Below are 115,343 nucleotides of genomic sequence, written 5' to 3' on the forward strand. Positions count from 1 at the left end.
CGCCTGCACGGCGGCGCCCTGCCCCAGGCACTGGCCGGCGGGGTGATCGGCTGGGGCGGCCTCGCCTATCTGGAACGCCGCCGCCGCGCGGTCGAGGTGCGGCTCGGCGCGGGCACCTCGGGCTCGGCGGACCGGGCGTCCGGCGAACCGGAGGACGGCGAGCAGAAGGCGCGCGTCGCCCGCAACGGCCTCCTCGTCGCCGCCGTACTGGTCTCCGTGCTGGCCCTCGGCGTCTCCCTGATGCCCTTCGGCGGCGGGGAGGACGACCTCGGGGCACGCGGCGGCACCGACCGCCAGCCGGTGGCCGACCCCGCTCCGCCCCTGCCGTCCGCCCCCTCCCTGCCACCGGCCACCTCCAAGCCGGCCGAACGCACCACCCAGGGCACCGAACAGCCGGAGAGGTCCGGCAAGCCGGAGGACAAGGGGCGGCACACCCAACCGCAGGGCACCTCCTCGCCCACCGGCCGCACCGAGCCGGACGAGAGCGGCGACCCCGTCTGCCGGGTCGAGTACGACCTCGTCAACCAGTGGCCCGACGGCTTCCAGGCCACCGTGACCGTCACCAGCACCGAGCCCCTCGACTCCTGGCGCGTCGCCTGGTCCTTCCGGGACGGCCAGAAGGTCGGCCAGATGTGGGACGCCTCCGTCTCCCAGGACGGCTCACGCGTCACCGCCACCGCCGCCGACTACAACAAGTCGGTCCCCGCCGGTGGTGACCTGGCGTTCGGCTTCCTCGCCTCCTGGCACGACAAGAACTCCCCGCCGTACGACTTCGAGGTGAACGGGCAGCCCTGCGCGCAAGGCGGCTGACGAACCGTTCGGCGTCACACCGCGAGCGGCACCTGCTGGCCCTCCTCGGCGTTCTGGTACCGGGCCCAGATCTGGTTCAGCTCATGCTGGTAGTAGAGCGGGAACAGCACGGCCACGATGGAGAGGATCAGTCCGATCCAGGGGTTGCAGCGCCGTTCCATACCGGCCGACTGCTGCATGCGGGCCACGCGCAGACCGGTGTTGTAGACCGACACGAAGGGGGGAACGATCACCAGCCAGCCGACGGTGACGGCCAGGACCGCCATGGCCGGGTCGACCTCGATCCGTGAATCGAACTCCCGGGCTTCGCGATTCACCTTGTAGTACCAGACCAGGTGGTAGATGCCCAGTGTGATCAGCGGCCAGATCAGCCACACGAGAATGATGTTGCGGGTCTTGCCCGCGCGACCTGACATGTCGCACCTCCCGTGATTCCAGTGCACCACGTCCGGCCCACACGTGCGCGTCGTGCGGGGAGGGAAAATCCGTGGCGCCCGAGGGGCGTGCGCCTCTAGGGTGGGGGCGAAATCGCGCGGCGGCCTGTGCCGCCGCGGTCGGCTGTGTGACGAGCAGGAGGTGTGATCGATGGCTGTCTCTGAGATGGGCGCTGCCCGCATCCGGAAGTTCATCAAGTCCACCTCCGTGGCCTCCGGCTGACCTCTTTCCTCTCCGCGCCCATGAGCGCGGTGCCGGGGCCACCCTTGTGAAGGGTCACCCCTTGTCTCTCTCTTCTCTCCCGGGTTCGTCCTCGTCCGCCTCGCACCCGCTCCAGCCGTACGGCTGGGACGCGGGCTGGGAGGCCGAGTTCGCCCCGTACGAGGACGAAGGCCTGCTCCCGGGCCGCGTCGTGCGCGTCGACCGCGGCCAGTGCGACATCGTCACCACCGACGGGCTGCTGCGGGCCGACACCGCGTTCGTCACCCCGCACGACCCCCTGCGGGTGGTGTGCACCGGCGACTGGGTCGCCGTCGAGCCCGGCGGAAACCCGCGCTACGTCCGCACCTGCCTGCCGCGCCGCACCGCCTTCGTCCGCTCCACCTCCTCGCAGCGGTCCGAGGGACAGATCCTCGCGGCCAACGTCGACCACGCCGTCATCGCCGTGTCCCTCGCGGTCGAGCTGGATCTCGGCCGCATCGAGCGATTCCTCGCGCTCGCCTGGGAATCCGGCGCCCAGCCCGTCGTCGTCCTCACCAAGGCCGACCTCGTGCCCGACCCCGTCACCCGTGCCCACCTCGTCCAGGACGTGGAGACGGCCGCGCCCGGTGTGCCGGTCGTGCCGGTCAGCTCCGTCGACGGGGACGGGCTCGACGTGGTCGCCGCGCTCGTCGGCGGGGGGACGTCCGTGCTCCTCGGGCAGTCCGGCGCGGGCAAGTCGACCCTCGCCAACACGCTGCTCGGCGAGGACGCCATGACCGTCCAGGCCACCCGCGACGTCGACGGCAAGGGCCGCCACACCACGACCACGCGCAACCTGCTCGTCCTGCCCGGCGGAGGCGTCCTGATCGACACCCCCGGACTGCGCGGCGTCGGGCTCTGGGACGCCGAGACCGGTGTCGGCCAGGTGTTCTCCGAGATCCAGGAGCTGGCCGAGCGCTGCCGCTTCCACGACTGCGCCCACGAGGCGGAGCCGGGCTGCGCCGTGCTGGCCGCCATCGACAGCGGCGACCTGCCGGAGCGCCGCCTGGAGAGCTACCGCAAACTGCTCCGGGAGAACCAGCGCATCGTCGCCAAGACCGACGCCCGCCTGCGCGCCGAGATCCGCAAGGACTGGAAGCGGAAGGGAGCGATGGGCAGGGCGGCGATGGAGGCGAAGCGGGGGGCCCACTGGCGCGCGTAGCTGCAAGACCCGGCAGACGACAAGCCCGCACCGACCGGCCTCACGGCAGGTGCGAGTACCCCCGATCGTCGTGTCCGATTTCCGCCAGCGACCCGTCGGGCGACGGCGGAGACTGGAGCTGTGACAGACCAGGGAACGGACGAGGACAGCAGGTACGAGGCCGTGCGCAGCCGGGACGCCCGGTTCGACGGCGTGTTCTTCTTCGCCGTCGAGACGACCGGCATCTACTGCCGGCCGAGTTGTCCGGCGGTCACCCCGAAGCGGGCCAACGTGCGCTATTTCGCCACGGCCGCCGCCGCCCAGGGCTCGGGCTTCCGGGCCTGCCGGCGGTGCCGGCCGGACGCCGTGCCCGGCTCCGCCGAGTGGAACGCGCGCGCCGACGCGGTCGGCCGCGCCGTGCGGCTGATCGCCGACGGCGTGGTCGACCGGGAGGGCGTCGCCGGGCTCGCCGGACGCCTCGGCTACAGCGCACGGCAGGTGCAGCGGCAGCTCACCGCCGAACTCGGCGCCGGGCCGGTCGCCCTGGCCCGGGCACAGCGCGCCCACACCGCACGCGTCCTGGTGCAGACCACCGGCCTCCCGATCACCGAGATCGCCTTCGCGTCGGGCTTCGCCAGCGTGCGGCAGTTCAACGACACCATCCGGGCCGTGTACGCGTCGACCCCGAGCCAGCTGCGCGCCACCGCGCCACGGCACGGCCGGGGCCGCCGTACGGCCACCCCGAACGCCGGCATCCCGCTCCGGCTCGCCCACCGCGGCACCTACCAGGCCGGACCCGTCTTCGACCTGCTGGCGCGCGAGGCCGTGCCCGGCATCGAGGAGGTCAGCGGCCCGCCCGGCGCCCGCACCTACCGGCGCACCCTCCGCCTCCCCTACGGCACCGGCATCGTCGCCGTGGACGAACGCCCCGGCGCCCCCAGGACCGGACCCGGCGCCCACCCGGGCGGCTGGCTCGACGCCCGCCTGCACCTCACCGACCCGCGCGACCTGACCACCGCCGTCCAGCGGCTGCGGCGTCTGTTCGACCTCGACGCCGACCCCTACGCCGTCGACGAGCGCCTCGCCGCCGACCCGCGGCTCGCCCCCCTGGTCGCAGCCCGGCCCGGGCTGCGCTCGCCGGGCACCGCCGACCCGGAGGAACTCGCGGTGCGCGCACTGACCGGCCGCACACAGGCGGAACGCCTCGTACGCCGCTACGGCAAGGGGCTCGACGCGCCCTGCGGCAGCCTCACCCACCTCTTCCCCGAGCCCGCCGTGCTCGCCGGCGCCGAACCCGGCGGCACCCTCGGCGCGCTCACCACCGCCCTCGCCGACCAGGCCGTACGTCTGGACCCGGGCGCCGACCGGGACGAGGCGCAGGACGCCCTGCTGGCGCTGCCCGGCCTCGACGCCCGTACGGTGGCCGAGATCCGCACCCGCGCCCTCGGCGACCCGGACGTGGCCCCGCCCGGCCTCGACGTCCCCGACAGCTGGCGCCCCTGGCGCTCGTACGCACTGAACCACCTGCGCGCAGCAGGGGAGTGGGAGTCCCGATGACCAGCCCGACCTACTGGACGAGCGTGCCCGGCCCCCTCGGGCCGCTGCTCCTGACCGCTGCCCCGACCGGCGAGCTGACCTCGCTGTCCGTGCCCGGCCAGAAGGGCGGACGCGAGGTGCGCCAGGACTGGCGGCGCGACCCCGGGCCCTTCCGGGAGGCCGAGGAGCAGCTCGCCGCCTACTTCGCCGGGGAACTGAAGGAGTTCCGCCTGGCCTGGCGCACCGAGGGCACCGCCTTCCGCGAGAAGGTGTGGGCCGCCCTGGACGACATCTCCTACGGCTCCACCACGACCTACGGCGAGATCGCCGCGCGCGTCGGGGCACCCCGGGCGGCCGTGCGGGCCGTCGGCGGTGCGATCGGCGCGAATCCGCTGCTGGTGATCCGCCCGTGTCACCGGGTGATCGGGGCGGGCGGCGCACTGACCGGATACGCGGGCGGCCTGGACCGCAAGGTACGGCTGCTGACGCACGAGGGCGTCCTGCCCGCCTGATGCGCCCTCCGACATCTCGCCTGATGGCCCGCCCGCCCGGGGGACGGGCGCTCAGCCCCAGACCACCGCGCCGATCCAGGCCGCCGCGATCAGCTGGCAGGTGAACAGTTCGGCCAGGATGCTGGAGCCGCCCGCGCGCATGACCGTGCGCAGGGCGGCGACGGCGTCGGTGTGCCGGCCGAGGCGCAGCCGCTCGAAGAGGTAGACACCGGCGAGGAACCCCAAGATCGCGCCGAGGACGGGGACCAGAACGAAACCGAGAACGGATCCGGCCCCGGCGCAGGCCAGCATGCGGCGGGTGGTGCGGTTCATCCGCAACCGACGCGGCGGCAGGACCCAGCGGACGGCCTGGGAGACCAGCAGCAAGGCCGTGGCCCCGACCAGCGTCCACCATGCGACGGGCTGCGGATCCTTCAGCGCCCACCACATGACCGCGGCCCACACCAGCAACGATCCCGGCATGGCGGGCAGCAGCACTCCGCACAGCCCGAGCAGGATGACCAGCCCGACCAGCAGGAGGTCCCACACTCCCATCTGACCAGCCTGCCGGAACCCCGGAGAACACGCAGGTCAGAAGCGTGCCCGGGACCCAGACCCGCAGGTCAGCCGCTTGGGCCCCGCCCGGCCCCGGTTTTCGGATGACCGTTCTACGGCTCACCCGACGTACCGTTCACCTGCCCGTGGACGGCCGGTTTTTTCCACAAGCCCCGTTTTCATGCGGCTCGTGCGGTGGACAATGACCGGCATGAGCCAGCAGGGGGGAAGGCCCACCGGTCACGAGGACGACTGGTGGAGGGAGTTGTACGAGGACTCCACCGACGACACGGGCCCCACACCGGCACGGGATTCCCTGGACGACCGGTTCGCGTCGGCGTCGGGGGCGGTGGGAGATGGGGCGCGGGAGCGTACCGGCCCCTCGGACCGGCCCCCCGGCTCGGAGCCGGTGGTTCCGGCACCCCGGACCGGAGCCGACGACGTCCCGGCCGCTCCCCGCGCGGACTCCCGGCCGCCGCAACGCGCCCCCTGGGAGCCACCCCCGCCCCGGCCCACCGGACCCACGAGCTTCCCGACCGCCCCGCCCCCGCCCACAGCGGCCCCGCCACCCCCCGCGGCACCCCCGTCTCCGCCCGCCGAGCATCCGGAGCGGCCCCCGGCCCCGTCGTTCCCCACCCCCGGGACGCCCCCGGTTCCCCCACCTCCCAAGGCTCCACCGGCCCCCGCCACCGAGCCACTGCCTCCGGACTCACACCGCACGGACGCACACTCCGCGGATCCCCGCACCACCGAACCCCGCACCACCGAGCCCCTCGCGGCCGAGCCGGGCCAGGACGCCGCCGCCCGCTTCGAGCGTCCCGCCCCCACCCCCCGGTCCCGTGGCCACGTGGGCACCCGGCCGCCCACCTACGACGCCGAACCCACCGCTCTCCCGGCCGCCGACCCGGACGACCTCGACGACCTGGTGGCGGACACCGTGCTGGACGGGGCCCGGTACGGCGCCTGCACCCTGCGGGCCGTGTCCGTGCGGGGCGATTCCGCGCGGTACCGGGGCGAACTCCGCCGGGACTCGCTGCTCACCGCCCGGTTCGGCACGGGCGAGCACGCGCTGCTGCTGGTGGCGATGGCGACCGGGGCCCGGACCGCCCCGGGTGCGCACCGGGCCGCCGCCGAGGCCTGTCACTGGATCGGCCGGGCCGTCGGACGCAGCCACGCACGCCTGGTCGAGGACATAAGGGACGGCCGGCGCGGCGACCTCAAATCCGGGCTGCACCGGCTCACCGACCGCAGCCTCGGCAAGCTCCGGGCGAGCGCCTCCGAGCAGGGCGTCGACCCCGAGGAGTACGCGGCGAGCCTGCGCTGTCTGCTGCTGCCGGCCGACCCCGGGTGCCGCACGCGGGTGTTCTTCGGCGTCGGGCCGGGCGGACTGTTCCGGTTGCGGGAGGGCGAGTGGCAGGACATCGAGCCGCGCATCTCCGAGGCCAAGGGCGAACCGGTCCTGGGCTTCGGCTCACCGCCCTCCGAGACCCCCGAGGGCGACCGGCTCACCATGGACCTGGGCATCCCGACCCCGCCGAGCCCCTACGAACCGGCCCCGGAGCCGCCCCGCGAGCCGTTCCGCTTCCGGACCTCCGTCGCCCGCCCGGGTGACACCCTCCTGATGTGCAGCGGCGGCCTCGCCGAGCCCCTGCGCGGTGAGCCCGAACTGGGCGAGTACCTCGCCGAGCGGTGGTCCCGCCCCGAACCGCCCGGCCTCGCCGCGTTCCTCGCCGACTCCCAGGTGCGGGTCAAGGGCTACGCGGACGACCGTACGGCCGCCGCGGTGTGGGAGGCGTGAGCGCTGCCGGTGTGACTTGATGGAACCCGGAGGGATCCCAGGAGACCGAAGGGGCAGACGAGAACCATGGCCAAACAGAACGTCGCGGAACAGTTCGTCGACATCCTGACCCGCGCCGGAGTCAAACGGCTCTACGGAGTCGTCGGCGACAGCCTCAACCCGGTCGTCGACGCCGTCCGCCGCAACTCCGCCATCGACTGGATCCACGTCCGGCACGAGGAGACCGCCGCCTTCGCCGCCAGTGCCGAGGCACAGATCACCGGCGGGCTCGCGGCCTGCGCCGGCTCCTGCGGCCCCGGCAACCTCCACCTCATCAACGGCCTCTACGACGCCCACCGCTCCATGGCCCCGGTCCTCGCCCTCGCCTCGCACATCCCGTCCAGCGAGATCGGCCTCGGCTACTTCCAGGAGACCCACCCCGACCGGCTGTTCACCGAGTGCAGCCACTACAGCGAGATGATCTCCAGCCCGGAGCAGATGCCCCGGCTGCTCCAGACCGCCATCCAGAACGCCGTAGGACGCAGCGGCGTCAGCGTCGTCACCCTGCCCGGCGACATCGCCGACCGGCCCGCCCCGGAGAAGGCCGCCGAGACCGCCCTCGTCACCTCCCGCCCGACGGTCCGCCCGGGCGACGCCGAGATCGACCGGCTCGTCGAGATGATCGACAGCGCGGGCAAGGTCACCCTCTTCTGCGGCAGCGGCACGGCCGGCGCGCACGCCGAGGTCATGGAGTTCGCCGGGAAGATCAAGTCCCCGGTCGGGCACGCCCTGCGCGGCAAGGAATGGATCCAGTACGACAACCCCTTCGACGTCGGCATGAGCGGCCTGCTCGGCTACGGCGCCGCCTACGAGGCCACCCACGAGTGCGATCTGCTGATCCTGCTCGGCACCGACTTCCCCTACAACGCGTTCCTCCCCGACGACGTGCAGATCGCCCAGGTCGACGTCCGGCCGGAGAACCTCGGCCGCCGCTCCAAGCTGGACCTCGCGGTGTGGGGAGACGTACGGGAGACGCTGCGCTGCCTGATCCCGCGGGTGCAGGAGAAGAAGAACCGCCGCTTCCTCGACCGGATGCTGAAGAAGCACGCCGACGCGCTGGAGGGGGTGGTGAAGGCGTACACCCGCAAGGTCGAGAAGCACACGCCGATCCACCCCGAGTACGTGGCGTCCGTGCTCGACGAAGTGGCCTCGGACGACGCCGTGTTCACCGTCGACACCGGCATGTGCAACGTCTGGGCCGCCCGCTACATCTCACCCAACGGCCGCCGCAGGGTCATCGGCTCCTTCTCCCACGGCTCGATGGCGAACGCGCTGCCCATGGCGATCGGCGCCCAGTTCACCGACCGCAAACGGCAGGTCGTGTCGATGTCCGGCGACGGCGGCTTCTCCATGCTGATGGGCGACTTCCTGACGCTGGTGCAGTACGACCTGCCGGTGAAGGTCGTGCTCTTCAACAACTCCTCCCTCGGCATGGTCGAGTTGGAGATGCTGGTCGCCGGTCTCCCCTCCTACGGCACCGCGAACAAGAACCCCGACTTCGCCGCCGTCGCCCGCGCCTGCGGTGCGTACGGGGTGCGCGTCGAGAAGCCCAAGGAGCTCCCCGGGGCCCTGAAGGACGCCCTCAAACACAAGGGGCCGGCCCTCGTCGACGTCGTCACCGACCCCAACGCGCTGTCCATCCCGCCGAAGATCAAGGCCGAGATGGTGACCGGTTTCGCCCTGTCCGCCTCGAAGATCGTGCTGGACGGAGGAGTCGGCCGGATGCTCCAGATGGCCCGCTCCAACCTGCGCAACATGCCCCGCCTCTAGGCCTGTCGTTCGGATCAGGTCGCAGCGAATCGGCGGTGCTGGTCAACGCCGGTGAGCGGGCTGATCCGAACGACAGGCATCAGCTGTAGGGCACCCACCCGCGTGCGGAGGTGTCGTACACGTAGCGGGGCAGGCCCTTGATGCCGCTGGTCCGGAACGGGCGGCCGTGGTCGTCGATCCGGACCGTGCCGGTGCGGCCCTGCGAGGACCAGTCCAGCTCCAGGTACCAGCGGCAGTCGCACCCTTGGGTCCTGGCGTTGACCAGGAGCACCTCGGGGTCCCGCGCGGAGACGCGGTACGGCATGCGCACCGCCGGGATCGGCGTGCCCGTGTCGTTCCCGCGGACCGCGCGGGCGATGGGCCGGTCCATGTCCAGGTTCACGTCGAAGGAGCGCGGCGTGATCGCACCGCCGCAGCCCCGGTCCATGGCGTAGGCGTTGCCCTGCGCCGGGGCCGTCCGGCCCACCACGCGTACGCGCAGCGCCTCCAGTACGACGGCCGTGTCGGTCCGCCCCTGCACGGTCAGCTCCACGAGCGTCTCGCCGCCGTGCACCGCGTTCTGCGATGCGGCCCAGACCCCCGCGTCCTGCGGGACGGGCGGCGGCGCCACCTGCCCGGGCGGCCGGGCGATGACGTAGTCGTGACCGCAGCCGAGCTTCCACGCCTGGGAGTCGGCCGACCAGGTGAGGGGCGGCCGGGTGGATGTGGAGCCGCCGGTGGGCGGGGTGGTGTGCGTGGAGGGTGGAGGGGAGGGCTTCAGCCGCTTCGGGGTGGCGGAGGCGGCCGGGCGCCGGGGAGTCGGGGAGCCGCCGCTCGGAGTGGGGGAGGCGCCGCGCCGGTCCGGTGCCCGGGTCTCCGTCATGGCGGAAGGGGCCGGACCGGCCGACCCGGCCCGGTCGTCACCGGCCGGTGTACGCCGCCCGTCCGGCAGCGCGGCGAGACTCCCGAGTGCCGCGAGGACGACACAGGCCGCGGCCAGACCGACGGCTGCGCGTCTGCGGCGGTACCAGGGGCGGGGGTGGGGGAGCGGGGTCTCTTCCGCGGGATCCGGCGTGGCGGTTCCCGGAGCGGCTTGCGGACCGTCCGTCAGGTCGCCGGGGGCGTCGGGGGCTTGCTCCGGTTCGTCCGGCTCGGAGGCGGCCTCCTCCGCCCGAGCCGCGCCGGGCGTACCCGTCGTACCGGTCGTACGGGGCCGTTGCCGTGCCGCCACCGCCAGGAGCCAGCGGCGGTGCAGTTCCAGGCGTTCCTCCGGGGACGCCCCGCACAGGGCGGCGAAGCGTTCCACCGGGGCGAAGTCGAGGGGGACCGCCTCGCCCGCGCAGTAGCGGTGCAGCGTCGAGGTGTTCATGGCCAGACGCCGGGCCAGCGAACCGTAACTGCGGTCCGTGCGCTCCTTCAGTGTCCGCAGCAGCGCCGCGAACTCCCCGACGTCGTCGACGTCGCTCTGTGCCGACACCGTTCCCCCGTCCTCGTAGGTCCGACCCGGCCCGGAACGGCATCCCAGGCACTCCATGTACCTGCACGTCAGACGGGCTGGGATGGTTCCACCGTGCCCGATCGCGGGCCGGCTGTTGCGTCCGGCCGGTGGGACCGCTGATGCTTCTGGTGTCGCACCGAGCAGGTCCGGGCCGACCAGCCGGCCGCGCGGCGGCATCGACCATTCACACCTTTCACCTACGGGGGACACCCATGCCCAAGCACATCCGAGCGAGCGCGCTCACCGCACTCACCGTCGCCGCCCTCGCGGCGGGCACACTCCTCACGGCACCGGCCGCCGGTGCCGCGCCGAAGGCCGCCGCTCCCAAGTTCCTCTCCGCGTCGCAGTTGCCGCCGCACCCGACCTCGACGTGGACGGCCGGCCCGGTCACCGAGGGGTTCCCGGAGGGGCTCGGCTTCTGCGTGAGCACGGAGGGCGTGCCCTCCTACGACTACCGGTACCGGGAGTTCCGGACCGACCTGGACACGAACGCCGTGCAGTTGACCGTCGTGGCGGACACCGCCACCCTGGCCAAGGCCCTGGCGAAGCACTACGACGACCTGATCCGCACCTGCGCCGAGCGCATCGAGAAGAACGACCCCGAGGTCGAGGCCGAGGGCCGGGACTACGGCACTCTGCCGGTCGAGGAGGGCGCCCGCGTCCGCGGACTGCACACCGAGACGTCCTGGGGTGCCACGGACATCTCGCTGCTGTCCGTCGGGCGGGACGGCAGGACCGTCACCGTCGTGGGATGGGGTCAGATGGGCGACTTCGGTGACGCCCCCGTGGCCGCCTTCAAGAAGACCACGACCACCGCCGTCAACAAGCTCTACTGACCTGACCGCACGCCACGGAAGACCGGGGCCGTCCTCCCGCCACGGGGGTGGGGAGGGTGGCCCCGTACCGGTGGTGGCGGATGTCAAGACCGTCGTACTTCGGCCAACTTCAGTGGAGCACCGCGCACGGGGGCTCGTCGCCCCAGCCCTTCACCGCGTACGCAGAAAACGGCAGCCGGGCATCGGCCCATGGTCCGATCTCCGGCGGTCAGGATCCACCCGCGCACACCGACCGGCTACCCTCTTGCCCCCCTCGCCCTCACCGTCGTACCGCTGGGTGGCCCGCCGTCCGGGTCGCCCGTCCCGTTCAGGTGGCCGAACACCCGGTCGTTGACAATTCGACATGACTGCCGCGTTCCCGTTGGGGCATGGATCCCCGTGAACGTGTTCGAGCAGGAGGGGAACCGACATCGGCGCGCGGGCGGGGGTCATGGAGAGGCAGGCACGACGAGGCGGTCCCATAGCGATCGGGAGCCTCTCGACGAAGACGGTGGAGGACGGGGCCGACGACATCACGGAGCGGGATCCGGCACCGCAACTGAGGCGCAGACTCGGGCGGGCGGACCTGCGGGCCGTCCCCGAAGCCCGCAGGGCCCTGCGGGAACTGCTCGGCCACTGGGGGAAGCACGGGCAGTCGGACGTGGCGGAACTGCTGACCAGCGAACTCGTCACCAACGCCATCGTCCACACCGACCACGACGCGGTCCTCACGGCCACCGTCGGGCCCCATGGACTACGGGTGGAAGTACGGGACTTCGTGGCCCGCAGACCCCGGCTGCGCGTACCGGTGGCCGACGACGGTACAAACGGGCGGGGCCTGCTGCTGGTGCAGTCCCTCGCGGACGCCTGGGGGGTCCGGCCGCACGGCGTGGGCAAGGCCGTCTGGTTCGAGCTGGAGGCGGACGCGGCGTGAACGCCGAGGGGGCGCGGCCCGCAGGCCACGCCCCCTCGCTGCTCCGCCCCGGCTCGGCTAACCGAACTGCTGCTCCAGGTCCTTGAGCTTGCGCTCCAGGGAGTCCAGTCGCGGCAGGGCCATGGTGTCGTCCTCCGCGGTGAGGTCGACGGTCACCGGGTCAGTTCCTTTGCGCACCGGCTGCAGGGAGGGACGCGAGCGCACGGGCAGGGGCTCCGGCGCCGATATGGCAGGCTCCGCGGCGACCTGCGAGGAGCCCCGCTCCACCTGCACCTCCAGCTGACGTCCGCCACCCCGGCCGAAGTGGCCGCGGTGACCGCGGCTGATCGCCTTCAGCTGGGCCCGCTCCACGCGCTGCTGGTCGCGCCGCCGCTGCCGGGTCTCCTCCTTCTTGCGCCGGTCCTCGCGCACCTCGTCGACGGCCTCGTCCAGGCTGCGCACACCCTCGAGGAGCATCAGCGACCAGGCGCGGTAGGTCTCCCGCGGGGCCCGCAGCCAGCGCACCATACGGATCTGCGGCAGCGGGCGCGGCACCAGGCCCTGCTCGCGCAGGGCGGCCCGGCGGGTCTGCTTCAGCGCGCGGTCGAACAGGACCGCCGCCGACAGGGACATGCCCGCGAAGAAGTGGGGGGCACCCGCGTGACCGACGCCCCGGGGCGCGTGCACCCAGTTGAACCAGGCCGCGGCGAAGGCGAACGTCCAGACCAGTATCCGGGAGCCGAGCGCCGCGTCACCGTGGCTGGCCTCGCGCACCGCGAGGACGGAGCAGAACATCGCCGCGCCGTCCAGGCCGAACGGGACGAGGTACTGCCAGCCGCCGGAGAGCCCGAGGTTCTGCTCACCGAAGCCGACCAGGCCGTGGAAGGAGAGCAGGGCGGCTACGGCCGCACAGCAGAAGAGGAGGAGATAAGAGAGGGTGCCGTAGAGGGCTTCCTTACGTCTGCGGCGTTCCTCGCTGCGCTCCCAGGAGTCGTCCGCGCTCGTGTCCTTGACCGAGGAGCGCTTGCCGCGCGCGAGCACCGCCACCGCCGCCAGCATGCCCAGGAGAAGCACGGCGCCCGGAAGCAGCCAGTTCAGCGATATGTCGGTCAGTCTCATCTGGGTGGTCCCTTGCATTGGGATAGGGCGTAACGCCCGCCATAGTGGCCCAATCCCATCGGCCCTCAGGGGGTTTCGGGGCAAGAGGCCGCCAAGGAAGTGCAAGGGAATGCCCAGGGCAGCGTTCTGCTCGAACTGCCGCTTGAGGGGCGGGAGTTGAGTTCGAACAAGACTACCCGTACGAGTGGTTCCGCGGAAAGTTCCCGTGACGCGTGAGGATGATGTGAATCGCCTGTGGGTGTGCGGGTGTCGCCCGTGGGTGTGCGGGTGTCGCCCCGTGGGCGTGCAGGTGTCGCACCGTGGGCGTGCAGGTGTCGCGGGTGGCCGGGGGGTGTGGCGGGGATGGCCGGTGTGGGTGTCCGGTTCGCGATGATCTTACGGGACGGCGAGGGTGGAATCGTCCTCGCGCGGGCTCAACCGGCCGTCGCCAGCAGCTTGGTGACGCGGTCCGTGTCGCAGGTGCGCGGGCAGGTCGCGCAGGTGTCCTCGGGGCGGAGCGTGTAGAACATGCAGCAGCTCGCGCGGTCCCGGGTCAGCAGGGGCTCGCCGCCGGGGCCGGCCAGCTCCCGGAACCCCGCCGTGCCGACGTACGGCTTGGTCGCGCCCGGCAGGAGCAGCTCCAGCTCGCGCATCGCACGCCGCTCCTCGATCTCGCCGAGCAGCTGGGCGATGTACCAGACCCCTTCGACGATCTCGTCGGTCGCCATGCCCCACAGGGCGCGTCCGCGGCGCCGCATCCGCGGGCCGAAGCCGGCCAGGACCGGCTCCAGGTGCTCGGCGACCGCCGACCGCACCTCCGCCCGCAGTGCCTCCTCGTCGGGGACGACCCGGGCGCCGGGCAGCGCGGCCGCCTCGTCGCCGGGCAGGCAGGCGAAGCCGGCGGGGCGGACGGCCATGCGTCCGAGGGCGTACCCCGGGGCGGTGCGGTCGTACGAGACGTGCGTCACGGGGTAGCGGGGGACCCGGCGGTGCAGGAGCCACGGCACGGTGATCAGGAGGCAGGCGGGCCAGGCGTAGCGGTGCAGCCCGAAGGTGGCGACGACATCGGGGCGGGCCTGCTGTCCGTAGTCCCGTTCGATCTGGTCCACGTCCCAGGAGAGGAAGCGGTCCAGGGCGGGGCCCGCGGCCGCGAGGTCGGCGGCCGGGGTCCAGCCGCCGCCGTGCGGGGTCTCGTCGTCGGCGCTCAGCTCGGTGACGGCCAGGCCGGGGAGGACCTCGGCCAGGCGGCTGTAGGCACCGGAGACGGCCGAAACGGGCGCAGGCATGTGATCACCGATCCGTCGGGTGAAACGGGGTTCTTGAAGGTAAGCCTAACCTTACTCAAGATCTTCGGAAGTTGAACGGGGATGTGAACGAGGATGTGAACGGGGGGCCGGGGCGCATATGGTGCTTGACGGACGAGTAACAACCCGCCGTAATGACCCCAAGTACCGATACGTCCGGAGGAGGACCTGTGAGGCAGGGAGCGCAGGGCTCCGCGGACGCGGGGGCTTCGTGGGGGGCGGTGGGCCGGGCCGCCGGGTCGGGTGCACCGGCCGCGCAGGCGCGGGTGCCTCAGCAGGCCGGGGCGGTGCGGGGGGAGCACACGCACAGTGAGCCGCCGCTCCCCGTCGCCGGGCGGGCCAGGCCGGTCGTGCAGCGGGCCTCCGTGCGGGGGCAGATCCTGGACGCGCTGCGGGCCGCGCTCGTGGCGGGGGATCTGCGGCCGGGGGAGGTGTACTCGGCGCCGGTGCTGGGTGAGCGGTTCGGGGTCTCGGCGACGCCGGTCCGGGAGGCCATGCAGCAGCTGGCCCTTGAGGGGGCCGTCGAGGTCGTGCCGAACCGTGGGTTCCGGGTGGTCGAGCGGGGTGTGCGGGAACTTGGGGAGCTGGCTGAGGTCCGGGCGCTGATCGAGGTCCCGGTGATGCTGCGGCTGGCCCGTACCGTGCCCGCCGAGCGGTGGGCCGACCTGCGGCCTCTCGCCGAGGCGACGGTCCGCGCGGCGTCGTCCGGCTGCCGTGCGACCTACGCCGAGTCCGACCGCGGGTTCCACCGGGCCGTGCTGTCCCTCTCGGGCAACGAGCAGCTGGTCCAGATCGCCGACGACCTGCACCGCCGGGCGCAGTGGCCGTTGGTGGGGGGTGGACCGGGGGGCCGGGGGCGTGCCGAACTCGTCGCGGACGCGCACGAGCACACGGCGTTGCTGGACGCGCTGGTCGCACGGGACCTGGATGTGGTGCGGGCGCTGGTGGGCGAACACTTCACCGGGGCGGCTGCCGGCGCGGGCTGAGGCGGGGTGCGGGTTCGCGTCTTCGCGTGGCGCCGGGTGGGGGTCGGGGCCGCGCCGGGGGGTGTCCGTCCTCGGAACGGCGCGATGGGGTTGGATACCGACTCACTGTCCGTTGACGCGCCAACCGCTGCGGGCGGACACCCCCCGACACGACCCCTTACGTCCGACGGCGGGTGCGGGAGCACTTACCTGCGGACAGCGTGGCGCCCTAGCTGCGGGCATGCGTGCCGCTGGGGGCGGCATGGGTGGGCGGTGGGGGTCCCCCCTGCTCGAGCGGAGCCGAGAGCTTGGGGGAGGCACCCCGCTACGCCGGGCTGCGGACCCACCCGGCCTCAGCTGCAACGCCGTTACGCCGTTGCAGCCGGCGGAGCCAACTGGCGGGACAGCCACGTCGGCACACCCCCGAGCAGACGGAACAACCGGCGCGCCTCCTCACGGAGCCGGGACGCCTCCGGCTCCGTCTCCGTATCCGCCAAAGACACCAGCGCCGGAGCCGTGCCCACCAGATAGCCCAGCTCCTCCCGGATCCGCAGCGACTCCGCGAACCCGTGCCGCGCCTCCGCCAACTCCCCTTCCCGCAGCGCGAGTCCCGCGAGATGACGCCACGTGAAGGACAGCAACAGCGGATCGGAGTGCGCCGTCGCGCCCGCGTGGGCCCGGCGGTAGGCGGCCCGCGCGGCCTGGGGCGCGCTCGTCAGGTTCTCCGCCAGCAGCCCGCGACGGAAGTCCAGCAGAGCCCGTGCGGCGGCACTGGGAGGGATCAGTGCCGCGGCCCGGCCGAGCGCGGCCCGCGCCTCGTCGGCCCGGTCCCGCACGGCGAGCAGCGTCGACGCGTAGGCCAAGTACCCGCGTTCACAAGCTGCCGCGCCGCGTTCGTCGTCGCTGTGGGCCATCGCCTCGGCCGTGCGCAGCGCGTCCTCGGCCTCCTCCCAGCCCTGCTCGGTGTACAGACACCGTTCCACCAGCAGCGACGCGCGCTGGAGCGTCGCCGCCGGTGTGTCCGGCAGCAGCAGGGCGGCCGCGTCGGCCCAGCACCCGCGTGAGCGCAGCCGCCATACCGCGGTCTGGAGGGGATCGTCACCTGCGGTCGTTCCGTTACCAGACATGGCGGAATGCGCCACGTTGCCCTCCCCGAGCACGCCATCGAGCTGTTGAGTGGTGGCGGCATCTCAGCACGAATCGGCGGGCCGGGCCAAGAGGGTGGGTGAAGGATTTCACAAAGTCGTGGGACTCGGGGGTGTCCCGGGTTTGCCGCCGGGACACCCCGCGTATCAGCTCATGCGCAGTGCCAGGAAGAAATCCAGCTTGTCCTCGAGCCGCGACAGATCACGGCTCGTCAACTGCTCGATCCGGCCGACCCGGTAGCGCAGCGTGTTGACGTGCAGGTGCAGACGGGTGGCGCAGCGGGTCCAGGAGCCGTCGCAGTCGAGGAAGGCCTCCAGGGTGGGGATCAACTCGGCGCGATGGCGACGGTCGTAGTCGCGCAGGGGGCCCAGGAGGCGGGCCGTGAAGGCCCGGCGGACGTCGTCCGGGACGAAGGGCAGCAGCAGGACGTGGGAGGCCAGTTCCTGGTGGCCGGCCGCGCAGACCCGGCCGGGGCGGGCCGCGGCGACGCGCCGGGCGTGGCGGGCCTCCTCCAGCGCGCCGCGCAGGCCCTCCGCCGAGTGGACGGCCGCGCTGACGCCCAGGGTGAGGCGGCCGTCGTCGTTCAGGCCGGCCGTCAGGGGCTCCCGTACCGACGCCAGGAGCGCGTCCGCGAGGACACCCGCCTCCGTGCCGTCGTGCTCGGCGGAGACGGCCGGGAGGGGGACCAGGGCGATGGCCTCGCCGCCGGTGTGGGCCACGGCGATGCGGTCGGAGTGCTCAGGCCCGGCGACCGCGGGGTCGACCAGGACCTCCTCCAGCAGCGCCTGTGCCACCGGGCCGCCCTCGACCTCGTCGCCGTCCCAGTCGACGCGGGCCACCACGACCTGCCAGTGCGGCGCGGCCCCCAGGCCGGGCAGCAGCACCGGCGCGGCCACGCGCAGCCGGGCGGCGATCTCGGCGGGTGCCGCGCCCGTCTGCACCAGTTCCAGGACCTCCTGGGCCAGGCGGCGGCGGACCGTGCGGGCCGCGTCGCGGCGGTCCCGCTCGACCGCGATCAGCTGGGTGACGCCGTAGAGCAGGTCCAGGCGCTCCTCGGGCCAGTCCCCGGCGTCCGCCTCCACGGCCAGCAGCCAGTCCGACAGGACGGTCTCGCGCACGTCCCGGGCCGGCTGCGGGGAGCGGCCCGTGGAGCGGACCGGGAACAGGGAGTACGTCGTGGCGCCCAGGGTGACGCGGTGGGGGCCGCGACGGCCCGTGCGGGTGGCGGCCAGGTGCTCCCCGGCGAGCCGGGCGCATGCCTCGGCGGGCAGGGCGGGCCCCGCCGTCTTCGAGCCGGCGATCGGGCGGCCGGTAGGGGACAGGACCCAGGCCCGCAGGTCCAGGTCGGTGCCGAGCAGGTCCAGGACCACGTCCGGGCCGCCGCCCGCGGGCCCCGAGGTCATCATGCGGCGGTGGCGGTCCACGACCGCCGCGAGATCACCGGCGCGCTCCCCGGACACCTGCCGTACAACGTGCTCGGTGATGGTCGCGAACGCCACCGACTCGTGCACCGCGAAGAGCGGGAGGTGGTGCCGGGCGCAGGCCACGACAAGGTCCTCGGGGACGTCGCCGAGCTCGGCCTCGCCCGCGGCCAGGGCCGTCACGCCCGCCTGCACCAGGATCCGGACGAACGGCTCCGAGTCGTCGGCGTCCCGGCGCCAGGCCAGCCCCGTGAGCACCAGCTCGCCGCCCGCGAGGTAGCGGCTGGGGTCGCGCAGGTCGGTGGTCATCACACCCCGCACGGTGCGGTCCAGCTCGTCCTCGCCGCCGAGCAGCTTGAGGCCCAGCGCGTCGGTGTCCAGCAGTGCGCGCAGCCGCATTCTCGTCGCCGCCGTTCTTTGTCTCGAAATCAAACCCTGCCCCGGCTGTGTCCCAGGTCACGCGACTGTGTCGCGCGTTTCCACAGGAGAACGAGGAGGTTTCTGAGGGCCTCCGTTCATACGAATCTACAAGATGCCTGCCCTGGCCAGCCAACTCCTTCATGGTTTCCGTGACTGACTCAGTCGGAGCACGCCGCTGTGTACTGAGGCCACTACGCGTGAACACCACAGGGACGAGCCGGGACCGCCGCACACGGATTGGCTCAAACCGAACGCCCCACGAGAAGACGAAGAAGAGAGCCGGTCATGGACTTCCTTCGCCCCGCCAGCTGGGAGGAGGCGCTCGCCGCGAAAGCCGAGCACCCCACCGCTGTGCCGATTGCGGGTGGCACCGACGTGATGGTCGAGATCAACTTCGACCACCGCCGGCCCGAGTACCTCTTGGACCTGAACCGCATCGGCGACCTCTTTGAATGGGAGGTCGGCGAGGACAGCGTGCGGCTCGGTGCCTCCGTGCCGTACACGAAGATCATGGAGAACCTGCGCGGCGAGCTGCCCGGTCTCGCCCTCGCCTCGCACACGGTCGCCTCCCCGCAGATCCGCAACCGCGGCGGCGTCGGCGGCAACCTCGGCACCGCCTCCCCGGCCGGTGACGCCCACCCCGCCCTGCTCGCCGCGGGCGCCGAGGTGGAGGTCGAGTCGGTGCGCGGGAGCCGTCTCATCCCGATCGACGCGTTCTACACCGGTGTGAAGCGCAACGCGCTGGCGGCCGACGAGCTGATCCGCGCCGTGCACGTGAAGAAGGCCGACGGGCCGCAGCAGTTCTCCAAGGTGGGCACCAGGAACGCGATGGTGATCGCGGTGTGCGCCTTCGGGCTCGCGCTGCACCCCGAGACCCGGACCGTGCGGACCGGGATCGGCTCCGCCGCCCCGACACCCGTCCGGGCGCAGGCCGCCGAGGAGTTCCTGAACGCCGCGCTGGAGGAGGGCGGCTTCTGGGACAACGGCCGGATCGTCACCCCGTCGGTCGCCAAGCAGTTCGCGGACCTGTGCTCCGCCGCCTGCAACCCGATCGACGACGTCCGGGGCACCGCGAGCTACCGCCGCCACGCGGTCGGCGTCATGGCCCGCCGCACGCTGACCTGGACCTGGGAGTCCTACCGCGGCGCCCGCCGCACCACCGAGGGAGCTGCCTGATGCGTGTCAACTTCACGGTCAACGGCCGTCAGCAGGAAGCCGACGACGTGTGGGAGGGCGAGTCCCTGCTGTACGTGCTGCGGGAGCGGCTCGGCCTTCCTGGTTCGAAGAACGCCTGTGAGCAGGGCGAATGCGGTTCGTGCACGGTCCGTCTGGACGGGGTTCCGGTGTGCTCGTGCCTGGTCGCCGCCGGGCAGGTGGAGGGCCGCGAGGTCGTCACCGTCGAGGGGCTCGCCGACTTCGCCAAGCAGCGGTCCTGCGGGACCGGTGGCTGCGGTACGTCCCTCCAGGACGCGCGGCAGTGGGAGGCCAAGGGCACCGACTCGCAGACCGGCGAGGGCACCGGGCTGTCCACGATCCAGCAGGCGTTCATCGACGCCGGCGCCGTCCAGTGCGGCTTCTGCACCCCCGGCCTGCTGGTCGCCGCCGACGAGATGCTGGAGCGCAACCCGACGCCGAGCGACGCGGACATCCGCGAGGCGCTGTCGGGCAACCTGTGCCGCTGCACCGGCTACGAGAAGATCATGGACGCGGTCCGCCTCGCGGCCGCCCGGCAGTCAGAGGCGGTCTGATCATGGCGTCCCCCAGCGGAACCCCCACGAAGATCACCCAGGGCTCCCAGACCAAGGGCGGCATCGGCGAGTCCACGCTCCGCCCCGACGGCACCCTCAAGGTCACCGGCGAGTTCGCGTACTCGTCCGACATGTGGCACGAGGACATGCTGTGGGGGCAGATCCTGCGCTCGACCGTCGCACACGCCGAGATCGTGTCCATCGACACGAGCGAGGCCCTGGCCACGGCCGGCGTCTACGCCGTACTGACCTACGACGACCTGCCCACCGACGTGAAGAACTACGGGCTGGAGATCCAGGACACCCCGGTCCTCGCCCACGGCAAGGTCCGCCACCACGGCGAGCCGGTGGCCCTGGTCGCCGCCGACCACCCGGAGACCGCGCGCCGGGCCGCCGCGAAGATCAAGGTCGACTACCGCGAGCTGCCCGTCATCACCGACGAGGCCTCCGCGACCGCCCCCGACGCGCTGCTCGTCCACGAGAACCGCGACGACCACCACGCAGGGCACGTCCCGCACCCCAACATCGTGCACCGCCAGCCGATCGTCCGCGGTGACGTGACGGCGGCGCGCGAGCGGGCCGATGTGATCGTCACGGGCGAGTACACCTTCGGCATGCAGGACCAGGCCTTCCTCGGCCCCGAGTCGGGCCTCGCCGTGCCCGAGGAGGACGGCGGCGTCCACCTCTACATCGCCACCCAGTGGCTGCACAGCGACCTGCGCCAGATCGCGCCCGTGCTCGGCCTGCCCGAGGACAAGGTGCGGATGACGCTCTCCGGCGTCGGCGGCGCGTTCGGCGGCCGCGAGGACCTGTCGATGCAGATCCACGCCTGTCTGCTGGCCCTGCGCACCGGCAAGCCCGTCAAGATCGTCTACAACCGGTTCGAGTCCTTCTTCGGGCACGTCCACCGCCACCCCGCGAAGCTGTACTACGAGCACGGGGCCACCAAGGACGGCAAGCTCACCCACCTGAAGTGCCGGATCGTCCTGGACGGCGGCGCCTACGCCTCCGCCTCCCCGGCCGTCGTCGGCAACGCCTCCTCCCTGTCCGTCGGCCCGTACGTGGTCGAGGACGTGGACATCGAGGCCATCGCCCTCTACACCAACAACCCGCCCTGCGGCGCGATGCGCGGCTTCGGCGCGGTCCAGGCGTGCTTCGCCTACGAGGCGCAGATGGACAAGCTCGCCGCGAAGCTCGGCATGGACCCCGTCGAGTTCCGCCGGCTCAACGCCATGGAGCAGGGCACGCTCCTGCCGACCGGCCAGCCCGTCGACTCCCCGGCCCCCGTCGCCGAACTGCTGCGCCGCGTCAAGGCGATGCCGATGCCACCGGAGCGCCAGTGGGAGTCCAGTGAGGGCTCCGACGTACGGCAGCTGCCCGGTGGCCTGTCCAACACCACGCACGGCGAGGGCGTCGTACGCGGGGTCGGCTACGCGGTCGGCATCAAGAACGTCGGCTTCTCCGAGGGCTTCGACGACTACTCCACCGCCAAGGTCCGTATGGAGGTCGTCGCCGGCGAGCCCGTCGCCACCGTGCACACCGCCATGGCGGAGGTCGGCCAGGGCGGCGTCACCGTCCACGCGCAGATCGCCCGCACCGAGCTGGGCGTCACGCAGGTGACCATCCACCCGGCCGACACCCAGGTGGGCAGCGCCGGTTCGACATCGGCCTCCCGGCAGACCTACGTCACCGGCGGCGCGGTGAAGAACTCCTGCGAGCTGGTCCGCGAGAAGGTCCTGGAGATCGGGCGCCGCAAGTTCGGCTCCTACCACCCGGCCTGGGCGACGGCCGAGCTGCTCCTGGAGGGCGGCAAGGTCGTCACCGACGGCGGCGAGGTCCTCGGCGACCTGGCCGACGTGCTGGAGGGCGAGGTCGTGGAGGTCGAGGCGGAGTGGCGGCACCGGCCGACCGAGCCCTTCGACCTGCGCACCGGGCAGGGCAACGGGCATGTGCAGTACTCCTTCGCCGCGCACCGGGCCGTCGTCGAGGTCGACACCGAACTCGGCCTGGTGAAGGTCGTCGAGCTGGCCTGTGCCCAGGACGTCGGCAAGGCCCTCAACCCGCTGTCGGTGCTCGGCCAGATCCAGGGCGGCACCACACAGGGCCTGGGCGTGGCCGTCATGGAGGAGATCGTCGTCGACCCCAAGACGGCGAAGGTCAAGAACCCCTCCTTCACCGACTACCTGATCCCGACCATCCTCGACACGCCGACCATCCCGGTCGACGTCCTCGAACTCGCCGACGAGCACGCTCCGTACGGGCTGCGCGGCATCGGCGAGGCACCGACCCTGTCGTCCACCCCGGCCGTCCTCGCGGCGATCCGGAACGCGACCGGGCTCGAGCTGAACCGGACTCCGGTGCGGCCCGAGCACCTGACGGGCACCCAGCTCTCCGAGGGCTGAGCAGTCACGTCCCCCTGGGGGGCTTCGTCCCCCAGGGCCCCTTGTTCGTCTCGGGCCGTCCCCCGGGTCGTGAACATCCCAACCCCCTTTGAAACTTGGGAGACGGCACCCATGACGCAGCAGTCCACAGAGCCGAGAACCACGGCCGACGACGCGGGTGAAGGGACCCGCGTCCCGGCCGGGCGGTCCTGGCTCGACCGGTACTTCCACATATCCCACCGAGGGTCCACCGTCGCCCGTGAAGTGCGCGGCGGCATCACGACCTTCATGGCGATGGCGTACATCCTCCTGCTCAACCCCCTGATCCTGTCCGGCAAGGACGCGGCCGGGGCCACGCTCGCCCAGCCCGCCCTGATCACCGCCACCGCGTTCGCGGCGGCCTTCACCACGCTGCTGATGGGCTTCGTCGGCAAGGTGCCCCTGGCCCTCGCCGCCGGCCTCTCGGTCTCCGGAGTCCTCGCCTCCCAGGTCGCGCCCGAGATGACCTGGCCGCAGGCGATGGGCATGTGCGTGATGTACGGCGTGGTCATCATGCTGCTGGTCGTCACCGGCCTGCGCGAGATGATCATGAACGCGATCCCGCTCGCGCTCAAGCACGGCATCACCATGGGCATCGGCCTGTTCATCGCCCTCATCGGTTTCTACAAGTCGGGCTTCGTGCACCAGGGCAAGGCCACGCCCCTCGCGCTCGGCCCGGCGGGCGAACTGGCCGGCTGGCCCGTGCTGCTGTTCGCCGGGACCCTGCTGCTGATCTTCATGCTCCAGGCCCGCAACGTCCCCGGCGCCATCCTCATCGGCATCGCCAGCGGCACGGTCGTCGCGGCGATCCTGAACGCGGCCGGCGTCATCGACCCCCGGCAGTGGGCGGGCGGCGCACCCGAACTGCACGGCAGCGCGGTCTCCATGCCCGACTTCTCGCTCTTCGGGGACGTGCGGTTCGGCGGCTGGGGCGAGGTCGGCGCGATGACGGTCGGCATGATCGTCTTCACGCTGGTGCTCGCCGGGTTCTTCGACGCGATGGCCACCATCATCGGCGTCGGCACCGAGGCCAAGCTCGCCGACGACAAGGGCCGTATGCCGGGCCTGTCCAAGGCGCTGTTCATCGACGGGGCCGGCGGCGCGATCGGAGGCGTGTCCGGCGGTTCCGGCCAGACGGTGTTCATCGAGTCGGCCACGGGCGTCGGCGAGGGAGCGCGCACGGGCCTCGCCTCGGTCGTCACCGGCCTGTTCTTCGCGGCCTGCCTGTTCTTCACCCCGCTCACCGCGATCGTGCCGCAGGAGGTCGCGTCCGCCGCCCTCGTCGTCATCGGCGCCATGATGCTGATGAACGCCCGGCACGTGGACTGGGCCGACCGGGCCACCGCCGTCCCGGTGTTCCTCACGGTCGTGCTGATGCCGTTCACGTACACCATCACCACCGGTGTCGCCGCGGGCGTCATCTCCTACGTCGCCATCAAGTCCGCCCAGGGCAAGTGGCGCGAGATCGGCGCCTTCATGTGGATCCTCACGGCGGTGTTCGTCGTGTACTTCGCCCTCAACCCGATCGAGAGCTGGCTGGGCGTCCACTGACGCCCCGCCCGCCGCAACCCCGAGGAGACCGAGACAGATGCTGGACATCGCCGAGGAGCTGAACCGGTGGGTCGAGCAGGGCCGTGACTTCGCCGTGGCCACCGTGGTGGCCGTCGGCGGCAGCGCGCCCCGCGGGCCCGGCGCCGCGCTCGCGGTGGACACCGAGGGCACGGCGATCGGTTCGGTCTCCGGAGGCTGTGTGGAGGGCGCGGTCTACGAACTGTGCGCACAGGCGCTGCGGGACGGCGAAACCGTCCTGGAGCGCTTCGGGTACAGCGACGACGACGCCTTCGCCGTGGGCCTGACCTGCGGCGGCGTCATCGACATCCTGGTCACCCCGGTACGGGCCGCCGATCCGGTCCGTCCGGTGGTCGCGTCCGCGCTCGCCGCCGCCGCGACTGGGGAGGCGGCGGCGGTGGCGCGGATCGTGTCGGGCCCGCGCGAACTGACGGGCCGGGCCCTCCTGGTCCGCCCCGACGGCTCGCGCGAGGGCGGCTTCGGTGCCCACCCGGAGCTGGACCGCACGGTCACCGCCGAGGCCGGCGCCTTCCTGGACGCCGGGCGCACCGGCACCCTGGAGATCGGTGAGCAGGGCTCTCGCTGCGGGGCGCCCCTCACGGTCCTGGTCGAGTCCTCGGTGCCCGCACCCCGCATGATCGTCTTCGGGGCGATCGACTTCGCCGCGGCCCTGGTCCGCATGGGCAAGTTCCTCGGCTACCACGTCACCGTGTGCGACGCCCGCCCCGTCTTCGCGACCCGCACGCGCTTCCCGGACGCCGACGAGATCGTCGTCGACTGGCCCCACCGCTACCTGGAGCACACCGACGTCGACGCCCGTACGGTGCTGTGCGTCCTCACCCACGACGCCAAGTTCGACGTGCCCCTGCTGCGGCTGGCCTTGCGCCTGCCGGTGGCGTACGTCGGTGCCATGGGCTCCCGGCGCACCCACCTGGACCGCAACGCGCGCCTGCGTGAAGTGGGCGTCACGGAGCTGGAGTTGAGCCGGCTGCACTCGCCGATCGGCCTGGACCTCGGGGCCCGGACGCCCGAGGAGACGGCCCTGTCGATCGCGTCGGAGATCGTCGCCGGGAAGCGCGGCGGCAGCGGCCTGTCGCTGACCGGGGCGCACACGCCGATCCACCACGAGCCGGAGCCGAAGACCGTCGGGCGGATCGAGTCGGTGGCCTGAGGCCCCGGGGGCCGGGCCGCGGGCGCTTGTCAGGGCTGTCTGAGCAGGCGGTTCAGGGCCCGGCCGAACACGTACCGCGACGAGCGCCGCACGATGCCGTCGAAGAGCGACGGCAGGAACCGGATCCGGATCTCCTCCCGCCACACCACCCGCGTACGGCCCCCCGGCCCCGGCCGTACTTCGAGTTCGGCCCACCCGAGCACCACACGGCCCCGCTTCTCCAGCCGGCACAACCCCGCGATCCCGTCCTCAGGGGGCTGCCACACCGTGATCTCCATCGGGTCGTCGAAGGCCAGCGGCCCGGCGCCCGAGCGGGCCACGACGAGCGACCCCGCACGCGCCGGGCCGGACGGCTCCACCCTGACCACCGTCAACGGGACCGCCTCGCCGTGCAGCGGCCACCGTGTGATCCGCCGCCACGCCTCGTCGAGGGGGAGCGGGACAGTGCGTTCGAGCAGGAAGTTCGCCACCCCCCGATGGTAGGGAACCCGTGGGGAGTCATCGGTACACCTCGCCCGGCTCGGCCTTCCCCGGTGCCAGCAGTTGGGGCACCGTGACGAAGACGTAGCCGCGTTCCTTCAGCGCGTCGATGATCCCGGGCACCGCAGGCACCGTTCCGTCGTAGAGGTCGTGCAGGAGGATGATCCCGTCCCGGGAGGACTGGGCGAGGACCCGGCGGGTGATCAGGTCGGAGTCGGTCGTCCGGTAGTCCTTGGCCGTCACGCTCCACAGCACTTCGGAGAGGCCCAGTTCGCGGCTGATGGCGTGCACGGTGTCGTCGGTGCGGCCCTGCGGCGGGCGCATCAGGGTCGGGCGCCGGCCGGTCAGGCGCTCTATCGCCTCGTTGGGGCGTTCCAGTTCCTCGCGTATCTCCTCGGGCTTCAGCCGGGTGAGGATCTTGTGGTCCCAGGTGTGGCTGGCCACTTCGTGGCCCTCGTCGGCCATCCGCCGCACCAGCTCCGGGTACTTCTCGATGTGCCGCGCGCCGAGCAGGAAGAAGGTCGCCGGGACCTGCTTCTCCTTGAGGATGTCCAGCAGCCGCGCGGAGTGCTCGCTCGGCCCGGCGTCGAAGGTGAGCGCGATGCACTTGATCTCGCGGCAGTCGACGGCGCCGAAGCGGGCCGGTTCCATGTCGGTGGCCGGGCGGGCCCTGACGGTGCTGGGAGCCGTGGTGTCGGTCCCCGCGCAGCCGCTCAGGGCGAGGCTGAGGGCGGCGGTCACCGCGAGCGTTCCGGCCGTTCGGAACGCGGTCCTCGTTTTCTTCGTCTTCTGGGTCGGAGAAGGCATGCCGGGACTATACATGTCGTGTATACGCGCGATGTATAGTCTCGCAGGCGTTCCCCGACCCGCCTGACTCGGTGTTTCAGGGAGTCGTTCCGCGGCACTCGACAGCACAGTGACTCGACCGTGCCGCCGGAGGAGGGCCGACCGCATGACCGCGTACGCCGTCGTGATCCCGACCCTCGCCTCGGACACCCTCGCCGACTGTCTCGCCGCGCTCGCCGCCTCGACCGGGCCACGCCCCGCGGAGATCGTCCTCGTCGACGACCGGACCGCACGCGAACCCGGCCCGCTCCAGCACCCGTTGAGCGTCCTCGGCGACCTGCGGGAGCGGACCCGTGTGCTGGGCGGCGGCGGTCGTGGGCCCGCCGCCGCCCGCAACACCGGACTGCGCGCCGTGCACACGCCGTGGACCGTGTTCCTCGACGACGACGTCCAGGTCGGCGCCCGCTGGTGCGAGCAACTGGCCGAGGACCTCGCCGAGGCCTCCCACGACACCGCCGGAATCCAGGGCGTGCTCGCCGTGCCGCTGCCCGGGGAGCGCCGCCCCACCGACTGGGAGCGCGACACCGCCGGACTCGTCGGGTCCCACTGGGTCACCTCCGACATGGCCTACCGCACGGACGTCCTCAAGCAGGTCGGCGGCTTCGACGAACGCTTCCAGCGCGCCTTCCGGGAGGACGCCGACCTCGCGCTGCGCGTGCTCGACTCGGGCTGGCGCATCCGGCAGGGCCGCCGTACCACCCGCCACCCCGTGCGCTCCGCCTCCCGCTGGGCGTCCGTGCGCCGTCAGCGCGGCAACGCCGACGACGCCCTCATGCGGCATCTGCACGGCCCCGACTGGTGGGACAAGGCCGTCGCGCCCCGCGGACGGATCCGCTCCCACGCGGCCATCACGACCGCCGGGGTCGCCGCCTGCGCCCTCGCCGCCACCGGGCACGGCCGGGCCGCGACGGCCTGCGCGCTCGGCTGGGCGGCCGGCACCGCGGAGTTCGCCCGTGCCCGCATCGCCCCCGGGCCGCGCACCCGCCACGAGGTGACGACGATGCTGGCCACCAGCGTGCTCATCCCGCCCACCGCGACCTGGCACCGGCTGGCGGGTGCCTGGCGCCACCGCCACACCCCCGCCTGGCAGGAGGAGGCAACCCCGTGAGCCCGGTGAAATCCGTGCTGTTCGACCGCGACGGCACGCTCGTCGAGGACGTCCCGGACAACGCCGACCCCGAACGCGTACGTCCCGTCCCGGGCGCCCGCGAGGCGCTCGACCTGCTGCGCGGGCACGGCATCCGCACCGGCGTCGTCACCGACCAGCCGGGGGTCGCGGGCGGACGGCTCAGCGACGCGGACGTCCGGCGCGTCAACCGCCGCGTCGACGAACTCCTCGGCCCCTTCGACGTGTTCGCCGTCTGCCCGCACGGCCCGGGCGACGGATGCCACTGCCGCAGGCCGCAGCCCGGCCTGCTGCTCTGGGCGGGCGGGCGGATCTGCACCGGGCCCGCCGACCTCGTCGTCATCGGCTCCACCGCCGTCGGCGCCCGGGCCGCGCGCCGGGCAGGCGCCCACGGCATCCTCGTCCCCAACGGGCACACCCGGCCCGAGGAGACCGCCCGGGCCGACCACCTCGCCCCGGACCTGCTCACCGCCGTCCGCGCGGTGCTGGACGGACCCCCGAAGGGCCGTGTCCTCGCCGACGAACGCCCCGTCCGGGAGGCGTTCACGGCCGGCCCGGAGTGACGGCCGGAGTGACGGGGTGGCTCAGCTTCCGCACCACCGGCACATCAGCCGGAAGGCGGTGAACACGGTCAGGGGCCACAGCGCGGCGAACGCCCAGATCACCCCCGGCTCGGCCGTCACGATCCCGGCCACCATCAGCCCGGCCGACACCGCCACCAGGACCACCACGGTCCGGACACGGGGCCGGTAGGCGGCCAGACGGGCCAGGACGCGGGCGGGGTCGGGGCGGCGGCGCACCCGGTGGGTGCGCAGCTTGCGGTCGAGGCGGCGGTCGCGGCGCAGCGCGCGTTCCATCTCGTCAAGGATGCGCTGCTCGTTCTCGGGAAGTCGGCCGAGGGACACGCTCTCTCCTTCCGGGCAGCCGGACCGTCTCTCCTTCAGGGGGACGCGCGGCGGGGGAAGTACGGCGGGACGTACCTGCGGGTGCCCCGCGGGGGGCCCGCGCTAACCGGGCACGGGCCGGGCCAGCGCCTCGACGAGCCGGTCCGCGCTGTCCGGCACGGTGCCCTCGCGGAACCCGTCGCGGATCTGCCGCGCGGCCACCCGGCCACCGGTCAGGCACCAGTCCCACCAGCGGTCCAACTGCCGCACGTCCAGCCGCTCGGCGGGCACCAGCGCGGGCCAGCCGCAGGCACGGGCCTGCGCCGTCAGCTTGGCACCGCCCGCCACCGGGTCGACGGCCAGCACCGGCGTGCCCACCCGGAGCGCGATCACCAGCCCGTGCAGCCGGTCGGTGACGACGAGGTCCAGCCGGGCCAGCACGGACTGCAGCTGCGCCGGCGTCGCGCTCAGGTGCCAGTCGTGCGTGTCCAGCCGGGTCTCCAGCTCCAGGCGTCCGCAGTCCTTCGCGGCCAGCCAGCGCGTCACCTCCTCGGCGACCTGCCCGTGCCGCCGCAGCCGCCCGTACTCGTGCTGCCCGTGCGCGAGGATCACCCCGACGACGGGCCGCGCCGGTACGTCCGGGGCGCGGGCCGCGAGGTCCTCCACCGGCTCGCTGTCCGGCCCGTCCCGGGGCAGCACCCGGTGGAAGCCGGTCACCGCCGAGCTGCCCGGGTCGATCACCGAGGTGCCGACGGCGATCCGCACGCAGTGCGCGAAACGCCGGTGCAGCTCCTCCACCTGCGGCCCGTGCAGCGGGCCGCACACGAACACCAGGTGGGTGTAGTCCTCGGGCCACAGCCGGTCCAGATGCAGCGCCTCCGGACGGAAATCGGGACTCCAGGCGACGTCGTAGGGGATGCCCGTGCCCCGCATGACGTCCTCCACCCGGCGCAGGGCCAGCACGTCCCCGGCGGTCGCCTCCCTGTCCCGGAAGCTGAACCACCCGGTGAGCAGCACCCTGCGCGGTCGTTTGCCCTGTTGAGTGTGCACATGCCCTGAGTGCCCGTCCCACGGCAAGACATTCGGGGCATCACGCTCATTTCCGGTGCGGTTCGGAGCGCGGTCGTAGGCTGGCCGTATGGCTCGTATGGCTCGTATGGCTCCTGCGGCGGGGGAGGGGCCCGTCGCCCTGACGACGCGGCTCACTGTGCCCGGGCTCGGGGCGGCGATCGGTGCGATGGGCTGGGTGCGGGGGCGGTACGCGCACTCCGCCGAGCTGGCCCTGCCGACCGGCGGTGCGCAACTGCTGGTCAACCTGGACGAGGACGCCCTGTCCTCGGCGCCGCTGAAGGGCGCCCGTCGGCGTACCGGGGGAGCCGCCCTGCACGGGCCGTACTCGGAACCGGCCGTGATCGACCCGGCACAGCAACGAGCCGTCCTGTGGGTGGCGTTCCGGCCCGGGGGCGTCCGCCCCTGCCTCGACGCCCCCGTCTCCGAGGTCCGCGACCGGCTCGTCGGCCTCGACGACCTGTGGGGCACGGACGGCGCGGTGCTGCGCGAGCGACTGATCGAGGCCATGGCGGCCGGTGGCCCCCGGGCCGGACTCCGGGCGCTGGAGACGGCCCTGACGGACCGGGCGCGGCGCCCGCCGGAGCCCGACCCGGCGCTACGGCTCGCCGCGGCGCTGCTCGACCGCGGCACCCCCGTGGGCGAGGTCGCCGACCGGCTCGGCTGGACCGAGCGACGGCTGGCCCGCGGCTGCACCGAGCACTTGGGGCTGCCGCCCAAGCGGTACGCGCGCGTCCGGCGCTTCCAGCGGCTGCTGGGGCAGGTGAACGCCGGGCACGGGCCGCCCGACTGGGCGTTCCTCGCGGCGCACTGCGGCTACCACGACCAGGCCCACCTGATCCACGAGTTCCGCGCGTTCGCCGGCATGACCCCGACCGCGTACGCACCGCGCTCGCCGCGCGAACGCAACCACGTGCCGCTCGGCGCCTGATCCACCCGCCCGGGCAGGCGTTTTTCTACAATCCACGCCGCCGGAAACCCGCGATGGTGAAGGCATGACGCACACAGACACCACCCCCGCCGTCACCCGCCTCTACGCCCGCCTCGTGGTCAGCGACGGTGCCCGGGCCATCGACTTCTACCGAAACACCCTCGGAGCCGAGGAGATCGAGCGGTACACCGGCCCCGACGGGCGGATCGTGCACGCGATGCTGCGACTGGGCGGCGCCGCGATCGCGGTCAAGGACGCCGACACCGCCGACCTCGCGCCGACGTCCCTCGGCGGCAGCCCGGTGATCATGGCGCTCGACGTGCCCGACGCCGACGCCGTCGCCCAGGCGATGCTGCGGGGCGGGGCGACGGTGGTGTATCCGATCGCCGACCAGCACTACGGGCAGCGTGGGGGCCGGCTGGCCGATCCGTTCGGCCATCTCTGGATGATCTCCCAGACCATCGAGGACCTGACGCCCGAGCAGATCCAGCAGCGGACGACGGACCTGCTCACGTCCTGACGGGCTTGGTCAGCGGGTCCGCGCCGCCGGTTCCGCCACCTTCGCGTTCGCGTCCACCGTGCCGCCGGGGTGCCGCAGGGCGCACAGGAAGGCGATGCCCAGCGCGATGGCCATGCCGTAGAACACCCACTGGTTGGCCTCCGCGAAGTCCATGCGGATCGCCGACATCGCGTCCCGGGTCGCCTCGGCGGCGGGGCCGGTGCCGGTGGGCGGCCGGGCGTCGCCGTTGCCCGTGACCGTTTCGGTGACGTCGCGCGCCGTGCTCTCCGCCGTCCCGGCGGGCACGCCGCGGGACTCCAGGGTGTCCGTGACCTGGTCGGTCGTGACGTGCGTCAGGATCGTGCCGTAGATCGCCATGCCCACGCTGGCGGCGAAGTTGCGCACGGTCTGGGTGATGCCGGTGACCTCGCCGTAGGAGGCGCCGATGGCCCGGTTCACGGCGTCCGTCGACGCCGGAGCCAGGATGAAACCGATACCGGCCCCGGCGAGCGCCGCGTAGAGCCACTGGTCGTGCATGTTCAGGTTGGTGAGTTCGCCCGCCCAGAGCGCGAACCCGACGGCGCCCACCACCCCGCCCATCTTCAGGGCGGGCCTGGCGCCCTTCTTGTCGAGGATCCGGCCGCCCCACTGGGAGGCGATCGCGAAGCCCACGAAGATGTACAGCAGGAACAGCGCCGCCTGGTTCGGCGAGGCGCTCAGCGACACCTGGGCGTAGACGGAGGCGAAGAAGAACAGCGGGACGAACGCGAGCATCGCGAAGAACAACACCAGCGCGTCCACGCTGAACGCCTTGTCGCGGAAGACCCGCAGATCGATCAGCGGATGCTCCACCCCGCGCTCGAAGCGGACGAACCCGGCCAGCACGGCCAGGCCGCCCACGATGCACACCCAGGTCGCCCAGCTGCCCCAGCCCCAGGAGAACGCCTGCTGGAAGCCGAGGACGCTCAGGCCCATGCCGATCGCGATGAGGACGGCACCCGGCACGTCCAGCGTGCCGGACCGCCGCCGGTCCTGGATGTGCGCCATCGCCGTGAGGACCAACGCCACGATCGCCACCGGCACGTTGACCCAGAACACCGCGCGCCAGGTCCAGTTCGTCAGCCAGCCGCCCAGCAGCGGGCCGATGGCCGTCAGCGCGCCGGTGATCCCGAAGAACAGGGCCAGAGCACGCCCGCGCCGCTCGACCGGGAACACCGCCACCACCACGGCCAGGGCCGCCGGGAACAGCAGCGCCGCCCCGAGACCCTGGGTGGCGCGGAAGATGATCAGCCAGGCCTGCGCGGCGTCGCCCTCGGGGACGCAACCGCACAGCACCGACGACACGACGAACACCATCGTGCCGATGACGACGATCCGGCGCGGCCCGTAGAGGTCCGCCAGACGGCCGCCCAGGGCGAAGAAGGCGGCGAGGGCCAGCAGATAGGCGTTGACGACCCACTGCATGCCCGAGGACGACAGGCCCAGTTCGCGGACGATGTCCGGGGCCGCGATCGACACGATGGTCTGGTCGATGAAGGTCATGGCGACGGCGAACATCATCGCCGCCAGCGCGACACTCTGGTGCGGTGCGGATGAGGGAGGGGTAGCGGCCTCGCCGCGCCCCGGGCGCGTGCTAGTCACGACAACAAGTCTGCGCCCGGCCGTGCCACGTCGCATCACAGGACGCTTTCCGCCCCGCGCGGCACACAGATACCCCCGAACACGCCGTTCGGCAACCCCTGGGCAGTGTGAGGACGGCCTCCCCGGCGATGTGACCACGGTCCGCCACGGATGCCGCGTCGAACGTGCAGGATGCGGGCACCAAGGAGGACAGGCAGTCGAACGACGGGAGAGGCAGACGATGGTCCCAGCGGAACCGCAACCCCAGGGGATCGGCATTCCGGCCGAGTCCACTGCGGGCGAGACCAGGGTGGCGGCGACGCCGGCCACCGTGGGGAGACTCGTGGCACTCGGGTACGACGTGACGGTCGAACCGGGAGCGGGAGCCTCGTCCCGCTTCTCCGATGCCGCGTACGAGGAGGCGGGAGCCCGGCTCGGCGACCCGTGGGCGTCGGACATCCTGCTGAAGGTGAACGCCCCCTCCAGCGAGGAGATCGGCCGGCTGCGGGACGGGGCGACCCTGATCGCGCTGATCAGCCCCGCCCTCAACCCCGAGCTGGTCGAGGAACTGGCACGCCGCCCGATCACCGTGCTCGCCATGGACGCCGTACCGCGCATCTCCCGTGCGCAGTCCCTGGACGTGCTCAGTTCGATGGCGAACATCGCCGGGTACCGTGCCGTGGTCGAGGCCGCGCACGCCTTCGGCCGGTTCTTCACCGGCCAGGTGACCGCCGCCGGGAAGGTGCCGCCCGCCAAGGTGCTCGTGGCCGGGGCGGGCGTGGCCGGGCTCGCGGCCGTGGGCGCCGCCCGCAGCCTCGGTGCCGTCGTCCGCGCGACCGACCCGCGTCCCGAGGTGGCCGAGCAGGTGCGGTCGCTGGGCGGGGAGTTCCTGGAGGTGACCGCCGAGCAGGAGGTGAGCACCGACGGTTACGCCAAGGCGACCTCGGACGACTACAACCGGCTGGCGGCGCGGCTGTACGCCGAGCAGGCCGCCGACGTCGACATCGTCATCACGACTGCTCTGATCCCGGGCCGGCCCGCGCCGAGGCTGATCACGGCCGCGGATGTGGCCAGGATGAAGCCCGGCAGCGTGATCGTCGACATGGCCGCCTCGCAGGGCGGCAACGTCGAGGGCACGGTGGCGGGGAAGGCCGTCGTCACCGACAACGACGTGACGATCATCGGCTACACCGACCTGCCGGGCCGCCTTCCCGCGCAGGCCTCGCAGTTGTACGGCACGAACCTCGTCAACCTGCTGAAGCTGCTCACCCCGGGCAAGAACGGCCGGCTCGTGCTGGACTTCGACGACGTGGTGCAGCGCTCGATCACGGTGGTCCGGGAGGGCGAGAAGACCTGGCCGCCGCCCCCGGTCCAGGTGTCCGCGGCCCCCGCCCCGGCCGCGGCGAAGGAACCGGAGCCCGCTGCGGCCGAGACGCCGGTGAAGCCGGCCCGTCCGGCCTGGTCCTCCTACGCCCTGGTCGGTGCCGGGGCGCTGGCGCTGTTCCTGGTGACGGCCTTCTCCCCGAGTGAACTGCTGGGCCATTTCACGGTGTTCGTGCTGGCGATCGTGATCGGCTTCTACGTCATCGGCAATGTGCACCACGCGCTGCACACTCCGCTGATGTCGGTCACCAACGCCATCTCCGGCATCGTCGTGGTCGGTGCGCTGTTGCAGATCGGGCAGGGGGACACCGCCGTCACGGTGCTGTCGTTCGCCGCGATCCTGCTGGCGAGTATCAACATCTTCGGCGGTTTCGCCGTGACCCGCCGCATGCTCGGCATGTTCTCGAAGGGCTGATCAGCAATGACCACAGACACGGCCGCGCAGGCCGCCTACGTCGTCGCGGCGCTGCTGTTCATCCTCAGCCTCGCCGGTCTCTCCCAGCACAAGACCTCCCGCTCCGGCGTCGTCTGGGGCATCGCGGGCATGGTCGTCGCCCTCGCCGCCACGGTCGGGCTCGCCTCACGCAGCATCACCGCCACCGGCCTCGTACTGATCGTCGTCGCCACGGCCCTCGGCGCGGGCATCGGCCTGTGGCGGGCCCGGGTCGTCGAGATGACCGGAATGCCCGAACTCATCGCCATCATGCACAGCCTCGTGGGTCTGGCGGCGGCGTTCGTCGGCTGGAACGGCTACCTCGACGTCGACGCCGGACTCTCCGGTTCGCTGCTGGGCATCCATCACGCCGAGGTGTTCATCGGGGTGTTCATCGGCGCCGTCACCTTCACCGGTTCCGTCGTCGCCTACCTCAAGCTCTCGGCCCGCATCAACTCCCGCCCGCTCACGCTGCCCGGCAAGCACATCCTCAACATAGGCGCGCTCGTCGCCTTCGTGGGCCTCACCATCGCCTTCGTCGCCCGCCCCGGCATCGGCCTGCTCATCGCCGTCACCGTGGTCGCGCTCGCCCTGGGCGCGCACCTGGTGGCCTCGATCGGCGGCGGTGACATGCCGGTGGTCGTCTCCATGCTGAACAGCTACTCCGGCTGGGCCGCGGCGGCTTCGGGGTTCCTGCTCGCCAACAACCTGCTCATCGTCACCGGCGCGCTGGTCGGCTCCTCCGGTGCCTACCTGTCGTACATCATGTGCAAGGCGATGAACCGCTCCTTCATCTCGGTGATCGCGGGCGGCTTCGGCACCCCGGCGGCGTCCGCCGACGACGACGAGCAGGGCGAGCACCGGGAGATCACCGCCGAGGAGACCGCCGAACTCCTCGGCAACGCCACCTCCGTCATCATCACCCCCGGCTACGGCATGGCGGTGGCCCAGGCCCAGTACCCGGTCGCGGAGTTGGCGCGCAAGCTGCGCGAGCGGGGGGTGGAGGTGCGCTTCGGCATCCACCCGGTCGCCGGGCGTCTCCCCGGGCACATGAACGTGCTGCTCGCCGAGGCCAATGTGCCCTACGACATCGTGCTGGAGATGGACGAGATCAACGACGACTTCGCCGCCACCTCGGTCGTCCTGGTCATCGGCGCCAACGACACGGTCAACCCGGCCGCGACCGACAACCCCTCCAGCCCCATCGCCGGGATGCCGGTCCTGCATGTCTGGGAGTCGGCCAACGTGGTCGTCTTCAAGCGGTCCATGGCCGCCGGCTACGCGGGCGTGCAGAACCCGCTGTTCTTCCGCGAGAACACCCAGATGCTCTTCGGCGACGCCCGGCAGCGCGTGGAGGACATCCTGCGCGGCCTGGACTCCCTGGACACCCCGGTCCCGGCGATGGCCGGCACGTCACGCTGAGCCTGCTGCCTCGCCGGGGTGTTGCCGCACGAGGTGTCCACCGACGGTGAGGCGGCGGTCTACGGCCGGTGAGAACGGCAGAGGCCGGTCCGACAGGGTGTCGGGCCGGCCTCTCGTGGTGCCGTGGGGTCAGTCCGTGCCGGACTCCATCGCGGCCCGGTCCAGCCACGCGTCCTCCTCCGAGACCTCGCCCCGGGAGGCGATGGCCTCGGCGCCGCCCTGCGGCAGCTCCGGCATGGTGCCGATCAGCCCGGTCGCGGCGGCCTGGGAGGCGCCGATGGTGGGGCTGCCGGTGCCGATCAGGCCGATGCCGGCGTACTGCTCCAGCTTGGCGCGCGAGTCGGCGATGTCGAGGTTGCGCATGGTGAGCTGGCCGATCCGGTCCACCGGGCCGAACGCGGAGTCCTCGGTGCGCTCCATGGACAGCTTGTCCGGGTGGTAGCTGAACGCCGGGCCCGTGGTGTCGAGGATCGAGTAGTCCTCACCGCGCCGCAGCCGCAGCGTCACCTCGCCGGTGACGGCGGCGCCGACCCAGCGCTGCAGCGACTCGCGGATCATCAGCGCCTGCGGGTCCAGCCAGCGGCCCTCGTACATCAGCCGGCCGAGGCGACGGCCCTCGGAGTGGTACTGGGCGAGGGTGTCCTCGTTGTGGATCGCGTTGACGAGGCGCTCGTAGGCGGCGTGCAGCAGGGCCATGCCCGGGGCCTCGTAGATGCCGCGGCTCTTGGCCTCGATGATCCGGTTCTCGATCTGGTCCGACATACCCAGGCCGTGCCGGCCGCCGATGGCGTTGGCCTCCATGACCAGGTCGACGGGGGAGGCGAACTCCTTGCCGTTGATCGACACCGGACGGCCCTCGGCGAAGCCGATCGTCACGTCCTCGGCGGCGATCTCGACCGACGGGTCCCAGAACCGCACGCCCATGATCGGCTCGACGGTCTCCACGCCGGTGTCCAGGTGCTCCAGGGTTTTGGCCTCGTGAGTGGCGCCCCAGATGTTGGCGTCCGTGGAGTACGCCTTCTCCGTGCTGTCCCGGTAGGGCAGGCCGTGCGCGAGCAGCCACTCGGACATCTCCTTGCGGCCGCCGAGCTCCGTCACGAACGCCGCGTCCAGCCAGGGCTTGTAGATGCGCAGGTGGGGGTTGGCGAGCAGGCCGTAGCGGTAGAACCGCTCGATGTCGTTGCCCTTGAAGGTCGAGCCGTCACCCCAGATCTGGACGTCGTCCTCGAGCATCGCCCGGACCAGCAGCGTGCCCGTGACGGCGCGGCCGAGCGGGGTGGTGTTGAAGTACGCCCGACCGCCCGAGCGGATGTGGAACGCGCCGCAGGTCAGTGCCGCCAGGCCCTCCTCGACGAGCGCGGCGCGGCAGTCGACCAGACGCGCGATCTCGGCGCCGTAGGTCTTGGCGCGGCCGGGCACCGAGGCGATGTCGGGCTCGTCGTACTGGCCGATGTCGGCGGTGTAGGTGCACGGGACGGCGCCCTTGTCGCGCATCCACGCGACCGCGACGGAGGTGTCGAGACCGCCCGAGAAGGCGATGCCGACGCGTTCGCCGGCGGGCAGGGAGGTGAGGACCTTGGACATAGAAAGAGTATGTATCACTTTGCATAGTCATGCAAGCGGGGTATGCGAAATCGCCGTTCCGGTTGCCTGTCCTTCAGGAACCCGCTGCCCCGGAGTCGCCCCCGAGCGCGTCGAGGATCCGCTCGGCGGCCAGCGTCGGTGTGAGCTCGCCCTCCCGGACCCGCTCCTCCAGCACCGGCGCCAGCGCCCGTACCGCCGGGTCGGCCCGGAGGCGGCCGAGGAGTTCGTCGCGGACCATCGTCCAGGTCCAGTCCACCTGCTGGTCGCGCCGCTTGGCGGTGAGCCGGCCCGTGGAGTCCAGCAGCGTGCGGTGCTGCTCCAGGCGCTCCCACAGCGTGTCCAGGCCGGTCGACTCGCGGGCGCTGCAGTGCAGCACCGGCGGCGTCCAGAACGCGTCCTTGCCGTGCATCAGCCGCAGCGCCCCCGCCAGCTCCCGCGCGGCGGCCCGGGCGTCGCGCTCGTGCGGCCCGTCCGCCTTGTTGACGGCGATCACGTCGGCCAGCTCCAGCACGCCCTTCTTGATGCCCTGGAGCTGGTCGCCGGTGCGCGCGAGGGTGAGCAGCAGAAACGTGTCGACCATGTTCGCGACGGCGGTCTCGGACTGGCCGACCCCGACCGTCTCCACCAGGACCACGTCGTAACCGGCCGCCTCCATCACCACGATCGACTCGCGGGTGGCCTTCGCGACCCCGCCCAGCGTGCCCGCCGTGGGGGAGGGGCGCACGAACGCCGCCGGGTCCACGGCCAGCCGCTCCATGCGGGTCTTGTCACCCAGGATCGAACCGCCCGTACGGCTGGACGACGGGTCGACGGCCAGCACCGCCACCCGGTGCCCCAGCGAGGTCAGCAGCGTGCCGAACGCGTCGATGAACGTCGACTTGCCCACGCCCGGCACCCCGCTGACGCCGATCCGCCGGGCCCGGCCGCTGTGCGGCAGCAGCGCGGTCAGCAACTCCTGCGCCAGCGCCCGGTGTTGCGGCCGGGTCGACTCGACGAGGGTGATCGCGCGGGCGACGATCGCCCGCTTCCCGTCGAGCACACCCTTCACATAGGCGTCGACATCGATCACAGCTCGTGCCCGAGGCCGTCCGACAGCCGCCGCACCAGGTCGTACGCCGCGTCCGGGATCACCGTCCCGGGCGGGAAGACGGCCGCCGCGCCCATCTCCAGCAGCGTCGGCACGTCCTGCGGCGGGATCACCCCGCCGACCACGACCATGATGTCCTCACGGCCCTCCTCGGCCAGCGCCTCACGCAGCGCCGGGACCAGGGTGAGGTGACCGGCCGCGAGCGAGGAGACGCCGACGATGTGCACGTCCGCCTCGACGGCCTGGCGCGCGACCTCGGCGGGCGTCTGGAACAGCGGGCCGACGTCCACGTCGAAACCGAGGTCGGCGAAGGCGGTGGCGATCACCTTCTGGCCGCGGTCGTGGCCGTCCTGGCCCATCTTCGCGACCAGGATGCGCGGGCGGCGGCCCTCGGCCTCCTCGAAGGCCGACACCAGGGTGCGGGTGCGGTCCACGCTCGGGGACTCTCCGGTTTCGTTGCGGTACACGCCGGAGATCGTACGGATCTGCCCCGCGTGCCGGCCGTACACCTTCTCCAGGGCGTCGGAGATCTCCCCGACGGTGGCCTTCGCGCGGGCCGCGTCGACCGCCAGCTCCAGCAGGTTGCCCTCGCCGCCGGCGGCCCGGGTCAGCGCGTCCAGCGCGTCCTGGCAGGCCCGCTCGTCGCGCTCCGCGCGCAGCCGCCGCAGCTTCTCGATCTGCTGCGCCCGCACCGAGGAGTTGTCGACCTTCAGGACGTCGATCTGCTCGTCGGTCTCCACCCGGTACTTGTTGACGCCGATGACCGGCTGGCGGCCCGAGTCGATCCGGGCCTGCGTACGGGCCGCGGCCTCCTCGATGCGCAGCTTCGGGATGCCCGCGTCGATGGCCTCGGCCATGCCGCCCGCGGCCTCGACCTCCTCGATGTGCTGCCAGGCCCGCCGGGCCAGGTCGTACGTCAGCTTCTCCACGTACGCGCTGCCGCCCCACGGGTCGATCACCCGGGTCGTGCCGGACTCCTGCTGGAGCAGCAGCTGGGTGTTGCGGGCGATGCGCGCCGAGAAGTCGGTCGGCAGCGCGAGCGCCTCGTCGAGGGCGTTGGTGTGCAGCGACTGGGTGTGCCCCTGCGTCGCCGCCATGGCCTCCACACAGGTGCGCGTCACGTTGTTGAAGACGTCCTGCGCGGTCAGCGACCAGCCCGAGGTCTGCGAATGGGTGCGCAGGGAGAGGGACTTGGCGTTCTGCGGGTCGAACTGCTTCACCAGCTTCGCCCACAGCAGGCGCGCCGCCCGCAGCTTGGCGACCTCCATGAAGAAGTTCATGCCGATCGCCCAGAAGAACGACAGCCGTGGCGCGAACGCGTCCACGTCCAGTCCCGCCGCACGCCCCGCGCGGATGTACTCGACACCGTCCGCGAGCGTGTACGCCAGCTCCAGATCGGCCGTCGCACCGGCCTCCTGGATGTGGTAGCCGGAGATGGAGATGGAGTTGTAGCGCGGCATCCGCTGCGAGGTGTACGCGAAGATGTCGGAGATGATCCGCATCGACGGGCCCGGCGGATAGATGTAGGTGTTGCGGACCATGAACTCCTTCAGAATGTCGTTCTGAATGGTTCCGGCCAGCTTCTCGGGCGGTACGCCCTGCTCCTCCGCGGCCACGATGTACAGCGCCAGCACCGGCAGCACGGCGCCGTTCATCGTCATCGACACGGTCATCTTGTCCAGCGGGATGCCGTCGAACAGCTGCCGCATGTCGTAGATCGAGTCGATGGCCACGCCCGCCATGCCGACGTCGCCCGTCACGCGCGGGTGGTCGCTGTCGTACCCCCGGTGCGTGGGCAGGTCGAAGGCGATCGACAGACCCTTCTGGCCGGCCGCGAGGTTGCGCCGGTAGAAGGCGTTGGACTCCTCGGCCGTCGAGAAGCCGGCGTACTGGCGGATCGTCCAGGGCTGGTTGACGTACATCGTCGGGTACGGGCCGCGCAGGAAGGGCGCCGCTCCCGGGTACGTCTCCAGGAAGTCCAGGCCCTCCAGGTCACGCCCGGTGTAGAGCGGCTTGACGGCGATGCCCTCCGGGGTCTCCCAGAGCAGGTCGTCCCCGCCGGACGCGTTCTTCACGGCCGTACGCCACTCGTCGGCGCCGCCGTCGGGGGCCGGCGTGCCCAGCTCGATCCCGGAGAAGTCGGGGATTGCCATCAGGACACAACTCCCATGCGGTCGAGGGTGGCGGACAGCACGGCGACGGCGTCACAGCCCGCGAACACGTAACCGTCGACCCCGGGGTGCTCCCCGGGACGGCCCGCGAGGAACACCTGCCGGGCACCGGCGGCCTTCAGATCCCGGACGGCGGCCTCGGCCCGCTCCGCGTACAGCGCGTCGCTGGAGCACAGCACCGCCTCCGTCGCACCGCTCTCCTCGAAGGTGCCCTGTGTGACCGGCTCGATGCCGCCGGCCTGGAAGAGGTTCGAGGCGAAGGTGAGACGCGCGGTGTGCGCCGCGGCCGGGCCCAGCGCGGCGAGGAAGATCCGCGGCCGGGAGCCGGTCGCCGCGAGGTGCGCGTCGGACCGGGCGCGCAGTACCTCGTACGCCTCGTCCCGCCGTACCCGCGGCAGACCGCCGGAGCGCGGCTCGGGCGCGCTCGCCCGGACCACCGGCTTCTCCGCGAGGAACGGGAACTCGCTGACACCGGTGACGGGCTCGCGCCGCTTGGCCAGCAGAGCCGCGCGCGCCTGCCAGGTCTCGGCGAGATCGCGCTCCACATCGCCCGAGCGCAGCGCGGCCGGCATGCCGCCGAGACGCTCGATCCGCTGGAAGAACTCCCAGCCCGCGTGGGCGAGTTCGTCGGTGAGCCGCTCCACGTACCAGGAGCCGCCCGCCGGGTCGATTACCCGGGCCAGGTGCGACTCCTCGATGAGGATCGTGGAGGTGTTGCGGGCGATGCGACGCGCGAACGCGTCCGGCAGGCCCAGGGCGTGGTCGAAGGGCAGCACGGTGACCGCGTCGGCCCCGCCCGCCCCCGCGGCCAGCGTGGCGATCGTCGAGCGCAGCATGTTCACCCACGGGTCGCGGCGCGTCATCATCACCGGCGACGTCACGACGTGCTGGAGCTGCGCGCCCGCCCGGGGCGCCCCGCTGACCTCGGCCACCCGGGCCCACAGCCGGCGCGCGGCCCGCAGCTTGGCGATCGTCAGGAACTGGTCGGCGGTCGCCGCGTACCGGAACTCCAGCTGGGCACAGGCCTGTTCGACGTCCAGTCCGGCCTCTGCCAGCTCCCGCAGGTACGCCACCCCGGTGGCCAGCGAGCAGCCCAGCTCCTGGGCGGCCGAGCCACCGGCCTCGTGGTACGGCAGCGCGTCCACGGTCAGTGCCCGCAGCCCCGGGTACTCCCCGGCGCACAGCCGCGCGAGCTCCGCCGCCGGCGCGGTGTCGCACCGCTGCCCGGTACGGGCCTCGTGTCCGAGCGGATCCGCGCCCAGGTTGCCGCGCGCCGCGTCCCGGGCGACGCCCCGCTCCTCGTACACCCGCAGCAACTCCCGCGCGGCGGGCCCGGCGTCGCACCCGGCGTCCAGGACGACGGGCGCCAGGTCGAGGTACACGCCGTCGAGGACCCGGCCGAGGTCGGGCACCGCGATGCCGCCCTCGCCGACCGTCAGCCAGAGGGAGGTGACGCCGTTCTCCAGGTCCCCGAGCACCGCGTCGCGGTCGGCCACCGTGTGCCGTTGCCGTACGTCCCAGCCGCCGACCGTGTTCCCCTCGGCGCGGCCACCGCGCACAAAGGGGGCGAACCCGGGCAGGCCGGGGTCCGGCGCGGAGTCGTGGGCGGTGTAGAGGGGGCGGGTGCGCAACCCGTCCTCCAGCGCGGTGGACAGGGCTTCCTCGGCCTCGGTCCCCTCGACGTCCTTGCCCGCTTTGCGCAGCACACCCGCCACAAGGCGCTGCCACTGCTCATGGGGCACGTCAGGGAACTCGCCGGCCAGCTCAAGCCCGTCGTCAGGCAGGACCGTCATGCTCGGATGTTAGGCCACGTTAACGAACGTGCAGCAGAGGGGACGGCTGTGACCTTGCCCTCGCCGGGAATGTGGCCTCGATCTCCCTGCGCGGTTCTCGCAGCGGACCGCCGAGCCATCGGGCGGCGCTCGCCGCGCGGCGTCCCGGGACGGCTTTCGAACACATCAGCGCAATTCCCCGCCATTCCCGGATGCGGAGGCGTCGATCCCCTGCCCGACGGGCGGCTATCCCGATACGCTGAATTGGGTGCGCCTTGTCGAGCGGGCGGCTACGGGGGTGAGAAGGCGTTGCTTGTCAGCCGATCCATGACCGCGGTGGTACGCGTGTGGTGCATGATGAACCACTCGCGCTGCCACGACAATGGCGAGCCTCATGGTTCCCGGATCCACGCCGCGCGACGGAACCCGATATCAGGTCGGACGGAGCAATGGCATTGGGACTGAGCCGGTTACGCGGAAGAACCAGCGCCGGCCTGCCGCGCGTCGTCGTCGGCGCGTGTGTCGCTCTGGCCGGTGGGGCGGTCCTCGGGTTGCTGACCCACCCGCGCGACCTTTCGCACGCGGCCGGATATCAGTACGCCGCGGGACTGCTCCTGGCGATCGGACTCTACGGCAGCACGCACGACATCGACTTCGCCGAAGTCCGGCGCTCCCTCAAGGTGGTCCTGGTCGCCGTCACCGCCGGCGTCCTGGTCAAGGCCTCCCTCATCGCCACCGTCATGGTGCTGGCCTTCGACCGGCCGGAATATCTCGTCCTGGGCATCGCCGTGGCACAGATCGACCCGCTGTCGGTGGCCGCCACCCAGAAGAACGAGAGGGTGTCGCCGCGGGCCAAGACGATCCTGTCGGTCTGGGCCGCGTTCGACGACCCCATGACGGTGCTGCTCACGCTCTACTTCTCCGCCCTCGCCGTCCGGTACGGGACCGGGACCGCCGGTGACGGGTCGGTGGTCACGGACACCGCCGGGGTCTTCGTCGATCTGCTCCTCAACCTGGGACTGTTCGCCCTGGTGGCGGCCCTGTGGTGGGCGGCCTCCGTCTGGCTGGGGCAGCGCCGTCCGGCACGCCGGGCCGAAGCCCGGCCGGCCGTCGACGTCGTGGCGCTGGCCCTGGTCGTCGCGCTGGTCCTGTTCGCCGCGCAGGACATGATGGTCCTCGCCGTGGCCCTGACCGGACTGTTCGTGCGGCTGGGCCGCTTCGGCGCGGGCCTCGAATCGGCGGTCGCCCTGGCCTTCCTCACCGCCTCGGCCCTCCTCGGAGTGGTCCTCGCGTCCGGCGAGATCCACCTGACGGAGGGGCTCGTGCTCGGCGCGAGCGCGTTCGCCGCGCAACTGCTCGTCACCCTGCTCATCAGCCGGCTGCTGGTACGCCCCCGGCTGACCTGGCCGGATCTGGCCCACCTCGGATTCGGTCAGCAGAACGGCATCACGGCGATCCTCCTCGCCCTCGCCCTGGAACCGAGGTTTCCCGGCACGGTCGGTGTCGTCGGACCCGCGATCGTGACGGTCAACCTCCTCCACCACACCTTCCAGTGGGCCCGGGTCGACCGGTGGTGGCAGGACGCGTCCAGCGCGCCGGAGCCCGGGCCCGCCGCCACGGCCGCACGTCAGGAACTGAAACCGGAACCCGGATGAGTCAGGGGGAGGCATGGGTCCGCCACGCGTCTCACCGGCATCCCGGCCACATGGCACACCACGTACGACACCGGGCGATCCAAGGGGACGGGACGCCCGGAGCACAACCTCGGGGGAACACACCATGCCGTACATCCACTGCAACATGTTCGGAACGCCGCCCGCGGGGGGCGAACCGCCGTGGCTCCCGTACGAGCCGCTGGTCCCGTGGTGCATCGAAGGTCACGACGACCTGTGGGTGGAGCTCCAGCACGTGCCCGTGGCGGTGCACACCTTCCGCAGCCAACTCGTGCAGGTCGCGCGCAACATCACCCCGGACCGGGACGGACGCGGGCACCTGGTCGTGGTGAGCGGACTGCCCGGCACGGGAAAGAGCAGCCTCCTGCACCGCTGCGTCCACGAGTTCGTCTCCGGTCTCGAGGAGTCCAAGGCCGGCGACGACGACACCGCCGACGCCGGGCCGCGCGACGAGAGCACCACGCCGTGGTGCAGGCGCGAGCCCTCCGGCGCGGTCTGTGTCGTGCCGGTCACCGGTGTGCGCAACAACGGGCGCGACCTGGAGTCGTCGCCCAGCGGGCACCCGGAGGCACCGGAGCTCGGCACGGTGATCGACCGGATCTTCCGCACCGTCGTCAAGGCGCTGCGAAAAACACCCGGATTCGCGGACGTCTGCGGCCCGGAGATCGACTCGCCCGACCACTTCGACTCCTGGCACGCCCTCACCGACGCACTGGCGCTGCTCGACCGAAGACTCGCGGTGATCGTTCCGCACATCAAATGGGAGGACCAGGACTCCCGATGGGCCTTCCTCCGCTTCTGCCACCAGAAGGCCGACCGCGGAGTGGTCTTCTTCGTCGAGACGGAATACACCGCTCTCGAAAAGGAGATAGGCCTGATCTTCGACGAATCCCAACTCCGGGGCGTCACCCACCTCAAGACCGGAAGGCTCGCCCGGGAGGACTGGGGCAGATATCTACGGCTGTGGATGGAGCTCCCGGACATTCCCAGCCCGAAGGTCGACATTCACGAGGATCTGCTCGAATGCGAACCGGCGCCCTGGGTGTTCGTGAGCATCGCGAAGCTCCAGGCCTTTCTGCGTGAGGCGGCGGACGAAGCACTGCAGGCCGACGAGGCCTACTTGCGGCGAAGTCGCGTAGTTCTCCGGTTCGCCAAGGAGGAACCGAATCCGGACGACTTCCTCCGCGGGGACCCGTCCGGATCGGACGACCCCGACGAGGAACCAACCGAACCGGCCGGTCGTGAACCGAATGAGCTCACCGACGACGAAGAGGACCGACGAGATGAGCCCTGACGCCTTCCCGGTCGCGGAGGAAAACCCCTTCCGAGGCAGTACGAGCGTGCAGTTGGAGGGATTCGGCGACACCACCCAGGTCGGCACCGGCCCCCCGCGACGGCCCGTCCATGTGCGCAGGCGTATCAACGCACAGCTCATGGAACAGGTGCACCGCTACCTCGGCCACACCGGTGACTCCTCCACCCGGGGCCGCGTCCTGGCCCTCGTCGGCGAGTTCGGCCTCGGCAAGAGCCATCTCGCCGCCCAGGTCACCGACGTCCTCAGGCAGAGCAGCCCGACGCCCGCCTTGTGGGTGATCGGCCAGCCCTCGATGGACATGCGGTCCGTCTTCCAGCACCGCGTCATGAGCCCCCGTGACGACCTCGAAGCCATGGCCGACTTCATGCAGGCCATCACCGACTACTCCGCGGACGTCACGGCGGAGCTGCTCGAACAGGACGACACCGGCAGGCTGGGCGGCGCCCGCGACGAGTTCCTGAGCGGCCTGAGGGACCGCAGGCTCGATCCGCACAAGATCGCGCGGGCCTTCGACCTCGACGAGGAGCTCATCCACAGCCACCTCCGCCGGCACCTGCGGGGCGTCACCGACCACCGGGCCTTCGCCACCGCGCTCGCCCTGCTGCCCAACCAGGCCTACCAGACGGACATCTTCCGCTGGCTGTCCGGAGAGACCCCCTCGGCCCCCCTGCAACAGCGGGGCGTCACCCAGCCGATCCAGGGCATCCAGGGCGTCTTCGAGGCGTTCGCGGTCTTCAGCCTCGTCTACGGCCAGAGCGACCGGCCGTACGCGCTGGTGCTGGACGAGGTCGACAAGATCGCCGAATGGACGGCGCAGGACCGGGTGTTGTTCCTCAACGCCTTCGAAATGCTGGTCAACCGGTACATCAACCAGGGCGGGCTGCTGGTCTTCTGCGTCCGGCCCGACCTCTGGAGCTCGCTGCCCGCGTCCCTGCACGAGCGGGTGCTGCCGCTGTGGCTCGACAGCTGGGAGCGCCCCGCGACCGAGGACCTGATCAGGCAGCACCTGCTCGGCTCGGGCCGGGTGCCGCAGGAGACGAACTGCGCGCCGTTCACCGACCCCGCCGTGAGGCAGGTCGTGACCCTCTCCGACGGGGTTCCCCGGCAGATTCTGCGGATCTGTGAGGGCGCCTGGGACCATGCCGCGCTCGGCGGCAGTCCGAAGATCGACACCGAGGCCGTGCACGAGGCGATCCGCACCGCCCACGAGAAGCGGCCGATGAGCGAGGCGGCGCGGCGGCTGGAACGCGTCCTCGCCGGCGACCAGTGGTGGCACAATGCGCCGCCCCGCGACCTGCTGGAGCTGCCGGCACCGCCGGGCTCCGGCGAACCCCGCTGGATCGAGGTCACCCGCACGGCGTGGATCGTCGTACTGCCGGTACGTTCGCTGCTGAGCCGCACCGGCGTCGACGGCATCGCGGGCTTCCTCGGCCACGCGCGCGACCTCGCGGCGGCGAACATCGAGATGCTGGTCGTGGTCAACGGCCACGCCTGCCGGCAGATGCGAAGGCAGGTCGCCGACGTCACCGGGACCATGCCCCTGGTGCTCGACGACCCCCGCTTCGACCTCGCCCTGCGCAACGGTGTCCAGAGCCTCGCCGAACGGCTCCGGGCGAGTCAGGACAACACCGTGCTGGAGCGGCTGTCCCACCGGCTGGACGTGCTCCAGGGGCAGCAGCTGACCCTCCTGGAACGCGTCGACAGCATCGACCACAGCCTCGACACCCCGCGGGTCCTCTCCCCGGCTCCGGCGGGTGACGCCCTTCAGGCGCGGTTGCCCGAGCCGGTGCGGGCGCTCTTCCGGGACGCCCAGGAGGCACTGGACCGGTTGCTGGAGGAGGGCGAGGGGCCACGGCCCAGCCTCGTGCCCCTGGCCCGCACCGCGGCCGGCCGGCCACCTCGGCCGCGTCGGCTGATCGTGGAGGAGTCCGCCCTGCGCGGCATGGGAGCGGTCGTCCTGGCCCGCAGACTGCTGGGGGCGTTCCGCGACGCGGTCGTCGGCTGGTGGGAGGCCGACGGATCCGCCGGCGACTCAGCACCCGCGGCACGCGATCAGGGCGAGCTGTTCGCCATCTGCCGGGGTTTCGAGATCTCGCTGGAGTCGCTGCCCCGCCTCGACCGGGGCGGCGCCGACCCGCTGAGCGGCTCCCAGACCTCCGCGACGGACCCGGGGGAGCGGGCGCAGGACCGGCTCGGCCAGCTCGCCGACCGGGTGCTGCGCGAGCTGGGCGACGCCTTCAGCGGCGGCTCCGCACCTCTGCCGTGAGATCGCGCAGACGCTCCTCCGCCACGGCCACCCGGGGCTGGCGGAAGGTGACTCCGACGACGAAGTCGCCCTCCGCGTCACCCAGCCAGTGCATGTAGAAAGCCCCGTCCACGACGTCCAGGACGAGACGCCGGATCGGGGCACGGGTGACGGGGGCGAGGATGGCCGCCAGATCCGTCAGCTCCTCGCGCAGACGGCTGACGAGGTCGCGGTATATCGCCCGGCGGGCCGCGACCGAGACGACCGCGAAGGAGTCCTCCAGCTCCTGGTGCTCGAAGGCGTCGCCGGAACAGACCAGCGACCAGTCACGGTAGTAGGCCGCGTAGTGCAGGTCGCCCGGGTTGAGATGGCGGTGCCACGCGCTCCGCAGCCGCTGCTCCTCCTGCATGTCACGGGTGAGCACGTGCATGAACAGCGAACTCCCCTGGACGAACGGCTCCTTCACCTCCCCGGAGCGCCCGCCGGGAAGTTCGTCGACCATCTGACGCTCGGTCCTGATCTTGGTCACCAGCCGGTTCATCGAGTCGTCCATGGCGTCACAGCCGGCCTCGGACGCGCTGATGCCCACCAGGTACTGCGCGGCGTGCAGACGGGAGCACTGCATACCGCCCTCCCGGGTGACGACGAGGGTCCGCATCAGGTCACCGACGTCGAGCCGCCGCATGGCCTCCTCCGTCTCCAGGACCCAGCGGACCAGCCGGCGCCCCGGCCGTCCCTCGGCGTCGGCCTCGTCCTCCCAGGCCAGCCCGCCGGGGAACGGCGCGGCCTCCGCCTCGCGGACGGCGAAGGCCACGGTGTTGCGCACGACGTGGGTCATGGACCGGATCTCCGGGCAGGCCGCGACCGCGGCACGGCACTCCTTGCTCAGGTGCCCGTAGCTCTGGCTGACTTGCGGCACGCTCAGGAGCCGGGGCTCGCTCACCGCCGCCGAGGCGTCCGGATTCATCTGGTGCGACTCCTTGTCGACGACGACGTACGCGGGGCACCGCGCCGTCGGCTCACACGAACAGTTCCACGTCGATGTCCCGGCGTACACGGGGCAGTTCGCCGCTGCCCGCCGCGCCCCGCTGCCCGGCCCGGGTGATGGCGAGGTTGCCGGCGGCGATCGCCCTGGCCGGGTGCCGGTTCAGGCCGAGATGGTCGTAGCCGCGCTGGGCGCTCTCCTCCAGGTCCTCCGCCTCCTGCGCGGCCCCGCACTCCACCAGGGTCCCCGCCAGGGCGATCGACGAGGCCAGCGTCCAGGGGTGACGGGCACCGAGCACCGCCTCCAGACCGCGGCGCGCGGTCCGGCCGGCCTCACGGGCCTCCTCCGTGCGGCCCGCGCCGCGCAGATGGACACCCAGGCGCATCCGGCACAGGTGGGTGGAGGGGTGCTCGGGGCCGTACCGGCCGGCCAGCGTGTGCAGACAGCGCTCGGTGTACTCCACCGCCGGTTCGGGTTCGCCCAGCAGATGGTGGTCGACGGCGAGACTGAACCGGCAGCGCTGCGTGATCATGTGACGCTCGCCCAGCACACTGACGGCCATGTCCAGGGCGCGGGTGTCGCGTTCCCAGGCCCGGTCGGGATCGCCGAGCCGGCGCTCGCTCACCGCGAGCCCGTTCTCCGCCACGATCGTGATCGGCACCCGGTTGATCGCGGGCCCCGCCGTGCCGCGCGGTGTCCAGCCGTGCTTGAGCAACTGGTACGACTCCGCGTCCTGCCCGAGCAGCCGGTGCATCTCCGCCAGCCAGGGGACCATGTCCCGCACGGCCGGGTCGTCGTCACCGCCGATGGCCCGGCGCAGCTCGTAGACCTGGCGGTACAGCCGCATGCCCGCGGGGTAGTCGCCGGCGGCGGCGTAGCACCAGGCCAGGTTGCGCTGGACCCGCTGGGTGCTGTGGTGCCGCGGGCCCAGCAGCCGCTCCATGCCCCGGGCCACGTGCACGGCCTCGTCGAGGGCGTCGGCCACATGGCCCGCCGAACCCAGGTTCGCCGCGTAGCTGTCGGCCATCTGCAGGGAGCGCGGGTGGGTGAGACCGAGGTTGCCCCGGTACTCCCGCAGCACGCCGAGGGCGAGCGCACCGGACTCCTCGTACTCGCCGCGCAGGTGCTGCGCGTCGGACAACAGGGCGCGCAGCCGCCGGTGTTCGCGGCAGTCCTGGTCCGTCCAGCTCCGCAGGGCGAGCCGGCCCACCCGCAGGCACTCCCCCAGCGCCTCCTCCTCCTGGGTGCGGACGAGGTCGGCCAGGTGACTCAGCAGCGACTGCTGCACCGCGGGGCGGGTGTCCTCCCACAGCCGCAGTGCCTCGATCTGTCTGCCGCGCCGGGTGAGGGTCTCGGCGTCGGGCGCGGCCGGGCCGTCGGCCATGCCGAGCAGGTCGGCGCCGAGCACCTCGCGCAGCTGGTTCTCGATGCGCGGCGCGTCGTTCAGCTGGGCCACGATGAGGTCCCGCAGCACCCGGTGCTGGCGGACGGGCTGTCCGGGGCGGGCGAAGTCGAACTCGACCAGACCGTGCTGGTGCAGCACCCACAAGGCGGCATCCATCAGGAGGACGTCCGCCGCGCGGACCGGTTCGCCCTCCGCGGTGCGGTCGGGTCCCGCCTGGGCCAGCGCCGCCCTCATGGGCCGCGAGCGCAGCGTCCGCAGGTCGACGCCCGCGCCGGTGATCAGCGCGCAGGCGTCGATCAGCCAGTGCAGCGCCGCGACCCCCGCCGGTTCGTGCGACCACGCCTCGGCCGCCGCGCTGGAGCGGACGGAGGACCGGGCCATGCGCAGCAGGATCTGTGTCCCGGCCAGCGCGCCCGGCCCGAACGACTGCTGCTGGTCGGTGAAGGAGTCGACGAACGCCTCGACGGCGGCTTGCCGGGCCTGGGACCCGCTCAGGTTGTCCCGCTCCTCGACCCGGGTGGCCTCGGCCCCGATCCAGCAGGCGGCCAGGCGCAGGGCGAGCGGCAGCGGACCGACCCGGTGGACGACGTCGCGTGCGTGGGACGGTCTGAGGCCGGGCAGCAGCGTCAGGAGCAGCGCCTCGCTCTCCCCCCGGGCGAACGGCGCGACCCGCACCGCGCCGGCCGGTGCGCCTTCCGGCCCGCCTCGCGCGGCGAACAGGATGTGGCAGTCACCGGACGGCTCCGGGAGCAGGTCCGTCACCTCGTCCAGCAGCGCCACGTCGTCGAGTTCGTCGCAGACCAGCAGCCACCGCTCGCCCCTCTCGTCGGCCCTCGCCCGCAGCGCCCGGATGTGGCCGCTGAGCTCCTGGGCGGTGGGTTCGCCCAGGGCGTCACCGAGGGCGGCGAGCGAGGACCGGACGTTCTCGGAGGCGTCGGCCCGCAGCCACCAGACGACGTCGTAGGAGCCGCCGAACCGGTGGCAGAACTCCAGCAGCGCCTCGGACTTGCCGACGCCGGGCGCGCCGCGGAGCAGGCAGGGGCGGCCCTGCGCGGCGAGGCCGTGCAGCGCCTCGCGGATGTCGTCGAGGAGGTCCTCGCGGCCCACGAAGGTGACGCTGCGGGCGGCGATGTTGGTGCGGTTGGGGACACTGGGGAAGCGGTGGGAGGAGCAGGGCAGACGGTGCGGCACGGGGAGCGACAGCCCGCGCAGCAGCAGCTCGGTCGCCCGCTGCTCGTCGTGGCGGCGCAGGTCGATCTGCTGGTGGTGGGCGAGTCCGGCCGGCGGTGTCTCGCCGTCGATCAGCACCATCCGGATCGCCGGATCGGACAGGGTCCGCAGCGCCCGCAGTTCGTCCGGGCGCACCGTGGTCGGCTGCAGCAGCAGTAGGGCGCCGTCGGCGGCCGGGCGCTCGGGAGGCCGGCCGTGGTAGGCGCGCCGTACGACATCGAGGCCGAGGGCGCGCAGCTGGGCCTCGATCCAGTCGGCCCAGACCGTGTGGCGTGAGGTGTGGACGAGGGTCACCTGCGTCGGCGCGTCCGGCCGCGGCCGGTCCAGGGCGGCGACGAGACGTTCCAGAGCGGGCAAAACCCGGTCGTCGAAGCCGTTGCCGCTGTCCAGTTCGGTGCCGAGCCGGGCGCTGCGGGCCGACATCGCGTGGTAGGGGATCTCCAGGTAGCGCACCGGGCTGCCGTAGAGCCGTGCGAAGCTCGGCCCGACCCGGTCGCGGGCGATGCGCAGTTGGTCCTGGTGCGTCCAGTCGGTCTGCAGGGCCAGGGCGATGACGTCCAGGGGGCGTTCGGTGTGCCGGAGGATGCCCCAGGCCAGGGCGGCGGCGTCCTCGATGAAGGAGGAGTCGGCGGTGAAGCAGACCACGAGCAGGTCCGGCAACCGGGCCAGTTGCGCGGTCTGTTCCTCGGTGCGGGGCAGCGGCGCGTCGATCAGGACGTCGTCGTAGCCCTGGAAGGCGGGATGGTCCGGGCCCGCCCCGGACACCGCGGCCAGCGGGTCCGGGCCCTTCAGGGTCGCCAGCCCGATGGGACGGACCGCGCCGGCGGGGGTCCACTCCTCCACGGAGGGGCCGCCCTCCTCGCCCGGCAGCAGCGCGGTGGCCGGGGCGACCGAGCGGACGTAGTGCCGGGTGCGCACATCGGCGTTGCGGCCGTCGAGCACCAGCACCCTGCGCCCCGCCCGGGACAGCAGTACGGCCGTGTTCAGCAGGGTCGTCGTCTGGCCGATGTCCTCCGCCGTGGAACAGAACGCGGCCACACGGGGGCGGGAGTTGCGGCCGTCCGCCTCAGACATGTCGGCTCCGCTTCGCTTCGTCGGTGGTGATCGGACGCGGGGGACGGGCGGTGCACGGGCTGTGGCGGTCATTCCTTCTGCGCTTCACCGCCGCCGGGGTCCTTCTCGTGATTCGTGGTGAACATGGCCTCGGGGCGTGACGCTTCCCGTCGCACGCGCCGCAAGGCACTCACTATCACGGATTCGGGCAGTGACCGGATTGCGTCGAAGGGTAAATTCGAAAGATCAACCAGGGGAGAATCCAGCACCTCCCGCGTTTCGGTCTGATCATCCATACGGAGCCCCGCCGTCCCGATTGAGTCGAGAATCCGCCACGAGTGGAGGACTGCCGGACACTTGTGGTGTGGCCTCTCAACTCGGCTGCCAAACTGATGACTTGCTGTCAGACTCGAACGAGTCTACCGACAAGTGCGGCGCTTCGGGCGATCCTCGGACCGTCTCGTACGCCGCGGGAAACCTTCTGGTTCGGAGCGCAAATTCGTTCGCACACAGGAGCTCCATGGGTACCGAAACGAGTGAGCCGGACGGGGCGCACGACGCTCCCGCGAAAGGTGTCGTGACCCCCGGTGGCATGACTCTCGGTGTCGTGTCCCATTCCGCCCGGCTCGTATCGCAGTTCGCGCGCCCGCGGGAGCGGAGCTGAGTCCGGACCAGGCGACGGTGACACCGTCCGCGTACCGTCTGGACGGCCCGCTGCTCGCCGCACTCGCCCGGGGCGGCGGGGGCGCGGAATCCGTGCGGATGCTGCGGGAGAGCGAATACAGCCGGCGGCTGCTGCTGCTCCGGGCCCTGCTGGACCGGGCCGGTGAGCACGGCGGGGAGACCTGGCACGACGTGAACCGGCTGTTCGGCGTGCTCACCGACGCCTGGCGGGCGGCTCCGGAGGTGACCCGGCGCATCCTCGGCCACCCTTCGGTGGGCCCACGACTGGTGACGACCTGGCGGACACTCGACGCGAGCGGTCCCGCCGCCGTCGGCGCCCTGCCGCTGGCCTCGGTGGCCGCCGCGGCCGCCACCGCCACCGGCCTGGACGTCTCGGTCTCCCTGACCGCCGCGCAGCCGGGAGTCGTGCTGCCCGGCCTCGGGGCGGTCCGCCTCCCGGACACCGCCCCCGGCACCGCCCTGCTGCTGCGCGCCGGCCGCACGGGCGCCGTCATCGAAACCGGGACCGGCCCGCGGGCGCACCTTCCGCCCGTGCCCGCGCTGGCCACCGAGCGGTCCGGCTGGTGGCCGCTGCGGGGCGCGACCCCCGGGCCACGGGCGTCGTTCCTGGTCGACGACGTCGACCAGGTCGTGGCGACGGACGCGCAGCGGCCGTACCGGCTCGGCGAGGACGAACTGCGCGTCTGGCGGTCCACGGCGGCCGGTGCCGTGAGGCTGCTGCGGGCCCGGCACCCCGACTACGCCGCCGAGCTGGACGAAGCCCTGCGCGCCCTGACGCCGCTGCCCCGCGCCGAGGGGTCGCCGGGGCGCAGCGGGAGCACACCCGAGATGTTCGGCGGCGTGACGCTGTCCCGGCCGCTGCACGCCCGCGATCTCGCCGAGACGCTGGTCCACGAGATGCAGCACAGCAAACTGGCCGCCGTGATGCACCTCGTCGACCTGCTCGCCGAGCCCGGTACGGCGCAGCCGTGCGCGCGGTACTACGCGCCCTGGCGGGACGACCCGAGGCCCCTGTACGGCCTGCTGCACGGCACGTACGCCTTTCTGTCCGTGGCCCGTTTCTGGTCCCGGGAGGCGGCCTTCGTGTCCGACCCGGCGGAGCGGCACCGGGCGCAGGTGCGCTGTGCCCGGTGGCGTGCGGCGGCGTCGGAGACGAACGAGGCGATGCTGGCCGACCGGAGCGCACTGACCGGCACCGGCCGCCGGTTCGTCACCACCATGGCCGAGGCCCTGGCGGAGCTGCGCGCCGTACCGCTGCCGCAGTCCGCGGTACGGGAGGCCCGGCAGCAGGCGGACCGCCACCGCACCCGCTGGACGGCGCGCAACGGGCCCGGCGGGACGGGGAGCTAGGCCTGCCGTCAGCTTCCCTCGGGCCGGCCGGTGTGGGGGCCCTGGGCCGTGGGAAACGGGGGACCAGACCCGCCGTCACATTGCCCCGGGCCCGCCGGTGTTGGGCGGGGCCGTGCACGGGGTAGGGGTCCTTGCGCATCGGGTCGGCGGCCGGGCCATGGGGGTGGTGGGGATGGGAACCGTGGTGCTCGTGCACGGCGTCGGGAACCTCGTGCGGGGCGCGTCCCCGGAGCAGGCCGCCGAGATGAAGGCCGTCGCCGCGGCGGACCGGCTGCGCAAGGGGCTGAGCGCGGCGGGGCTGGCGCACGTGCCGCTGCCCGAGCTGGTCATGGCGTACTACGCGCACCAACTCGCCGACGACTACCGCCCCGAGCGGCAGTCCGCGGGCACGGGCGTCCTGGAGGACCTGACGGCCGCCCAGGAGGGCGAGGCGTGGGAGTGGCTGGCGGCGGCCGGGGTGACGGCGCCCTCGGAAGGCCAGGCCGGGATGCTCTCGCCGCTGCGGTGGGCCGTGAGCCGGCTCGTGCAGCAGCGTGCCGGCGACGCGCCGACCGCGGCCCGGAAGCGACTGGCGGAACTGCTGTCGCGCCTGGTGGTGGCCACGCTCCAGGACACCGACGCCTACACCTCACGGCCCGCCCGGCGCACAGCCGTTCAGGAGACGGTGGCCCGGGCCGTCCGCGAACACGGCGCACGGGTCGTCGTCGCCCACTCGCTCGGCAGTGTCGTCGCCTACGAGACCCTGCACGCCCGTCCGGACCTGGAGATCGACCTGTTGCTCACCCTCGGCTCGCCGCTCGGCCTCCCGGCGGTCATGCGCAAGCTGGACCCGGAACCCGTCGACGGCCGGGGCGCGCGACCGCCCGGGGTGCGGCACTGGGTGAACATCGCCGACGTGGGTGACCTGGTCGCGGTGCCCCGGGAACTGGGCGGGGCCTTCCCCGTCGACACGCACGCGAGCACGGACATCGGCGTCTTCGACCCCCACACCCTCGGCGGCTATCTCGCGGCGGGACTGACGGCGGCCGCGCTCGCGCCCCACTGCACGGACTGACCCCGGCACGGCGGGCACACGCCCGAGGACACCTGCGGTACGGAGGGACAGCACGGCCGTGACAGTGCACGCACTCGTGGTGGGCGCGGGAGGCTTCCCCGCGCGTGTGCCGACCGAGGAGGAAGAGGCCGCCGGGGTCCTTCCGCTGGAGCCCTTGCCGAGCGTCGCCGACGCCGTGAACAACGTCGCCCACGCGTTCCACCGGGCCGGGCTGGAGGTGACCGGGCCACTCCTCGACCCGACCCCCGCCGAGTTCCGTACGGCCTGGCGGACGGCACGGGAGCGGCCCGGCCGCGATCCCCTCGTGGTCCACTTCAGCGGCCACGCGCAGACCCTCGGGCCGGTGCTGTACCTGGCGATGGCGAACACCACCACCGTCCCCAAGCGCATCCGCGCCACCAGCGTGGACGTCGACGAACTGCTCCGGGACGTCGAACACGAGGACGGCGGGCCGGTCCTGTTCCTGCTCGACGTGTGCGGCGGCGGTACGGCCCTCACCTCACAGCTCGCCCAGCGTCTGCTCGGCATGGAGAGCCGCGACGCCTGGGTGATCGCGGCCTGCGCGGCCGGGCACATCACCTACGGAGCGCGCTTCAGCAAGGCCACCGCGACGGTGATCGACCGCATCGCACGCGGCACCCTGGACATCCGGTCCGACCTGGAGCACGTCCCCGTGACCCTGCTGGCGGAACAGATCGACGCGGAGCTGGAACGTGCCGACACCGCCGCGGGCCTGCCGAAGCAGGACGTGGTGTGCACCAGGCACGACGAGGCCGCCCTGCCGGCGGCGCCCTTCCTGCGCAACCCGCACCACGCCGTGGACGCCGCCGAGCAGTTCCGGGCCGACGCGGTCGCCGCCCTGCGGCGCTACGCCGAACACCTGGATCCCCGGCTGGACCTGCACCACTTCGCCGCCCGGGCCGCCGGCACCCCGGACGCCGAGGCGTACTTCTTCAGCGGACGGAGCACCCAGCTCCGGCGCATCGGGGAGTGGCTGGGCGAGCCCCCGCCCCGGCAGGACCGGCTGCTCGCCGTCACCGGCAGGCCCGGGGCGGGAAAGTCGGCGCTCCTCGGGGTGACGGTGTGCACCCTCCACCCCCGGCTGCGTCCCCTGCGCGAGAACCTCGGCCTGAGCGACTTCCGTCCGCCGCCCGACCCCCGGCTGCTGGCCGTGCACGCGCACCGGCTGTCCACCCAGGACGTCGTGGACTCGCTGTACCGGCAGGCCCGGGTCCTGCGCCTGCCCCGGCAGCCGAGCGGCCGCCCATCCGCGCGGACCGGGCCGGCGCAGAACGTGACCTTCGCCGAACTGACCGCCGTACTGGGCGCGGTGGGCGACGTCACCGTCGTCCTCGACGCGCTCGACGAGGCCGACGACCCCGACGGCCTGCTGCGGCAGGTGTTGCTGCCGCTGGCGGGCGAGGGCGCTGATCCGGTGCCGGGGTGCCGGGTCCTGATCGCCACCCGGCTGTGGCCGGACAGCCTGCCCGACCTGCACGCGGCCCTCGCCCGCCGGCCCGAACGGCACCTCGATCTCGACGCGGAGCGGCCCGAGTCGCTGGCGGCTCACCTCGGCACCTATCTGAGCCGCCTGCTGGACACCGACTACTCCACCGACGTGACCCGGATGATCGCCCTCCGCCTGGCGCGCTCCGTCGAGCACGGGGCGTTCCTGACCGCGGCCGTCTACGGCGCGCACCTGCGCCGCCTCTCCCGGGCGGGCACCGTCCTCACCCGGGCCGAGATCGCCCGGGAACTGCCGTGCGATCTGCCGGGAATGCTCGACCTCGACCTGCGCACGCTCACCGCCCAACTGCCCTGGACCGAGGAGGTGCTGGTGGCGCTCGCCCGTGCGGCCGGGCAGGGCATGCCGGCCGGCCTCCTGCACGAGGTGGCTCTCGCGCTGCGGCCCGAGGAGGGTGGCGGGCGGCTGACACCACGCCTGCGGGACACCGCCGAGGCCCTCACCGGAGCCCGGTTCTACCTCCGTACCACCTTCGACCCCGGCGCCGACCCGGCCGTGGACGACGGCAAGCTCTACAGCTTCTTCCACCGGGCCCCGGCCGAACACCTGGCGAGGCGCACGGACAGCCGCGCGGTGCTGGACGCCCTGCTGTCGGCCGTGCCGACGGCTGCAAACGGCGTCCGTGACTGGTCCCGGGCGGACCGCTATCTGCGGCGGCACGCGGCCGACCACGCCGCCGACGCCGGCCCGGACCAGCTCGACGCGCTGCTCCAGGACGTGTCGTACCTGCTGCACGCCGACCCGGAGCGGCTCGTACGGCACCTGCACCGGGCCCAGGGACGCCGGGCCCGGACCCACGCCGACGTCTACCGGCAGACCACGGCCCACCATCCGCACCGGCACCTCACGGCCGTACGGCGGGATCTGCTCGGCCTGGACGCGGCCGTGTGGCGGGACACCGCGCTGTCCGACGCGCTGGCCTCCCAGCCGGGCCCGCCCCCGGTCGCGGCCCGGCCGGTCTGGGCCGTGAGCCGGACCGCGACCACGGCACGGCTGCAGACCCTCGGCCCCCATGCCGGGCCGGTCTTCGAGGTGCGGCTCACCCGGACGCCGGACGGGCAGTGCCTGGTCCTCAGCACCGGGGACACCCACCGCACCCGGCTGTCGGACCCGCTCGGCGGCCGGATCCTGCGCACTCTCGGCGGTCTGTCGGGCCCGGCCCGCACGGTCGCGCCCGCACAGCTCGCCGACGGACGCCCCGTCCTCCTCTCCGGAGCCGAGGACGGCCGGCTGTACGTCCACGACCAGCACACCGGCGACCTGATCCGCCGGCGGGCGGCCGGTGCGGGGCCGGTCGGGATGCTCGTCACGGTGGCCCTCCCCGAGGGAGGCACTCGCGCGGTGGCCGCCGGGCCCGGCCACCAGGTGATCCTGTGGAACCCGGACGGCGGGGCCCCGGCCCTGCTGGACAGCTCGATGGTGCGGCTCTCCGGCCTGGCCGCCGCGCGGCTGCCGGACGGCACCCCGGTCGCCGTCGCGGTGGGGGAGGACCGGGGCGCCCGCGTCTGGGACGTGCGCACGGGACACCGGCTGCGCACCCTCGGACCGCACCCGGACTTCGTCCGCGCGGTGGACACGGCGACCCTGGCCGACGGCACCGCCGTGGTGGTCACCGGCTGCTACGACGGCCGGGTGCTGGTGTGGAACGCGGCCGACGGGCACAGGCTGCACACGCTGACCGGGCACGGGGACCGGGTGACCCGCGTCGCCACGGGCAGCGCGGGGGGCCGGTGCGTCGCCGTGAGCGGCGACCGCGCGGGGCGCGTCCTGGTGTGGGACCTCACCGAGGGGCGGCTGCTGCACGAGCTGTCCTCCGCGGGCCACGGGGTGATCACCTGCCTCGCGCTGGGCGGCGACGGCGAGCGCGGGCGGATCGTCACGGGCTGCTACGACGGCCGCGTCGCCGTGTGGGAGGCGGACACCGGCCGGCCCACCCACGTCCTCGCCGCGCACCCCGGCCGTGTGCACGCCGTCGACGTCGCACCCGTCGACGGCCGTCTGGTGGCGGTGAGCGGCGGCGCCGACGGGCACGCCGTCGTCTGGGACGTCACGGACGCCCGCCCGGACGCCCCGGAGACCGGCCACGAGGAGGTCATGGAGGCGGTCGCCGTCGCCGTGCCGGAGGAAGGACCGGCCCTGTGCGTCGCCGGGGGCGGCGAGCGGGGCGCGGAGGTGAGGGACCTGACGACCGGCGACCACCTGCACGCACTGGAGGACTCGGGCCGGCGGCTGCTGGTGCGGGCGCTGGCCACGGCCGAACTGCCGGACGTGGGGCCGGTCGTCGTGGCGGGCGGCCGGGACGGTTCCCTGCGGATGTGGGAGCTGACCCACGGCACCCTGGTGTGCGCCTTCCAGCACCGCACGGACCGGATCAGGGCGGTGGCGGTGGGCCGTGCCCGGGACGGCCGCCAGGTCCTGCTCGCCGGTGGGGACACCGGCGTCGTCACGGTGTGGGACCTCGCGACGAGGGCTCGGCTGCGGACCTTCACCGGGCACAGCGGCTGGGTACTGGCGCTGGCCCTGACCGACGGCGGCGCCGCCCCCGGTCTCGCGATCAGCGGTGACCGGCGGGGCGACCTGCTGGTGTGGGACGTGCCGACCGGGCGTGAGGTGGCGGCACCGGTCCGCCGCGGCGGCCGGATCCGCTCGGTGGCCACCGCGGTGCTGCCCGCGGAACGAACGGTCGTCCTGGCCGGGGGAGACAGGGGCGCGGTCCGTCTGTGGGACCTCGGCCGTCCGGAGGCGGCCGAACCACTCACCGGCCTGCGGGGCCGGGTGAACGCGCTGGCCACGGCCCGGCTGCCGGGCGGCCGGGTCCTCGCCGTGGGAGGCGGCGAGGACCGGCGGGTCGTGATCTGGGACCTGGCCGGCCGGCAGGAACCGGCCGTCTCCTACCACCTCCCCGCCGCCGTCTCCTCGATCGCCGCCTGCGCCACGGGCTTCGTCGTCGCGCACGAGGCGGGGACGGCGAGCTTCACCTGGTGCGCGGAGCTCGCCACCCGACATGTACCTCGCGGGTGAGCTTGAGGGGACGTGACGGAACAGGCGCCGACATTTTCCCCCCCAGGCGCGAGGTGTAACGCGGCGGCAATCGAAAGGCGCTGTAGGGGGCAGAAAAGGCCGGCCGAAACGGAATCCCGCTCGTGAAACGACGGTGGGCGGTCGGCGCATCATCACGGCAGACAGGAATTCTCGTGAACGGCACCGACCCCGCCTCCGCGTACCAGCCCCACGACCAGCCCCCGCCACCCGACCGCACCGCCCGCAACCAGGCCACCGCACGTCGGGCGGCCCTCACCATCTGCACGATCGCCGACATCGCGGCCGGTCTGCTGGGGCTGTGGATCGTGCTGTACCTCCTCGACGCCAATCAGGGGAATCCGTTCGTCGAATTCGTCCACGGCACTGCCGACTGGCTTTCCGGATGGGCGCAGGACATTTTCACGATGGACACAGAAGGGTTGCGCGTCGTCCTCAACCACGGACTTCCCGCGGGAATCTATCTGCTGATCGGTCACGGAATCGCCGCAAGGATCAACAGAGTCTGACGGACACGTCGAGCAGGCCCCGCCGTCTCGCCCCGTGCGGCGCGGAGCACATCACAACGGCGGGCCGTCGGCAGTATGCGCGCACCGCGGCGGGGTAGACGACGTGCGAAAGGCCACCGAGCACGACGAACAACAACGAGAGAACCCCATATGGTCATCCCGCTTATGAAGCAGGCGGCAGATGAGCCGGGCACGGACGAGCAGGTGCCGCTGCGGTACGGCGCGGCCTGGGACGACGGCGCGGCGTGCGCCGTCGAGGCCCGCCGGGCGCTGCACGCGTTTCTCGCGTACGCACCGTGTACCGGCCGCGCACGCGTGCCGGCGCCGCTGGCGATCGACGCCGAACTGGTCGTCAGTGAACTCGTCACCAACGCGATCCGGCACGCTCCGGGCCCCTGCGGGATGGTCCTGCGGCTCCTGGGCGACGAACTCGCCATCACGGTGTGGGACACCTCCGCCGTGCGGCCGGTGGTCAGGGAGCGCGACGGCCGGCGCTTCGGCGGCCACGGCATGCACGTCGTGCACACGGTCAGCAGCGAGGTCGCCGTCACACCCCTGGGCCGTGGCAAAGAGATCACCGCGTGTCTGCGCCCCGCCCCGGGCGGCGGCCCCGGCTCCCTGCCCGCGGTCGGCCCGGCCGCCTGACACCCCCGACCAGCCCCTCCCGGCCCGGGTCACCAGCCGGTGCGCAGCAGATGGTTGACGAGCAGGGCGAGCACCGCCTGGGCGAGGAGCCAGGAGCGGGGGCGGGGGAGGAACGCGCAGGCCGGGAGCAGCCACACCATGAACGGGAGCCAGATGCGCTCCGTCTCCGCCTTGCTCATGCCGGACAGGTCGGCGACCAGCAGCGCCAGGAGCGCGGCGGACACGAGGAACGCGAGGCGGACGCCGGCCCGGGACGCGGTACGCCGCCGGACCAGCAGCGCCCCCGTCCGCCGCAGTCCCGCCACCGTCGCCAGTCCCACGCCGAGCACCGTGCAGGCCGGATTGGCCCACACCCAGTAGCCGTAGGGGCGCACGCCGCCCGCGCCCTGGGCATAGCGCGTGACCAGCAGCCGGTAGGCCTCCCACCAGTCGAAGCCCGCGAGCGTGAACACCGCGGGGACCACGGCCAGTCCGGCGGCCAGCGGCACCAGCAGGACCGGGCGCTCCCGCACCCCGTGACGGCCGAGGACCAGGACCGCCGCAGCGATCAGCGCGACCAGGGTCAGGCCGTACGACAGATAGCAGGTCAGACCGAACAGCAGCCCGGACGCGCCCGCCCACCCCGGGGACCGCCGGGTGACCGCCAGGGCGAGCAGGGCCACCGCCCACGCCGCCACCGCCGCGAAGTAGGCGTCCGCCGACGTGCCCATCCACACCGCCGCCGGGGCCAGGACCAGGAAGGGGGCCGCCCGGCGGGCCAGTGCCTCGCCGGACACGGCGCGGATCGTGACCAGCACGGCCACACAGGCCGTCGCGCCGACGACGACGCACCACATCCCGGCCCAGCCCCCGCCCCGCAGCCCGATCCGGTCGAGCAGCACGAAGGTGAGGGTGGCGGCGGGCGGATGCCCGGCGATGTGCGCGGGCCAGTTGTCGGGCGAGTCGAGCAGGATGTGCCCGGTGAAGCCCCGCAGCGCCGCGGGGATGTCGTGGAAGCGGTCGATGACCTGGAGGTACTCGTGGCGGGTGGTGAGCTTGCGCGCGATACCCCGGTCCCAGCCGTCGATCAGCGCCAGGGAGAGGATCCAGGCCGTCGAAGCGCCCCAGGACACCGGCAGCAGGACCCGCCAGGGCAGGCGGGCCGCGAGGGCGGGGCCGTACGCCACGGCGGCGACCGCCACCAGCACGGCCGCGGGCGTGCCGGGCCCCATGTGCGGACCCCAGGAGGCGAGCAGCGGGGGCCAGTCGACGAACAGCGTCCCGCGGGAGTCCTCGATGCGGCGGCCGGCCACGACGGCCACCACCACGAGGAGCGCGGCGGCTCCGGCGGCGTACAGGTCACGGCGCGGACGGCCGTCAGGCCCGGACGCGCGGGTCCGTGCGGGGGAGGGCAGGGTGCGGATCACACCGGCACGCTAGGCCGCGCGACCCGTCACGGGCCGCCGACCGGGCCCGATGTCAGCGTTTCGTCATGGGTCGCGCCCCCTTCGGCGGGGCTTCGGCGGCCTACCGTCGGCTCATGCGAGACGATCCACGCGATCCGCGGCTTCCCACGTCCCCCGGTTTCTGGCGCAGCCCCCTGCGCGGCCCCTGGTTCACCTCGGTGCTGGGCCTGGTCCTCCTGGTGGGCATCACCGTGCTGTTCGTGACGGGACTCCTGTCGTACGCCGCCTACAACCCGAACCTCTCGCCGGTCAACGACAAGACCCCGGACAAGGGGATCCTCGGCTTCTACCTCTTCGCCTGGCCGACGAACCCGCACTGGCTGTACCGGCTGAACCAGGGCGTCCACGTCACCCTCGGCGTCACCCTGATCCCCGTCCTGCTCGCCAAGCTGTGGTCCGTGGTGCCGAGGCTGTTCACCCTGCCCCCGGCCCGCTCCCTCACGCACGCCCTGGAGCGCCTCTCCCTGCTGCTCCTGGTCGGCGGCGGCCTGTTCGAGTTCGTCACCGGCGTCCTCAACGTCCAGCTCGACTACGTCTTCCCCGGCTCGTTCTACCCCCTGCACTTCTACGGCGCCTGGGTGTTCTTCGCCGCCTTCGTGGCCCACGCGCTGCTGAAGACGCCCAAAGCACTGCGCAATCTGCGGCGGATGCGGGAGGAGAAGGACGACCTGGTCTCCCCGCGCCCCGACCGGCCGACCGTCTCCCGGCGGGGCGCCCTGTGGTTCGTCGGGGGCGGCTCGCTGCTGCTGTTCGTCACGACCGTGGGGCAGAACTTCGGCGGCCCGCTGCGGCGCACCGCCCTCCTCGCCCCGCACGGCGGCGGGGAACCGGACAGTGGCCCGAACGGCTTCCAGATCAACAAGACCGCCGCGTACGCCGGGATCGACCGCGCGGAAACGGCCGGGGACGCCTGGCGGCTCGTCGTGACGGGACGCACCGGCACGGTGCGTCTGAGCCGCGCCCAGCTCGCCGAACTCCCCCTGCACAGCGCGGCGTTGCCCATCGCCTGTGTGGAGGGCTGGTCCACACCGGACCAGTGGTGGCGCGGGGTGCGGCTGCGCGACCTCGCGGCCCTCGTCGGGTACGAGGACGATCCGCCGGACGTGTTCGTCGAGTCCCTCCAGCGCCGCGGAGCCTTCCGCAAGGCCGCCCTGCGCGCCAACCAGGTGGCCGACCCGCGCTCCCTGCTCGCCCTGTACGTCAACGGCGAGGAACTCTCCCCCGACCACGGCCACCCGGCCCGGATCATCGTGCCCGCGGCCCCCGGTGTGCTGAACACCAAGTGGGTGGCCCGGATGACCTTCGGAGACCTGTGATGCGCCGACCTCTGACACCCGGACGCTTCCCCGTCGGCAGCCCCCTGCACCTGTTGCTGCTGGCCTGCTCGTTCGCCCTCGCGGTCTACGCCGGGGTCCGGCTGCTCGCCGGTGACTGGCTCGGTGTGGCGCTGTGGGTCGTCGGCGCCGCGCTGCTGCACGACCTGGTGCTGCTGCCGTTGTACGCGACGGCGGACCGGGCCCTGGTCCGCGGCCTCGGTCGGGTCCGCCGCCGGGAGTGGACGATGTACGTGCGCGTCCCGGCGGCCCTGTCCGGGCTGCTGCTCCTTGTATGGTTCCCGCTGATCAGCGGCATGGTGGAGGAGCGCTACCGGTCGGCGACCGGCCTGCCGCCGGAGGTGTTCCTCACCCGCTGGCTGCTGATCACGGCGGCCCTCTTCGGCGGCTCGGCGCTGCTGCTGGCGCTGCGGCTGCGGCCCGGGCTGCGCAGCGCGGCGAAGCGCCGTCCGCCGGCCGACCACTGACCCTCCCGCTCCCAGCGGCTCCGCGCGTACCGGAGCAGCGCGCGGGTGCCGAGCCGGGCCCAGGGGAAGGGGTCCCCGTCGGTGGTGCGGGTGTCGGTGATGTGGACGTGCACCCGTTCGTCGACGTCCGCCGGGGCGGTCTCGGCGATCAGCAGACCGCCGGGTCGCAGGAGCCCGGCGACCCGCTCCAGCAGGGCGCCCGGGTCGCCCCCGATGCCGATGTTGCCGTCCATGAGCAGCACGGTGTCCCAGCGGCCCTCGCCGGGCAGTTGCTCGAACACCGACCGCCGCAGCGCCTGGCCCCCGAGCCGGACGGTGTGCTCCACCGCGGCCTCGCTGACGTCGATCCCTAGGGCGGCCCGCCCCCGGACGGCCAGTTCCGCCACGAGCCGCCCGGGCCCGCACCCCACGTCCAGCACGGCCCCCTCGCACCGGTCCAGCACGTCCCGGTCGACCCGGTCGGCCCGGGCGCACCAGCGTTCCACCTCCAGCGGCAGCAGCCAGCCGTCGGCGCGCCGCAGGTACAGGGGGCCGTGCCCGGCGCGCACGGCGGCGTCGTAGGGGTCGGCGGCCGCCCAGGCCAGGGCGGTGGCGGGCGGGGCGCTCATCGGGGGCCGGCCGGGGGCGACACCGGCTCGGCGCCCGTCTCGGCAGCCGACGAACACAGGGCCAGCCGGGCCGCGAAGCGCCCGCGCGGGGCGAGCGCGGCGACCGCGTGGGCGTCGGCGGCGGTGTCCACGTCCCGCAGCATCGGCAGTTCGCGCACCCGCAGCCCCGCGGCGACCAGCCGCTCCCGCTGCGCGGCGCCCGTCACCAGCGTCGACATGGGCACACCCCGCAGCAGGGCGGGATCCGGGCAGGCCAGGCCGAGCGCCCAGAAACCGCCGTCCCGCGCCGGGCCGAACCAGGCGTCGCAGTCGGTGAAGTCGACGGTGAGCAGGTCCGGGGTCACCTGCGGGGTGTCCATGCCGATGAGCAGGGCCGGACCGGTGCAGCCCGCGAAGGCGTGCGCCAGCCGCTCGTCCAGACCGCCCGCGCACTGCGGCACGACGTCGAAGCCCGGCGGCAGCCAGGGGCCGGGGGCGCCGTCGAGCACGAGGACGCGCCGGGTGGCGGGTGTGGCGGCCACGGCGTGCAGCGTGTCCGTGAGGGCCGCTCGGGCCAGTTCGGCCGCCTGGACGGGCGTGAAGGGAGGCGTGAGCCGGGTCTTCACCCGGCCCGGCCGCGGCTCCTTGGCGATGACGAGGAGCGTGGTCAACGGACGGTTCCCCCTTCGGGCGCGGGCGTCTCGGCCAGCACGCTGCTCATGTCCCGGACGGCCTGCCAGGTGCCGCGCCATGTGCCCGTCACCTTCGAGGCACCGGTGCGCGGCAGATACGGCACGTCGTGCTCGGCGATCCGCCAGCCCGCGTCGGCCGCGCGGACCACCATCTGGAGCGGATAGCCGCTGCGCCGGTCGCTGAGACCGAGGCCGAGCAGCGCCTCGCGTCGGGCGGCACGCAGCGGACCGAGGTCGTGCAGTCGCAGTCCGGTGCGGCGGCGCAGCATCCGCGCGAGCGCCAGATTCCCGGCCCGGGCGTGCGGCGGCCACGCGCCCCGCCCCTGCGGACGCCGCCGTCCGAGCACCAGATCGGCCGCGCCCTCGCGCACCTCGCGCACGAACGGGACCAGGAGACCCGGGTCGAGGGAGGCGTCGCAGTCGCAGAAGCACACCACCTCGGCGGTGGCCGCCGTCAGTCCGGCGTGGCAGGCGGCGCCGAAGCCCCGCCGCGGTTCGTGCACCACGGTCGCGCCCCGGGCGCGGGCGATCCCGGCCGAACCGTCCGTGGAACCGTTGTCGACGACGATCGCGCGCCAGCCCGGCGGAATCCGTTCGAGCACCCAGGGAAGGGCCTCGGCCTCGTTCAGGCAGGGCAGCACCACGTCGACGTCAGAGGATGTCGTCGTCACGGTCTCACCCTACGAACGCGAACCGGGCAAATCGGACAGTCGCTCCTTACGAAACGCGGACGTCGGAGGCCATTACGGTGCCCGGGCCCCCACCGTCGGCGCCGCGGTGCCAGGCTGGAGGCATGCACCGACAGTCCTATGAGCCGCCCGGAGCCGCGGACGGATCCCGCAGGATCCTGGTCGTCGACGACGATCCGACCGTCGCCGAGGTCGTCGCCGGATACCTCGACCGCGCCGGTTACGCCGTGGACCGCGCCGACGACGGCCCGACCGCCCTCGCCCGTGCCGCCGCGCACCGGCCGGACCTGGTCGTGCTCGACCTGATGCTGCCCGGCATGGACGGCCTGGAGGTGTGCCGGCGGATCCGCGGCCACGGCCCCGTGCCCGTCATCATGCTGACCGCCCGAGGCGACGAGGACGACCGCATCCTGGGCCTGGAGGTCGGCGCCGACGACTACGTCACCAAGCCCTTCAGCCCCCGCGAACTCGTCCTGCGCGTCGAGTCGGTGCTGCGCCGCAGCCGCCCCGCCGTCGCGGGGGGCCACTTGGGAGCAGCCGGCCTGACGGTCGAACCGGAGGCCCGCCGTGCCACCAAGAACGGCACCGAACTCGCCCTCACGCTCCGGGAGTTCGACCTGCTCTCCTTCTTCCTGAGGCACCCGGGGCGGGCCTTCGGGCGCGAGGATCTGATGCGCGAGGTGTGGGGCTGGGACTTCGGCGACCTGTCGACCGTCACGGTCCACATCCGCCGCCTGCGCGGCAAGGTCGAGGACGATCCCGCCCGGCCCCGCCTGATCCAGACCGTGTGGGGCGTGGGCTACCGCTTCGAACCCGGTGAACCGGGTGGACCCGGGGAAGGGGACGACTGACCGTGCGCGACAACCTCCTCATCGCCCTGTACGCCTTCGCCGGTGCCGCGGCGACGGGACTGACCGGAGCGGCGGTGCTGCGCCTGATCCGCCGCCGCTCGCTGACCGTCTCGCTCGCGGTGGTGGCGGCGGTCGGCGTCGTCGCGATGCTCGCGGGCACGCTCATCGTCGCCTGGGCGATGTTCCTGTCGCCGCACGACCTGACCGTCGTCACCACCGTCGTCGCCATGGCGGCCGTCGTCTCCCTGGCCACCGCGCTGCTGCTGGGCCGCTGGGTGGTCGCCAGCAGCCGTGAACTCGCCGCGGCCGCACGCTCCTTCGGGGACGGCGGGAACTTCGCCGCGCCCGGTGGTCCCGCCACCGCCGAACTCGCCGCGGTGAGCCGCGAGCTGGCTGCCACCAGTGCCAGGCTCGCGGAGTCCAGGGAGCGGGAACGCGCCCTGGAGACCTCCCGCCGTGAACTCGTCGCCTGGATCTCCCACGACCTGCGGACCCCGCTGGCGGGGTTGCGCGCCATGTCGGAGGCGCTGGAGGACGGCGTCGCCGCCGACCCCAACCGCTACCTCCGGCAGATGCGGACCGAGGTCGAACGCCTCAACGGCATGGTCGGCGACCTCTTCGAGCTCTCCCGCATCCACGCCGGGGCCCTGGCCCTGACGCCCACCCGGATCTCGCTGTACGACCTCGTGGGCGACGCGCTCGCGGGCTTCGACCCGCTCGCCCGCGAGCACGGGGTGCGGCTGGTGGGCGGGCGTATCGAGCCGGTGCCGGTGGAGGTGGACGGCAAGGAGATGAGCCGGGTGCTGGGCAACCTGCTGGTCAACGCGATCCGCCGGACCCCGGCCGACGGCACGGTCGCGATCGCCGCCGAGCTTTCGTCCGAGGGTGTCGTGCTGTCGGTGACGGACGGCTGCGGCGGCATCCCGGAGGAGGACCTGCCGCGCGTCTTCGACACGGGCTGGCGCGGCACACACGCCCGGACGCCTCCGGCAGGCGCGGGCCTGGGCCTCGCCATCGTCCGCGGCATCGTGGAAGCCCACCAGGGCCGAACCGGCGTACGCAACATCCCCGGCGGCTGCCGCTTCGAGGTGGTACTGCCGGCCGCAGCGCCCTGAACCCGAACCACGGGGAAACGACGTGCCGCCGCCGGGAACTTCGGGGGCTTCGATGGAGGTCCGCCGACGGGCCTCCGTCCCGCGCCGGCGCCGCTGCCGCGTGCCGGCGTCGGCCGATGCTTCGTCCTGGGGCCGACCGCGCGGGGCGCCTGGGCGCCTGGGGGCCTCGGGGCCGGCGTGGGCCTCTGCCTGCGTGCGGGTGTGGCGGCTGCGCGGCGGAGCGCCCGTCGTGTGCCGGTGCCCGGCCGTGCGCGGCGGACCGCTGCCGCGGTGCCGGCGTCGGGCGCGGCTGGGCGTGCGGGGGTGGAGCGCCTTATCGCTGGGTGTCGGTCCCGGTCGGCGTGCCGGTGCCCGGGTCGATGGCGGAGCTGTCGTCACCGACCCGATCGGTCACGCGCTTCGCATTCCCGCCCGGGCGAACTCCCTCATGCCCTCCTCGAAGCCGGACTCCCGCTTCCAGTCCAGTTCCGAGCGCAGTCGTGAGGAGTCCGCGGTGATGTGCCGTACGTCTCCGAGGCGGTACTCGCCCGTGACGACCGGGGCGGGGCCGCCGTACGCGGCGGCCAGGGCCCGGGCCATCTCGCCGACGGTGTGCGGGTCGCCGCTGCCCGTGTTGTACGCGGTGAGCGCACCCGGCGAGGCATGGGCCTCCAGCGCCACGGCGTTCGCCGCCGCGACGTCCCGTACGTGGACGAAGTCCCTGCGCTGGCGCCCGTCCTCGAACACCCGGGGGGCCTCGCCCCGGGCGAGTGCCGAGCGGAAGAAGGAGGCGACACCGGCGTAGGGCGTGTCCCGGGGCATGCCGGGCCCGTACACGTTGTGGTAGCGCAGCGACACCGCCGAGCCCCCGGTGCAGCGGGCCCAGGAGGCGGCCAGATGCTCCTGGGCGAGCTTCGTCGTCGCGTACACGTTGCGCGGATCGGCCGGGGCGTCCTCGCAGACCAGCCCGGGGGCGAGCGCCGCCCCGCACACCGGGCACGCCGGCTCGAACCGCCCCGCGTCGAGATCGGCCGCCGCCCGCGGCCCGGGCCGCACCACGCCGTGCCGTACACACACGTACCGCCCCTCGCCGTAGACGACCATCGACCCGGCGAGCACGAGGGACCCCACACCCGCCTCGGCCATGGCCGCCAGCAGCACGGCCGTCCCCAGGTCGTTGTGCGAGACGTAGTCCGCCGCGTCGGCGACGCCGTCGCCCAGCCCGACCTTGGCTGCCTGGTGGCACACGGCGTCCACCCCGGTCAGGGCGCGGCGTACCGCCGCGGCGTCCCGTACGTCGGACGCGGGATCCTCCCGTACGTCGAACACGACCGCCTCGTGCCCCCGCTCCCGCAGGGTGGCGACCACCTGAGACCCGATGAACCCGGCACCGCCGGTGACCAGTACGCGCATACGGGCACGCTAGGCGCCCACGACCGCCGCCTCACGCGAACGCGGCCGTACGTCATGACTCCGTAAGGCGGGCCCGGGTGCGCCGAACCACCGCGAACCGGGCCCCGCTTCGACGTGCTCCTCGCTGCTCGACTCGCCACAGCCGGCTGCCGCCCCGGCGGGGACAACCCCGAGCACCGCTGGCCGGCAGCACGGGGCGGGGTGCCAGTTCTTACGCGATGGTGACGCGCGGCCGGAACCGGTGGTCGCCCCTCGTCCCAGCGGCCACGGTGGTCACACCTGACACATGATCGGAAGGGCCACCATGAACCTGGGACACAGGCGCAACCGGAAACGCCGCAACGCGATCGTCCTGGCCGCCGGGCTGGCCGCGGGGGGTGTCGGACTCGCGTTGGTCAACCTTCAGGCCAACGCGACCGACGCCCCCGGTGCCACCACCCGCGCGGCCGCACCCCTCTCCTGCCCCTCCGTGGCAGACCGGCTGCCGGACGTACCCGCGCAGGCGCGTGCGGAGGTCGACCGCAACCTGCGGCTGCTGGAGAAACAGATCACCGAGGCCGGCGACCGGCTCGCCACCACGCGCGGCCAGGGCGGTCCCGACTTCGTGCGGAACGCCATCCTCGGCCCCCTCAAGGACAAGCGGACCGCCACCGTCGAGCGCATCGCCCTCGCGATCAGCCGCACCGGCGCACCCCGGCCGCAGGGCCTGGACGGCCTGGCCACCTGCACGCTGACCGGCGCGGGTCAGGGGCAGCAGGGTCAGGGCCAGCAGGGGCAAGAGGGCCAAGGGCAGGGCGGCCAGGGGCAGAACGAGCAAGGGGCGAGCCCGTCCCCGGCCGACAACGGCCCGGTGCCCGAGGACTTCGTGGACATCACCAAGGTCGCACCCAACGTGCCCGCCCCGCCCCGCGCGAGCCGCAACGCCTCCAAGGGCGCCTTCAAGACCCGCTGCGGTGTCAACGCGGAAGGACGGCACAACTCCGACAACGTGATCGTCGCCCCGGGCGTGGGCAACGGCGCCCACCACACCCACGACTACGTCGGAGCCATCGGCGTCGACGCCTTCACCACCGACGACACCCTCGCCGCGGCGGACACCACCTGCTCCAACGGCGACCGGTCGACCTACTACTGGCCGGTGCTGCGCGACCGCGACGGTGTCGAGGAGGCGGACGCGGGCAATCTCGGCGGTGGGGCCGAGGGCAACGTCGGCAAGATCCTCACGCCCGCCTCCGCGAGCCTCACCTTCGTCGGCAGCCCCGCCGGCAAGGTGGTCGCGATGCCGCGCTTCCTGCGCATCATCACCGGCGACGCCAAGGCCAACGCCAACGGCGGCGCCAACGCCAACGCGGCCTGGTCCTGCACCGGCTTCGAGAACCGCGTCCAGCTCAAGGACAAGTACCCGATCTGCCCGGCGGGCAGCCGGCTGGTCCGTACCGAGCGCTTCCAGAACTGCTGGGACGGGCGCAACACCGACAGTGCCAACCACCGGAGCCACGTCGCCTTCGCCGACGCCCGGGGCAGGTGCCCGGCCGGATTCAAGGCGGTCCCGCAGCTCGTACAGCGTCTCACCTACAGCGGTCTGGCCGGCAGCACGTCCATCGCCGTGGACAGCTTCCCCGAGTCGCTGCACAAGCCCATCACCGACCACGGCGACTTCATCAACGCGATGCCCGACCGGCTGATGAAGAAGGCCGTCAAGTGCATCAACTCCGGCCGCCGCTGCGGCTGAACCACCCCGCCCGCCGTGTCACAGCCGCTTCTCGAACCAGTGGTGGGCGTACGGCTCGTCGTTGAAGGCGGGTACCTCGGTGTACCCGCCGGAGCGGTACAGGCGCGTGGCCGCCTCAAGGGCCCGGTTGGTGTCGAGCCGCACCCGGTCGCTGCCGTGCCGGGCGGCGCGGGCCTCCAGCTCGGACAGCAGCCGCCGGGCCAGGCCGAGGCCCCTGGTCCGTGGGGAGACCCACAGCCGCTTGATCTCGGCCGGGGCCCCGCCCGGCAGTTTGAGGCCGCCGCAGCCCACGGGCTCGCCGTGCAGCCGGGCGACGAGGAACAGCCCGCGGGGCGCCCGCAGCTCTCCCGGGTCGGGCAGCAGGCTGTGCGCGGGGTCGAAGCCGCCGTCGAAGAGTTCCCGCAGCTCGGCGGCGTAGGACCGCAGGCAGTGCGCGGCGTCCGGGTGATCGGGGTCGAGTTCCTCCAGGTGGACCATCGAGACGGTCAGCAGGCGCTCGACCTCCGCCATCGCGGAGGTCAGCCGTTCGCGTTGCCGGGCGTCGAGCGGGTCGAGCAGGGAGGTGGCGAGCGCGTCGCTGCGGTCGTCGAGCAGCGCGCACTCCCGCCGCCCGGCCTCGGTCAGCCGCACGGTGCGCACCCGGCGGTCGCCGGGGTGGGGTTCGACGGTGACGAGGCCGTCCCGCTCCAGCGCCCGCAGCAGCCGGCTCACATAGCCCGAGTCGAGACCGAGCCGCTCGCGCACGCCGCGGACGTCGTGCGTGCCGCCTTCGCCGATCTGCCAGAGCAGCCGCGCCTGGCCGTAGGGACGCGCACCGCCCAGATAGTGCTCGTGCAACACCCCCACCCGCTCGGCGACCGTCCGGTTGAAACGCCGTACCTGCTCCACCTGCTCCTTCGCCATTCTCTGACCTTAGTCAGGTAATGAGGTCGGGGCCAGGGCAGGTCAGGCCCCGGGGGGTGCGAAGTCGGTCTCCTTCGCCGAGATGATCCGGGCGCCCATGTTGCGCTCCATCATCTCCAGCGCCGCGGACGCCAGGTGGGGATGGATGGAGGCGACGGCGTCCCTCGGCACCGTCACCTCCAGGTGACGGATGTGCGCGTCCAGGGCGGAGTAGAGGACGCACTGCTCGGTGACCTGGCCGGTCAGCACCACGTGCCCCACGGCCAGGCTCCACAGCAGGTAGGACAGCGGCGTCTCGAAGAACACCGAGTGGCGGGCCTTCACGACGAAGAGCGACCGGTCGTCGGGCTGGATCGGCTCGATGAGGTGGGCATGCCGCTGGGACAGGGCGGCGTCCAGCAACTCCCCGTGGTGCGAGCGCCACAACCCGAAGTTGTCGTTCACGTAGATCACGGGGGCGTCCGCTTCCCTGGCCCGGCCGAGCAGCTCGGTCAGAACCGGCACGACCTGCTCCGCGGACGGCACGAGAAGCTCGGCGTCCTCGTGGTCATAGGTGTTGATCATGTCGATCACGATCAGGGCCGACCGCCTGGGGTCCCCACCTCGTTCCATGCCCTCCACCGTCCCTCCGGTGCTGTCGCTCATGGCCGTGCCGTGCGTTCTGGTGGGCGAGGAGGTCGGAGCATCGGTTCTCCCGAGCGGTGCGAGTGGTGCGGGTGGTGCGCGTTGCGTGAACGTCCTGCTGAGTACCCGGCGACGCGGCGGGCCTAACGGCCCGAGGGGACGTCGCCGGGCGGCCGGCCCACCCCCGTCGCGGCCAGAAGCTGTCCGCAAGTCCCGCTACCGTGCCTCCCATGACGAACACCAAGCGGAGCGTCACCGGTACGGCACCCCTGCTCTGCACGCGTGCCCTCAATCGCGCGACCCTCGACCGGCAGCTGCTGCTGCGCCCCGCCCGGCTCTCCGCCGGGGCGGCCGTCGGGCATCTGCTCGGGCTCCAGGCGCAGAACGTCAAGCCTCCGTACTACGCGCTCGCGGCCCGGCTCGACGGGTTCACCCCCGAGGCGCTGTCGCAGCCGATGGCCGAGCGTGAGGTCGTCCGGATCGTCACGATGCGTTCCACCATCCACACCCACACCGCGGACGACTGCCTCACCCTGCGCCCGCTGGTGCAGCCCGCCCGGGACCGGGAGCTCGTCACCTTCCGCAAGGGACTCGCCGGTGTCGACCTGGACCGGCTCGCCGCGATCGCCCGCCGCCTCGTCGAGACCGAGCCGCGCACCATGAAGGAGCTGCGCGAGGCCCTGCTCCAGGAGTGGCCCGACGCCGATCCGCAGGCCCTGGCCGTCGCGGCCCGCTGCCGTCTGCCGCTCGTGCAGGTGACGCCGCGCGGTCTGTGGGGGCGCAGCGGGCAGGTCAGTCTCACCACCGCCGAGCACTGGCTCGGCCGCCCCGCGGAACCGGCCCCCGACACCGGCACCGTCGTCCTGCGCTACCTCGCCGCCTTCGGCCCGGCCTCCGTCAAGGACATGCAGGCCTGGGCCGGCATGACGCGGCTGCGCGACGCCTTCGAGCGCCTCCGGCCGCGGCTGACGACCTTCCGCGACGAGAACGGCGTCGAACTCTTCGACCTCCCCGACGCCCCCCGCCCCGACCCGGACACCCCGGCACCGCCGCGCTTCCTGCCCGAGTTCGACAACCTGCTGCTGTCGCACGCGGACCGCACCCGCGTCGTCCCGCCCCAGCACCGCGGCCGCTCCTGGAAGGGGAACATGGCCTACCGCACTCTCCTCGTCGACGGCTTCCTCGCCGGCCTGTGGCGCCTGGACGAGGACGCGCTCGTGATCGAACCCTTCGACCGCCTCACCCGGGGCCAACGGGACGACGTCACCGCCGAGGGGGAGCGGATGCTGCGCGTCATGCACCCGGGGTCGTCGTACGACATCCGGTTCGGCGCCGTACGCAGCTGAGACGCCCCGCCGATCGCACCTGAGGTGCCGAACGCACCTGTCGGGCGCGGCGGTTCAGTCCGTCCGGCCCGTCACCGCCACCGTCACGCCCAGGCCGATCATCGTGCACCCGCCCGCCCCGCCGATCAGCGACAGGCGGCGGTCGGAGCGCGCGAACCAGGTGCGGGCCGCCGACGCGGTCAGGCCCCACAGTGTGTCGGTGACCAGGCCGATCGAGATCGGTACGAGCCCCAGCAGCAGCATCTGCAGGGGAACATGGCCGCGCGCGGGATCCACGAACTGGGGCAGGACGGCGGCGAAGAAGACGATGCCCTTGGGATTGGTGACGCCGACCAGGATTCCGTCCAGGAGCGTACGGAGATCGCCGCGGGCCGGCTCCGCCGACCGGGTGGTGATCTGCGAGCCCTTGAGCTCGCCGCGGTGGCGGAACGCCTGGACGCCCAGGAAGACCAGATACGCCGCGCCCGCCAGCTTCACCGTCAGGTACACCGTCACCGACTGCTCGACGAGCGAGCCGACACCGAACGCGACCGCCACGACCAGCAGGTAGGAGCCGACGACATTGCCGAGGGCCGTGGCCATGGCGGTGCGGCGGCCGTGCGCGAGGGCCCGGCCGATGACGAAGAGCACGCTGGGGCCCGGAATCACGATGACCAGCAGCGACATCAGGGCGAAGGCCAGGACACGATCGGCGGATATCACGAGCATCACTCCCATCCGTTGCCCATTCAACCACCTGGGTCCGGCCAAGGGCAGGGAGAGCGCAGGACATGGAGAGGGGGCGTTGCGGGCCGCTCGTGGAGGCCCGCAACGCCCCCTGGTCTTTCACCTGAGGGTTACTCAGGAGCTGGTGCCGGTCACGATGTGACCTGCGTCGTGACCAGGTTGGAGAAGGTGGTCAGCCGGGTGTAGACGCCCGGGTAACCGGCCTGGGCACAGCCCTCGCCCCAGGAGGTGATGCCTGCCAGGACGCCCCCGATGAGCAGGGGGCCGCCGCTGTCGCCCTGGCAGGTGTCCACGCCGCCGGAGGTCTTCCCGGCGCACACCATGTCGCTCTTCACGTAGTCGGAGCCGTAGGAGCTCGCGCAACTGGAGTCGGACACGGTCGGTACGGTCGCGGTGCGCAGCTGGTTGGAGGCGCTGCCGTTCTGTGAGGTGTCGCCCCAGCCCAGGATGCGGGCCGTGGTGCCGGCCGCGTACACCGAGGTCTGGGAGGCGGAGACGTACTTCGCCGGGGTGTACGGCATCGACGTCGACAGCGTCAGCACGGCCACGTCGTCCCCGTTGGAGACGTCGGTGTAGCTCGGGTGCATCCATATCTTGCTGACTCTGGCCACGGTGCCGTTGGTGCCGTTGAGGTAGGTGCGGCCACCGACGACGCGCACACCGCTCGTGGTCTCGCCGTCCATGCAGTGCGCGGCGGTGACGACCTTCGTGGGCGAGACCAGCGTGCCGCCGCAGAACTGGTTCTGCGAGGCGTCCGTGATCTGCATGACGAACGGGTACGCGGACGTCGTGGTCGTGGTGCCGCCGACGATCGGCTGGGGCGCGGCGACGGCCGTGGGGGCGGCGAGCAGCGCGGTCGTGGCGGCGGCGGCGGTCGCCGCGGCGACGGCGGCGGCCTTCTTGGCAATGCTGAGCCCGAACATGGGTCTCCTTGGGGAGTTGCCGGTGGGGGGTCGCGCGGGTGGTGCACGGGGACCCTGACGCCGTTGTTCGGATCTCCGTGTGCCCGGCGAGCGGCACGCCCCCAAGCTAGAGCCCGGACGAGGGGGCTCCCAATGAGGGAACCCCCTAAGGGAGTTGGGCAGGGATAACCCTCGGTCCGGTCGAACAGACCCAGGTCGGGTCAGGTCGTGCGGCGGCCGGCCGCCAGCCGGACGATGTCCACCCGGGAGCGGATGCCGAGCTTGCGGTAGACCCGGGTGAGGGTCGCCTCGACGGTCTTGACGCTGATGAACAGCCGCGCGGCGATCTCCCGGTTGGTCGCGCCCTCCATCACCAGCGAGGCGACCTGACGCTCCATCGCGGCGAGACCCTCCAGCGCGTCGAGGGCGACGGGCGGCGCGGCGGCGGCCGGTTCCACCGCCGCGGGACCGGCCGTGGCGGCCGCGTCGACCTGCCGCAGCCAGGGCAGCGCGCGGCAGCGCCGGAACAGCCGGGCGGCCTCGTCGTACGACGCCGGCCCCGGCAGCGGCCGGGCACCGGCCCGCGGGGAGGCGGCGGCCCGGGCGCGCAGCCGGGCCAGCGCGAAGGCGGCCCGGGCCTCCTCCAGGCCGTACCCGAGCCGGCCGAGCCGGTCCTGCACGGACGTCAACCGGACGACGGCGGCCTCGTGTTCGCCGCGCGCGGCCCGCACCAGCGCCTCGGCCCGGTCCAGGACGGCCAGCACGCTCTGCCGGCCCAGCCGCAGCGCGTGCGCCCGGGTGGTGTCGATGACGTCCTGGGCCTCGCCCGGCTCGCCGATGCGGACCAGGGCCTCGGCGAGGTCGCCATGCCAGCGCCCGCGCCCGGGGTCGTTGATGCCGAGGCCGTGCTCCAGCTCCCGCACCCGGCGCAGCGAACGGACGGTGGCGGCCGGGTCGCCGGCCACCAACTGGGCGTAGCCCAGGGCCGCGAGGGCCCGGGAGAGGTACATCTGGTCGCCGTCGACCTCGGCGTGGTCCGCCGCCTCGCGGGCCAGCGCCAGGGCCCGGTCGACATCCCCGGCGGAGGCCTCCGCGAGGGAGGCGAGCATGGCCGAGGCGCCCTCGCCGATCCCGGAGTCCCGGGCCAGTCGCAGGCTCTCGCGGGCCAGGTCCAGGGCCCGGCCGCAGTGCCCGGAGCGCAGCTCCGTGTCGGCGAGGAAGCGCAGGAAGTGCACCTCGCTCTCGACCATGCCGCGCCGGCGCACCTCGCGCAGCAGCGCGGTGATCGTCGCCCGCGCCTCGGGCAGCTGGTCACTCATGATCAGCCAGCGGAAGCGGGCCGACCCGGCGCCGTTGTGGTGGCAGGCCACGTACGGGTCCTGGGGCTCCTTCAGGGCCCGCTTGACGGTCACGGGAGCGTCCGGGTGGCCCATCAGGGTCTCGGTGGAGGCCTGGAAGGACAGCGCCATCAGCTCGGTGCGCCGGTCCCCGCCCCGGGCGGCCAGCTCCGCCGCGTGCGCGGCCTCCTGACGGGCCTCGGCGAAGTCGCCCTCGACGACCAGACCGCGCCAGGCCAGCTGGTAGTGGACCTGGGCGAGCAGCCGCGGGTCGTCGCCCGCGTCGGCCAGGACCTGCGGGAAGACGGCGTCGACGTCGCCGAGGGCCTGACCGGCCGCCTCGATGACCACCATCCAGGCCCGCACCCGCTCGGTGGGCACGGTGGCACGCGTCAGCACGTCACGGGCGATGTCCCGGGCGAGATCGGCCTCACCGGCGGTGATCGCGTCCTCCGCGGCCTGCAGACGCCGCTCGTCGGGGCCCGGGATGCTGTCCGCCGGGGTGTGCCGGGCGGCGAACAGCCCGAGCGAGGCGGCCACGGAGGGCGCCCCGCGGTCCCGGGCCAGCGCACCGGCCTCGGCGAGCCGCGCCGCGACGTCCGGGTCGGTGCCGGTGGTCGCCAGGGCCAGGTGCCGGGCCCGCTCGATCGGGTCGGAGGCCGCCGTGGACAGCGCGGCGTGCACGGCCCGCCGCTCCTGGGCCGGGGCCTCCGCGTACAGGGCCGCCGAGATCAGCGGGTGCGCGAACCGCAGGGCCGGCGTCTCGGGATCCGTGGCCAGCAACCCCAGGGCGGCCGCCTGGGCCGTCTCGGCCTCGGCGTGCTCCCGCCCGGCCGCGTGCAGCAGCGCCAGCGTGGGACGGGCACCGGCACTGGCGACGAGGAGGGTGCGGCGCGCCTCGCCGGACAGCATCTCCAGCCGGCTCAGCACCAGGGCCCGCAGCGAGGTCGGCACGGGCAGCGGCTCACCCGGCCGGGGGCGGGCCGGGCTCTCGGCCAGGGCCCGGCCCAGCTCCAGCGCGAAGAGCGGGTTGCCGCCGCTGGTGCGGTGGATGTCACGGACCGTGGAGCGGGACAGGGGCGTGTAGCCGCGGTGGTCGAGCAGCGCGGAGACCTGCGTACGGGTCAGCGGACCCAGCCGGACGGCGAGCGTGTCGGGCGGGGACGCCGCCAGGTGACGGTCGTACTCCTGGCCCTCGGTGCGCACCGCGCACAGCATCTGCACGGGCGTGTCGCCCAGCCGGCGGGCCGCGAAGCCGAGCAGTTCCGCACTGGCGGCGTCCAGCCACTGGAGGTCGTCGGCGACGACCAGCACCGGCTTCTTCGCGGCGAGGACGCGCAGTGCCGACAGCACCGCCAGGCGCAGCGCGAGCCCGTCGCGCTGGAGCGTGGACTCGCCGCGGCCGGTGAGGGCCGACTCCAGGGCGGTGCGCTGGGCGCCGGGCAGCGCACCGGACACGTCGTCCAGGACCAGACCGAACAGGTCGGCCAGCGCCAGGAAGGGCAGATGCGATTCGGACTCCGTCGCCGAGCAGCGCAACACCGTGCGCTCCGCGCCCCCGTAATCCGCGGCCAGCGCCCGCAGCACGGTCGACTTTCCAATTCCCGCGGGGCCGTGGAGCAGCACACTGCCCCCTCGGCCGAGCTGCTCACGCGCCGACGTGAACGAGTCCTCCCGGCCGATGACCAGGTCGGGGCGGCTCCTGGAAGGCTCCTGGAAGTCCCGTCGCACGGTCACCGCCGCCCTCCCTGTGTCGTGTCCTGGCCAATATTAGGCAACAGTTCTTTGAATTTCGGAGGGACGGGGTCGTGAGGGAAATAACAACCACCGCCGCCGGACGAATTCCGCGGGCTCCCGAATGCGGCGGAACACGAGGCCGGAGCCCCGGCGGATCGAACGACGGGGCGCGACGGAAAACACCACAAAGCTACGGCAACCACCCCGCCCGGCGCGCGGCGACCACGGCTTCGCCACGGGTGCGGGCCCGCAGCTTGCGCATGGCCGACCGCAGATACCCCTTGACGGTCTCCGGCGTCACCCCCAGGCGCTCAGCGGCGACCGCGTTCGTCGCCCCCGCCGCCACACACGCCAGCACGTCCACCTCGCGTGGCGCGAGCCGGACCCGGGGCGGTCCGGCGGACTCGGCCGTCAGCAGCGCACACGCCCCGAGCAGCTCGGCGCGCAGCTCCGGGTCCGCGATCCGCGGCGCCAGCGCCCGCAGCGCCGTGTGCGCCTCACGTACCTGCTCCCACCCCGGGCCCGTCCCGGCACCGGCCGCGGCCTCGGCGGCGAGCGTGCGGGCCTCGTCCCGCACCACCAGCGCCCGCTCCAGGTCCCGCGCCGCCTCCACGGCCATGTCCAGCATCCGCCCGCCCAGCGGCAGAGCCGTGCGCAGCGCCCCGTACAGCACCCCGCGCACCCGGTGGCGCACCACCACCGGCACGGCCAGCACCGAGCGCAGCCCCTCCGCCGCCACCGGGGCGTCGTACTCGTGGCTGATCTGCCGGGACGCCGAGTAGTCCGTCACCACGCACGGCCGGGACAGCGCCACCGTCTTGCCGCCCAGACCGGTGCCGGACGTCACCACCAGCGACCGCAGGGCGTGTGTCGCCGTGCCGTTCAGCTCGCTGATGCGCATCCGCTGCCCGGCCTCCATCAGGCCGCCGAACGCGATCGGCAGGCCGGTGCCCCGCCGCAGGCGCAGCAGCGCGTTCCGTATCTCGACCGCGTCGGACGCGTCCGTCGTCACCTGATCGCCCCTTCACTACGGCCTCTGCGCGGGCGCACCCCCCGTTCGGGGGTAGTGAGACCTGCATCACGGATTACACGATGGCTCAGAGCCGCCCGGCAATGGTCCGGCACCCAGGAGGACAGATGACATCGGCGACGGAGCTGTTCCGCAGCGCGCGGGACTTCCTGCTGGAACACCGCGACGACTATCCCACCGCCTACGCGGGCTTCCGCTGGCCCCGCCCCGAGTACTTCAACTGGGCGCTCGACTGGTTCGACGAGATCGCCGACGGCAACGCCCGCACCGCCCTGCACCTGGTGGAGGAGGACGGCCGCGAGACCCGGCTGTCCTTCGGGGAGATGTCGGTACGTTCGGCGCAGTTCGCCACCTGGCTGCGCGAGCGGGGCGTGCGCGCCGAGGACCGGATCCTCGTCATGCTCGGCAACCAGGCGGAACTGTGGATCACCGCCCTCGCCGCGATGAAACTGCGCGCCGTGGTCATCCCGGCCACCCCGCTGCTCGGTCCGGCCGACCTGCGCGACCGCGTCGAGCGCGGCCGGGTCCGGCACGTCATCGCGCGCCCCGAGGACACCGGCAAGTTCGCCGAGGTCCCGGGCGACTACACGCGCATCGCCGCGGGCGCCGCGGGCGAGGTGCCGGACAGCTGGCTGCCGCTGGACGACGCCTACGAGGCCTCCGCCGACTTCACCCCCGACGGCCCGACCCGGTCCGACGACCCGCTGATGCTCTACTTCACCTCGGGCACCACCGCCCGGCCCAAGCTCGTCGAGCACACCCACACGTCGTACCCGATCGGCCATCTGTCGACCATGTACTGGATCGGCCTGCAACCCGGCGACGTGCATCTGAACATCTCCTCACCCGGCTGGGCCAAGCACGCCTGGTCCAATCTCTTCGCCCCGTGGAACGCCGAGGCGACGGTCTTCCTGCACAACTACACGCGTTTCGACGCCGCGCGTCTCATGACGGAGATGGACCGGGCGGGCGTCACCACCTTCTGCGCCCCGCCGACCGTGTGGCGGATGCTCATCCAGGCCGACCTGACGCAGCTGCGCACACCGCCCCGCGAGGTCGTCGCGGCCGGCGAGCCGCTCAACCCGGAGGTCATCGAGCAGGTCCGCCGCGCCTGGAACCGCACCATCCGGGACGGCTTCGGCCAGACCGAGACGGCCGTCCAGGTCGCCAACAGCCCCGGCCAGCCGCTCAAGACCGGCTCGATGGGTCGGCCGAGCCCCGGCTACCGCGTCGAACTCCTCGACCCCGTCTCGGGCGCGCCGGGCGCCACGGAGGGCGAGATCGCGCTCGACCTGTCACAGCGCCCGGTCGGCCTGATGACGGGCTACCACGGCGACGCGGACCGTACGGCGGAGGCGATGGCCGGCGGCTACTACCGCACGGGCGACGTCGCCTCCCGGGACGACGAGGGGTATCTGACGTACATCGGGCGCAGCGACGACGTGTTCAAGGCCTCCGACTACAAGATCAGCCCGTTCGAGCTGGAGAGCGCGCTGCTGGAGCACGAGGCGGTCGCCGAGGCGGCGGTCGTGCCCGCCCCGGACGAACTGCGGCTCGCCGTGCCCAAGGCCTATGTCGTGCTGGCCGAGAGCTTCGCGCCCGGACCCCACACCGCCAAGGTCCTGTTCGAGCACTCCCGCGAGGCCCTGGCCCCCTACAAGCGCATCCGCCGGCTGGAGTTCGGCGCGCTGCCCAAGACCGTCTCCGGCAAGATCCGCCGGATCGAGCTGCGGGAGGCCACCGCGGCCGGGTCGGACGCCGAGTACCGCGAGGAGGACTTCCGGTGAACTCCTACAGCCACGGCACCGGCCCGACGGCGCTGCTCGGCGACACCATCGGGGCCAACCTGGACCGGGCCGTGGCCACCTGGCCGGACCGCGAAGCACTGGTCGACGTGCCCTCCGGACGGCGCTGGACCTACGCCGAGTTCGGCGCGGCGGTCGGCGAACTCGCCTCCGCCCTGCACGCCTCCGGCGTCGCCAAGGGCGACCGGGTGGGCATCTGGGCCGTCAACTGCCCCGAGTGGGTGCTGGTCCAGTACGCCACCGCCCGCATCGGCGCGATCATGGTGAACATCAACCCGGCGTACCGCACCCACGAGGTGGAGTACGTCCTGAAGCAGGCGGGCGTGTCCCTGCTGTTCGCCTCCCTCAGCCACAAGACGAGCGACTACCGGGCGATGGCCGAGGAAGTCCGGCCCCGCTGCCCCGAGTTGCGGGAGGTGGTGTTCTTCGGCGACCCGGGCTGGGAGGCGCTGCTCGGCCGGGCGGGAGCGGACGCCGGGTACGCGGAACTCTCCTGCGACGACCCGATCAACATCCAGTACACGTCGGGCACCACGGGCTTCCCGAAGGGCGCGACCCTCTCCCACCACAGCATCCTCAACAACGGCTATTTCGTGGGGGAGTCGATCGCCTACACCGAGCGGGACCGCATCTGCGTCCCGGTCCCGTTCTACCACTGCTTCGGCATGGTCATGGGCAATCTGGCCGCCACCTCGCACGGCGCCTGCCTGGTCATCCCCGCCCCGTCCTTCGACCCGAGGGCGACCCTGGACGCGGTCCAGCAGGAGCGCTGCACCTCGCTCTACGGCGTCCCGACCATGTTCATCGCGGAGCTGAACCTCCCCGACTTCGCCTCCTACGACCTCTCCTCCCTGCGCACCGGCATCATGGCGGGCTCGCCCTGCCCGGTGGAGGTGATGAAGCGGGTGGTCGCCGAGATGCACATGGCGGAGGTCTCCATCTGCTACGGCATGACCGAGACGTCCCCGGTGTCCCTCCAGACCCGCCGGGACGACGACCTGGAGCACCGCACCGGCACGGTCGGCCGGGTCCTGCCGCACATCGAGGTCAAGGTCGTCGACCCGGCCACGGGCGTCACCCGACCGCGCGGCACGGCGGGCGAGCTGTGCACCCGCGGCTACAGCGTGATGCTCGGCTACTGGAACGAGCCGGAGAAGACCGCCGAGGCCGTCGACGCCGGGCGCTGGATGCACACGGGCGACCTCGCCGTGATGCGCGAGGACGGCTACGTCGAGATCGTCGGCCGCATCAAGGACATGATCATCCGGGGCGGGGAGAACATCTACCCCCGCGAGATCGAGGAGTTCCTCTACGGCCACCCCAAGATCCAGGACGTCCAGGTCGTCGGCGTCCCGCACGAGCGCTACGGCGAGGCGGTCCTGGCCTGCGTCATCGCCCGCGACCCGGCCGACCCGCCGACGCTGGAGGAGGTCCAGGCCTTCTGCGAGGGGCGGTTGGCGCACTACAAGGTCCCCAGCGCGGTGCGGATCCTCGACGCCTTCCCGATGACGGTGTCGGGCAAGGTGCGCAAGGTGGAACTGCGGGAGAGGTTCGCGGACGGCTGACCGGACCGGCCGCGCCGTTCACAGCGGCCTGCGCATGCACACCCGCGGCCAACGGTCCAGGCCGAGTTCGGCCTCCGCCCCGCGGATGGCCCGCAGGCCGGGCGTGAGGTCCGCCTCGGGGAGGGGCCGAAAGCCGAGGCGGGCGTAGTAGGGGGCGTTCCACGGGACCTCCGTGAAGGTGGTCAGCGTCAGGGCCGTCAGGCCCTCCTCACGGGCCTGGTCGGCGGCGCGGTCCAGGAGGGCGCGGCCCACGCCCCGGCGTGCGGCGCGCGGGTGGACCGAGACCTGCTCGATGTGCAGGGCGCCGTCCACGGGTTCAGCGAGGAGGTAGGCGGCCGGCCGGTCCCGCTCGTCCTCCTCGTCCACCGCGACCCAGCAGCGGCCCGCCCGGCGGTAGCCCTCCAGCACGTCGAGCGCGGGCGGTTCGTCGTCCGCGATCTCCGGCATGCCGAGGTCACGGAAAGGGGCTCCGGCGGCCCGCTCGATGTCCTGGAGGGCGGGGAGTTCGGCTCGGGTGGCGAGACGGATGCGCATGCCGTGAGTATGCGGGCCGTGCGGCCCGGGCCGGGTCCCCCCGCTACCCGGCGCCGGTGGCGGCCAGCGTCCTGGCCGGGGCGTTCACCGGCCTCGGGGTGCCGGTGAGGTCCAGTACGAACAGCGGGACGCCGAGGGCGTCGGCGCGGGCCAGGGCGTCGTCGGCGTACCCGGAGAGGGAGAAGTAGAGGCAGTCCGCGGACTCCGTCATGGCCGTCAGCCACAGGCACTCCACGTCCCGCAGCGTCGCCGGGCGCACGGCGGGGTCCACCTGGGCGACGACACCGCGGGCGGCGAGCCCGATACCGGAGGGCGGCCGCTGATCCGCCCGGCGCACGCCACGGTAGCCGAGCCAGCGCAGATACAGGGCGGTGGCGGTGACCGCGTCGCGCGCGGTACGGATCGTGACCGAGAGGAAGGGCGGCCGGGCGGCACGTGGCGCGGCGGGGGCATCTCGGCGGCGATCGGGCTCCCCCGCGGCGGCCCGCCCCTTCGCGCCCCCTTCCTCCAGCACCGCCACCCTCAGCACCACCCCGCACGCGCACCCCACCTCCGGGCGTGGCCACGGCCCGCTCCGCCCGCAGGAGCCGCATCGCAGGGTCACCCAGTCGTCCTGCCAGACCCGGTGCGAGACGGGCGTCGCCGCACCGTCGCGGTCCAGGGGCGCGGCGACCGGCGCGCCGCACACACAGGGGTACGCCGGTGCCGTGTAGCGGTGCTCGCGGCGGCAGGCCGGGCAGCGCACCGGAACGGTCTCGGCCATGGCCCCTCCAGAACCGTGTCGTATCGGGACGGCGTGCCCATCGTGCTCCCTCGGGGCCCGGCCTGTCCGGCGCTTGCCGTCTCTTGACGCCCTTCGCCCACCCCACATACATTCATTCCAGATCGTAGAAAACAATTTCCACAATACGGAAGAGCTCACCGCGGGGCGCGACGGGAGTGCGAATCCGACAGCCGAAGCAGGAGTACTCGATGGCTCGAATGACCGCTGCCCGCGCGGCAGTTGAGATCCTCAAGCGTGAGGGCGTCGCCGACGCGTTCGGTGTCCCGGGCGCGGCGATCAACCCGTTCTACGCGGCGCTCAAAGCCTCCGGGGGCATCGCCCACACCCTCGCCCGGCATGTCGAGGGCGCCTCGCACATGGCCGAGGGATACACGCGGACCCACCCGGGCAACATCGGCGTCTGTATCGGCACCTCCGGCCCGGCCGGCACCGACATGATCACGGGGCTGTACTCCGCGATCGGTGACTCCATCCCGATCCTGTGCATCACGGGCCAGGCCCCGACCGCCGTGATCCACAAGGAGGACTTCCAGGCCGTCGACATCGCCTCCATCGCCAAGCCGGTCACCAAGATGGCCGTCACCGTGCTGGAGGCCGCGCAGGTCCCGGGCGTCTTCCAGCAGGCCTTCCATCTGATGCGCTCCGGCCGCCCCGGCCCGGTCCTCATCGACCTGCCGATCGACGTGCAGCTGACGGAGATCGAGTTCGACCCGGAGACCTACGAGCCGCTCCCGGTCTACAAGCCCGCCGCGACCCGGGCCCAGATCGAGAAGGCCGTCCGGATGCTGAACGCCTCCGAGCGGCCCCTGATCGTCGCGGGCGGCGGCGTCATCAACGCCGACGCGGCCGAACTGCTCGTCGAATTCGCCGAGTTGACCGGCATCCCGGTCGTCCCCACCCTGATGGGCTGGGGCCTGCTGCCGGACGACCACGAGCTGAACGCCGGCATGGTGGGCCTGCAGACCTCGCACCGCTACGGCAACGCGACCTTCCTGGAGTCCGACTTCGTCCTCGGCATCGGCAACCGCTGGGCCAACCGCCACACCGGCAAACTCGACGTCTACACGGCCGGGCGCACCTTCGTCCACGTCGACATCGAGCCCACCCAGATCGGCAAGATCTTCGCCCCGGACTACGGCATCGCCTCGGATGCGAGGGCCGCCCTGGAGCTGTTCGTCGAGGTCGCCCGCGAGCTGAAGGCGGCCGGCGAGCTGCCCGACCGCTCCGTGTGGGCGGCGTCTGCGCAGGAGCGCAAGGCGACCCTCCAGCGCCGTACGCACTTCGACGACATCCCGATCAAGCCGCAGCGCGTCTACGAGGAGATGAACAAGGCCTTCGGCCCGGAGACCCGGTATGTCTCCACCATCGGCCTCTCGCAGATCGCCGGCGCCCAGATGCTGCACGTCTACCGGCCCCGGCACTGGATCAACTGCGGCCAGGCCGGCCCGCTCGGCTGGACCATCCCGGCCGCGCTCGGCGTCGCCAAGGCCGACCCGGAGGCGCCCGTCGTCGCGCTCTCCGGCGACTACGACTTCCAGTTCATGCTGGAGGAACTGGCCGTCGGCGCCCAGCACCGGATTCCTTACGTCCACGTCCTGGTGAACAACTCCTACCTGGGCCTGATCCGCCAGGCGCAGCGGGCGTTCGAGATCGACTTCCAGGTCAACCTGGAGTTTGAGAACCTCAACTCCCCTGAGCTCGGCGTCTACGGCGTCGACCACGTCAAGGTCGCCGAGGGCCTCGGCTGCAAGGCGATCCGGGTCACCGACCCCGCCGAGCTGGGCGACGCCTTCGAGCAGGCCAAGAAGCTGGCCGCGGAGTACCGGGTGCCGGTCGTGGTCGAGGCGATCCTGGAGCGCGTCACCAACATCTCCATGTCGACGACCAACGACATCGGCAACGTCGTGGAGTTCGAGGAGATCGCCACCGAGCCGGGCCACGCGCCGACCTCGATCAGGACGCTGAAGGTCTGACGCGAGTCGGAGCACCGGGGCGGCCCGTCCGTGGGGGACGGGCCGCCCTTCGTCATGCCCCCGCCGCGTCCGGGCACAGGACCACTGCCGGGCACAGGACCCTGCCCGGCGCACGAGGGTCAGCCCCCGCCGCCCCCGCAGCCGCCCCCACCGCCGCCGCAGTAGTGGTACCCCCCGCCCCCGACGCCCCTGCCACGCGGTGAGTGTGTGAGGAGGCTCTTGCCGCCCACCTCGGCCCGGCGGAGCAGACCCGCCCGCAGGGCGAAGCGCGGCACCAGCAGCCGCAGGGCCGCCTCACCGTGCAGCGCGACCAGCAGCAGCCGTTCACCGTCGCTCAGGCCGTGCCTGCTCGCCGGCAGGGGGTGGGCCTCCCGCAGCCCGCGGACATGGCGGCGGGCGGCGCGGGTCGGCCCGAGCAGGGGGTAGCGCAGCAGTCCGGCCTCGGCGAGCGGGATCCGCGCGAGGGCCGTCGCGAGCCGGATGTCCGTATCCTTCACCAGATCCTTGGGAGCGGCGGGCTCACGCAGGCGGGCGTGCACCGCCACCGCCGGCGCGGAGAGCGGCCGTGCCGCCGGCGCGGCGTCCGCGACCCGCGCCCGGACGGTCCCGGGCCGGCCGGCCTCCACCAGGCCCCGCAGATGCAGTTCCACCACGGCCACGGTGACGACGGCCCGCGGGCCTTCCCCCAGCAGTGCGATCTCGTGCGGCTCCAGCCGGACCGCCGTACCGTCGCTCATGGCTTCACCCCCGTGCCGGGGCCCGCCGCCCCCGTGCCGACGGGCCCCGTCCGACGAGAATGTGCCCGGCCCCGGGGGCGGTTGAAGCCCCCGGGGCCGGGTTCAGAGCTTGATTTGAGGGTGCCGTACGGGCTGTACGACCGGTGCCGTAGACGCGCTCACGCCTCGTGGTGCTCGGACAGCCCCGGCCAGTCGTCCGGTCCGCCGCCCTGCCACTCCACCAGGTCGCTCTCCGCGACGTCGGTGACGTACAGGTCGGCCAGACGCAGGATCTCGGCGACGTCGTCCGTGTGGGTGGCGACGCCCAGCGGCTCCTCGCCCAGGGTGACCCGGCGCGAGCCGTCCAGGGCGGGGGCGTGGACCACGACGTGCGGTTGCTCGGTGGGAGGTGCCATGCCTTCAGGCTGCTGCGAACCGGGCCGATCCGCACCCCGGGAACGGCTGGCCGTCCGGCGGCGCGAGGCTGGGCGCGACAGGTCGTTCGCGCCGCCGGACGGGGTCGGGGGAGAGGGGTGGGTGGTGCTGGGACCGCGGCGGGTGCGACGGGCTCCGGGGCGGCCTCCCTCAGGTCGAGAAGCCGGTCCGGGCCCTTCACCACCGCACTGGCTCGCAGCCGCCGCGGTCCACGCCCTGACCGTGTCCGTGCCCGGGGGACCACCCCTCATCCGGGTCGCCCCGGGCGGTCGGAACACGGTCAGGGAGTTCAGTCCTCGCGCAGGGCGCGGACCGCCTCCTCCACCCGCCGCCCGTACTCGGGGTCGGCGGCGTGGAAGTGCGCGAGGTTCCTGTCGATCACGTCGTCGCGGGAGACCTGGGACAGGCCCTGGGCGATGTTCGCGACCAGCCGGGACTTCTCCTCGGCGGACATCAGCCGGAACAGCTCGCCGGCCTGGAAGAAGTCGTCGTCCTTGGTGTGCTCGGGAGCCGCGTGGGTGCCGGTGTGGCCGGAGACCGCCAGTGGCGCCGACAGCGGGCGACCGGTCTCGACCGGGCCGTCGTAGGAGTTCGGCTCGTAGTTCTTGGCGTACCGCCCCTGGGAGTTGGACGCCATCAGGCCGTCCCGGCCGTAGTTCCGCGCGGTCGTGGCCTTCGGCGCGTTGACGGCCAGCAGGGTGTGGTTGACGCCCAGGCGGTAGCGGTGGGCGTCCGCGTAGGCGAACAGGCGGCCCTGGAGCATCTTGTCGGGCGAGGGGCCGATGCCCGGCACGAAGTTGTTCGGGGAGAACGCGGCCTGCTCGACCTCCGCGAAGACGTTGTCCGGGTTGCGGTCCAGCACCAGCCGGCCCACGCGCCGGAGCGGGTAGTCCGCGTGCGGCCACACCTTGGTCAGGTCGAACGGGTTGAAGCGGTACTCCGCCGCCTCGGCCGCCGGCATCAGCTGCACGTGGAGCGTCCAGGACGGGTGCACACCGCGCTCGATGGCCTGGAGCAGGTCCGTCTGGTGCGAGTTCGGGTCCTTGCCCGCGATCTCGGCGGCCTGCTCGCCGCTCAAGGAGCGGACGCCCTGGTTGGTCTTGAAGTGGTACTTGACGAAGAACGCCTCGCCTCGGCTGTTCGTCCACTGGTAGGTGTGCGAGCCGTAGCCGTTCATGTGCCGGTACGAGGCCGGGATGCCGCGGTCGCCCATCAGCCAGGTCACCTGGTGCGTGGCCTCGGGGGAGTGAGCCCAGAAGTCCCAGACGTTGTCCGGCTCCTGACGGCCCGTGAACGGGTCGCGCTTCTGCGAGTGGATGAAGTCCGGGAACTTGATCGGGTCCTTGATGAAGAACACCGGGGTGTTGTTCCCGACGAGGTCGTAATTGCCCTCCCCGGTGTAGAACTTCACCGCGAAACCGCGCGGGTCGCGCACCGCGTCCGCGCCGCCGAGCGAATCGGCCACGGTGGAGAAGCGCACGAACACCTCGGTGCGCTTGCCGATCGCGCCGAGGAAGTCGGCGTGGGTGAAGTCCGTGACGTCGTCGGTCACTTCGAAGTGGCCGTACGCACCCGAGCCGCGGGCGTGCACCACGCGCTCCGGGATGCGCTCGCGGTTGAAGCGCGCCAGCTTCTCCAGCAGATGCTGGTCCTGGAGCAGGAGCGGGCCGCCTGCGCCGGCGGTGGCGGAGTTCTGGTTGTCGGCGACGGGGGCGCCGGACTCGGTGGTGAGCACGCGCTGCGACATCGTGACCTTCCGTACGAGAGAGCAGCGGAAATATGTTTCCGCTTTGTGGAGCCTAGGGTCGGGGCGAGCGGAGCGTCAACAGTTTGTTGAAGCGGTGGGCATGGCTGGTTCCGGGCGGCGCCGCCCCTTTGGGCGCGACAGGACAGATGTCAGCGGCGGCGCCGCCCGGGGTGTGTGGGCCCCCGGGGTCACGGGGGCCGGGGAGGGTCAGACCTGGGCGCCGGAGAGCCGCTCCACGGCCCGCAGCAGTGCCGAGTGGTCCAGGCCGCCGTCGCCCTGCGCGCGCAGGCTCGCGACCAGCTGGGCGACCACGGCGCCGACCGGCAGGGCCGCGCCGACGTTGCGGGCGGCGTCGGTGACGATGCCCATGTCCTTGTGGTGCAGGTCGATCCGGAAGCCTGGCTTGAAGTCCCGGCCGAGGAAGTTGTCCTTCTTGCGGGACAGCACGGTCGAGCCGGCGAGCCCGCCGCCCAGGACGTCCAGCGCCGCCTTCAGGTCCACGCCGGACTTCTCCAGGAACACCACGGCCTCGGCGCACGCCTGGATGTTCACGGCGACGATCAGCTGGTTGGCGGCCTTCACGGTCTGGCCTGAGCCGTGCGGGCCGCACAGCACGATGGTCTTGCCGAGCGCGTCGAGGATCGGCCTGGCGGCGTCGAAGTCGGTCTGCTCGCCGCCGACCATGATGGACAGCACGGCCTCGATGGCCCCGGCCTCACCGCCGGACACCGGGGCGTCCAGGACGCGGACGCCCTTGTCCTTCGCCGCCTTCGCCAGGTCCACCGAGGTCTGCGGGGTGATCGAGGACATGTCGATCAGCAGCGCGCCGGAGCGCGCGTTCTCCAGGATGCCGTCCGGGCCGTAGGCGATGGCCTCGACCTGCGGGGAGGCCGGGACCATCGTGATGACGACGTCGGCGTCCCGCACGGCCTCGGCGATCGAACCGGCCGCGGTGCCACCGGCGGCGGCCAGCCGGTCCAGCTTGTCCTGCTCCAGCGTGTAGCCGGTGACCTGGTAACCCGCCTTGATCAGGTTCTCGGACATGGGGGAGCCCATGATGCCGAGGCCGATCCAGGCGACCTTGGGGAGTGTGCTCATGATTTGGGGGTGCCTTTCGGGTTCGGGGGTCAGCGGGCCAGCCAGTCGAAGGCCTCGGCGCTCGGGCGCTCGCCCGGCTTGTACTCGAGGCCGACCCAGCCGTCGTAGCCCGCCTTCCTCAGCTGGTCCAGGAGGTCTTCGAGGGGCAGCGAGCCGGTCCCCGGCGCGCCGCGGCCCGGGTTGTCGGCGATCTGCACGTGGCCGGTCTTCGAGGCGAACTCCTCGATCACCGCCGGGAGGTCCTCGCCGTTCATGGACAGGTGGTAGAGGTCCATGAGGAAGCGGGCGTTGCCCAGCCCCGTCGCCTCGTTGACCCGGTCGACGACGGCCACCGCCGCCGGGGCCGACACCAGCGGGTACAGCGGGGACTCGGGCTGGTTCAGCGCCTCGATCAGCAGGACAGCGCCGATCCGGTCGGCGGCCCGGGCCGCGAGGACCAGGTTCTCCAGGGCGAGTGCGTCCTGCTCGGCCGGGTCCACGCCCTCGACGCGGTTGCCGTACAGCGCGTTGAGCGCCGTGCAGCCCAGGGAGGCGGCGAAGTCGGCGGCCACCTCGATGTTGGCGCGGAACCGCTCCGACTCCTCGCCGGGGACCGACAGGGCGCCGCGATCCGGGCCCGGGAGCTGTCCGGCGTAGAAGTTCAGGCCGGTGAGCCGGACGCCGGCCTCCTCGATCGCGCGCTTCAGGGCGTCGAGCTCGGACCGCTCGGGGACCGGCGCGTCGACCCAGGGCCACCACAGCTCGACCGCGGTGAAGCCCGCCGCGGCGGCGGCCGCGGGGCGCTCCAGGAGGGGCAGCTCCGTGAAGAGGATCGACAGGTTGACGTTGAAGCGCTGGTCTGCGAATCCCATCGGGGCGGCGCTCCCTTCCTTGTCTCTGCGGTGCGTTCCGCGCTACTTCCGTATTGCGGAATCATGTTTCTGCTTAACGGAAGATTGCCCGCGGGGTGCGAGGGCTGTCAAGAGGGGCTGCCGGAAAGTCCGTCCCGCGCGTTAGGTTGAGCGCGTGCGACTGAGAGTGGAGTTCACGACCGAGCCGTTCGACCTGGACGAGGCGCCCGCGCACGCGGTGGTGGCCCGCGAGGTCGTGGAGGCCGCCGAACTGGACGCCGTGGACGTGGGCCCGTTCGGCAACACCGCGCAGGGCGACGCCGGCGCGGTGCTCACCGCCGTGGACGCGCTGCTGCGCAAGGCCCTGGAGGCCGGTGCCACCCGGGTCTCGCTCCAGGTCAACGTGGTCGAGGAGGGCGAGGCGTGAGCGGCGCGGGGGACGAGCCGTTCATCGCGGCCGTCAAGCCCCTGGTCGACGCCATGGGCGGCGAGATGATCCCGCCCGACGAGGCCGGCCCCGACGACGTCGTCCTGGCCTGGGAGGGCAAGGACGCCGTCGCCGTACGGCTGCCCCAGCTCGCCGACTCCCTCGATCACATCCTGGCCGCCATGGAGCGCCGCAAGGGCATGCCGCTGGCCGATCTGGACCGCAGGGCCAAGCAGGAGGTCGTACGGATACTCGAGGCGCGGGGCGCCTTCTCCGTGCGGCACGGGGTGGAGACCGTGGCGAGCGCCCTCGGCGTCAGCCGCTTCACCGTCTACAACTACCTCAACCGCGAGAAGGGGGCTTGACCGGCCCCGCTCGTACCTGACCGGCCCCGCTCGTACGGGACCGGCCCCGCTCGTACGGGACCGGCCCCGGTCGTATCGGTCCGGTTTCGCGTCACCGAATTTTCAACAAACTGTTGACGTGCTGTCGCGGGAGGGCGTTAGCTATCGGCACGCCCGTTCAGCACGAAGGCCGCATCCGGCCACGGAGGCTCCCGTGACTTCCACTTCCACGCCGCCGGGCCTGGCCCGGTTCAACGCCCTTGAGGAGCACGCGGCCCACGTCGCGCTCCACGAGGTGTGCGCCTCCACGGCGTGGGCGAAACGCCTGCTGGCCACCCGCCCCCACGCCACCGCGGAGGACCTGTACGCCGCGAGCGACGCCGCCATGGCGGAGCTGACGGCCGCGGACCTCGGCGAGGCGATGGCCGGCCACCCGCCCATCGGCCGTCCCAAGCCCGGCGACCCCACCTCGGCCCGGGAGCAGCGCGGCATGGCCGGCGCCTCCGAGGCGCTCAAGGCGGAGCTGCTGGAGCTGAACCTCGCCTACCAGGAGCGGTTCGGCCACGTCTTCCTGATCTGCGCCACCGGCCGGACCGGTGAGCAGATGCGCGACGCGCTCCGGGAACGGATCGGCAACACACCGGAGCGGGAGCGGGAGATCGTCCGCACCGAACTGGGGAAGATCAACCGCATCCGCCTGGCCCGACTTCTCGAAGAGGAAGCCTGACCCATGAGCACCAGCACCACCGCCTCCGTGTCCACGCACATCCTGGACACCAGCGTCGGCCGGCCCGCCGAGGGCGTCGCCGTCCACCTCTCCGCCCGCGCGGGCCGCGAGGCGGTCTGGCAGGCGCTCGGCGGCTCCGCGACCGACGGGGACGGCCGGTGCAAGGACCTCCCGGCACTGCCGGAGGGCACCACCCACGTACGGCTCGACTTCGCGGTGGAGCCGTACTTCGAAGAATCTGCGAACCAGCAAGCCGATGCGCAGCAGGACGCCCCCGCGAATCGGGACAGCGGTGCGTTCTTTCCAGAAGTAGCGATCACCTTCGCCGTCGTGGCCGGTGAGCACTACCACGTACCGCTGCTGCTCAACCCGTTCGGCTACTCCGTATACCGAGGGAGCTAGCTAGATGCCCACCATTCTGGGACAGAACCAGTACGGCAAGGCCGAGAACCGAGTCGTCAAGATCACGCGGGACGGCGCCACCCACCACATCAAGGACCTCAACGTCTCGGTCGCGCTCTCCGGCGACATGGACGAGGTCCACTACTCCGGCTCGAACGCCCACGTCCTGCCGACCGACACCACCAAGAACACGGTGTACGCGTTCGCCAAGGAACACGGCATCGAGTCCGCCGAGCAGTTCGGCATCCACCTCGCCCGGCACTTCGTGACCTCGCAGGAGCCGATCAGGACGGCCCGCATCCGCATCGAGGAGTACTCCTGGGAGCGGATCGAGGCCTCCGACGCCAACTCGCGGTTCATCGGCGCCGACGAGGTCAAGCACTCCTTCGTCCGCAAGGGCCAGGAGACGCGGCTCACCCAGATCACCTACGACGGTGAGCACTGGGAGGTCGTCTCCGGCCTGAAGGACCTCGTCGTGATGAACTCGACCAACTCCGAGTTCTGGGGCTACGTCAAGGACAAGTACACGACCCTGAAGGAGGCCTACGACCGCATCCTGGCCACCGAGGTCTCCGGCCGCTGGCGCTTCAACTGGACCGACGACGAGCAGCGCATGCCGAACTGGGAGAAGTCCTACGAGCAGGTGAAGAAGCACATGCTCCAGGCCTTCGCCGAGACCTACTCGCTCTCGCTCCAGCAGACCCTGTACCAGATGGGCGCGCGGATCATCAACAACCGCGGCGAGATCGACGAGGTCCGCTTCTCCCTCCCGAACAAGCACCACTTCCTGGTGGACCTGGAGCCGTTCGGGCTGAAGAACGACAACGAGGTCTACTACGCCGCCGACCGCCCCTACGGCCTGATCGAGGCGACGGTCCTGCGGGACGGCTGCGAGGCGAAGATCCCCGTGGACCTCACCAACCTCTGACGTTCCCTCTTTCGGCACCCGTGGCCGGGGAACCCTTCTCCCGGCCACGGCACTCAAAACTTCCAGGGTCCTGCCGTGCCCTCTCCAACTCAGCGCACTTCGTGAAAAGGGACGAACCATGGCAGCAGACCGGCGCATCGTCATCGAGAACTGTGCGATCGCGACCGTCGACGGACACGACACCGAGTACGCCTCCGGGCACGTCGTCCTCGCCGGCAACCGCATCGAGTCGCTCGGCGCGGGCAGGGCCCCCGACGGCCTGGAGAACGTGGCCCGCCGCATCGACGCCACCGGCCACCTCGTGACCCCCGGCCTGATCAACACCCACCACCACTTCTACCAGTGGATCACCCGGGGCCTGGCCACGGACCACAACCTCTTCAACTGGCTCGTCGCCCTGTACCCCACCTGGGCGCGCATCGACGAGCCGATGGTCCGCGCGGCGGCCCGGGGCTCGCTCGCGATGATGGCCCGCGGCGGCGTCACCACCGCCATGGACCACCACTACGTCTTCCCCCGGGGCTCCGGCGACCTCTCCGGCGCGATCATCGGCGCCGCCCGCGACATGGGCGTCCGCTTCACCCTCGCCCGCGGCTCCATGGACCGCAGCGAGAAGGACGGCGGCCTGCCCCCGGACTTCGCCGTCGAGACCCTGGACGGGGCGCTGGCCGCGACCGAGGAGACCGTCCGGCAGCACCACGACGCCTCCTTCGACGCCATGACCCAGATCGCCGTCGCGCCCTGCTCGCCCTTCTCCGTCTCCACCGAACTGCTGCGCGACGGCGCCCAGTTGGCCCGCCGTCTCGGCGTCCGGCTGCACACCCACGGCTCGGAGACCGTGGAGGAGGAGAAGTTCTGCCACGAACTGTTCGGCATGGGCCCGACCGACTACTTCGAGTCCACCGGCTGGCTCGGCGAGGACGTGTGGATGGCGCACTGCGTCCACATGAACGACTCCGACATTGCGGCCTTCGCCCGGTCCCGCACCGGTGTCGCGCACTGCCCCTCCTCCAACGCCCGCCTCGCCGCCGGGATCGCCCGCGTCCCCGACATGCTCGCGGCCGGCGTCCCCGTCGGCCTCGGCGTCGACGGCACCGCCTCCAACGAGTCCGGCGAGCTCCACACCGAGCTGCGCAACGCCCTCCTCGTCAACCGCCTCGGCGCCCACCGGGAAGCCGCCCTGAACGCCCGTCAGGCCCTGCGCCTGGGCACCTACGGTGGCGCCCAGGTGCTGGGCCGGGCCGCCGAGACCGGCTCCCTGGAGCCCGGCAAGCTCGCCGACCTCGTGCTGTGGAAGCTGGACACCCTCGCCCACGCCTCCATCGCCGACCCGGTGACCGCCCTGGTCTTCGGCGCGGCCGCCCCGGTCACCGCCTCCTTCGTGAACGGCCGGCAGATCGTCGAGGACGGGCGGCTGCTCACGGCCGACGAGGACGCCATCGCCCGCGAGACGCGGGACGAGGCCAGGCGGCTGGCGAAGATCGCCGCCGAGGCCTGACCACCCGGATGACTCCGGCCGGGAGGGACGGCTCCCGGCCGGTGGCCGTGGACCCGAGCGGGGACCACGGCGGTCGTCTCCGGGGCGCGCGTGGACGCGCGCGCCCCGGAACGGCCACCCCCGTCCGTCGCACATCCGGTCCCTCCCCCAAGCGCTCGGCTTCGTTCGAGCAGGGAGGTACCCCCAGCCCACCCGCACCACCTCCCTGACACCCACGGCGGCCCTTCGGCGCCGCCGTGTAACCGACCGGAGGGACGCCGCCGTGGCCGACCACCCCGTTGACGAAAAACTCCCCGCGCTCAAGATGGCGACGACCGGCCTGCAGCACGTGGCCGCCATGTACGCGGGTGTCGTCGCCCCGCCCCTGATCGTCGGCGCGGCCATCGGCCTCACCGCCACCGACCTGACCTTCCTCACCGGCGCCTGCCTGTTCACCGCGGGCCTCGCCACGTTCCTGCAGACCCTCGGCATCTGGAAGATCGGAGCCCGGCTGCCGTTCGTCAACGGCGTCACCTTCGCCGGTGTCGCCCCGATGACCGCGATCGTCGCCTCCGCCGAGGACAGGTCCGACGCCCTGCCCGTCATCTTCGGCGCGGTCATCGTCGCCGGGCTCCTGGGATTCCTGGCCGCCCCCGTCTTCTGCAAGGCGATCCGCTTCTTCCCGCCCGTGGTCACGGGCACGGTCATCACCCTGATCGGCATATCGCTGCTCCCGGTAGCCTTCGGCTGGGCGCAGGGACCCGACCCGGCGGCTCACGACTACGGCTCGGCGACCAACCTGGGCCTGGCCGCCGTCACCCTCCTCATCGTGCTGCTGCTGCGCCGCTTCACCACGGGCTTCGTCAAGCAGATCGCCGTGCTGCTCGGCCTGGTGATCGGCACGCTGATCGCCATCCCGTTCGGCGTCACGGACTTCGGCCCCGTCGCGGACGCGGCCGTCGTCGGCTTCCCCACGCCGTTCCACTTCGGCGCGCCGCAGTTCCAGCTCGCCGCGATCATCTCGATGTGCGTGGTGATGGTGGTGTCGATGACCGAATCGACCGCCGACATGCTGGCGCTGGGCGAGATCGTCGAGCGCCCGGCCGACGAGAAGACCATCGCGGCCGGCCTGCGCGCCGACACCCTCGGCTCGGCGATCAGCCCGCTCTTCAACGGCTTCATGTGCAGCGCCTTCGCACAGAACATCGGCCTGGTCGCCATGACGAAGATCCGCAGCCGCTACGTCGTCGCCGCGGGCGGCGGCTTCCTGGTGCTGATGGGCCTGTGCCCGATGGCCGCCTCGCTGATCGCCGTCGTACCGCGCCCGGTGCTCGGCGGGGCGGGCGTGGTGCTGTTCGGCTCGGTCGCCGCCAGCGGCATCCAGACCCTTGTGCGGGCCGCCCTGGACAAGGACAACAACGTCCTGATCGTGGCCGTCTCCCTGGCCGTCGGCATCATCCCCATCACGGCGCCGCAGTTCTACCACGCCTTCCCGGAGACGGCCAGGATCGTCCTGGACTCCGGCATCTCCACGGGCTGTGTCGCCGCGGTCCTGCTGAACCTGGTCTTCAACCACCTGGGCCGGGGCGGCAGGCAGTCCCACGACGTGACCCACCCGATGGAGGCAGGCGAGGAACTCACCAGCACCCCCAAGGCCCGGGCCGCGTCCTGAGAGCAGGACTCCGGCCTGGTTTCCACCCGGATTCTCGATAGTTGACGGGCAATCAGGGAGCGAGCGCTACCATGACCCGCGCTCGCCCCGGTTGATCAAGGAAACCGCATGCACTTCCCCCGTCGTGCCCTGGTCTCTACCCCCAGCCCGGCCGCCCTCATGGGCGCCAACCTCTTCGCCTCGCCCCCCGCGCAGGCCGCCACCTCGTGCACCGCGGTCCTTCCTATGGCGTTGCCGCGAAGACCTATGTGGGCATCTACAGATGCGCGCAGACGGACTGTCGGCATCCTTGCAGAGAGTGCCGACCAGACGTGCCAGGGCGGCGGGTGATCTCGCCGCCTAGAGCCCGAACAGGCCCGGGTCCGACGCCAGCTTCCTGAAGACCTCGGCGGGGTCGGGGACCAGGCTGCGCTTCTCCAGGTCCAGGATGCCGCCGACCGCTGTGATCTCGGCGGCGACCGTGCCGTCGGCCTTCACCACGTTCTGCTCGATCCGGAACGTCTTGCCGCCGTCCCAGGCGAAGGCACAGGTCACCTCGACCTCGTCGCCCGCGAGCAGCTCGCGTCGGTAACGGATGGTCGTCTCCAGGGCGACCGGTCCCACGCCGCTGCCGATGAGCGCGGACTGGCTGATCCCGGCGGCGTGGAGCAGCGACCAGCGGGCGTGCTCCGCGTAGTTCAGGTACACCGCCTGATTGAGGTGTCCTTGGACGTCCGTCTCGTATCCGCGGACGGTCACTGGGACGGAAAACGGCTGGCTCACGGCATTCCCTTCTCGCGCCGGATCTCTCGCACCGGACTCTCGTGCACTGCGCATCGATCCACCGATCTTGGCATGCTCATCACGCCCGGCGCGGCGAAGCCAGCAGATACCGGTCCCCGGTGCGCGGCTCACGGTGCTCGCTCACCTGCCAGCCTGCCCCCTCCAGGGTGGCCGCGCAGGCCCGCAGCGCCTTGCCGTCCGGCTCGTGCACGGCGACGGCCTCCGGCTGCGGGGTCTCCCGCACGCGATACCCCGGGCCCTCCCGCCCGGCCGGAGCGTGCCCGGCCGCCTCCAGCGCCAGCGCGGCGGCCCGCACCAGATGCGCACGCTCCCAGCCGCACGGCCGGTCCACGTCCCCGCCGGGGTTGGTCATCCGGCGCAGCTCCAGCAGCCCCTGCCAGGCGCTGTGCACCTCACGGCGCCGGGCGGGCCCGGAATCCGCGGGCTCCTCCTCACCGCCGACGCGCGCGGCGAACACCCCCGTCGAGGCGGGTGGCTCCCCGGGCCCGTCCGGCTCGGACGGCTGCGTGATGCCCTGCCGCACCCGATGCCCCTCGGGCGTCAGGAAGTGATCGTGCGGCGGCCGGGGATGGCGGAAGGCCAGCCCCCGCTTCACCAGCGCCGTGAGCTGCGCCTCCGTGCCCCGGAGCCGCCCGGTGACAGGGTCGGCGGCGTCGATGACACGCCGCTGCGCGGCGGTCGGCGGTCGGGTCACGGCGCGCTCCTCTCCGGCCGGCGACGGGCCCAGGGGGCGCTGCCCCCCTGCGCGAAAGGCCTCCACGCCCCACCTGTGCCAAGGGGCGCTACGCCCCACCTGCTCGAAGGCTACGACCCGCCACTGACACGGCGCGCCGGGGCTCCGGCCGCCAGGTGGCCACCAGCGCGGCGGCCAGCAGCAGCTCCGCCAGGTCGCCGCCGTAGTACATGATCTCGGCGCCGCCCCGCACCTGGTCGATCGGCGCGTGGATGTCGGCCCAGAAGCCGCCGTAGATCAGCTGGGAGATCACGGCGTGCACGGCGATCGCGACGCCCAGGTAGACCAGCCGGGCCCGGACACCCGGCCGGGCGGGGGCCGGGTCGGGGCCGGCGATGGCGTGCGCGAACAGGCACCCGGCGAGCAGGAAGTGCGTGTGCAGCAGCCAGTGCCCCGCCGGGTCGGCCGTGATCGCGCCGTACAGGGGCGTGAAGTACAGGACCGCGAGGCTGCCCGTGGAGAGCGCCAGCGCGAGGGCCGGGTGGGTGAGCACGCGGGCGGGCGGACTGTGCAGCACCGCGCTCAGGCGCCGGCCCCCGGCCGCGGGCAGGGTGCGCAGCAGGAGCGTGACGGGGGCGGCCAGGACCAGGGCGAGCGGCGCGTACATGCCGATGAGGAGGTGCTGGGCCATGTGCCCGCGGAAGTCCTCGTGCGCGAAGGGGGCCACGGGCGGCAGCAGTGCGACGCCGAGCAGGACGATCCCGCTCAGGAACCAGCCGGTCCGCCACCGGCTCCAGCCGAGGACCGGGTTGCGGCGCCGGGCCCGCCGGACGAGCAGCAGGTAGGCACCGCAGGCGAGGAGCAGCACGAGCGTCGGCGGCAGCCAGTCGGGGACGCCGCCGCCGGTGGCGTGCCCGTGCCCGGGCGCATGGTGGCCCATCAGCCGCGCGGGCCCTGGTCGAGGCCACCGGGCGCACCGGTGGCGACGGGCCGGCCGCCGCGCTGGAGCAGATGGCCGCCGGCGACCAGCAGGGCGCCCAGGACGAGGAAGCCGATGTCCCACCACACCTGGCCCTCACCGGCGTAGACGTGATGGATGCCGAGGACGTGGTGGTCCAGGACGCCCTCCACGAGGTTGAACAGGCCCCAGCCGACGAGCATCCAGCCCCACAGCACCCGGGAGGTCCACACCCGCCGCCGGTCGTGGGTGACCCGCGCGTACAGCACGGCCAGCCCGAGCAGGACCGCGAGCCAGCACACGGTGTGGAAGACGCCGTCCCACAGGGTGTTCATCTCCAGGCCGGAGACGGTGTGGGGGTTGTAGTACTTCACCCCGATGCGGTCCTGGTTGGTGCTGGAGAGCATGTGGTGCCATTGGAGCAACTGGTGCAGCAGGATGCCGTCGGCGAACCCGCCCACCCCGACCCCGAGCACGATGCCCGGCAACCGGAGGTCCGCCGTCCGCGGGGTGCCGACCCGGGCTTCGCCTTGCGTGGTGGCCATCATTCGTCTCCGCTCCTGCCTTGGGGGAAGGGCCGAGAACGACGTTCCCTGCTGCGCGGCGCTCACGCCCCGCGCTCGGCCCCCATCCGGCTCAAGAGCACCTTTCCGGCCGTCCCCGCGGAGTCCGTAAATCGCCGGGCGTCTACTGCCGGTAGCCGCCGAGGAACCGCCCGATCCGGCCGATCGCGGCCTCCAGGTCCTCCGCGTGGGGCAGGGTCAGGATGCGGAAGTGGTCCGGTGTGGGCCAGTTGAAGCCGGTGCCCTGGACGACCTGGATCTTCTCCCGCAGCAGCAGGTCCAGGACGAACTTCTCGTCGTCGTGGATCTTGTGCACCTTGGGGTCGAGGCGCGGGAAGGCGTAGAGCGAACCCTTCGGCTTCACGCAGGTCACACCGGGGATCTCGTTCAGCTTCTGCCAGGCCACGGTGCGCTGTTCGTGCAGCCGGCCGCCGGGCGCGGTCAGCTCGCGGATGGACTGCCGGCCGCCGAGCGCGGCCTGGATGGCGTACTGCGCGGGCGCGTTGGCGCACAGCCGCATGGAGGCCAGCATGGTCAGGCCCTCCAGGTAGTCCTTGGCGTGCTGGCGCGGCCCGGTGACCACCAGCCAGCCGGAGCGGAAGCCCGCCACGCGGTAGGTCTTGGACAGGCCGCAGAAGGTGAGGACGACCAGATCGGGGGCGAGGGCCGCGGCCGAGTGGTGGACGGCGTCGTCGTAGAGGATCTGGTCGTAGATCTCGTCGGCGAAGACCATCAGGCCGTGCCGCCGGGCGAGGTCGAGGATGCCCTCGACGATCTCCTTGGGGTAGACCGCGCCGGTGGGGTTGTTCGGGTTGATGATCACGACCGCCTTCGTACGGTCGGTGATCTTCGACGCCATGTCGTCGAGGTCGGGGTACCAGTCGGCCTGCTCGTCGCACAGGTAGTGGACCGCCTTGCCGCCCGCGAGGGTCGTCACCGCCGTCCAGAGGGGGAAGTCCGGCGCGGGGACGAGGATCTCGTCGCCGTCCTCGATGAGTGCCTGCACGGCCATCGACACCAGTTCCGAGACGCCGTTGCCGAGGAAGACGTCGTCGACGCCGACCTCCAGACCGAGGGTCTGGTAGCGCTGGGCCACGGCCCGGCGGGCGGAGAGGATGCCGCGCGAATCGGTGTAGCCGTGCGCCTGGGGCAGCATCCGGATCATGTCCTGGAGGATCTCCTCCGGTGCCTCGAACCCGAAGAGGGCGGGGTTGCCGGTGTTCAGGCGCAGCACGCTGTGGCCCGCCTCCTCCAGCGCGTTGGCATGCTCGATGACCGGGCCGCGGATCTCGTAGCAGACCTCGCTGAGCTTGCTCGACTGCCGGAACTCCATGCTCCGCTTCCCCTCTGCCGACTGTGTTGCTTGGTTTTACCAAGTGTGCGCTTGGAAAGTCCAACAAGTTGTCTAGACTGCGTCGCATGCCACCTCGCCGAAGCTACGACCAGTACTGCTCCGCCGCCCGCGCGCTCGACGTCGTCGGTGACCGCTGGACCCTGCTGATCGTCCGGGAGCTCCTCGCAGGTCCCCGGCGCTACACCGACCTGCACGCCGACCTGCCCGGCGTCAGCACCGACGTCCTCGCCTCGCGGCTGAAGGACATGGAGCGCGACGGCCTCGCGACCCGGCGCAGGCTGCCGCCCCCCGGCGCGGCATACGTGTACGAAGTCACGTCGCGCGGACGGGAGTTGCTGCCCGTGCTCCAGGCCCTCGGGGAGTGGGGGGAGGCCGAACTCGGCGAACGGCGCCCCACGGACGCCGTCCGGGCGCACTGGTTCGCCCTGCCGCTGCTGCGCCTGCTGGACGGCGAGGGACTCGTCGAAGTCCGCCTGGAGGAGGGCCTGTTCCACCTGTACGCCGGTGCCGAGGGCGGGCCCGTGTACGGCGACGGGCCCGCCCCGGGGGAGCCGGACGCCCTGCTGGTCCTGGACACCGCCACCTGCACGGCCCTCGGCCGGGGGGAGCTGAGCCTGGCCCGGGCCGTGGCGGAGGGCCGCGTCGAGGTGAGCGGCGAGGGCACCCTGGCCAAGGCACTGCGCGCGACATGACAGAAGGCCCGCGGTCGGCGGGCCTTCTGTGGGGCGATCAGGTGCGATCTCTGAGGTGATCAGGTGCGATCGGTACGGTGAGGGCCGGTCAGGCGCCGGGCGGCCGTCCCGTCCCGCGCGTCAGCGCGTACCCGCCGACTCCCGCCAGCGCGGCCAGGATCCCGCCGATCGCGGTCCACACCCACCGGTCCGACCACCAGCCGGACGCCCAGCCGTCCTCGGGTTCGAGACCGGCCAGCACCGCGGCGTCCTCCTGCTCCTCCTCGGGTCTGGTGGCGATGCCCGGCACCAGCGGCTCGGCCAGTGAGCCGTCCACCGCCGCGGATCCGCCGACGTCCTTGGAGTCCACCCGGACCTCGCTGCTCACCGGCAGACCGAGGTCGGCGGTGGCGACGCCGGTGGTGGTCAGCCGGAGGTAGTAGGTGCCCGGCAGGGGGTCGTTGGCCCACGGCTCCGACCAGGCGCGGACCGTGCGCAGGACGCAGGTCAGCTCCACGGAGGGGGTGTCCGCCGCCGCGGTGCGCGTCTGCGCCCCGTACCGGCACGCCTGGCGGCGGCGCAGACCGTCGTAGACGTCGATCTGCCAGGTCTGCGGGGCATGGGTCTCGGGCAGCTTCACCGTCGCCTCGACCGTGGGGCGCTGCCCGGTGTCGGCGGGGAACGACCAGTACAGGTAGTCGCCCGTCGAGCCGTTCGCCGTGGCCCGCTGGCCTTGTTCGATCTCGGTGGCCGTACGGAACGACGTACCGGCCCGGGTGGGGGCCGAGGCGCCGTCCGGCGACGGGCTCGGGGAGGCGTCGGCCGCGGCCGGGGCGGCCGCCAGGCCCAGGGTCAGCAACGCCGCGCTCAACGCTCGTGCCATGCGCATCAGTTGGTCCTCCAGACCGCGACCCGCCAGCGCGACAGCCAGCCCCAGACGACACCGGCGAGGAAGCCGGTGAGGATCAGCACGCCGAGCAGCCACCAGCCGCGGCCGAGACCGAAGGCGGCCACGTCGCCCGCCTCACTCGGGGCGTCCACGACGTCCACCGTCAACTCCAGCGGCAGACCGGGCGTGGCCTTCACGCCGGAGGCCGCCGAGAAGGAGTGGGAGACGGTGAGGCAGACCGTCTCCGCGGGGGCGTCCTCGTCGTCGCTCTCCGCCTTCGGGTAGCGCAGGCCCGCTGAGATCACGTCCGTACGGCCGGTGCCCGCCGCCTCGCCGCGCACGATCTCGCGGCCCTTGGACGTCACGGCCCGCATCAGCACGCCGTACCCGGGGTTCACGGCCCGGTCCGCCGCCACGCTCACCGAGGCGCGCAGCTCCTGACCCGGCCGCACGTCCACCCGGTAGAAACGCTGCTGCCCGAACTCCTCGCGGTCGCTGTACAGGCCCGACTTCAGCGTCGGCGCCGACGCACAGCGGTCCGCTCCCCGCGTCGCCACCGGCGTCACCACCGGATCGGCCGCCCGGTCCACCAACTGGTTCACCCGGTCGGTGAGCTCGTCCTGGTGCTCGACCGAGGTGTAGGTGCCGCCGGTGGCCTCGGCGATGCAGCTCAGCTGCCGGCTCAGCTTGGCCGTCGGGACCAGGCCCAGGGTGTCGATGGTCAGGCCGATGCCCTTGGCCGCGATCTCGCGGGCCACCTCGCACGGGTCCAGCGGGGCGCAGGTGTCCTCGCCGTCGCTGATCAGCACGATGCGCTTGGAACCGTCACCGCCGTCGAGGTCACCGGCCGCCTTCAGCAGGGCCGGGCCGATCGGCGTCCAGCCCGTCGGGGTGAGCGTGGCGACGGCCGTCTTGGCCTCGGTGCGGTCGAGCGGTCCGACCGGGTAGAGCTGCGCGGTGTCCTTGCAGCCCGTCTTCCGGTCGTCCCCGGGGTAGTTCGCGCCCAGGGTGCGGATGCCGAGTTCGACCTCCTCGGGCGTCGCGTCGAGCACCTCGTTGAACGCCTGCTTGGCGGCGGCCATGCGCGACTGCCCGTCGATGTCCCGGGCCCGCATCGAGCCGCTCACATCGAGGACGAGGTCCACCTTGGGGGCGTCCTCGCCCGTCGGTTCACCGGCGGCCGCCCCGGCCGGGAAGGCGAGCCCGGCCGTCAGCGCGGCGAGCAGGGCACAGGCCCCGGCCGCCAGCCGTGTTCTTATGATCATCGACGGATCCTAGTGATCACCCCGCCCCGGCTCCAAAACGCCGTTCAGCGCAGCGGATTGGGCAGCAGCGCCCACTGGTCGCCGGGCGTCCGCGGCGACAGCCGCATCAGCGTCAGCGCCTTCGTGGGCAGCGGATCCGCGCACAGGGCCGCGAGGTCGGGCGTGCGCGGCAGATCCCGTACGGCCGTCTCCAGCGCCGCCGCGAGCGCCGGGCCCGAACCGGCCGTGCCGGCCAGCGCGCCCGCCACGAGCGAGCCGAACAGCTTGCGGCGCAGGACCTGTTCGTCGTCGGTGACCATTCGGGCGGGCAGCTCGGGCGCCGTGATGCCGTGCCGGGCCAGACGGGCCGGGCTGACGCGGATGTCGGCCAGGTCGCGGTAGACCAGCCGCAGCGGCTCGCCCGTCGCGGAGAGGACCACCAGCAGGTTCTGGCCGTGTGCCTCCAGCGCCACGCCCAGCTCCAGCAGCCGCAGCCCGACGGTGAGGGCGAGCCGGGAGAAGGCGGCCAACCAGGCGGGGGAGCGGGGGAGTTCGGTGGTGACGAGCGCCGCCACCGGCAGCACCCGCTCGCCGCTGCCCGCGTACACCTCGGGCGATTCCCGCAGGACGGCCGCGAAGTCGGGGGAGCCGGCCGCCGCCGCGCCGAGCGTGCGGGTGACGTGCAGCAGGCCGTCCGTGCGCGCTGCGGGCGTCTCGGCGAAGTCCGACAGCATCGCCGACGCGGCGACCGAGGGGAGGGAGATGTCCCGCACCGAGGACGTCAGCCGGGCGCTCAGCGAGGTCTTCACATGCGGCCCGCCGGGCAGCGCCAGCGTCCGCAGGGACATCAGCGGATGCGCGGCGATGCGCTCCTCGCACGTCCGCTTCAGCACGTGCGCCGCCTGCCACGGATGCACCGGCAGCACCACCCGCCCCCCGTCCCGCAGCTCCTGTGGCCACTCGCCCGCCACCAGGCACTCCGCCGCCCGCACCGGCACCAGCCCCAGCTCCACGACCGGCCGGTGCTCGGGCCCGTAGGCCAGCTGCTCGGCCACCGAGAACCCCGGCCGGGACCGGCACGTCGGATGGAACGGATGCCCGTCGACGATCCGCTGCTCCCACTGCCAGTCGTGCTCCGGCCAGTCGCCCCGAGCACCCTCCTGCCCCGCCCGCGACAGCGCCGACGAGGCGACGCTGTGCCCGAGTTCGGCGGCGAAGGAGGCGGAGTGCGGTACAGCGAGGTCCGTCATCAGCCGCGCCGGATCCTCGTAGGCCCGCTCGTCCAGCCGTACGGCGGCGACGTACGCGCCGGTCGTGTAGGGATCCGGCCGGGGGCCGTGCAGCCGGCGGCCGTCCCGCAGGGACAGCGTCAGCCCGTGCCCGTCCTGCTCGCGGCGGGTGACCCAGGGCAGTGGATCGTGGGCGAGACCGCGCCACAGCCGGGACAGCACGGCCGCCCGGGCGCCGGGCAGTGCGGCCTCGTACCGCGCCAGGAGACCCGGCCGCACGACGGACAGCTCGTCGGCGACCTCGGTCTCGGCGCTGGGGGAACGGTGCACGGGCGGGCTCCTCGGGTACGAATGCGGAAACGATGCGGGGACGAACCGGGATGTCACAGCGGAACCGCGACGACCGACATACTGATCATCTCCGCCCGGAACGCTGGAAGGACCGTAGGGACGAGTGGAACGCGTGGACCTCATGCCCCCGCCCGCCGACGACGACTCGGCCCACGGCGACCCCGTACGCGGTGACGGCCCGGACGTCGCCGCTCTGGCCGACGCGTACGCCGCCGTGCCCCTGCTGAACTGCCTGCTGCGGGAGGTTGCCCGGCCGGTGGGTCAGGACGGCGAGCATCGGGTCCACCGGCTGCCCGGCGGCGACCGCCTGCTGCGCGTGCGCGGCACCCGGCGGCCCGCCGAACCGGAGATCCACGGGGAGGGCGCCTGGCACCGCCTCGGCCACACCCAGCTGGTCAAACTCGTCGCCGAGGAACTGCGCCTGCACACCGGGACGCCCAACCACGAACTGCCCGCCGAGATGCTCGACAGCCGGGAGGCCGTGGCCGCCCTGCTCGCCGCCCGCGCCCGGGCCACCCCGCCCGAGGACCCCTACCGGCGCTCCGAGCAGTGCCTCCTCACCGGCCACACCCACCACCCGGCCCCCAAGGCGCGCGGCGGCGGACCCGCCGCCGCCTGGCTGCCCTACGCGCCCGAGGCGTACGCCCGCTTCCCCCTGACCCTGCTCGGCCTGCGCGAGGACACCGTCGTCGAGGAGGGCGACACCTCCGCCCTCGACGCCCTCGGCACGGCCCCGCCCGGCTACCGTCTGCTCCCGGCGCACCCCTGGCAGCTCGACCTGGCCGCCTCCGAACTCGCCGCCGCCTTCGCGGACGGCAGGCTGATCCGGCTCGGCGCCAGCGCCTTCTCCACCTGGCCCACGGCGGCCATCCGCACGCTCTACGCGCCCGGACCCGACCTCTTCCTCAAGTTCAGCCTCGACGTGCGCATCACCAACGACATCCGCCGGCTGTGGCGCCACGACCTGCTCGCCCTGCGCGGGACGGACACGGCCGTGAGCGCCGCCTTCGCCGCGTTCGACGGGCCCTCGGCCTGGCTGGCCGACCGCGGGTACCGCACCGCCGGCTTCGCCTTCGAGGCCCTCGCCGTCCTCGTCCGCGACGGCTTCGAAGGCCACCTCCTGCCCGGCGCGACCCCGCTGCTCGCCGCCGGGCTCGTCGAGGGCTTCGACGGCAGCCCGCTCGACCGCGCCCCCGACCCCGCCGCGTGGTGGGAGGCCTATCTGGCCCAGGTCGTGCCCCCGGCGCTGACGGCGTTCGCCGAGCACGGCGTCGTCATCGAGGCCCATCTGCAGAACACCCTGGTCGCCGTCGACGCCGACGGCCTGCCGGTGCAGGCGCTGTACCGGGACGCCGAAGGCGTGAAACTGCTCCCCGAGGTCAGCCGCCGGGCCGGCTGGGAGCGGCTCGTGTACTGCCTGGTCGTCAACCACCTCATCGAGCTCGCCGGCGCCCTCACCGAACGCCACCCCGGCTTCGACCCCTGGCCCGCGGCCCGTCGCGCGTTCGCCCGCCACGACCTGCCCGAGATCCCCGCCCTGCTCAGCTCACCGACGCTGCCCGCCAAGACCAACCTGCTGCTGCGCTGGACCGGCGCGGACGGAGCCGACGCCCGCTACCGGCCGCTGCCCAACCCGCTCGCGGCGGACGGGACCTGACCGCTCGGGGCCGCACCACCGCATGCGAGGATGATCATCACAACGGCCGGAGAGGGAGGGTGCGGCATGTCCGCGACGCCGGACGCACAGGTCCCCTGCCGTCTCGTCGTCTGCCGGGACTGCTGCTGCGGCAGCCCCAAAATCACCGGCGTCGACCACGCCGCCCAGACCGAGCGCCTGCGCGAGGCGGCACCGGTGCGCGTCTCGGACTGCCTCGACGTCTGCGACCAGGCCAACGTCGTCGTCGTCCAGCCCTCCGCGGCCGGGCGGGCCGCTGGGGGCCGGCCGGTGTGGCTGGGCCTGGTCAACGACCCGGCGGCGACCGAGGACGTCGTCTCCTGGGTCCGCCAGGGCGGCCCCGGCGTCGCACCCCTGCCCGACATCCTCGGCCTATACGTCTTCACTCCGCTCGCGCGGCGCCGCCCCGACGGCTCATGACACGGCCGGCACGCACAGCACCGGCACGCTCGACAGATGCAGCAGCTTGTGCGGAGTCGAGCCCAGCAGCGCCCCGCGCACCGGGCTCTCACCCCAGGTTCCGACCACGATGACCCGGCCGCCGTGGCGGGCCGCCGCCTCGATCAGCGCCTGCGCGGGCCGCTCGTCGATGAGCTCCACCGACGTCCGCACACCGGCCTGTTCGGCCACCTGCACCGCGTGACCGAGCGCGGTGCTGCCGGCCTCGCGCACGGCCTCGTGATGAGCGCCGTACTCCTCGCCCGTGACACCGGGGGCGGCGACGCCGTAGACGATCACCAGGGGTTCGTCGTAGGCGGTCGCCACCTCGATGGCCACGCGCAGGGCCTGCTGGGCGCCCGGGGACTCGTCGTATCCGAGGACCACCGACATCTTCAGGACTCCTTGCCGTCGACGAGGGCCGGGTCGACCACGCTCGGGTGCTCCGACCAGAAGGCGGGCGCCATCAGCCGCCACACGATCATGAGGACCACGCCCACCACGGCGATGCCGATGCCGATGACGAGCGGCGGGCCGAGCCCGAACCACGAGACGCCGCTGTAGGAGTTCTCGGGGTCGGACATGTCCGCCACGGACTCCACCAGCAGCCAGGCCAGCAGCCCCGCGCCGACCAGCGGGCCGAGGCCGATCAGGAAGAAGTTGCGGACACTGCGGGTCAGTTGACGGCGGTAGTAGACCGCGCAGGCCAGTCCGGTGAGCGCGTAGTAGAAGGCGATCAGCAGGGACAGGGCGGTGAGCGAGTCGAAGAGGGCGTTCGCACTCAGGTTGTAGAGGACGAGGTACCAGGCGATGGCGATGCCGGCCACCCACCAGGTGCTCACGTCGGGGGTGCGGAACCGCGGGTGGATGCGGCCGAAGTGCCCGGGCAGGGCGCGCCGGCGGGCCATCGACAGGCCCGTGCGGGACGCCGGGATGATCGTCGTCTGCGTGGAGGCCAGGGCGGACGTCGAGACCGCCAGCAGCACGACCCAGTCCCAGCCGCCCATCGCCTCCTCGGCCAGCAGCGCGAAGATGAACTCCTCCTCCGCCGCGTTCTCGGCGAGGTAGTCCGTCCCCGCGTAGGCCACCACCGCGAACGCGACCGCGACGTAGGTCACCAGCAGCAGCACCGTCGACCAGACGGCCGCCTTGCCGGGGGCGGTGGCCGAGTTCTCGACCTCCTCGGTGAGGTTGACCGCCGACTCCCACCCCCAGTAGATGAACACGCCCAGCAGCAGGGACGCGGTCAGGGACGCCCCGCCCGAGCCGAAGGGGTCGAGCCAGCTGAACTCCGGGTCGATGGCGTCGAGGGTGCCGGTGTCGGCGTAGACGCGGTAGAGCGCCACCACGGCGAAGGCCAGCAGGCAGACCACCTGGGCCAGGATGAGGACGTTCTGCACCTTGGCCGAGATCTCCGTGCCGATCACGCACACGGCCGTCATCACCAGGATGAGCAGCACCGTCAGCACCTGGCGCACCACGTCGTTGTCGGCCCAGCTGTCCAGGCCTACGGCGAGCAGGAAGAACGTCACGGCGACGTCCGCGAGCGAGCCGACGACCAGGACGCCCGTCATGGTGATGGCCCAGCCGCCGAGCCAGCCCGCCCACGGCCCCATGGCGCGGGTGACCCAGGAGAACGTCGTGCCGCAGTCCTGGTCGACCTTGTTGAGGTAGTAGAACGCCGACGCGATCAGCAGCATGGGCACGAACGAGGCGAGCATCACCCCGGGGGCGTAGATGCCGACCAGCGCCACGATCGGGCCGATGACCGCCGCCACCGAGTACGCCGGGGAGGTCGCGTTGAGCCCGATGACCAGCGCGTCGACGAACCCGATCGCGTCGGGCTTCAGGCTCGCCTCCCGGGGCGGACCCGAGTCCGCGATGTCGTTGGCCATGCTCCCTCGCTCCCGTCGTGTGTGCGTCCATACAACAGGGGCTTTGGGGGCATTTGGCCCATTGACGACCTTTCAGGGCCTCATGTCGCCCTCCGGCTGCGGACCAGCAGGTGCAGGAAGTACGGCGTGCCGATCACCGCGGTCATCAGGCCGGCGCCCAGCTGGGCGGGGGCGATGACGGTACGGCCGAGCAGATCCGCCGTACCGACCAGCGCGGCGCCGAGCAGGACGGCGACCGGCACGACCCGCACGTGCCGCCGGCCGACCAGGGCACGGGCCGCGTGCGGCGCGACCAGGCCCACGAAACCGATGGTGCCCGCCGAGGCCACGGCGGTCGCCGCGAGCAGCACGCCCACCACCAGGAACCCCAGCCTGGCCCGGGGCAGTCCGAGGCCGAGCAGCCGCGGGGTGTCCTCGTCCAGGGAGACGAGATCCAGCTTGGTGCGGCGGGCGACGGCGACCACCAGGCCCAGCGCCAGCACGAGCGCGACGGGCAGCACGTCCGGCATGGTCCGCCCGTACGTCGAACCGGACAGCCAGGTCAGCGCCTTGACGGCGTTGAACGGGTCGGTGAGGACGATGAGCAGGCTGATCAGGGCCGTGGAACCGGCGGCCATGCCGATACCGACCAGGACCAGCCGGTTCTGCCGGTAGCCGCCGCGGGCGGAGAGCCCGAAGACGATCGCGGAGGCCAGCGCGGCGCCCCCGAACGCGGCACCCGCCACACCCCAGGACCCGGCAGCGGGCACGGTGGTGACGAGCAGCACGGCGCCCAGCGCGGCGCCGCCGGAGACGCCCAGCACCCCGGGCTCCGCCAGGGGGTTGCGGGTCACGGCCTGCACCAGCGTGCCGGCCAGGGCGAGCGCGCCGCCCGCGCACAGGGCCGCGAGCACCCGCGGCACACGGGTGTCCAGGACGAAGGTGACGGTCTGCCCGGCCCGCCCCTGCACCCAGTTGGCGACATCGCCGAGCAGCAGCTTGCTGTCGCCCAGCAGGACGCCGGCCAGCAGGACGCCGACGACCGCGGCGACGAGTGCGGCCAGGGTGACGAGGAAGGCCGTCCGGCTCGGGATGCGCAGCCGGTCCGGCGCGTCGGCCCCGGCGGTGTCGCGCAGCCGCAGGGCCGTCACCACCAGGAAGACGGCGCCGACCAGGCTGGTGACGATGCCCGTCGGCACGGCGACCGCGGTGTCCGCCGGGATGAGGGCCCGCAGGAGCACGTCCGACCCGAGCACCAGCCCGGCACCGGCGAGACCGGTCACGGGCAGGACCGCCCGGGCGCGGACGAAGCCGTGGAACCGGCGGGCGAGCGGACGGACCAGCGCGGGGGCGCACAGGCCGACGAAGCCGATGGGCCCGGCGAGGGTGACGGCCGCGGCGGACAGCAGTGCCGCCAGCACCACCACCGTGACGCGGGTGGCCCGCACCGGGACGCCCAGACCGCGCGCCGCGTCGTCCCCGAGGGCGAGCGCGTCGACCCGGCGGGCCACCAGCAGCAGCCCCACGAGCCCGATCAGGGCGACGGGCAGCATCTGCAGGACGCCGTCGAAGCCGTTCTGGCCGATGCTGCCCTGGTTCCACTGGTAGAGGCCCTGCGTCTGCCGCGGGAACAGCAGCAGCAGCCCTTCCGTCACGGAGTTCAGGCCGAGCGCGAGCGCGGTGCCGGCGAGGACCAGCCGTACGGTGCCGGTGCCGAGGCCGGACAGGGCGAGCACGACGGCCGCGGCCGCAAGAGCGCCCGCGAAGGCCACGCCGGAGGAGGCGAGCAGCGGCAGGGAGACGCCGCTCGCGCCGGCCAGCCCGAGCGCCAGATAGGAACCGGCGTTCACCGCCAGGGTGTCGGGCGAGGCGAGCACATTGCGGCTGACGGCCTGGAGGACGGCTCCGGCGATGCCGAGGACGACGCCGACCAGGATTCCGGCGGTCATCCGCGGCAGCCGGGAGGCGACGACCACGGAGGCGTCGCCCGGATCGGCCTGTCCGGTCAGGGCCTTGAGGACCTGCTGCGGTCCGACGGCGGCGGTGCCCTGGGTGATGTCGACGACGGCCAGGGCGGCTACCAGGAGGACGAGAGCGGCCGTCACCGCGGCCGCACCGGCCCGGGACGCGGCCCCGGGCGGACGGGTGACAGGGGGCGCTTCGGTGACGGCCATGTCCGCGCTACTTCGTCAGCGCGCCGACGACGGCGTCGATGTACGCCTCCATCGACTCGGGACCGCCGAACATCCAGATGCCGTCGGGCAGCCGGTGCACCCGGTCCGCCTTCACGAACGGCAGGGAGGTCCACACGGCGTTCTTCTTCAGCTGCCCGGAGAAGGGGTTGCTGGACTTGTCGTCGTCGTTGCCTATGTAGGCGAACTGCACGTCCTTCGGCAGGGTGGTGAGGCCCTCGACGTCGGTGGTGCCGAGGCCGTAGGACGGGTCGCCCTTGACCTTCCAGGCGTTCTTCAGGCCGAGCCGCTTGTTGACGGAGCCGATGAGGGAGCCGTCGGTGTACGGGCGCAGCGAGACCTGGTTGGACTGCACGTAGCCGTCGGCGAAGGCGAGGTCGGTGCCGTCGAGGTCGGCGTCGGCGAGGGCCTTCTTGCCCTCGGCGACCTTGGCCTCGAAGTTCTTCCGGGCCGTCCTGGCCTTGCCGGTGGTGCCGGTGGCCTTGGCGATGAGGTCGAGGTTGGTGAACATCTGGCCGATCTGGTCGGAGGCGTCCGCCGACTTGATCTCCAGCACCGGGGCGATCTTCCGCAGCTGCTTCACGGCCGCGTCCGGCAGGTCGGAACTGGCCACGATGAGGTCGGGGGAGAGCGAGGCGATGGTGTCCATGCTCGGCTCGCCGCGGGTGCCGATGTCCTTCGGCTCGTTCTTCAGCGGGACGGCGGTGTCCCAGGTCTTGTAGCCCTTGACGTCGGCGACGCCGACGGGGTCGACGCCGAGGGTGATGAGGCTCTCGACCTCGTTCCACTCGGTGGCGACGACCTTCTTGGCCGGGCCGTCGAGCTTCACCTTCGCGCCGGTGGAGTCGGTGAGGGTGATGGCCTCGGAGGCCTTCTCCTTCGAGCTGTCGGCGGCCGGCTCGGTGGTGCCGCAGGCGGCGAGGGTGAGCGCCGCGGCGGTGGTGGTGGCCGCGGTGAGCAGGAGACGTCTCATGAGGTGGTGCCGAGCCTTTCGCTTCGGTTGGAGCGGGTGTGGTGCCGGCCGATCGGACGGGTCCGTATCCGGCCGGTGTGGGGGTCTGTGTCGACGTCGATCCGGATGCCGTAGACGGCGGTCAGCCGCTCCGGGGTCAGGACCTCCTCGGGCCGGCCGTCGGCGACGATCCGGCCCGCTTCGAGCAGCGTGATCCGGTCGGCGAGGGCCGCCGCCTGGTCGAGGTCGTGCAGCACGACCCCGACGGCGATCCCGTGGTCGTCCGCCAGGTCGCGGACGAGGTCGAGGAGTTCGATCTGGTAGCGCAGGTCGAGATAGGTGGTCGGCTCGTCCAGCAGCAGCACGCCGGTCTCCTGCGCGAGGCAGCTCGCGAGCCAGACCCGCTGCAACTGCCCGCCGGAGAGGTGGTCCGCGGCGCGCTCGGCGAGGTCGGTGACCCCGGTCAGCGCCAGGGCGCGCGCCACGGCGGCCCCGCTGTCCGGATCCGGCCGGCCGAAGCGGCCCCGGTAGGGGTAGCGCCCGAACTCGACGACATCGCGCACGGTCAGCCCGCTGGGCGTGGGGCGGCCCTGTGTCAGCAGGGCCACGTACCGCGCGAACTCCCGGGCGGTCAGGGCGAGGCCGTCGGTGTCGCCGTCGATCCGCAGCTCGGCCCGGCGGGGGCGCTGCAACCGGGCGATGGTCCGCAGCAGCGTCGACTTGCCGCTGCCGTTGGGCCCGACCAGGACGGTCACCTCGCCGGGCCGCAGCGCGATCGCCGCGTCGTGCACGACGTCCGTGCCGTCGTACGCCACGCTCACGCCGGTGGCCGACAGTTGATGCCCGCGCAGACGCGATGCGCCGGCGGGTTCCTCACCAGATCTCACGCGGCGAAGGTTAGCCTAACCTAATATCGTCTTGACAAGGGGGGTCCGGCCTCCGGATTCATCCGGCGCGTCAGGGCACCGGGCCACCGCCCGCGCCCGGGCGCCCCGCTTTGTATGCTCGGGCGGTATGCGAGGAAGTTGCCCGTGACAGGCCAGGCAGACGGTTCGTGGGGTCGAGGACCATGTTGAGAGAGGTCACCGCGACCCGCTACGTCGAACCGCTGCACTCCGGCGGTTCCGTCCCCGGGGTCGTCGAGGCGGACGACCTCGGCACCTACGTCGTGAAGTTCACCGGCTCCGCGCAGGGCCGCAAGGCGCTCGTCGCCGAGGTGATCGTGGGGGAGCTGGCCCGTGCCCTCGGGCTGCGCTTCCCCGAACTGGTCCTGGTGCGCTTCGACCCGGCGATCGCGGACCACGAACCCCACCAGGAGGTACGGGAGCTGCACGCGGCGAGCGCGGGCGTGAACCTCGGCATGGACCATCTGCCGGGCGCCCGGGACTTCACCCCGGACCTCGCCCGGGTCTTCCCCGTCGATCCGCTGGAGGCCGGGAGGATCGTCTGGCTCGACGCGCTGACCGTGAACGTCGACCGTACGGTGCACAGCTCCAACCTGATGGTCTGGCCCACCCTCGGCGTCGCCCGCCCACGCCTGTGGCTGATCGACCACGGCGCCGCCCTGGTCTTCCACCACCGCTGGGACGCCACCGACCCGCGCAAGGCCTACGACTTCCGGCACCACGCCCTCGGCCACTACGGGCCCGACGTCCGGGCCGCCGACGCCGAACTGGCGCCCCGCGTCACCGAGGAGCTGCTGCGGCACATCCTCGCCGAGGTCCCGGACGCCTGGCTCGCTCACGAGCCGGGCTTCACCACCGCGGACGAGGTGCGCGCGGCGTACGTGACCTACCTCCACGCCCGCGCGCAGGCCTCGGCGGA

General features: G+C 72.8%; 97 protein-coding genes (2 of these 97 cut by a window edge). 47 read left to right on the forward strand and 50 right to left on the reverse strand.

The window, feature by feature from the left end:
- Positions 1-810, forward strand: partial view of a cellulose binding domain-containing protein gene (locus ACFZDE_RS25170; protein ID WP_390994020.1) — the 3' portion only. The gene continues 684 nt to the left of window position 1, outside the view; 810 of the gene's 1,494 nt are visible here — the last part of the coding sequence; its start codon lies beyond the left edge, outside the window; its stop codon occupies positions 808-810.
- A 14-nt stretch (positions 811-824) separates the two neighbouring features.
- On the opposite strand, the gene ACFZDE_RS25175 is transcribed toward ACFZDE_RS25170, so the two are convergent.
- A complete protein-coding gene (locus tag ACFZDE_RS25175; protein ID WP_391203277.1) occupies positions 825-1,226 on the reverse strand; it encodes a DUF4234 domain-containing protein in 402 nt (133 codons plus the stop codon).
- A gap of 302 nt (positions 1,227-1,528) precedes the next feature.
- On the opposite strand from ACFZDE_RS25175, the gene rsgA reads away from it, so the two are divergent.
- From rsgA to ACFZDE_RS25190, 3 genes are all read left to right on the forward strand, one after another.
- Positions 1,529-2,647, forward strand: a complete 1,119-nt coding sequence (rsgA, locus tag ACFZDE_RS25180) for a ribosome small subunit-dependent GTPase A (RefSeq protein WP_391203280.1) — start codon at positions 1,529-1,531, stop codon at positions 2,645-2,647.
- 120 nt (positions 2,648-2,767) lie between these two features.
- On the forward strand, positions 2,768-4,183 hold the full coding sequence (locus tag ACFZDE_RS25185) for an AlkA N-terminal domain-containing protein (protein ID WP_391203284.1): 1,416 nt from the start codon (positions 2,768-2,770) through the stop codon (positions 4,181-4,183).
- On the forward strand, positions 4,180-4,674 hold the full coding sequence (locus ACFZDE_RS25190) for a methylated-DNA--[protein]-cysteine S-methyltransferase (protein ID WP_391203287.1): 495 nt from the start codon (positions 4,180-4,182) through the stop codon (positions 4,672-4,674). The genes ACFZDE_RS25185 and ACFZDE_RS25190 overlap by 4 nt, the downstream gene beginning before the upstream one ends.
- A 51-nt stretch (positions 4,675-4,725) precedes the next feature.
- Here the strand turns inward: ACFZDE_RS25190 and ACFZDE_RS25195 are convergent, their stop codons facing one another.
- A complete protein-coding gene (locus ACFZDE_RS25195) occupies positions 4,726-5,208 on the reverse strand; it encodes a DUF456 family protein (RefSeq protein WP_390994015.1) in 483 nt (160 codons plus the stop codon).
- Between the two features lie 211 nt (positions 5,209-5,419).
- Here ACFZDE_RS25195 and ACFZDE_RS25200 point away from each other — a divergent pair, with 211 nt between their 5' ends.
- Together ACFZDE_RS25200 and ACFZDE_RS25205 are read left to right on the forward strand one after the other, a co-directional pair.
- Positions 5,420-7,006 (forward strand): protein phosphatase 2C domain-containing protein, encoded by a 1,587-nt coding sequence (locus ACFZDE_RS25200; RefSeq protein ID WP_391203290.1) that lies wholly within the window; start codon positions 5,420-5,422, stop codon positions 7,004-7,006.
- A 66-nt stretch (positions 7,007-7,072) separates the two neighbouring features.
- On the forward strand, positions 7,073-8,815 hold the full coding sequence (locus tag ACFZDE_RS25205; RefSeq protein WP_391203293.1) for a pyruvate dehydrogenase: 1,743 nt from the start codon (positions 7,073-7,075) through the stop codon (positions 8,813-8,815).
- A 79-nt stretch (positions 8,816-8,894) separates the two neighbouring features.
- Here the strand turns inward: ACFZDE_RS25205 and ACFZDE_RS25210 are convergent, their stop codons facing one another.
- Entirely contained in the window at positions 8,895-10,271 is a 1,377-nt protein-coding gene (locus tag ACFZDE_RS25210; protein ID WP_391203296.1) for a helix-turn-helix domain-containing protein, read from the reverse strand.
- A gap of 233 nt (positions 10,272-10,504) precedes the next feature.
- Between ACFZDE_RS25210 and ACFZDE_RS25215 the strand changes: the two genes are divergently transcribed.
- Positions 10,505-11,128, forward strand: coding sequence for a hypothetical protein (locus tag ACFZDE_RS25215; RefSeq protein WP_391203299.1), 624 nt, complete (start codon positions 10,505-10,507; stop codon positions 11,126-11,128).
- A 430-nt stretch (positions 11,129-11,558) separates the two neighbouring features.
- Positions 11,559-12,041: an ATP-binding protein gene (locus ACFZDE_RS25220; protein WP_390994010.1), complete on the forward strand. Its 483-nt coding sequence runs from the start codon at positions 11,559-11,561 to the stop codon at positions 12,039-12,041.
- 57 nt (positions 12,042-12,098) lie between these two features.
- Here ACFZDE_RS25220 and ACFZDE_RS25225 read toward each other — a convergent pair whose 3' ends face one another.
- Together ACFZDE_RS25225 and ACFZDE_RS25230 are read right to left on the reverse strand one after the other, a co-directional pair.
- Positions 12,099-13,139, reverse strand: a complete 1,041-nt coding sequence (locus tag ACFZDE_RS25225) for a DUF2637 domain-containing protein (protein WP_391203302.1) — start codon at positions 13,137-13,139, stop codon at positions 12,099-12,101.
- 413 nt (positions 13,140-13,552) lie between these two features.
- The gene (locus ACFZDE_RS25230; RefSeq protein ID WP_390994008.1) at positions 13,553-14,404 is read right to left on the reverse strand and encodes a (2Fe-2S)-binding protein; all 852 of its coding nucleotides are present in this window, start codon (positions 14,402-14,404) and stop codon (positions 13,553-13,555) included.
- Positions 14,405-14,592: 188 nt separating this feature from the next.
- Between ACFZDE_RS25230 and ACFZDE_RS25235 the strand changes: the two genes are divergently transcribed.
- Positions 14,593-15,408, forward strand: a complete 816-nt coding sequence (locus ACFZDE_RS25235) for an FCD domain-containing protein (protein WP_391203305.1) — start codon at positions 14,593-14,595, stop codon at positions 15,406-15,408.
- Positions 15,409-15,755: 347 nt separating this feature from the next.
- Here ACFZDE_RS25235 and ACFZDE_RS25240 read toward each other — a convergent pair whose 3' ends face one another.
- The gene (locus tag ACFZDE_RS25240; protein WP_391203307.1) at positions 15,756-16,529 is read right to left on the reverse strand and encodes a hypothetical protein; all 774 of its coding nucleotides are present in this window, start codon (positions 16,527-16,529) and stop codon (positions 15,756-15,758) included.
- 150 nt (positions 16,530-16,679) lie between these two features.
- On the reverse strand, positions 16,680-18,353 hold the full coding sequence (locus ACFZDE_RS25245; RefSeq protein WP_391203310.1) for a PucR family transcriptional regulator ligand-binding domain-containing protein: 1,674 nt from the start codon (positions 18,351-18,353) through the stop codon (positions 16,680-16,682).
- Positions 18,354-18,659: 306 nt separating this feature from the next.
- On the opposite strand from ACFZDE_RS25245, the gene ACFZDE_RS25250 reads away from it, so the two are divergent.
- From ACFZDE_RS25250 to ACFZDE_RS25270, 5 genes are all read left to right on the forward strand, one after another.
- Entirely contained in the window at positions 18,660-19,550 is an 891-nt protein-coding gene (locus ACFZDE_RS25250) for an FAD binding domain-containing protein (protein ID WP_390994004.1), read from the forward strand.
- Positions 19,550-20,122: a 2Fe-2S iron-sulfur cluster-binding protein gene (locus ACFZDE_RS25255; RefSeq protein ID WP_390994003.1), complete on the forward strand. Its 573-nt coding sequence runs from the start codon at positions 19,550-19,552 to the stop codon at positions 20,120-20,122. Before ACFZDE_RS25250 ends, ACFZDE_RS25255 begins: the two co-directional genes overlap by 1 nt.
- 2 nt (positions 20,123-20,124) lie before the next feature.
- Positions 20,125-22,524: a molybdopterin cofactor-binding domain-containing protein gene (locus ACFZDE_RS25260; protein WP_391203313.1), complete on the forward strand. Its 2,400-nt coding sequence runs from the start codon at positions 20,125-20,127 to the stop codon at positions 22,522-22,524.
- A gap of 111 nt (positions 22,525-22,635) precedes the next feature.
- The gene (locus ACFZDE_RS25265; protein WP_390994001.1) at positions 22,636-24,093 is read left to right on the forward strand and encodes a solute carrier family 23 protein; all 1,458 of its coding nucleotides are present in this window, start codon (positions 22,636-22,638) and stop codon (positions 24,091-24,093) included.
- A gap of 37 nt (positions 24,094-24,130) precedes the next feature.
- Entirely contained in the window at positions 24,131-25,282 is a 1,152-nt protein-coding gene (locus ACFZDE_RS25270) for an XdhC family protein (RefSeq protein WP_391203316.1), read from the forward strand.
- 29 nt (positions 25,283-25,311) lie between these two features.
- On the opposite strand, the gene ACFZDE_RS25275 is transcribed toward ACFZDE_RS25270, so the two are convergent.
- Both ACFZDE_RS25275 and ACFZDE_RS25280 read right to left on the reverse strand, forming a co-directional pair.
- Complete coding sequence (locus ACFZDE_RS25275; RefSeq protein ID WP_391203318.1) at positions 25,312-25,752, reverse strand: SRPBCC family protein; 441 nt, start codon at positions 25,750-25,752, stop codon at positions 25,312-25,314.
- 28 nt (positions 25,753-25,780) lie between these two features.
- Positions 25,781-26,569, reverse strand: a complete 789-nt coding sequence (locus tag ACFZDE_RS25280; protein ID WP_391203321.1) for a polysaccharide deacetylase family protein — start codon at positions 26,567-26,569, stop codon at positions 25,781-25,783.
- Positions 26,570-26,714: 145 nt separating this feature from the next.
- Here ACFZDE_RS25280 and ACFZDE_RS25285 point away from each other — a divergent pair, with 145 nt between their 5' ends.
- Positions 26,715-27,716, forward strand: coding sequence for a glycosyltransferase (locus ACFZDE_RS25285; protein ID WP_391203324.1), 1,002 nt, complete (start codon positions 26,715-26,717; stop codon positions 27,714-27,716).
- On the forward strand, positions 27,713-28,297 hold the full coding sequence (locus ACFZDE_RS25290) for an HAD-IIIA family hydrolase (protein ID WP_391203327.1): 585 nt from the start codon (positions 27,713-27,715) through the stop codon (positions 28,295-28,297). Before ACFZDE_RS25285 ends, ACFZDE_RS25290 begins: the two co-directional genes overlap by 4 nt.
- Before the next feature lie 21 nt (positions 28,298-28,318).
- On the opposite strand, the gene ACFZDE_RS25295 is transcribed toward ACFZDE_RS25290, so the two are convergent.
- Positions 28,319-28,639, reverse strand: coding sequence for a hypothetical protein (locus tag ACFZDE_RS25295; RefSeq protein WP_391203329.1), 321 nt, complete (start codon positions 28,637-28,639; stop codon positions 28,319-28,321).
- A 102-nt stretch (positions 28,640-28,741) separates the two neighbouring features.
- On the reverse strand, positions 28,742-29,668 hold the full coding sequence (locus ACFZDE_RS25300) for a polysaccharide pyruvyl transferase family protein (protein ID WP_390993994.1): 927 nt from the start codon (positions 29,666-29,668) through the stop codon (positions 28,742-28,744).
- Positions 29,669-29,756: 88 nt separating this feature from the next.
- On the opposite strand from ACFZDE_RS25300, the gene ACFZDE_RS25305 reads away from it, so the two are divergent.
- Positions 29,757-30,617 (forward strand): helix-turn-helix domain-containing protein, encoded by an 861-nt coding sequence (locus tag ACFZDE_RS25305; protein ID WP_391203331.1) that lies wholly within the window; start codon positions 29,757-29,759, stop codon positions 30,615-30,617.
- Positions 30,618-30,681: 64 nt separating this feature from the next.
- Positions 30,682-31,137 carry a VOC family protein gene (locus ACFZDE_RS25310; protein WP_391203332.1) on the forward strand — a complete coding sequence of 152 codons (456 nt, stop codon included), beginning with the start codon at positions 30,682-30,684 and terminating at the stop codon, positions 31,135-31,137.
- Between the two features lie 9 nt (positions 31,138-31,146).
- Here the strand turns inward: ACFZDE_RS25310 and ACFZDE_RS25315 are convergent, their stop codons facing one another.
- Positions 31,147-32,676, reverse strand: a complete 1,530-nt coding sequence (locus tag ACFZDE_RS25315; protein ID WP_390994928.1) for an MFS transporter — start codon at positions 32,674-32,676, stop codon at positions 31,147-31,149.
- A gap of 301 nt (positions 32,677-32,977) precedes the next feature.
- On the opposite strand from ACFZDE_RS25315, the gene ACFZDE_RS25320 reads away from it, so the two are divergent.
- Together ACFZDE_RS25320 and pntB are read left to right on the forward strand one after the other, a co-directional pair.
- On the forward strand, positions 32,978-34,534 hold the full coding sequence (locus ACFZDE_RS25320) for a Re/Si-specific NAD(P)(+) transhydrogenase subunit alpha (protein WP_391203335.1): 1,557 nt from the start codon (positions 32,978-32,980) through the stop codon (positions 34,532-34,534).
- A gap of 6 nt (positions 34,535-34,540) precedes the next feature.
- Positions 34,541-35,974 (forward strand): Re/Si-specific NAD(P)(+) transhydrogenase subunit beta, encoded by a 1,434-nt coding sequence (gene pntB / locus ACFZDE_RS25325; RefSeq protein WP_391203338.1) that lies wholly within the window; start codon positions 34,541-34,543, stop codon positions 35,972-35,974.
- A 129-nt stretch (positions 35,975-36,103) separates the two neighbouring features.
- Here pntB and argG read toward each other — a convergent pair whose 3' ends face one another.
- The 4 genes from argG to ACFZDE_RS25345 form a co-directional block, all read right to left on the reverse strand.
- Positions 36,104-37,558, reverse strand: a complete 1,455-nt coding sequence (argG, locus tag ACFZDE_RS25330) for an argininosuccinate synthase (protein ID WP_390993989.1) — start codon at positions 37,556-37,558, stop codon at positions 36,104-36,106.
- Between the two features lie 73 nt (positions 37,559-37,631).
- On the reverse strand, positions 37,632-38,627 hold the full coding sequence (gene meaB, locus ACFZDE_RS25335) for a methylmalonyl Co-A mutase-associated GTPase MeaB (RefSeq protein WP_391203341.1): 996 nt from the start codon (positions 38,625-38,627) through the stop codon (positions 37,632-37,634).
- Entirely contained in the window at positions 38,624-40,798 is a 2,175-nt protein-coding gene (gene scpA / locus ACFZDE_RS25340) for a methylmalonyl-CoA mutase (protein ID WP_391203344.1), read from the reverse strand. The genes meaB and scpA overlap by 4 nt, the downstream gene beginning before the upstream one ends.
- Entirely contained in the window at positions 40,798-42,609 is a 1,812-nt protein-coding gene (locus tag ACFZDE_RS25345) for a methylmalonyl-CoA mutase family protein (RefSeq protein ID WP_391203347.1), read from the reverse strand. The genes scpA and ACFZDE_RS25345 overlap by 1 nt, the downstream gene beginning before the upstream one ends.
- 428 nt (positions 42,610-43,037) lie before the next feature.
- On the opposite strand from ACFZDE_RS25345, the gene ACFZDE_RS25350 reads away from it, so the two are divergent.
- The 3 genes from ACFZDE_RS25350 (at position 43,038) to ACFZDE_RS25360 (ending at position 47,842) form a co-directional block, all read left to right on the forward strand.
- Positions 43,038-44,243, forward strand: coding sequence for a hypothetical protein (locus tag ACFZDE_RS25350; RefSeq protein ID WP_391203350.1), 1,206 nt, complete (start codon positions 43,038-43,040; stop codon positions 44,241-44,243).
- Between the two features lie 124 nt (positions 44,244-44,367).
- Positions 44,368-45,555, forward strand: coding sequence for a hypothetical protein (locus tag ACFZDE_RS25355; protein WP_390993984.1), 1,188 nt, complete (start codon positions 44,368-44,370; stop codon positions 45,553-45,555).
- Positions 45,545-47,842, forward strand: coding sequence for a hypothetical protein (locus ACFZDE_RS25360; protein WP_391203353.1), 2,298 nt, complete (start codon positions 45,545-45,547; stop codon positions 47,840-47,842). Before ACFZDE_RS25355 ends, ACFZDE_RS25360 begins: the two co-directional genes overlap by 11 nt.
- Here the strand turns inward: ACFZDE_RS25360 and ACFZDE_RS25365 are convergent.
- From ACFZDE_RS25365 to ACFZDE_RS25375, 3 genes are all read right to left on the reverse strand, one after another.
- Positions 47,814-48,788 (reverse strand): hypothetical protein, encoded by a 975-nt coding sequence (locus ACFZDE_RS25365; protein ID WP_390993982.1) that lies wholly within the window; start codon positions 48,786-48,788, stop codon positions 47,814-47,816. The two genes, ACFZDE_RS25360 and ACFZDE_RS25365, sit on opposite strands and share 29 nt — an antisense overlap.
- 52 nt (positions 48,789-48,840) lie before the next feature.
- Entirely contained in the window at positions 48,841-52,515 is a 3,675-nt protein-coding gene (fxsT, locus tag ACFZDE_RS25370; RefSeq protein ID WP_391203356.1) for an FxSxx-COOH system tetratricopeptide repeat protein, read from the reverse strand.
- 68 nt (positions 52,516-52,583) lie between these two features.
- Positions 52,584-52,790, reverse strand: a complete 207-nt coding sequence (locus ACFZDE_RS25375; RefSeq protein ID WP_107057712.1) for a hypothetical protein — start codon at positions 52,788-52,790, stop codon at positions 52,584-52,586.
- Positions 52,791-53,175: 385 nt separating this feature from the next.
- Here ACFZDE_RS25375 and ACFZDE_RS25380 point away from each other — a divergent pair, with 385 nt between their 5' ends.
- From ACFZDE_RS25380 to ACFZDE_RS25400, 5 genes are all read left to right on the forward strand, one after another.
- Entirely contained in the window at positions 53,176-54,528 is a 1,353-nt protein-coding gene (locus ACFZDE_RS25380; RefSeq protein WP_391203359.1) for an aKG-HExxH-type peptide beta-hydroxylase, read from the forward strand.
- A 172-nt stretch (positions 54,529-54,700) separates the two neighbouring features.
- A complete protein-coding gene (locus ACFZDE_RS25385; protein WP_391203362.1) occupies positions 54,701-55,582 on the forward strand; it encodes a hypothetical protein in 882 nt (293 codons plus the stop codon).
- 58 nt (positions 55,583-55,640) lie between these two features.
- Positions 55,641-60,128, forward strand: a complete 4,488-nt coding sequence (locus ACFZDE_RS25390; RefSeq protein ID WP_391203365.1) for a hypothetical protein — start codon at positions 55,641-55,643, stop codon at positions 60,126-60,128.
- A gap of 173 nt (positions 60,129-60,301) precedes the next feature.
- Positions 60,302-60,655 (forward strand): hypothetical protein, encoded by a 354-nt coding sequence (locus ACFZDE_RS25395; RefSeq protein WP_391203368.1) that lies wholly within the window; start codon positions 60,302-60,304, stop codon positions 60,653-60,655.
- Between the two features lie 165 nt (positions 60,656-60,820).
- Positions 60,821-61,300, forward strand: coding sequence for an ATP-binding protein (locus tag ACFZDE_RS25400; RefSeq protein WP_391203371.1), 480 nt, complete (start codon positions 60,821-60,823; stop codon positions 61,298-61,300).
- 29 nt (positions 61,301-61,329) lie between these two features.
- Here ACFZDE_RS25400 and ACFZDE_RS25405 read toward each other — a convergent pair whose 3' ends face one another.
- On the reverse strand, positions 61,330-62,706 hold the full coding sequence (locus tag ACFZDE_RS25405; RefSeq protein WP_391203374.1) for a hypothetical protein: 1,377 nt from the start codon (positions 62,704-62,706) through the stop codon (positions 61,330-61,332).
- A 113-nt stretch (positions 62,707-62,819) separates the two neighbouring features.
- On the opposite strand from ACFZDE_RS25405, the gene ACFZDE_RS25410 reads away from it, so the two are divergent.
- Positions 62,820-64,061: a molybdopterin-dependent oxidoreductase gene (locus ACFZDE_RS25410; protein WP_391203377.1), complete on the forward strand. Its 1,242-nt coding sequence runs from the start codon at positions 62,820-62,822 to the stop codon at positions 64,059-64,061.
- Positions 64,062-64,389: 328 nt separating this feature from the next.
- On the opposite strand, the gene ACFZDE_RS25415 is transcribed toward ACFZDE_RS25410, so the two are convergent.
- Genes ACFZDE_RS25415 through ACFZDE_RS25425 form a run of 3 tightly spaced genes read right to left on the reverse strand, consistent with a single transcriptional unit; the run spans position 64,390 to position 66,496 of the window.
- Entirely contained in the window at positions 64,390-65,154 is a 765-nt protein-coding gene (locus ACFZDE_RS25415) for a methyltransferase domain-containing protein (protein WP_391203380.1), read from the reverse strand.
- A complete protein-coding gene (locus ACFZDE_RS25420; RefSeq protein WP_391203383.1) occupies positions 65,151-65,804 on the reverse strand; it encodes a DUF2064 domain-containing protein in 654 nt (217 codons plus the stop codon). The genes ACFZDE_RS25415 and ACFZDE_RS25420 overlap by 4 nt, the downstream gene beginning before the upstream one ends.
- Positions 65,801-66,496, reverse strand: a complete 696-nt coding sequence (locus ACFZDE_RS25425) for a glycosyltransferase (protein ID WP_390993971.1) — start codon at positions 66,494-66,496, stop codon at positions 65,801-65,803. Before ACFZDE_RS25425 ends, ACFZDE_RS25420 begins: the two co-directional genes overlap by 4 nt.
- Positions 66,497-66,618: 122 nt before the next feature.
- Between ACFZDE_RS25425 and ACFZDE_RS25430 the strand changes: the two genes are divergently transcribed.
- Positions 66,619-67,365 (forward strand): response regulator, encoded by a 747-nt coding sequence (locus ACFZDE_RS25430; protein ID WP_391203386.1) that lies wholly within the window; start codon positions 66,619-66,621, stop codon positions 67,363-67,365.
- A gap of 2 nt (positions 67,366-67,367) precedes the next feature.
- Positions 67,368-68,480 (forward strand): ATP-binding protein, encoded by a 1,113-nt coding sequence (locus tag ACFZDE_RS25435; RefSeq protein ID WP_390993969.1) that lies wholly within the window; start codon positions 67,368-67,370, stop codon positions 68,478-68,480.
- A 390-nt stretch (positions 68,481-68,870) separates the two neighbouring features.
- Here the strand turns inward: ACFZDE_RS25435 and ACFZDE_RS25440 are convergent, their stop codons facing one another.
- Entirely contained in the window at positions 68,871-69,872 is a 1,002-nt protein-coding gene (locus ACFZDE_RS25440) for an NAD-dependent epimerase/dehydratase family protein (RefSeq protein ID WP_391203389.1), read from the reverse strand.
- Between the two features lie 304 nt (positions 69,873-70,176).
- Here ACFZDE_RS25440 and ACFZDE_RS25445 point away from each other — a divergent pair, with 304 nt between their 5' ends.
- Positions 70,177-71,604, forward strand: coding sequence for a DUF1996 domain-containing protein (locus ACFZDE_RS25445; RefSeq protein WP_391203392.1), 1,428 nt, complete (start codon positions 70,177-70,179; stop codon positions 71,602-71,604).
- Between the two features lie 18 nt (positions 71,605-71,622).
- Here the strand turns inward: ACFZDE_RS25445 and ACFZDE_RS25450 are convergent, their stop codons facing one another.
- The gene (locus ACFZDE_RS25450) at positions 71,623-72,507 is read right to left on the reverse strand and encodes a GNAT family N-acetyltransferase (protein WP_391203395.1); all 885 of its coding nucleotides are present in this window, start codon (positions 72,505-72,507) and stop codon (positions 71,623-71,625) included.
- Between the two features lie 42 nt (positions 72,508-72,549).
- Positions 72,550-73,119 (reverse strand): isochorismatase family protein, encoded by a 570-nt coding sequence (locus ACFZDE_RS25455; protein ID WP_391203696.1) that lies wholly within the window; start codon positions 73,117-73,119, stop codon positions 72,550-72,552.
- 242 nt (positions 73,120-73,361) lie between these two features.
- Between ACFZDE_RS25455 and ACFZDE_RS25460 the strand changes: the two genes are divergently transcribed.
- Positions 73,362-74,477, forward strand: coding sequence for a DNA glycosylase AlkZ-like family protein (locus tag ACFZDE_RS25460; protein ID WP_391203398.1), 1,116 nt, complete (start codon positions 73,362-73,364; stop codon positions 74,475-74,477).
- Positions 74,478-74,531: 54 nt separating this feature from the next.
- On the opposite strand, the gene ACFZDE_RS25465 is transcribed toward ACFZDE_RS25460, so the two are convergent.
- The 4 genes from ACFZDE_RS25465 to ACFZDE_RS25480 form a co-directional block, all read right to left on the reverse strand.
- Entirely contained in the window at positions 74,532-75,179 is a 648-nt protein-coding gene (locus tag ACFZDE_RS25465; RefSeq protein ID WP_391203698.1) for a LysE family transporter, read from the reverse strand.
- Between the two features lie 155 nt (positions 75,180-75,334).
- Positions 75,335-76,126, reverse strand: a complete 792-nt coding sequence (locus ACFZDE_RS25470; RefSeq protein WP_391203400.1) for a trypsin-like serine protease — start codon at positions 76,124-76,126, stop codon at positions 75,335-75,337.
- Between the two features lie 200 nt (positions 76,127-76,326).
- Positions 76,327-79,179 (reverse strand): AAA family ATPase, encoded by a 2,853-nt coding sequence (locus ACFZDE_RS25475; protein WP_391203403.1) that lies wholly within the window; start codon positions 79,177-79,179, stop codon positions 76,327-76,329.
- A gap of 190 nt (positions 79,180-79,369) precedes the next feature.
- Positions 79,370-80,191, reverse strand: coding sequence for a LuxR C-terminal-related transcriptional regulator (locus ACFZDE_RS25480; protein ID WP_390995026.1), 822 nt, complete (start codon positions 80,189-80,191; stop codon positions 79,370-79,372).
- 125 nt (positions 80,192-80,316) lie between these two features.
- On the opposite strand from ACFZDE_RS25480, the gene ACFZDE_RS25485 reads away from it, so the two are divergent.
- On the forward strand, positions 80,317-81,996 hold the full coding sequence (locus ACFZDE_RS25485; protein WP_391203406.1) for an AMP-binding protein: 1,680 nt from the start codon (positions 80,317-80,319) through the stop codon (positions 81,994-81,996).
- Complete coding sequence (locus ACFZDE_RS25490; protein ID WP_391203408.1) at positions 81,993-83,579, forward strand: AMP-binding protein; 1,587 nt, start codon at positions 81,993-81,995, stop codon at positions 83,577-83,579. The genes ACFZDE_RS25485 and ACFZDE_RS25490 overlap by 4 nt, the downstream gene beginning before the upstream one ends.
- An 18-nt stretch (positions 83,580-83,597) precedes the next feature.
- Here the strand turns inward: ACFZDE_RS25490 and ACFZDE_RS25495 are convergent, their stop codons facing one another.
- A complete protein-coding gene (locus ACFZDE_RS25495) occupies positions 83,598-84,113 on the reverse strand; it encodes a GNAT family N-acetyltransferase (RefSeq protein WP_391203411.1) in 516 nt (171 codons plus the stop codon).
- 43 nt (positions 84,114-84,156) lie between these two features.
- The gene (locus ACFZDE_RS25500) at positions 84,157-84,876 is read right to left on the reverse strand and encodes a hypothetical protein (RefSeq protein ID WP_390995037.1); all 720 of its coding nucleotides are present in this window, start codon (positions 84,874-84,876) and stop codon (positions 84,157-84,159) included.
- A gap of 209 nt (positions 84,877-85,085) precedes the next feature.
- Between ACFZDE_RS25500 and gcl the strand changes: the two genes are divergently transcribed.
- The gene (gcl, locus tag ACFZDE_RS25505; RefSeq protein WP_391203414.1) at positions 85,086-86,870 is read left to right on the forward strand and encodes a glyoxylate carboligase; all 1,785 of its coding nucleotides are present in this window, start codon (positions 85,086-85,088) and stop codon (positions 86,868-86,870) included.
- Positions 86,871-86,989: 119 nt separating this feature from the next.
- Here gcl and ACFZDE_RS25510 read toward each other — a convergent pair whose 3' ends face one another.
- The 5 genes from ACFZDE_RS25510 to ACFZDE_RS25530 all read right to left on the reverse strand — a co-directional run bounded on the left by ACFZDE_RS25510 (position 86,990) and on the right by ACFZDE_RS25530 (position 91,717).
- A complete protein-coding gene (locus tag ACFZDE_RS25510) occupies positions 86,990-87,607 on the reverse strand; it encodes a TIGR04222 domain-containing membrane protein (RefSeq protein ID WP_391203417.1) in 618 nt (205 codons plus the stop codon).
- A gap of 158 nt (positions 87,608-87,765) precedes the next feature.
- Complete coding sequence (locus tag ACFZDE_RS25515) at positions 87,766-88,002, reverse strand: hypothetical protein (RefSeq protein ID WP_167526512.1); 237 nt, start codon at positions 88,000-88,002, stop codon at positions 87,766-87,768.
- Between the two features lie 308 nt (positions 88,003-88,310).
- Entirely contained in the window at positions 88,311-89,768 is a 1,458-nt protein-coding gene (locus ACFZDE_RS25520) for a catalase (RefSeq protein WP_391203420.1), read from the reverse strand.
- A gap of 207 nt (positions 89,769-89,975) precedes the next feature.
- Positions 89,976-90,866 (reverse strand): 2-hydroxy-3-oxopropionate reductase, encoded by an 891-nt coding sequence (locus ACFZDE_RS25525; RefSeq protein WP_391203423.1) that lies wholly within the window; start codon positions 90,864-90,866, stop codon positions 89,976-89,978.
- Between the two features lie 29 nt (positions 90,867-90,895).
- A complete protein-coding gene (locus ACFZDE_RS25530; RefSeq protein ID WP_391203426.1) occupies positions 90,896-91,717 on the reverse strand; it encodes a TIM barrel protein in 822 nt (273 codons plus the stop codon).
- 154 nt (positions 91,718-91,871) lie between these two features.
- Between ACFZDE_RS25530 and ACFZDE_RS25535 the strand changes: the two genes are divergently transcribed.
- From ACFZDE_RS25535 to ACFZDE_RS25565, 7 genes are all read left to right on the forward strand, one after another.
- Positions 91,872-92,123 carry a hypothetical protein gene (locus ACFZDE_RS25535; protein ID WP_390995054.1) on the forward strand — a complete coding sequence of 84 codons (252 nt, stop codon included), beginning with the start codon at positions 91,872-91,874 and terminating at the stop codon, positions 92,121-92,123.
- Positions 92,120-92,488: a helix-turn-helix domain-containing protein gene (locus ACFZDE_RS25540; protein WP_031134190.1), complete on the forward strand. Its 369-nt coding sequence runs from the start codon at positions 92,120-92,122 to the stop codon at positions 92,486-92,488. Before ACFZDE_RS25535 ends, ACFZDE_RS25540 begins: the two co-directional genes overlap by 4 nt.
- A gap of 193 nt (positions 92,489-92,681) precedes the next feature.
- A complete protein-coding gene (gene uraD, locus ACFZDE_RS25545; protein WP_391203429.1) occupies positions 92,682-93,194 on the forward strand; it encodes a 2-oxo-4-hydroxy-4-carboxy-5-ureidoimidazoline decarboxylase in 513 nt (170 codons plus the stop codon).
- 3 nt (positions 93,195-93,197) lie between these two features.
- Entirely contained in the window at positions 93,198-93,596 is a 399-nt protein-coding gene (gene uraH, locus ACFZDE_RS25550) for a hydroxyisourate hydrolase (protein WP_391203432.1), read from the forward strand.
- Between the two features lie 4 nt (positions 93,597-93,600).
- Complete coding sequence (gene pucL / locus ACFZDE_RS25555; RefSeq protein WP_390995061.1) at positions 93,601-94,524, forward strand: factor-independent urate hydroxylase; 924 nt, start codon at positions 93,601-93,603, stop codon at positions 94,522-94,524.
- Positions 94,525-94,642: 118 nt separating this feature from the next.
- Positions 94,643-96,022, forward strand: a complete 1,380-nt coding sequence (locus ACFZDE_RS25560) for an 8-oxoguanine deaminase (protein ID WP_391203435.1) — start codon at positions 94,643-94,645, stop codon at positions 96,020-96,022.
- A 262-nt stretch (positions 96,023-96,284) separates the two neighbouring features.
- Entirely contained in the window at positions 96,285-97,673 is a 1,389-nt protein-coding gene (locus ACFZDE_RS25565) for a solute carrier family 23 protein (RefSeq protein WP_391203438.1), read from the forward strand.
- A 339-nt stretch (positions 97,674-98,012) separates the two neighbouring features.
- On the opposite strand, the gene ACFZDE_RS25570 is transcribed toward ACFZDE_RS25565, so the two are convergent.
- The 5 genes from ACFZDE_RS25570 to ACFZDE_RS25590 form a co-directional block, all read right to left on the reverse strand.
- On the reverse strand, positions 98,013-98,435 hold the full coding sequence (locus ACFZDE_RS25570; RefSeq protein WP_391203441.1) for a thioesterase family protein: 423 nt from the start codon (positions 98,433-98,435) through the stop codon (positions 98,013-98,015).
- Between the two features lie 79 nt (positions 98,436-98,514).
- On the reverse strand, positions 98,515-99,150 hold the full coding sequence (locus tag ACFZDE_RS25575; protein ID WP_391203444.1) for a hypothetical protein: 636 nt from the start codon (positions 99,148-99,150) through the stop codon (positions 98,515-98,517).
- An 88-nt stretch (positions 99,151-99,238) separates the two neighbouring features.
- Complete coding sequence (locus ACFZDE_RS25580; protein WP_391203447.1) at positions 99,239-100,069, reverse strand: cytochrome c oxidase assembly protein; 831 nt, start codon at positions 100,067-100,069, stop codon at positions 99,239-99,241.
- Positions 100,069-100,632 (reverse strand): DUF2243 domain-containing protein, encoded by a 564-nt coding sequence (locus ACFZDE_RS25585; protein ID WP_391203449.1) that lies wholly within the window; start codon positions 100,630-100,632, stop codon positions 100,069-100,071. Before ACFZDE_RS25585 ends, ACFZDE_RS25580 begins: the two co-directional genes overlap by 1 nt.
- Positions 100,633-100,774: 142 nt before the next feature.
- Positions 100,775-101,983, reverse strand: a complete 1,209-nt coding sequence (locus ACFZDE_RS25590; protein ID WP_390995078.1) for an aminotransferase class I/II-fold pyridoxal phosphate-dependent enzyme — start codon at positions 101,981-101,983, stop codon at positions 100,775-100,777.
- 86 nt (positions 101,984-102,069) lie between these two features.
- Between ACFZDE_RS25590 and ACFZDE_RS25595 the strand changes: the two genes are divergently transcribed.
- Positions 102,070-102,696, forward strand: coding sequence for a winged helix-turn-helix transcriptional regulator (locus tag ACFZDE_RS25595; protein ID WP_391203452.1), 627 nt, complete (start codon positions 102,070-102,072; stop codon positions 102,694-102,696).
- A gap of 88 nt (positions 102,697-102,784) precedes the next feature.
- Here ACFZDE_RS25595 and ACFZDE_RS25600 read toward each other — a convergent pair whose 3' ends face one another.
- Genes ACFZDE_RS25600 through ACFZDE_RS25610 form a run of 3 tightly spaced genes read right to left on the reverse strand, consistent with a single transcriptional unit; the run spans position 102,785 to position 106,367 of the window.
- On the reverse strand, positions 102,785-103,564 hold the full coding sequence (locus tag ACFZDE_RS25600) for a hypothetical protein (RefSeq protein ID WP_391203455.1): 780 nt from the start codon (positions 103,562-103,564) through the stop codon (positions 102,785-102,787).
- Complete coding sequence (locus ACFZDE_RS25605) at positions 103,564-104,829, reverse strand: VWA domain-containing protein (protein WP_391203458.1); 1,266 nt, start codon at positions 104,827-104,829, stop codon at positions 103,564-103,566. The genes ACFZDE_RS25600 and ACFZDE_RS25605 overlap by 1 nt, the downstream gene beginning before the upstream one ends.
- A 44-nt stretch (positions 104,830-104,873) precedes the next feature.
- Complete coding sequence (locus ACFZDE_RS25610) at positions 104,874-106,367, reverse strand: IucA/IucC family protein (RefSeq protein ID WP_391203461.1); 1,494 nt, start codon at positions 106,365-106,367, stop codon at positions 104,874-104,876.
- Between the two features lie 124 nt (positions 106,368-106,491).
- Between ACFZDE_RS25610 and ACFZDE_RS25615 the strand changes: the two genes are divergently transcribed.
- On the forward strand, positions 106,492-108,045 hold the full coding sequence (locus tag ACFZDE_RS25615) for an IucA/IucC family protein (RefSeq protein WP_391203464.1): 1,554 nt from the start codon (positions 106,492-106,494) through the stop codon (positions 108,043-108,045).
- Positions 108,046-108,111: 66 nt separating this feature from the next.
- Positions 108,112-108,483, forward strand: a complete 372-nt coding sequence (locus ACFZDE_RS25620; protein ID WP_390995095.1) for a (2Fe-2S) ferredoxin domain-containing protein — start codon at positions 108,112-108,114, stop codon at positions 108,481-108,483.
- Here the strand turns inward: ACFZDE_RS25620 and ACFZDE_RS25625 are convergent.
- The 5 genes from ACFZDE_RS25625 to ACFZDE_RS25645 form a co-directional block, all read right to left on the reverse strand.
- Positions 108,478-108,894 (reverse strand): universal stress protein, encoded by a 417-nt coding sequence (locus ACFZDE_RS25625; protein WP_390995098.1) that lies wholly within the window; start codon positions 108,892-108,894, stop codon positions 108,478-108,480. The genes ACFZDE_RS25620 and ACFZDE_RS25625 overlap by 6 nt on opposite strands.
- 2 nt (positions 108,895-108,896) lie before the next feature.
- A complete protein-coding gene (locus ACFZDE_RS25630; protein WP_391203467.1) occupies positions 108,897-110,396 on the reverse strand; it encodes an amino acid permease in 1,500 nt (499 codons plus the stop codon).
- An 80-nt stretch (positions 110,397-110,476) separates the two neighbouring features.
- Positions 110,477-112,549 (reverse strand): Fe(3+)-hydroxamate ABC transporter permease FhuB, encoded by a 2,073-nt coding sequence (locus ACFZDE_RS25635; protein WP_391203470.1) that lies wholly within the window; start codon positions 112,547-112,549, stop codon positions 110,477-110,479.
- A gap of 7 nt (positions 112,550-112,556) precedes the next feature.
- Positions 112,557-113,540, reverse strand: a complete 984-nt coding sequence (locus tag ACFZDE_RS25640; RefSeq protein ID WP_391203473.1) for an ABC transporter substrate-binding protein — start codon at positions 113,538-113,540, stop codon at positions 112,557-112,559.
- Positions 113,537-114,406 carry an ATP-binding cassette domain-containing protein gene (locus ACFZDE_RS25645; RefSeq protein ID WP_390995109.1) on the reverse strand — a complete coding sequence of 290 codons (870 nt, stop codon included), beginning with the start codon at positions 114,404-114,406 and terminating at the stop codon, positions 113,537-113,539. Before ACFZDE_RS25645 ends, ACFZDE_RS25640 begins: the two co-directional genes overlap by 4 nt.
- A 182-nt stretch (positions 114,407-114,588) precedes the next feature.
- Here ACFZDE_RS25645 and ACFZDE_RS25650 point away from each other — a divergent pair, with 182 nt between their 5' ends.
- Positions 114,589-115,343: the 5' portion of a HipA family kinase gene (locus ACFZDE_RS25650; RefSeq protein WP_390995112.1), read on the forward strand. It continues 160 nt past the right edge of the window; the window shows 755 of its 915 coding nt (coding positions 1-755); it begins with the start codon at positions 114,589-114,591; its stop codon lies beyond the right edge, outside the window.

It is taken from the genome of Streptomyces sp. NPDC007929 (assembly GCF_042959065.1).
In the GTDB taxonomy this organism is placed as follows: Bacteria; Actinomycetota; Actinomycetes; order Streptomycetales; family Streptomycetaceae; genus Streptomyces.

Coding starts and splice junctions, on each gene's coding strand:
- ACFZDE_RS25220 (WP_390994010.1), top strand. CDS start 11,559: ATGGAGAGGCAGGCACGACGAGGCGGTCCCATAGCGATCGGGAGCCTC.
- ACFZDE_RS25530 (WP_391203426.1), bottom strand. CDS start 91,717: ATGGGATTCGCAGACCAGCGCTTCAACGTCAACCTGTCGATCCTCTTC.
- ACFZDE_RS25470 (WP_391203400.1), bottom strand. CDS start 76,126: ATGTTCGGGCTCAGCATTGCCAAGAAGGCCGCCGCCGTCGCCGCGGCG.
- ACFZDE_RS25605 (WP_391203458.1), bottom strand. CDS start 104,829: ATGATCATAAGAACACGGCTGGCGGCCGGGGCCTGTGCCCTGCTCGCC.
- ACFZDE_RS25225 (WP_391203302.1), bottom strand. CDS start 13,139: ATGAGACTGACCGACATATCGCTGAACTGGCTGCTTCCGGGCGCCGTG.
- ACFZDE_RS25400 (WP_391203371.1), top strand. CDS start 60,821: ATGAAGCAGGCGGCAGATGAGCCGGGCACGGACGAGCAGGTGCCGCTG.
- ACFZDE_RS25355 (WP_390993984.1), top strand. CDS start 44,368: ATGCCGTACATCCACTGCAACATGTTCGGAACGCCGCCCGCGGGGGGC.
- ACFZDE_RS25260 (WP_391203313.1), top strand. CDS start 20,125: ATGGCGTCCCCCAGCGGAACCCCCACGAAGATCACCCAGGGCTCCCAG.
- ACFZDE_RS25590 (WP_390995078.1), bottom strand. CDS start 101,983: ATGGAGTTCCGGCAGTCGAGCAAGCTCAGCGAGGTCTGCTACGAGATC.
- ACFZDE_RS25345 (WP_391203347.1), bottom strand. CDS start 42,609: ATGACGGTCCTGCCTGACGACGGGCTTGAGCTGGCCGGCGAGTTCCCT.
- ACFZDE_RS25415 (WP_391203380.1), bottom strand. CDS start 65,154: ATGAGCGCCCCGCCCGCCACCGCCCTGGCCTGGGCGGCCGCCGACCCC.
- ACFZDE_RS25625 (WP_390995098.1), bottom strand. CDS start 108,894: ATGTCGGTGGTCCTCGGATACGACGAGTCCCCGGGCGCCCAGCAGGCC.
- ACFZDE_RS25445 (WP_391203392.1), top strand. CDS start 70,177: ATGAACCTGGGACACAGGCGCAACCGGAAACGCCGCAACGCGATCGTC.
- ACFZDE_RS25455 (WP_391203696.1), bottom strand. CDS start 73,119: ATGGAACGAGGTGGGGACCCCAGGCGGTCGGCCCTGATCGTGATCGAC.
- ACFZDE_RS25365 (WP_390993982.1), bottom strand. CDS start 48,788: ATGAATCCGGACGCCTCGGCGGCGGTGAGCGAGCCCCGGCTCCTGAGC.
- ACFZDE_RS25255 (WP_390994003.1), top strand. CDS start 19,550: ATGCGTGTCAACTTCACGGTCAACGGCCGTCAGCAGGAAGCCGACGAC.
- ACFZDE_RS25320 (WP_391203335.1), top strand. CDS start 32,978: ATGGTCCCAGCGGAACCGCAACCCCAGGGGATCGGCATTCCGGCCGAG.
- argG (WP_390993989.1), bottom strand. CDS start 37,558: ATGTCCAAGGTCCTCACCTCCCTGCCCGCCGGCGAACGCGTCGGCATC.
- ACFZDE_RS25195 (WP_390994015.1), bottom strand. CDS start 5,208: ATGGGAGTGTGGGACCTCCTGCTGGTCGGGCTGGTCATCCTGCTCGGG.
- ACFZDE_RS25520 (WP_391203420.1), bottom strand. CDS start 89,768: ATGTCGCAGCGCGTGCTCACCACCGAGTCCGGCGCCCCCGTCGCCGAC.
- ACFZDE_RS25200 (WP_391203290.1), top strand. CDS start 5,420: ATGAGCCAGCAGGGGGGAAGGCCCACCGGTCACGAGGACGACTGGTGG.
- ACFZDE_RS25450 (WP_391203395.1), bottom strand. CDS start 72,507: ATGGCGAAGGAGCAGGTGGAGCAGGTACGGCGTTTCAACCGGACGGTC.
- ACFZDE_RS25515 (WP_167526512.1), bottom strand. CDS start 88,002: ATGGCACCTCCCACCGAGCAACCGCACGTCGTGGTCCACGCCCCCGCC.
- ACFZDE_RS25175 (WP_391203277.1), bottom strand. CDS start 1,226: ATGTCAGGTCGCGCGGGCAAGACCCGCAACATCATTCTCGTGTGGCTG.
- ACFZDE_RS25495 (WP_391203411.1), bottom strand. CDS start 84,113: ATGCGCATCCGTCTCGCCACCCGAGCCGAACTCCCCGCCCTCCAGGAC.
- ACFZDE_RS25280 (WP_391203321.1), bottom strand. CDS start 26,569: ATGCCTTCTCCGACCCAGAAGACGAAGAAAACGAGGACCGCGTTCCGA.
- ACFZDE_RS25630 (WP_391203467.1), bottom strand. CDS start 110,396: ATGGCCAACGACATCGCGGACTCGGGTCCGCCCCGGGAGGCGAGCCTG.
- fxsT (WP_391203356.1), bottom strand. CDS start 52,515: ATGTCTGAGGCGGACGGCCGCAACTCCCGCCCCCGTGTGGCCGCGTTC.
- ACFZDE_RS25190 (WP_391203287.1), top strand. CDS start 4,180: ATGACCAGCCCGACCTACTGGACGAGCGTGCCCGGCCCCCTCGGGCCG.
- ACFZDE_RS25525 (WP_391203423.1), bottom strand. CDS start 90,866: ATGAGCACACTCCCCAAGGTCGCCTGGATCGGCCTCGGCATCATGGGC.
- ACFZDE_RS25640 (WP_391203473.1), bottom strand. CDS start 113,540: ATGAGACGTCTCCTGCTCACCGCGGCCACCACCACCGCCGCGGCGCTC.
- ACFZDE_RS25285 (WP_391203324.1), top strand. CDS start 26,715: ATGACCGCGTACGCCGTCGTGATCCCGACCCTCGCCTCGGACACCCTC.
- ACFZDE_RS25510 (WP_391203417.1), bottom strand. CDS start 87,607: ATGAGCGACGGTACGGCGGTCCGGCTGGAGCCGCACGAGATCGCACTG.
- ACFZDE_RS25205 (WP_391203293.1), top strand. CDS start 7,073: ATGGCCAAACAGAACGTCGCGGAACAGTTCGTCGACATCCTGACCCGC.
- ACFZDE_RS25265 (WP_390994001.1), top strand. CDS start 22,636: ATGACGCAGCAGTCCACAGAGCCGAGAACCACGGCCGACGACGCGGGT.
- ACFZDE_RS25375 (WP_107057712.1), bottom strand. CDS start 52,790: ATGGATGATCAGACCGAAACGCGGGAGGTGCTGGATTCTCCCCTGGTT.
- scpA (WP_391203344.1), bottom strand. CDS start 40,798: ATGGCAATCCCCGACTTCTCCGGGATCGAGCTGGGCACGCCGGCCCCC.
- pucL (WP_390995061.1), top strand. CDS start 93,601: ATGCCCACCATTCTGGGACAGAACCAGTACGGCAAGGCCGAGAACCGA.
- ACFZDE_RS25580 (WP_391203447.1), bottom strand. CDS start 100,069: ATGGGCCACCATGCGCCCGGGCACGGGCACGCCACCGGCGGCGGCGTC.
- ACFZDE_RS25620 (WP_390995095.1), top strand. CDS start 108,112: ATGTCCGCGACGCCGGACGCACAGGTCCCCTGCCGTCTCGTCGTCTGC.
- pntB (WP_391203338.1), top strand. CDS start 34,541: ATGACCACAGACACGGCCGCGCAGGCCGCCTACGTCGTCGCGGCGCTG.
- ACFZDE_RS25250 (WP_390994004.1), top strand. CDS start 18,660: ATGGACTTCCTTCGCCCCGCCAGCTGGGAGGAGGCGCTCGCCGCGAAA.
- ACFZDE_RS25305 (WP_391203331.1), top strand. CDS start 29,757: ATGGCTCGTATGGCTCGTATGGCTCCTGCGGCGGGGGAGGGGCCCGTC.
- ACFZDE_RS25270 (WP_391203316.1), top strand. CDS start 24,131: ATGCTGGACATCGCCGAGGAGCTGAACCGGTGGGTCGAGCAGGGCCGT.
- uraH (WP_391203432.1), top strand. CDS start 93,198: ATGAGCACCAGCACCACCGCCTCCGTGTCCACGCACATCCTGGACACC.
- ACFZDE_RS25460 (WP_391203398.1), top strand. CDS start 73,362: ATGACGAACACCAAGCGGAGCGTCACCGGTACGGCACCCCTGCTCTGC.
- ACFZDE_RS25600 (WP_391203455.1), bottom strand. CDS start 103,564: ATGCGCATGGCACGAGCGTTGAGCGCGGCGTTGCTGACCCTGGGCCTG.
- ACFZDE_RS25215 (WP_391203299.1), top strand. CDS start 10,505: ATGCCCAAGCACATCCGAGCGAGCGCGCTCACCGCACTCACCGTCGCC.
- ACFZDE_RS25315 (WP_390994928.1), bottom strand. CDS start 32,676: ATGATGTTCGCCGTCGCCATGACCTTCATCGACCAGACCATCGTGTCG.
- ACFZDE_RS25500 (WP_390995037.1), bottom strand. CDS start 84,876: ATGGCCGAGACCGTTCCGGTGCGCTGCCCGGCCTGCCGCCGCGAGCAC.
- ACFZDE_RS25385 (WP_391203362.1), top strand. CDS start 54,701: ATGGGAACCGTGGTGCTCGTGCACGGCGTCGGGAACCTCGTGCGGGGC.
- ACFZDE_RS25245 (WP_391203310.1), bottom strand. CDS start 18,353: ATGCGGCTGCGCGCACTGCTGGACACCGACGCGCTGGGCCTCAAGCTG.
- ACFZDE_RS25440 (WP_391203389.1), bottom strand. CDS start 69,872: ATGCGCGTACTGGTCACCGGCGGTGCCGGGTTCATCGGGTCTCAGGTG.
- ACFZDE_RS25560 (WP_391203435.1), top strand. CDS start 94,643: ATGGCAGCAGACCGGCGCATCGTCATCGAGAACTGTGCGATCGCGACC.
- ACFZDE_RS25360 (WP_391203353.1), top strand. CDS start 45,545: ATGAGCCCTGACGCCTTCCCGGTCGCGGAGGAAAACCCCTTCCGAGGC.
- ACFZDE_RS25410 (WP_391203377.1), top strand. CDS start 62,820: ATGCGAGACGATCCACGCGATCCGCGGCTTCCCACGTCCCCCGGTTTC.
- ACFZDE_RS25595 (WP_391203452.1), top strand. CDS start 102,070: ATGCCACCTCGCCGAAGCTACGACCAGTACTGCTCCGCCGCCCGCGCG.
- ACFZDE_RS25485 (WP_391203406.1), top strand. CDS start 80,317: ATGACATCGGCGACGGAGCTGTTCCGCAGCGCGCGGGACTTCCTGCTG.
- ACFZDE_RS25310 (WP_391203332.1), top strand. CDS start 30,682: ATGACGCACACAGACACCACCCCCGCCGTCACCCGCCTCTACGCCCGC.
- ACFZDE_RS25635 (WP_391203470.1), bottom strand. CDS start 112,549: ATGGCCGTCACCGAAGCGCCCCCTGTCACCCGTCCGCCCGGGGCCGCG.
- ACFZDE_RS25585 (WP_391203449.1), bottom strand. CDS start 100,632: ATGGCCACCACGCAAGGCGAAGCCCGGGTCGGCACCCCGCGGACGGCG.
- ACFZDE_RS25230 (WP_390994008.1), bottom strand. CDS start 14,404: ATGCCTGCGCCCGTTTCGGCCGTCTCCGGTGCCTACAGCCGCCTGGCC.
- ACFZDE_RS25350 (WP_391203350.1), top strand. CDS start 43,038: ATGGCATTGGGACTGAGCCGGTTACGCGGAAGAACCAGCGCCGGCCTG.
- gcl (WP_391203414.1), top strand. CDS start 85,086: ATGGCTCGAATGACCGCTGCCCGCGCGGCAGTTGAGATCCTCAAGCGT.
- ACFZDE_RS25430 (WP_391203386.1), top strand. CDS start 66,619: ATGCACCGACAGTCCTATGAGCCGCCCGGAGCCGCGGACGGATCCCGC.